This is a genomic window from Bacillus sp. XT-2 (genome assembly GCF_025696525.1).
Taxonomy (GTDB): Bacteria; Bacillota; Bacilli; order Bacillales; family Bacillaceae; genus Bacillus; species Bacillus halotolerans.
In genome coordinates this window covers 283,521-369,478 of sequence record NZ_JAHVOC010000004.1, presented here as the reverse complement: position 1 = coordinate 369,478, position 85,958 = coordinate 283,521, and the positions used below count along the sequence as shown (strand labels likewise).

The 85,958-nt window shown below is 44.0% G+C and carries 83 protein-coding genes, 17 tRNA genes, 2 rRNA genes, 3 pseudogenes and 1 riboswitch (1 of these 106 only partly in view); of the genes and pseudogenes, 79 read left to right on the top strand and 26 right to left on the bottom strand.

Annotation, left to right across the window (positions count from 1 at the left end; all coding sequences use genetic code 11):
* From KXD37_RS13965 to KXD37_RS13880, 18 genes are all read left to right on the top strand, one after another.
* Nucleotides 1-109, top strand: a 23S ribosomal RNA gene (locus KXD37_RS13965); the annotation flags it as partial.
* Between the two features lie 106 nt (nt 110-215).
* A 5S ribosomal RNA gene (gene rrf / locus KXD37_RS13960) occupies nt 216-331 on the top strand.
* Between the two features lie 9 nt (nt 332-340).
* Nucleotides 341-415 (top strand) — tRNA-Asn (locus KXD37_RS13955).
* Nucleotides 416-420: 5 nt separating this feature from the next.
* Nucleotides 421-512 (top strand) — tRNA-Ser (locus tag KXD37_RS13950).
* Nucleotides 513-546: 34 nt separating this feature from the next.
* Nucleotides 547-618: transfer RNA gene (locus tag KXD37_RS13945), tRNA-Glu, on the top strand.
* Nucleotides 619-627: 9 nt separating this feature from the next.
* Nucleotides 628-703, top strand: a tRNA-Val gene (locus tag KXD37_RS13940).
* Between the two features lie 7 nt (nt 704-710).
* A tRNA-Met gene (locus tag KXD37_RS13935) sits at nt 711-787 on the top strand.
* A gap of 13 nt (nt 788-800) precedes the next feature.
* Nucleotides 801-877: transfer RNA gene (locus KXD37_RS13930), tRNA-Asp, on the top strand.
* Nucleotides 878-889: 12 nt separating this feature from the next.
* A tRNA-Phe gene (locus KXD37_RS13925) sits at nt 890-965 on the top strand.
* A 5-nt stretch (nt 966-970) separates the two neighbouring features.
* Nucleotides 971-1,043, top strand: a tRNA-Thr gene (locus KXD37_RS13920).
* A gap of 22 nt (nt 1,044-1,065) precedes the next feature.
* Nucleotides 1,066-1,150, top strand: a tRNA-Tyr gene (locus KXD37_RS13915).
* A gap of 5 nt (nt 1,151-1,155) precedes the next feature.
* A tRNA-Trp gene (locus KXD37_RS13910) sits at nt 1,156-1,229 on the top strand.
* A 24-nt stretch (nt 1,230-1,253) separates the two neighbouring features.
* Nucleotides 1,254-1,329: transfer RNA gene (locus KXD37_RS13905), tRNA-His, on the top strand.
* Nucleotides 1,330-1,338: 9 nt separating this feature from the next.
* Nucleotides 1,339-1,410, top strand: a tRNA-Gln gene (locus KXD37_RS13900).
* Nucleotides 1,411-1,459: 49 nt separating this feature from the next.
* A tRNA-Gly gene (locus KXD37_RS13895) sits at nt 1,460-1,534 on the top strand.
* Nucleotides 1,535-1,539: 5 nt separating this feature from the next.
* Nucleotides 1,540-1,610, top strand: a tRNA-Cys gene (locus KXD37_RS13890).
* A gap of 7 nt (nt 1,611-1,617) precedes the next feature.
* Nucleotides 1,618-1,706, top strand: a tRNA-Leu gene (locus KXD37_RS13885).
* Nucleotides 1,707-1,960: 254 nt separating this feature from the next.
* A tRNA-Leu gene (locus tag KXD37_RS13880) sits at nt 1,961-2,042 on the top strand.
* 98 nt (nt 2,043-2,140) lie between these two features.
* Here KXD37_RS13880 and spo0M read toward each other — a convergent pair.
* A complete protein-coding gene (spo0M, locus tag KXD37_RS13875; protein WP_101860922.1) occupies nt 2,141-2,917 on the bottom strand; it encodes a sporulation control protein Spo0M in 777 nt (258 codons plus the stop codon).
* 153 nt (nt 2,918-3,070) lie between these two features.
* Between spo0M and KXD37_RS13870 the strand changes: the two genes are divergently transcribed.
* Nucleotides 3,071-3,268 carry a hypothetical protein gene (locus KXD37_RS13870; RefSeq protein WP_010333477.1) on the top strand — a complete coding sequence of 66 codons (198 nt, stop codon included), beginning with the start codon at nt 3,071-3,073 and terminating at the stop codon, nt 3,266-3,268.
* 40 nt (nt 3,269-3,308) lie between these two features.
* On the opposite strand, the gene KXD37_RS13865 is transcribed toward KXD37_RS13870, so the two are convergent.
* Genes KXD37_RS13865 through KXD37_RS13855 form a run of 3 tightly spaced genes read right to left on the bottom strand, consistent with a single transcriptional unit; the run spans nt 3,309 to nt 5,046 of the window.
* A complete protein-coding gene (locus tag KXD37_RS13865) occupies nt 3,309-4,445 on the bottom strand; it encodes a zinc-dependent alcohol dehydrogenase (RefSeq protein ID WP_101863728.1) in 1,137 nt (378 codons plus the stop codon).
* A gap of 20 nt (nt 4,446-4,465) precedes the next feature.
* Entirely contained in the window at nt 4,466-4,825 is a 360-nt protein-coding gene (locus KXD37_RS13860; RefSeq protein WP_010333479.1) for a spore coat protein, read from the bottom strand.
* Nucleotides 4,822-5,046: a hypothetical protein gene (locus KXD37_RS13855; RefSeq protein WP_024120670.1), complete on the bottom strand. Its 225-nt coding sequence runs from the start codon at nt 5,044-5,046 to the stop codon at nt 4,822-4,824. Before KXD37_RS13855 ends, KXD37_RS13860 begins: the two co-directional genes overlap by 4 nt.
* A gap of 101 nt (nt 5,047-5,147) precedes the next feature.
* Between KXD37_RS13855 and KXD37_RS13850 the strand changes: the two genes are divergently transcribed.
* The 3 genes from KXD37_RS13850 (at nt 5,148) to KXD37_RS13840 (ending at nt 8,249) form a co-directional block, all read left to right on the top strand.
* Nucleotides 5,148-5,840: a Type 1 glutamine amidotransferase-like domain-containing protein gene (locus KXD37_RS13850; protein ID WP_101863931.1), complete on the top strand. Its 693-nt coding sequence runs from the start codon at nt 5,148-5,150 to the stop codon at nt 5,838-5,840.
* Between the two features lie 68 nt (nt 5,841-5,908).
* Nucleotides 5,909-6,016: riboswitch (TPP riboswitch) on the top strand.
* A 132-nt stretch (nt 6,017-6,148) separates the two neighbouring features.
* A complete protein-coding gene (gene thiC / locus KXD37_RS13845; RefSeq protein WP_127696911.1) occupies nt 6,149-7,921 on the top strand; it encodes a phosphomethylpyrimidine synthase ThiC in 1,773 nt (590 codons plus the stop codon).
* A 142-nt stretch (nt 7,922-8,063) separates the two neighbouring features.
* Nucleotides 8,064-8,249 (top strand): FbpB family small basic protein, encoded by a 186-nt coding sequence (locus KXD37_RS13840; RefSeq protein WP_024120673.1) that lies wholly within the window; start codon nt 8,064-8,066, stop codon nt 8,247-8,249.
* A gap of 38 nt (nt 8,250-8,287) precedes the next feature.
* Here the strand turns inward: KXD37_RS13840 and katA are convergent, their stop codons facing one another.
* Nucleotides 8,288-9,739 carry a catalase KatA gene (katA, locus tag KXD37_RS13835; RefSeq protein ID WP_151174861.1) on the bottom strand — a complete coding sequence of 484 codons (1,452 nt, stop codon included), beginning with the start codon at nt 9,737-9,739 and terminating at the stop codon, nt 8,288-8,290.
* A 398-nt stretch (nt 9,740-10,137) separates the two neighbouring features.
* Here katA and KXD37_RS13830 point away from each other — a divergent pair, with 398 nt between their 5' ends.
* From KXD37_RS13830 to rpsN, 6 genes are all read left to right on the top strand, one after another.
* Nucleotides 10,138-10,905, top strand: coding sequence for an ABC transporter ATP-binding protein (locus KXD37_RS13830; RefSeq protein WP_106021576.1), 768 nt, complete (start codon nt 10,138-10,140; stop codon nt 10,903-10,905).
* A 17-nt stretch (nt 10,906-10,922) separates the two neighbouring features.
* Nucleotides 10,923-11,924, top strand: coding sequence for an aliphatic sulfonate ABC transporter substrate-binding protein (locus KXD37_RS13825; RefSeq protein ID WP_106021575.1), 1,002 nt, complete (start codon nt 10,923-10,925; stop codon nt 11,922-11,924).
* Complete coding sequence (locus tag KXD37_RS13820) at nt 11,918-12,751, top strand: ABC transporter permease (protein WP_081638258.1); 834 nt, start codon at nt 11,918-11,920, stop codon at nt 12,749-12,751. The genes KXD37_RS13825 and KXD37_RS13820 overlap by 7 nt, the downstream gene beginning before the upstream one ends.
* 19 nt (nt 12,752-12,770) lie before the next feature.
* Nucleotides 12,771-13,907, top strand: a complete 1,137-nt coding sequence (gene ssuD / locus KXD37_RS13815; protein ID WP_106021574.1) for an FMNH2-dependent alkanesulfonate monooxygenase — start codon at nt 12,771-12,773, stop codon at nt 13,905-13,907.
* 91 nt (nt 13,908-13,998) lie between these two features.
* The gene (locus tag KXD37_RS13810; RefSeq protein ID WP_127696910.1) at nt 13,999-14,529 is read left to right on the top strand and encodes a hypothetical protein; all 531 of its coding nucleotides are present in this window, start codon (nt 13,999-14,001) and stop codon (nt 14,527-14,529) included.
* 107 nt (nt 14,530-14,636) lie between these two features.
* Complete coding sequence (rpsN, locus tag KXD37_RS13805) at nt 14,637-14,906, top strand: 30S ribosomal protein S14 (RefSeq protein ID WP_024120680.1); 270 nt, start codon at nt 14,637-14,639, stop codon at nt 14,904-14,906.
* An 18-nt stretch (nt 14,907-14,924) separates the two neighbouring features.
* Here rpsN and KXD37_RS13800 read toward each other — a convergent pair whose 3' ends face one another.
* Both KXD37_RS13800 and KXD37_RS13795 read right to left on the bottom strand, forming a co-directional pair.
* Complete coding sequence (locus KXD37_RS13800) at nt 14,925-15,398, bottom strand: hypothetical protein (protein WP_024120681.1); 474 nt, start codon at nt 15,396-15,398, stop codon at nt 14,925-14,927.
* Between the two features lies 1 nt (nt 15,399).
* A complete protein-coding gene (locus KXD37_RS13795; protein WP_010333491.1) occupies nt 15,400-15,600 on the bottom strand; it encodes a helix-turn-helix transcriptional regulator in 201 nt (66 codons plus the stop codon).
* A gap of 193 nt (nt 15,601-15,793) precedes the next feature.
* On the opposite strand from KXD37_RS13795, the gene KXD37_RS13790 reads away from it, so the two are divergent.
* A tRNA-Gly gene (locus KXD37_RS13790) sits at nt 15,794-15,867 on the top strand.
* A 90-nt stretch (nt 15,868-15,957) separates the two neighbouring features.
* Here KXD37_RS13790 and KXD37_RS13785 read toward each other — a convergent pair.
* Nucleotides 15,958-16,581 (bottom strand): hypothetical protein, encoded by a 624-nt coding sequence (locus KXD37_RS13785; protein WP_024120682.1) that lies wholly within the window; start codon nt 16,579-16,581, stop codon nt 15,958-15,960.
* Nucleotides 16,582-16,664: 83 nt separating this feature from the next.
* Here KXD37_RS13785 and queG point away from each other — a divergent pair, with 83 nt between their 5' ends.
* From queG to KXD37_RS13695, 18 genes and pseudogenes are all read left to right on the top strand, one after another.
* Nucleotides 16,665-17,810: a tRNA epoxyqueuosine(34) reductase QueG gene (gene queG, locus KXD37_RS13780; protein WP_059293184.1), complete on the top strand. Its 1,146-nt coding sequence runs from the start codon at nt 16,665-16,667 to the stop codon at nt 17,808-17,810.
* 79 nt (nt 17,811-17,889) lie between these two features.
* Nucleotides 17,890-18,819, top strand: coding sequence for an amidase domain-containing protein (locus KXD37_RS13775; protein ID WP_081638259.1), 930 nt, complete (start codon nt 17,890-17,892; stop codon nt 18,817-18,819).
* A gap of 37 nt (nt 18,820-18,856) precedes the next feature.
* Nucleotides 18,857-19,339: a tRNA (uridine(34)/cytosine(34)/5-carboxymethylaminomethyluridine(34)-2'-O)-methyltransferase TrmL gene (trmL, locus tag KXD37_RS13770; RefSeq protein WP_081638260.1), complete on the top strand. Its 483-nt coding sequence runs from the start codon at nt 18,857-18,859 to the stop codon at nt 19,337-19,339.
* Nucleotides 19,340-19,452: 113 nt separating this feature from the next.
* On the top strand, nt 19,453-20,094 hold the full coding sequence (locus KXD37_RS13765) for a YhbD family protein (protein WP_180948927.1): 642 nt from the start codon (nt 19,453-19,455) through the stop codon (nt 20,092-20,094).
* Nucleotides 20,085-20,798 carry a polymer-forming cytoskeletal protein gene (locus tag KXD37_RS13760; protein ID WP_255004908.1) on the top strand — a complete coding sequence of 238 codons (714 nt, stop codon included), beginning with the start codon at nt 20,085-20,087 and terminating at the stop codon, nt 20,796-20,798. The genes KXD37_RS13765 and KXD37_RS13760 overlap by 10 nt, the downstream gene beginning before the upstream one ends.
* 10 nt (nt 20,799-20,808) lie before the next feature.
* On the top strand, nt 20,809-21,516 hold the full coding sequence (locus KXD37_RS13755; RefSeq protein ID WP_255004907.1) for a hypothetical protein: 708 nt from the start codon (nt 20,809-20,811) through the stop codon (nt 21,514-21,516).
* Between the two features lie 357 nt (nt 21,517-21,873).
* Nucleotides 21,874-23,769, top strand: a complete 1,896-nt coding sequence (gene prkA, locus KXD37_RS13750; RefSeq protein WP_010333499.1) for a serine/threonine protein kinase PrkA — start codon at nt 21,874-21,876, stop codon at nt 23,767-23,769.
* A gap of 178 nt (nt 23,770-23,947) precedes the next feature.
* Entirely contained in the window at nt 23,948-25,126 is a 1,179-nt protein-coding gene (gene yhbH / locus KXD37_RS13745; protein ID WP_095713766.1) for a sporulation protein YhbH, read from the top strand.
* 159 nt (nt 25,127-25,285) lie between these two features.
* Nucleotides 25,286-25,750: a MarR family transcriptional regulator gene (locus tag KXD37_RS13740; RefSeq protein WP_106021570.1), complete on the top strand. Its 465-nt coding sequence runs from the start codon at nt 25,286-25,288 to the stop codon at nt 25,748-25,750.
* Nucleotides 25,751-25,785: 35 nt separating this feature from the next.
* Nucleotides 25,786-26,452 (top strand): annotated as a pseudogene (locus KXD37_RS13735) (HlyD family efflux transporter periplasmic adaptor subunit).
* 40 nt (nt 26,453-26,492) lie between these two features.
* Nucleotides 26,493-28,097, top strand: coding sequence for an MFS transporter (locus KXD37_RS13730; RefSeq protein ID WP_024120692.1), 1,605 nt, complete (start codon nt 26,493-26,495; stop codon nt 28,095-28,097).
* Nucleotides 28,098-28,119: 22 nt separating this feature from the next.
* Nucleotides 28,120-28,650 (top strand): NAD(P)H-dependent oxidoreductase, encoded by a 531-nt coding sequence (locus tag KXD37_RS13725; RefSeq protein WP_003224063.1) that lies wholly within the window; start codon nt 28,120-28,122, stop codon nt 28,648-28,650.
* A 12-nt stretch (nt 28,651-28,662) separates the two neighbouring features.
* Nucleotides 28,663-29,037, top strand: a complete 375-nt coding sequence (locus tag KXD37_RS13720; protein ID WP_106021568.1) for a hypothetical protein — start codon at nt 28,663-28,665, stop codon at nt 29,035-29,037.
* A gap of 169 nt (nt 29,038-29,206) precedes the next feature.
* On the top strand, nt 29,207-29,986 hold the full coding sequence (locus KXD37_RS13715; RefSeq protein WP_106021567.1) for a hypothetical protein: 780 nt from the start codon (nt 29,207-29,209) through the stop codon (nt 29,984-29,986).
* 5 nt (nt 29,987-29,991) lie between these two features.
* Nucleotides 29,992-30,363 carry a GntR family transcriptional regulator gene (locus KXD37_RS13710; protein WP_106022503.1) on the top strand — a complete coding sequence of 124 codons (372 nt, stop codon included), beginning with the start codon at nt 29,992-29,994 and terminating at the stop codon, nt 30,361-30,363.
* Nucleotides 30,360-31,058: an ABC transporter ATP-binding protein gene (locus KXD37_RS13705; RefSeq protein WP_106021565.1), complete on the top strand. Its 699-nt coding sequence runs from the start codon at nt 30,360-30,362 to the stop codon at nt 31,056-31,058. The genes KXD37_RS13710 and KXD37_RS13705 overlap by 4 nt, the downstream gene beginning before the upstream one ends.
* Nucleotides 31,059-31,074: 16 nt before the next feature.
* Nucleotides 31,075-31,992, top strand: a complete 918-nt coding sequence (locus tag KXD37_RS13700; RefSeq protein ID WP_024120697.1) for an ABC transporter ATP-binding protein — start codon at nt 31,075-31,077, stop codon at nt 31,990-31,992.
* Nucleotides 31,985-32,926 carry an ABC transporter permease gene (locus KXD37_RS13695; RefSeq protein ID WP_188323638.1) on the top strand — a complete coding sequence of 314 codons (942 nt, stop codon included), beginning with the start codon at nt 31,985-31,987 and terminating at the stop codon, nt 32,924-32,926. The genes KXD37_RS13700 and KXD37_RS13695 overlap by 8 nt, the downstream gene beginning before the upstream one ends.
* A 91-nt stretch (nt 32,927-33,017) precedes the next feature.
* Here KXD37_RS13695 and cspB read toward each other — a convergent pair whose 3' ends face one another.
* The gene (gene cspB, locus KXD37_RS13690) at nt 33,018-33,221 is read right to left on the bottom strand and encodes a cold shock-like protein CspB (RefSeq protein ID WP_010333511.1); all 204 of its coding nucleotides are present in this window, start codon (nt 33,219-33,221) and stop codon (nt 33,018-33,020) included.
* A 444-nt stretch (nt 33,222-33,665) separates the two neighbouring features.
* Between cspB and KXD37_RS13685 the strand changes: the two genes are divergently transcribed.
* Nucleotides 33,666-34,496, top strand: a complete 831-nt coding sequence (locus KXD37_RS13685) for a MetQ/NlpA family ABC transporter substrate-binding protein (RefSeq protein WP_254518131.1) — start codon at nt 33,666-33,668, stop codon at nt 34,494-34,496.
* A gap of 2 nt (nt 34,497-34,498) precedes the next feature.
* Here KXD37_RS13685 and KXD37_RS13680 read toward each other — a convergent pair whose 3' ends face one another.
* Nucleotides 34,499-35,578 carry a GGDEF domain-containing protein gene (locus KXD37_RS13680; RefSeq protein WP_095713756.1) on the bottom strand — a complete coding sequence of 360 codons (1,080 nt, stop codon included), beginning with the start codon at nt 35,576-35,578 and terminating at the stop codon, nt 34,499-34,501.
* A 172-nt stretch (nt 35,579-35,750) separates the two neighbouring features.
* On the opposite strand from KXD37_RS13680, the gene KXD37_RS13675 reads away from it, so the two are divergent.
* On the top strand, nt 35,751-37,142 hold the full coding sequence (locus KXD37_RS13675; RefSeq protein ID WP_106022500.1) for an L-cystine transporter: 1,392 nt from the start codon (nt 35,751-35,753) through the stop codon (nt 37,140-37,142).
* Between the two features lie 43 nt (nt 37,143-37,185).
* Here the strand turns inward: KXD37_RS13675 and KXD37_RS13670 are convergent, their stop codons facing one another.
* Complete coding sequence (locus tag KXD37_RS13670) at nt 37,186-37,626, bottom strand: hypothetical protein (protein ID WP_188323640.1); 441 nt, start codon at nt 37,624-37,626, stop codon at nt 37,186-37,188.
* 154 nt (nt 37,627-37,780) lie between these two features.
* On the opposite strand from KXD37_RS13670, the gene KXD37_RS13665 reads away from it, so the two are divergent.
* Entirely contained in the window at nt 37,781-38,350 is a 570-nt protein-coding gene (locus KXD37_RS13665; RefSeq protein ID WP_103672358.1) for a YhcN/YlaJ family sporulation lipoprotein, read from the top strand.
* Between the two features lie 121 nt (nt 38,351-38,471).
* A pseudogene (locus tag KXD37_RS13660) lies at nt 38,472-39,438 on the top strand (hypothetical protein).
* Here the strand turns inward: KXD37_RS13660 and KXD37_RS13655 are convergent.
* Nucleotides 39,370-40,017 (bottom strand): spore coat protein, encoded by a 648-nt coding sequence (locus tag KXD37_RS13655; protein WP_024120704.1) that lies wholly within the window; start codon nt 40,015-40,017, stop codon nt 39,370-39,372. The pseudogene KXD37_RS13660 and the gene KXD37_RS13655 overlap by 69 nt on opposite strands.
* A gap of 144 nt (nt 40,018-40,161) precedes the next feature.
* On the opposite strand from KXD37_RS13655, the gene KXD37_RS13650 reads away from it, so the two are divergent.
* Complete coding sequence (locus tag KXD37_RS13650) at nt 40,162-43,728, top strand: 5'-nucleotidase C-terminal domain-containing protein (protein WP_411910720.1); 3,567 nt, start codon at nt 40,162-40,164, stop codon at nt 43,726-43,728.
* A complete protein-coding gene (srtA, locus tag KXD37_RS13645) occupies nt 43,725-44,321 on the top strand; it encodes a sortase SrtA (RefSeq protein WP_101863750.1) in 597 nt (198 codons plus the stop codon). The genes KXD37_RS13650 and srtA overlap by 4 nt, the downstream gene beginning before the upstream one ends.
* A 34-nt stretch (nt 44,322-44,355) precedes the next feature.
* Here srtA and KXD37_RS13640 read toward each other — a convergent pair whose 3' ends face one another.
* The gene (locus KXD37_RS13640; protein WP_263463622.1) at nt 44,356-45,264 is read right to left on the bottom strand and encodes an RluA family pseudouridine synthase; all 909 of its coding nucleotides are present in this window, start codon (nt 45,262-45,264) and stop codon (nt 44,356-44,358) included.
* Between the two features lie 111 nt (nt 45,265-45,375).
* Here KXD37_RS13640 and KXD37_RS13635 point away from each other — a divergent pair, with 111 nt between their 5' ends.
* The 14 genes from KXD37_RS13635 to KXD37_RS13570 all read left to right on the top strand — a co-directional run bounded on the left by KXD37_RS13635 (nt 45,376) and on the right by KXD37_RS13570 (nt 60,447).
* Nucleotides 45,376-45,771 carry a YhcU family protein gene (locus KXD37_RS13635; protein WP_101863935.1) on the top strand — a complete coding sequence of 132 codons (396 nt, stop codon included), beginning with the start codon at nt 45,376-45,378 and terminating at the stop codon, nt 45,769-45,771.
* Between the two features lie 136 nt (nt 45,772-45,907).
* Nucleotides 45,908-46,330, top strand: a complete 423-nt coding sequence (locus KXD37_RS13630) for a CBS domain-containing protein (protein WP_024120708.1) — start codon at nt 45,908-45,910, stop codon at nt 46,328-46,330.
* A gap of 122 nt (nt 46,331-46,452) precedes the next feature.
* Entirely contained in the window at nt 46,453-47,115 is a 663-nt protein-coding gene (locus KXD37_RS13625; protein WP_106022498.1) for an HAD family hydrolase, read from the top strand.
* 15 nt (nt 47,116-47,130) lie between these two features.
* On the top strand, nt 47,131-48,672 hold the full coding sequence (locus tag KXD37_RS13620) for a bifunctional GNAT family N-acetyltransferase/carbon-nitrogen hydrolase family protein (RefSeq protein WP_127695614.1): 1,542 nt from the start codon (nt 47,131-47,133) through the stop codon (nt 48,670-48,672).
* 114 nt (nt 48,673-48,786) lie between these two features.
* Nucleotides 48,787-49,701, top strand: coding sequence for an AEC family transporter (locus tag KXD37_RS13615; protein WP_263463621.1), 915 nt, complete (start codon nt 48,787-48,789; stop codon nt 49,699-49,701).
* Nucleotides 49,702-49,838: 137 nt separating this feature from the next.
* Nucleotides 49,839-51,191, top strand: a complete 1,353-nt coding sequence (locus KXD37_RS13610; protein WP_255004905.1) for an aspartate aminotransferase family protein — start codon at nt 49,839-49,841, stop codon at nt 51,189-51,191.
* A gap of 30 nt (nt 51,192-51,221) precedes the next feature.
* A complete protein-coding gene (gene glpP / locus KXD37_RS13605; RefSeq protein WP_029441192.1) occupies nt 51,222-51,797 on the top strand; it encodes a glycerol uptake operon antiterminator GlpP in 576 nt (191 codons plus the stop codon).
* A gap of 170 nt (nt 51,798-51,967) precedes the next feature.
* A complete protein-coding gene (glpF, locus tag KXD37_RS13600) occupies nt 51,968-52,792 on the top strand; it encodes a glycerol uptake facilitator protein GlpF (RefSeq protein WP_095713748.1) in 825 nt (274 codons plus the stop codon).
* 18 nt (nt 52,793-52,810) lie between these two features.
* The gene (gene glpK / locus KXD37_RS13595) at nt 52,811-54,301 is read left to right on the top strand and encodes a glycerol kinase GlpK (protein WP_024120714.1); all 1,491 of its coding nucleotides are present in this window, start codon (nt 52,811-52,813) and stop codon (nt 54,299-54,301) included.
* A gap of 144 nt (nt 54,302-54,445) precedes the next feature.
* Nucleotides 54,446-56,113, top strand: coding sequence for a glycerol-3-phosphate dehydrogenase (glpD, locus tag KXD37_RS13590; RefSeq protein ID WP_127695608.1), 1,668 nt, complete (start codon nt 54,446-54,448; stop codon nt 56,111-56,113).
* A gap of 133 nt (nt 56,114-56,246) precedes the next feature.
* Nucleotides 56,247-57,992 (top strand): phospho-sugar mutase, encoded by a 1,746-nt coding sequence (locus tag KXD37_RS13585; protein ID WP_263463620.1) that lies wholly within the window; start codon nt 56,247-56,249, stop codon nt 57,990-57,992.
* A gap of 147 nt (nt 57,993-58,139) precedes the next feature.
* Nucleotides 58,140-59,261, top strand: a complete 1,122-nt coding sequence (locus tag KXD37_RS13580) for a GAF domain-containing sensor histidine kinase (RefSeq protein ID WP_106022493.1) — start codon at nt 58,140-58,142, stop codon at nt 59,259-59,261.
* 17 nt (nt 59,262-59,278) lie between these two features.
* Nucleotides 59,279-59,926 carry a response regulator gene (locus KXD37_RS13575; protein WP_106022492.1) on the top strand — a complete coding sequence of 216 codons (648 nt, stop codon included), beginning with the start codon at nt 59,279-59,281 and terminating at the stop codon, nt 59,924-59,926.
* The gene (locus KXD37_RS13570) at nt 59,923-60,447 is read left to right on the top strand and encodes an NADPH-dependent FMN reductase (RefSeq protein ID WP_263463619.1); all 525 of its coding nucleotides are present in this window, start codon (nt 59,923-59,925) and stop codon (nt 60,445-60,447) included. The genes KXD37_RS13575 and KXD37_RS13570 overlap by 4 nt, the downstream gene beginning before the upstream one ends.
* Nucleotides 60,448-60,462: 15 nt before the next feature.
* Here the strand turns inward: KXD37_RS13570 and KXD37_RS13565 are convergent, their stop codons facing one another.
* Nucleotides 60,463-60,705, bottom strand: a complete 243-nt coding sequence (locus tag KXD37_RS13565; protein ID WP_024120719.1) for a YhdB family protein — start codon at nt 60,703-60,705, stop codon at nt 60,463-60,465.
* Between the two features lie 201 nt (nt 60,706-60,906).
* Here KXD37_RS13565 and KXD37_RS13560 point away from each other — a divergent pair, with 201 nt between their 5' ends.
* Complete coding sequence (locus tag KXD37_RS13560; RefSeq protein WP_024120720.1) at nt 60,907-61,230, top strand: YqzG/YhdC family protein; 324 nt, start codon at nt 60,907-60,909, stop codon at nt 61,228-61,230.
* Between the two features lie 42 nt (nt 61,231-61,272).
* On the opposite strand, the gene KXD37_RS13555 is transcribed toward KXD37_RS13560, so the two are convergent.
* The 3 genes from KXD37_RS13555 to KXD37_RS13545 form a co-directional block, all read right to left on the bottom strand.
* Entirely contained in the window at nt 61,273-62,718 is a 1,446-nt protein-coding gene (locus KXD37_RS13555) for a LysM peptidoglycan-binding domain-containing protein (RefSeq protein WP_101863757.1), read from the bottom strand.
* 152 nt (nt 62,719-62,870) lie between these two features.
* On the bottom strand, nt 62,871-63,311 hold the full coding sequence (nsrR, locus tag KXD37_RS13550; protein ID WP_010333538.1) for a nitric oxide-sensing transcriptional repressor NsrR: 441 nt from the start codon (nt 63,309-63,311) through the stop codon (nt 62,871-62,873).
* 111 nt (nt 63,312-63,422) lie between these two features.
* Nucleotides 63,423-64,955 (bottom strand): mechanosensitive ion channel, encoded by a 1,533-nt coding sequence (locus KXD37_RS13545; protein WP_106021554.1) that lies wholly within the window; start codon nt 64,953-64,955, stop codon nt 63,423-63,425.
* A gap of 166 nt (nt 64,956-65,121) precedes the next feature.
* On the opposite strand from KXD37_RS13545, the gene spoVR reads away from it, so the two are divergent.
* On the top strand, nt 65,122-66,528 hold the full coding sequence (gene spoVR, locus KXD37_RS13540) for a stage V sporulation protein SpoVR (RefSeq protein ID WP_024120723.1): 1,407 nt from the start codon (nt 65,122-65,124) through the stop codon (nt 66,526-66,528).
* Nucleotides 66,529-66,558: 30 nt separating this feature from the next.
* Here spoVR and KXD37_RS13535 read toward each other — a convergent pair whose 3' ends face one another.
* The gene (locus tag KXD37_RS13535; protein ID WP_263463618.1) at nt 66,559-67,935 is read right to left on the bottom strand and encodes an alkaline phosphatase; all 1,377 of its coding nucleotides are present in this window, start codon (nt 67,933-67,935) and stop codon (nt 66,559-66,561) included.
* A 538-nt stretch (nt 67,936-68,473) separates the two neighbouring features.
* On the opposite strand from KXD37_RS13535, the gene KXD37_RS13530 reads away from it, so the two are divergent.
* Nucleotides 68,474-69,475: a LysM peptidoglycan-binding domain-containing protein gene (locus KXD37_RS13530; RefSeq protein WP_127695594.1), complete on the top strand. Its 1,002-nt coding sequence runs from the start codon at nt 68,474-68,476 to the stop codon at nt 69,473-69,475.
* Nucleotides 69,476-69,543: 68 nt separating this feature from the next.
* Here the strand turns inward: KXD37_RS13530 and citR are convergent, their stop codons facing one another.
* Nucleotides 69,544-70,419 carry a transcriptional regulator CitR gene (gene citR, locus KXD37_RS13525; RefSeq protein ID WP_024120726.1) on the bottom strand — a complete coding sequence of 292 codons (876 nt, stop codon included), beginning with the start codon at nt 70,417-70,419 and terminating at the stop codon, nt 69,544-69,546.
* A gap of 108 nt (nt 70,420-70,527) precedes the next feature.
* On the opposite strand from citR, the gene citA reads away from it, so the two are divergent.
* The 4 genes from citA to KXD37_RS13505 all read left to right on the top strand — a co-directional run bounded on the left by citA (nt 70,528) and on the right by KXD37_RS13505 (nt 75,689).
* Nucleotides 70,528-71,628 carry a citrate synthase CitA gene (gene citA, locus KXD37_RS13520; protein WP_024120727.1) on the top strand — a complete coding sequence of 367 codons (1,101 nt, stop codon included), beginning with the start codon at nt 70,528-70,530 and terminating at the stop codon, nt 71,626-71,628.
* A gap of 72 nt (nt 71,629-71,700) precedes the next feature.
* On the top strand, nt 71,701-72,570 hold the full coding sequence (locus KXD37_RS13515) for an SDR family oxidoreductase (protein WP_024120728.1): 870 nt from the start codon (nt 71,701-71,703) through the stop codon (nt 72,568-72,570).
* A 248-nt stretch (nt 72,571-72,818) separates the two neighbouring features.
* A complete protein-coding gene (bcaP, locus tag KXD37_RS13510; RefSeq protein WP_101860899.1) occupies nt 72,819-74,216 on the top strand; it encodes a branched-chain amino acid transporter BcaP in 1,398 nt (465 codons plus the stop codon).
* A gap of 117 nt (nt 74,217-74,333) precedes the next feature.
* On the top strand, nt 74,334-75,689 hold the full coding sequence (locus tag KXD37_RS13505; protein WP_106021550.1) for a sodium-dependent transporter: 1,356 nt from the start codon (nt 74,334-74,336) through the stop codon (nt 75,687-75,689).
* 37 nt (nt 75,690-75,726) lie between these two features.
* On the opposite strand, the pseudogene KXD37_RS13500 reads toward KXD37_RS13505, so the two are convergent.
* Nucleotides 75,727-77,129 (bottom strand): annotated as a pseudogene (locus KXD37_RS13500) (PLP-dependent aminotransferase family protein).
* Nucleotides 77,130-77,238: 109 nt separating this feature from the next.
* On the opposite strand from KXD37_RS13500, the gene KXD37_RS13495 reads away from it, so the two are divergent.
* Complete coding sequence (locus KXD37_RS13495) at nt 77,239-77,667, top strand: GNAT family N-acetyltransferase (protein WP_106021548.1); 429 nt, start codon at nt 77,239-77,241, stop codon at nt 77,665-77,667.
* A 32-nt stretch (nt 77,668-77,699) separates the two neighbouring features.
* Here KXD37_RS13495 and KXD37_RS13490 read toward each other — a convergent pair whose 3' ends face one another.
* From KXD37_RS13490 to sigM, 3 genes are read right to left on the bottom strand one after another with little or no spacing between them, the layout of a single operon-like run.
* The gene (locus KXD37_RS13490; protein ID WP_024120733.1) at nt 77,700-77,990 is read right to left on the bottom strand and encodes a hypothetical protein; all 291 of its coding nucleotides are present in this window, start codon (nt 77,988-77,990) and stop codon (nt 77,700-77,702) included.
* Nucleotides 77,978-79,054 (bottom strand): anti-sigma factor, encoded by a 1,077-nt coding sequence (locus KXD37_RS13485; RefSeq protein WP_095713735.1) that lies wholly within the window; start codon nt 79,052-79,054, stop codon nt 77,978-77,980. The genes KXD37_RS13490 and KXD37_RS13485 overlap by 13 nt, the downstream gene beginning before the upstream one ends.
* Nucleotides 79,044-79,535: an RNA polymerase sigma factor SigM gene (sigM, locus tag KXD37_RS13480; RefSeq protein ID WP_024120735.1), complete on the bottom strand. Its 492-nt coding sequence runs from the start codon at nt 79,533-79,535 to the stop codon at nt 79,044-79,046. Before sigM ends, KXD37_RS13485 begins: the two co-directional genes overlap by 11 nt.
* A gap of 196 nt (nt 79,536-79,731) precedes the next feature.
* Here sigM and KXD37_RS13475 point away from each other — a divergent pair, with 196 nt between their 5' ends.
* The 3 genes from KXD37_RS13475 (at nt 79,732) to KXD37_RS13465 (ending at nt 82,691) form a co-directional block, all read left to right on the top strand.
* Nucleotides 79,732-80,727 (top strand): aldo/keto reductase, encoded by a 996-nt coding sequence (locus KXD37_RS13475; RefSeq protein WP_188323648.1) that lies wholly within the window; start codon nt 79,732-79,734, stop codon nt 80,725-80,727.
* A gap of 135 nt (nt 80,728-80,862) precedes the next feature.
* A complete protein-coding gene (locus KXD37_RS13470; RefSeq protein WP_024120737.1) occupies nt 80,863-81,462 on the top strand; it encodes a 1-acylglycerol-3-phosphate O-acyltransferase in 600 nt (199 codons plus the stop codon).
* A 101-nt stretch (nt 81,463-81,563) separates the two neighbouring features.
* Nucleotides 81,564-82,691 (top strand): NAD(P)/FAD-dependent oxidoreductase, encoded by a 1,128-nt coding sequence (locus tag KXD37_RS13465; protein WP_106021547.1) that lies wholly within the window; start codon nt 81,564-81,566, stop codon nt 82,689-82,691.
* Nucleotides 82,692-82,715: 24 nt separating this feature from the next.
* Here KXD37_RS13465 and KXD37_RS13460 read toward each other — a convergent pair whose 3' ends face one another.
* From KXD37_RS13460 to KXD37_RS13450, 3 genes are all read right to left on the bottom strand, one after another.
* A complete protein-coding gene (locus KXD37_RS13460) occupies nt 82,716-83,615 on the bottom strand; it encodes an NAD-dependent epimerase/dehydratase family protein (protein WP_101860894.1) in 900 nt (299 codons plus the stop codon).
* Between the two features lie 176 nt (nt 83,616-83,791).
* The gene (locus tag KXD37_RS13455) at nt 83,792-85,126 is read right to left on the bottom strand and encodes a hemolysin family protein (RefSeq protein WP_263463617.1); all 1,335 of its coding nucleotides are present in this window, start codon (nt 85,124-85,126) and stop codon (nt 83,792-83,794) included.
* Nucleotides 85,127-85,184: 58 nt separating this feature from the next.
* Nucleotides 85,185-85,616 carry a MerR family transcriptional regulator gene (locus KXD37_RS13450; RefSeq protein WP_024120741.1) on the bottom strand — a complete coding sequence of 144 codons (432 nt, stop codon included), beginning with the start codon at nt 85,614-85,616 and terminating at the stop codon, nt 85,185-85,187.
* 157 nt (nt 85,617-85,773) lie between these two features.
* Between KXD37_RS13450 and KXD37_RS13445 the strand changes: the two genes are divergently transcribed.
* Nucleotides 85,774-85,958 carry the beginning of a pyridoxal phosphate-dependent aminotransferase gene (locus tag KXD37_RS13445; protein ID WP_263463616.1) on the top strand. The gene runs 997 nt beyond the window's last position, so the window shows 185 of its 1,182 coding nt (coding positions 1-185); it begins with the start codon at nt 85,774-85,776; the stop codon falls past the right edge of the window.

Here is an 85,958-nt window from a genome sequence, read left to right as displayed (position 1 = left end):
TTCCGCAAGGAAGTAAGATCCCTGAAAGATGATCAGGTTGATAGGTCTGAGGTGGAAGTGTGGCGACACATGGAGCTGACAGATACTAATCGATCGAGGACTTAACCTAATTTCTAATGATGTCACATCTGTTATCTAGTTTTGAGAGAATATCTCAAAAAAACTCTTGACTTTTCAAGATATACATAGTATAATGTTAAATGTCACTGAAATTGTCTGGTGATGATGGCGAAGAGGTCACACCCGTTCCCATGCCGAACACGGAAGTTAAGCTCTTCAGCGCCGATGGTAGTCGGGGGTTTCCCCCTGTGAGAGTAGGACATCGCCAGGCAGACTTCATTCCGCAGTAGCTCAGTGGTAGAGCTATCGGCTGTTAACCGATCGGTCGTAGGTTCGAATCCTACCTGCGGAGCCATTATTGGAGAGCTGTCCGAGTGGTCGAAGGAGCACGATTGGAAATCGTGTAGGCGGTCAACTCCGTCTCAAGGGTTCGAATCCCTTGCTCTCCGCCACTGATATTTATACATAATCACAATTGAAAGTCTGGGCCCGTTGGTCAAGCGGTTAAGACACCGCCCTTTCACGGCGGTAACACGGGTTCGAATCCCGTACGGGTCATTATATGATGGAGGATTAGCTCAGCTGGGAGAGCATCTGCCTTACAAGCAGAGGGTCGGCGGTTCGAGCCCGTCATCCTCCACCATTATCATCGCGGGGTGGAGCAGTTCGGTAGCTCGTCGGGCTCATAACCCGAAGGTCGCAGGTTCAAATCCTGCCCCCGCAACCAATTAAAATCAAATGGTCCGGTAGTTCAGTTGGTTAGAATGCCTGCCTGTCACGCAGGAGGTCGCGGGTTCGAGTCCCGTCCGGACCGCCATTTAAATAATAAGGCTCGGTAGCTCAGTTGGTAGAGCAACGGACTGAAAATCCGTGTGTCGGCGGTTCGATTCCGTCCCGAGCCACCACCTATGCCGGTGTAGCTCAATTGGTAGAGCAACTGACTTGTAATCAGTAGGTTGGGGGTTCAAGTCCTCTTGCCGGCACTGTTTTTTCAAAACTTAATGTGGAGGGGTAGCGAAGTGGCTAAACGCGGCGGACTGTAAATCCGCTCCCTCAGGGTTCGGCAGTTCGAATCTGCCCCCCTCCACCATTTATAGGGGCATAGTTTAACGGTAGAACAGAGGTCTCCAAAACCTCCGGTGTGGGTTCGATTCCTACTGCCCCTGCCAAATTTATGATATCTTGAGATTATGGCGGTTGTGGCGAAGTGGTTAACGCACCAGATTGTGGCTCTGGCACTCGTGGGTTCGATTCCCATCAATCGCCCCATATTATCATTGGGCTATAGCCAAGCGGTAAGGCAACGGACTTTGACTCCGTCATGCGTTGGTTCGAATCCAGCTAGCCCAGTCTCACTTTTTTATATCAATTGAATATAATGTATTAAGTCCCTTAAGATGCGGAAGTAGTTCAGTGGTAGAACACCACCTTGCCAAGGTGGGGGTCGCGGGTTCGAATCCCGTCTTCCGCTCCAATTACGGCGGCATAGCCAAGTGGTAAGGCAGAGGTCTGCAAAACCTTTATCCCCGGTTCGAATCCGGGTGTCGCCTTTCTTTTGCCGGGGTGGTGGAATTGGCAGACACACAGGACTTAAAATCCTGCGGTAGGTGACTACCGTGCCGGTTCAAGTCCGGCCCTCGGCACCAATTTTACTTACTTGATAAGTTAAATTGGTGTTTGTGCTTGAATATATAATGAAGCTAATCATATTAATGATCTACTTATGTAGATCATTTTTTTATTGTATGAAAGTGTCGATGTAAGCATTGGGCTGTATTTCATAAAAAGTCGCTTTAGCCCTTTATTATTATATTCCCCAAAAAACTTTTTTGAAATACATTGACACTTTATCATATCCATGATATATTTATATTCGTCGGTTAGATACGACGTAAAACTTGCCGGTGTGGCGGAATTGGCAGACGCGCACGACTCAAAATCGTGTTCCTTCTGGAGTGTCGGTTCGATCCCGACCACCGGTATACAAAAGAACCCCGTTTCTTACTTATGTAAGAAACGGGGTTTCGTTTTTATTAAAAGAAGGAGCCTATATTAATAAGCAGAGGCTCCTTTTTGTTATTTACTCAGCATATTGGTCGATGATCTCTTCTAAGACCTCTTCAAGTTGTTCGATATCATCAAGCTCTGATTGTCTGAAACGGACACGTACGAGCTGCTCTCCGTCATTATACATCTCTTCCAGCCATCCACGCAGGCCTCTTGCCCGGCGATCAACTTCGAAAATAATTTCTAAACCGTCTTCCTCTAAAAGAAAAATAAGCTCTAATTCATCAAGCATCTGACGGTAATAGCCTGATGTTGGAACAAACTCAAATTCTTGAACGAAAGGCAGACGGCGCTGGAAGTAAGATGCCTGTTCACAGTCTGCTTCGTTAAGACGGAAGCCAAGGTTCTCAATTGCTTCTAATACATTTTCAACCCAAGGATGTGCTTCTACGAAGATACGATCGTGATCTGATTTATCAATACCGCCTTGAATGTCAAGGTCTGTCACTACTGCGACTTCTACCTTCCCTACAGTAATCGGTGTATCAAGAGGCAGGATGAAGGAGAACGGAAATTGATGTTCTTCCCCAGGCTGAATGGTGAATGAACCAGTTACCCGAAAAGAATGAATTGTTGCGTGTTTCCGGTGCTCTTCATCGTCTTTTACAATGACATATCTTGTGTTGAGCTGTAAATCAATATAACGGATATCCTGGGCGATTTTCCCGCCTTTTACATGTACAGTTCCGCGGACTTCTTCTCCTGGACAATACGCATCTTTCTCCAAAATGGTATCGACTTTTGCTGCACCGATGCCGGCACTTGCGGCAAGTTTCTTAAAAAATGACATATTAGATCTTCCCCTTTTTCTTTTTCTCAACAGTTATACGTGGGAAGAAGGAAAAAAGGTTCATTTATTTTGAAATAAATGAACCTTTTTTCCTATATTCGTTTATCTGAGGGACAGACTAAAAGTGATGCTTTAGTAAAGGAGGAGACATGAATGAATAAAGAAACGATGGTCGCTGATGAATTACATAGAATGTTTTTAGCTGGTGAGCTGCAAATCACAGTCGAGGAGGACATTAACAATCTTTCAGAAAGACTGAGAAGCGGTGAACTCAGATTAGACAGTTTGACCGGGGAAGACGCGTTTATAAAAGAAACAGTAAACGAAGCGTTAAGAAGAGTGGAGCAATAAAATAGAGAGACGGCTTCTCAAAATGAGAGACCGTCTTTTTTTATGGTTTAAGAAGCACTTTAATGGCTCCGTCTGTTTTCGTATCAAACACCTCATAACCGTGCTTTGCTTGATCTAACGGCAGAACATGTGTGATGATGTCGCCCGGATCTACTTTACCTGTAGCAATCAGTTCATACAGGTACGGCATATAATGAATGACGGGGGCTTGGCCGGTTCTAATATTTACGTTCCTTTGGAAGATGTCTCCGAATGGAAATGCATTGTATCTCATTCCGTACACACCTGTCACTTGAATTGTGCCGCATTTTCTGACAGCCTGTGCCGCCGTTACCAGCGCACCCATGGCTCCGCCGTGCATTTTAACACCGGTGGCGAGAAATTCAAGCGGGGACATTTTGCCGTCCATTCCGACGCAGTCGATGACGACATCTGCACCGCCCTGTGTGATTTCTTTCAAATATGAACCAGCGTTTTCATGGTGCTCGAAATTAACGATTTCTACATTGTTTGTTTTTTTTGCGTGCTGAAGGCGATAGTCTACATAATCCACTGCAATGACTCTTTTGGCGCCTTTCATCCATGCGAATTTTTGCGCGAGCAGCCCGACAGGACCGCAGCCGAGAATAATGACGGTATTTCCCTCTTTTACTCCTGCGTTGTCTACGCTCCAATAGGCTGTCGACATAGCGTCTGAAAGCAATACCAATTTCTCATCTTCTACTTCACAGTCATCAGGAAGTTTAAAGGGAGTGAAGTTAGCATAGGGGACGCGCATGTATTCAGCCTGGCCTCCGGGATAGCCGCCTGCTGAGTCTGAATAGCCAAAATAAGCACCGACTTCGCCGTTTGCATTTGAATTGTCACATTGGCTTTCAAGCTGGTTTTTGCAGAAAAAACATTCGCCGCAGCTGACGTTAAACGGTATGATGACACGATCGCCTTTTTTAACCTTGTGAACGTCGGGGCCTGTTTCTTCAACAATGCCCATTGGTTCATGGCCGATGATATAATCTTCAGGAAAATTGGGAACCATGCCGTGAATTAGGTGTAAATCAGATCCGCAGATTGCTGTGGTTGTCAGTTTGACGATGATATCATCAGGTTTTTTGATTTCTGGCGCTTTTACCTCTTTGACGCGGACGTCTTTAATGCCTTGATAAGTAACAGCTTTCATTCATGATGTCTCCTTATTGTTTAGTGATCGGGCGTTGCGAATGTTCCGAGACGGTTCGTGTTATCGGGGAAAAGTTTTAGCCCGGCGATATCAACGGCTGTTTGTGCTGATTTCATATCGATTTGAAATTGTTTGTCCAAGTCAGAAGGGAAAAGCCAGCCTTTTTCCATCATGAGCTGTGATAGTTCTCCGTGCAGGTAAATAGCGGCGTCTAATTGATTGCGCAATGCTGTTCTGAGTTCTGGGCTTGCGGTTTCCGTGATGGCGACAGCATAATTTTTGATACCGGTTTTTACGGAAATTAAGAAATCTAGGGCAAGTGCTGAATCAGCAAGGTCAGGCATGCCTTTTGCGTTTTTCGGGTCTAAGAAATCGTTCAATGATAGTCACCTCCTGTTATTGTCGGGGCCTTTTGATAGAGGCTCTGAAGCTCAGTTACGTCCCGTACAGACTGCTGTACATCCTTCTCCATAAGGGCTCTCAGTTCCTGATCGAACACCAGTCCCTGCATCATTTTTGATTTAAGTAAACATACGGTTTTGAAGTTGAGGATTTCGTGTAAATCAACTGTTTCGTGGTTTGCCAAACGGTCTTGTTCCATTTTTTCGGTCACCTCCTGATTCAAAGGTATTTTTACCTTGTATCATGCTTTTATGCGAAAGTGCTATAATGGGTAAAATATTTTCTTGGGGGAGTCGGATGATGAAACAGATTATTGCGATGGGCGGCGGAGGTTTTTCAATGGAACCAGATCATCTGGTTCTTGATCAATTTATCATTAATCAGTCAAAGCAGCCCTCACCTCGCATTTGTTTTTTGCCAACGGCAAGCGGGGATGCGGAGAACTATGTTCAGCGGTTTTACCATGCTTTTCAAAAGCTTGATTGTGACCCGTCTCATTTGTCTTTATTTAAGCCGCCGACAACAGATTTAGCCTCCTTTATTATGGAGAAAGATGTGATTTATGTCGGCGGGGGAAATACAAGAAATTTGCTGGTGCTGTGGAAGGAGTGGGGACTGGATCACATATTGAAAAAAGCTTGGGAGAACGGGATTATTTTAGCGGGATTAAGTGCAGGTGCGATCTGCTGGTTTGAAGAAGGTGTGACGGATTCTGCCGGACCGCTGACCGGTTTGAAAAGCTTGGGTTTTTTGCAAGGCAGTTTTTGTCCTCATTATGATGGAGAAAAGGATCGGAGACCTACATATCATCACATGATATCAGAGAAAGCGTTGAGCAGCGGTTATGCGGCGGATGATGGAGCAGCTCTTCATTTTATTGATGATCATTTTTTTCAGGCTGTGAGTTCAAGATCTGATGCAAATGCGTATCAGGTGGTGCTTCATGAAAATGAAATCTCTGAAATAGCATTGCCGATTACATATTTGTCTTGAATTTGCTGAATATTTTATACATTGCTCTTTTTTTCAGTTTGTTTTTATGATACGATAAGTGCGAAATTAATAGTTACTGGGGGTGCCCGCTGACGGGCTGAGAGAGAAGATATGCTTCTTAACCCTTTGGACCTGATCTGGTTCGTACCAGCGTGGGGAAGTAGAGGAATTGTTTTTATTATTGCTGAATACTGCAATAATATGTTTCTTTCTGACTGTAACCGGGTTCATTCAATTGAATCCGGTTTTTTGTGCTGGTTATGGGCTTGATTTTGTCCTTTCAAACAAAGAGAGGGGAAGGATAAGTGATGCAAAATCATTCAGTGCAGCAAGCCAACATTTCCATTATGTCGAGTTTTTCGGGGAGTAAAAAAGTATATGTAGAGGGGGCTTCGCCGGATATTCAAGTGCCGATGAGAGAAATTGAACTCAGTCCGACAACAGGATCATTCGGCGAAGAGGAAAACGCGCCGGTTCGTGTCTATGATACAAGCGGACCGTATACGGACCCCGATGTAAAAATTAATATTCAAGAAGGTTTAAAACCGCTTCGGCACAAGTGGATCACTGGGCGCGGCGATGTTGAAGAATACAATGGACGTGCTGTGAAGCCAGAAGACAACGGCTATAAAAAGGCTAACCCTAATGTAAGCTATCCCGGGTTAAAACGGAAACCGCTGCGGGCGAAAACGGGCCAAAATGTCACTCAAATGCATTATGCGAAAAAGGGGATAATTACCCCTGAAATGGAGTTTATCGCTATTCGTGAGCATGTGTCTCCCGAATTTGTCAGAGATGAAGTAGCCAGCGGCCGGGCGATTATTCCAGCAAATATTAATCATCCGGAAAGTGAACCAATGATTATCGGCCGAAATTTCCATGTGAAAATTAACGCGAATATCGGGAATTCAGCAGTTACATCTTCGATTGAAGAAGAAGTGGAAAAAATGACGTGGGCGATTCGCTGGGGAGCAGATACGATGATGGATCTTTCCACGGGGAAAGATATTCATACGACGCGTGAATGGATTATCCGAAATTGCCCGGTTCCTGTTGGCACCGTTCCGATCTATCAAGCGCTTGAAAAAGTAAACGGTGTAGCGGAGGATTTAACGTGGGAAATCTACCGTGACACGCTGATTGAGCAGGCTGAACAGGGTGTGGATTATTTTACGATTCACGCGGGTGTTTTGCTGCGATATGTGCCGCTAACTGCTAAACGGACAACGGGAATTGTGTCACGCGGAGGAGCGATTATGGCACAGTGGTGTCTGGCTCATCATAAGGAAAGCTTTCTGTATACTCATTTTGAAGAAATCTGTGAAATTATGAAGACGTATGATATTGCCTTTTCTCTTGGAGACGGGCTTCGCCCAGGGTCAATTGCCGATGCCAATGACGAAGCGCAGTTTGCTGAATTAGAGACTCTCGGAGAACTCACGCAAATTGCCTGGAAGCATGATGTTCAGGTGATGATTGAGGGGCCGGGTCATGTGCCGATGCATAAAATCAAGGAGAACGTCGATAAACAAATGGAAATCTGTAAAGAAGCGCCTTTTTACACGCTAGGGCCGCTGACGACGGATATTGCACCGGGCTATGACCACATTACATCAGCGATCGGAGCGGCGATGATCGGCTGGTACGGTACGGCCATGCTGTGTTATGTGACGCCGAAGGAGCATCTCGGGCTGCCAAACCGTGAAGATGTGCGGGAAGGGGTTATTACATACAAAATTGCGGCGCATGCGGCTGACCTTGCAAAAGGGCATCCAGGAGCGCAAATACGAGATGACGCTTTATCAAAAGCCCGCTTTGAATTCCGCTGGCGAGACCAATTTAACCTCTCGCTTGATCCGGAAAGAGCGCTTGAATATCATGATGAGACCCTGCCTGCTGAAGGGGCGAAAACGGCTCATTTCTGTTCGATGTGCGGGCCGAAATTTTGCAGCATGAGAATTTCTCAGGATATCCGTGATTATGCCAAAGACAAAGAGCTTAATGAGTGGGATGCCATTCAGGAGGGCATGAAAGAAAAAGCCGAGGAATTTGTGAATCAAGGCAGCAAACTTTATAAGTAACAGTATAGAAAGTCATTGACAGGCCGAATTGAATACGTTTTAATATAGCTAATATACATTTCCAACATTTGCTGATCGGATCACCGAAGGCTCTTATCTTTTGAGATAAGAGCCTTTTTTATTTTTAAAGGAGGGAGAAATGATGGGAACCAAAAAAGAGAAAGGGAGAAGACGCTTCAGAAAACGAAAAACATATGGCAATCAGATGCTGCCGCTGGCGCTTCTTATTGAAAAGAACAAGCGGGAGATAATGAATAGTGAGGAGTTAATGGAAAAAATTTATATGAAGATTGACGAGAAGCATACGGCAATCCGTAAATCTATGTAAAAAACCCGCTGAATAACAGCGGGTTTTTTTCTATGCTATTAAACTTCTTTTTTAATCGGCAAACCTAAGCCCTCTGCTATGCGTCTTCCGTATTCAGGATCAGCTTTGTAAAAGTGCTCGATTTGGCGGAGTTTGATATCTTCTTTTTCTACTGGTTTCATTGCATTTACGATATTTTCTACAAGGCGTGTGCGTTCCTCTTCGCTCATTAAACGGTAGAGATCGCCTGCTTGTGTGTAGTGATCATTGTGATCGTAGCTTACGCTGTCAGCCATTCCTTGTACTGGATAAGCCGCTTGTTTATCCTCAGGTGACTCAGTCGGTCCGCCGAAGCTGTTTGGCTCGTAGTAGACGGAGCCGCCGCCGTTATTGTCAAAGCGCATTTGTCCGTCACGCTGATAGTTTCTTACTTCGTTGCGTGCGCGGTTGATCGGCAGGGCCTGGTGGTTTGCTCCCACACGGTAGCGATGCGCATCATGATACGCAAACAGACGCCCTTGAAGCATTTTATCCGGTGATACATCAATACCGGGGACCAGTGTTCCAGGTGAGAATGTTGCTTGTTCTACTTCTGCAAAGTAGTTTTCCGGATTTCTGTCAAGAACCATACGGCCGACTTCAATGAGCGGATAGTCTTTTTGAGACCATACTTTTGTGACATCAAACGGATCGAAGCGGTACGTATTTGCATCTTCTAAAGGCATGATTTGCACATATAATTTCCATGCAGGGAAATCGCCGTTTTCGATTGCATTGAACAGATCTTCAGTATGATAATCCGGGTTTTCACCGGCAATTTTTGCTGCTGTCTTCACATCAAGGTTCTTCACGCCTTGTTCTGTTTTAAAGTGATACTTGATCCATACGCCTTCGCCTTCGGCATTTGTCCATTTGAATGTATGGCTACCAAAACCGTGCATGTGGCGAAGTGTAGCAGGAATTCCGCGGTCAGACATCAGGATCGTCACTTGGTGTAGAGATTCCGGTGAAAGTGACCAGAAATCCCATACAGCTGTAGGATTTTTCAAGTGTGTTTTTGGATCTCTTTTTTGTGTATGGATAAAATCAGGGAACTTAATCGCATCGCGGATGAAGAATACCGGCGTATTGTTGCCGACGATGTCATAGTTTCCTTCTTCTGTATAAAACTTAATAGCAAATCCGCGCGGGTCGCGAACGGTGTCAGCAGAGCCAAGTTCACCGGCAACTGTTGAGAAACGGATGAACAAAGGTGTGCGTTTGCCGACTTCTGATAAGAAAGCAGCTTTTGTATATTTTGTTACATCGTTTGTCACTTCAAAATAACCGTGTGCGCCTGCACCTTTAGCATGAACGACACGCTCAGGAACACGTTCTCTGTTAAAATGGGCCAATTTTTCGAGTAAGTGTACATCTTGGATTAAAGTTGGTCCGCGAGAACCGGCAGTCATTGAATTTTGATTATCTCCAACTGGAGCTCCCCAGCTAGTTGTCAGTTTATTTGAACTCATGTCATCACCTCTTGGAATTGATAAGAACATAATATCATCTCTAAGTAAAAAGTCAATATTATTTTATAATGATTATAAAATAATCATTTGTATAATACGATAAAAACTATTGAAAAAAGCAGAAAACCCTTGGCAGAACAGTTTAATAGAGATGATCGAGGGTTCATAGAAATAAGCGCTATTTGCGAATATGAAAAGTAAGTGATAAACATTCATCCAAAAAATGTTGAATAAAAAAGAGTTGACATATCGGAATAATTTGAATTAACATGATATTCAAACAAAAAAACAATTGGGCAGCTGATCGGACCGCCGAAGGCTCTCATCTCTACAAAAACAGAGATGGGGGCCTTTTTGTTTTTTTAGAAGGCGGGGTTGGCAGAAGGAGAGGGATAAAAGTGGCTGTGACCATCAACATCAAGGAAAAAGCATTTGCTCAAGAAGGCCGCCAAACTACGGTCTTGGAGAATATTCAATTATCAATTGCACCGGGTGAGTTTTTAACGATCATCGGACCGAGCGGATGCGGAAAAAGCACACTTTTAAAGATAATTGCAGGACTTGATTCTGATTTTAGCGGGAGTGTCGAAATTAACGAACGCTATGTGACTGCACCAGGTATTCAGCAAGGATTTATTTTTCAGGAACACCGTCTTTTTCCTTGGCTGACGGTTGAGCAGAATATTGCCGCCGATTTGAATTTGAAAGATCCTAAAGTCAAACAGAAGGTAGATGAACTGATCGAGATTGTCAGATTAAAAGGATCGGAGAAAGCATATCCGCGTGAGCTGTCGGGCGGTATGTCTCAAAGAGTGGCCATCGCACGAGCTCTTCTGCGGGAGCCGGAGGTGCTGCTTTTGGATGAACCGTTCGGTGCGTTAGACGCGTTTACTCGAAAACACCTTCAAGACGTGCTGCTGGATATATGGCGGAGGAAAAAGACAACGATGATACTCGTCACTCATGATATAGATGAATCTGTTTATTTAGGGAATGAGATTGCGATCCTAAAAGCCAAACCGGGAAAAATTCACAAGCTGATGCCAATTCATCTGGCTTATCCCCGAAACAGGACGACGACTGATTTCCAAGCGATCAGACAGAAAGTGCTGTCGGAATTCGAAAAAACAGAAGACTTTGAGTATGCAGAAGGATCAGGGATATAGAAAGGGCTGAAGCAGAGATGAAAAAAGGAATCATTGTATTGGCATCTATTTTTTTTCTGCTGGCAGGGTGCGGAGCAAATGGAGCCAGCGGTGATAAAAAACCATTGAAAGAAATTCGGATCGGAATACAGCAAAGCTTAAGCCCGCTTTTAATTGCCAAGGAAAAAGGCTGGTTTGAAAAGGCTTTTGAAAAAGAAGGCATCAAGGTGAAATGGGTGGAGTTTCAAAGCGGGCCGCCACAATTTGAAGGGCTTGCAGCAGATAAACTTGACTTTTCTCAAGTCGGCAATTCACCAGTGATCGCTGGACAGGCGGCAGGCATTGATTTTAAAGAAATTGGCTTGTCTCAGGACGGATTAAAGGCGAACGGCATACTTGTGAATCCAGCCAGCGGGATTAAGGAGGTCAAAGATTTAAAAGGAAAGAAAATTGCTGTAGCGAAAGGCAGCAGCGGCTTTGACTTTTTGTATAAAGCGCTTGATCAATCAGGCTTGTCAGCTGATGACGTGACCATTATTCAGCTGCAGCCTGATGAAGCGGCCTCTGCGTTTGAAAACGGTTCGGTTGACGCTTGGTCCATCTGGGAGCCGTACCTATCCTTAGAAACAATCAAACACGGAGCGAAACTTCTTGTGAACGGGGAAAGCACCGATTTATATTCACCAGGGTTTACATTAGTTAGAACAACATTCTCTAAGGAACATCCAGACGAAGTGGTCCGTTTTCTGAAGGTATTTAATCAGGCGGTTGTTTGGCAAAAGGAACATCCGGATGAAGCGGCTGACTTGTATGCAAAAATAAAAGATCTCGATAAAAAGGTCGTTGAAAATGTGCTGAAAAATACGGAGCCTCTGAATGAGGTTATTAGTGAAGACATTATAAAAGCGCAGCAGGAGACAGCGGATTTTCAATTTAAAACAAAAGCGATAGATAAGAAAATTGATGTGAGAGAAGTTGTTGATAATTCATTTATCAAAAAAGCGTTAAAGGAAAAAGTCTCTGGAGGTGATCCATCATGAAAGCAGAGGCTGCAGGTTCACTGCCGAAAGCAAATGCTGAAGCGATACAAAGAAAGCCCCATAGAATCAAATACGGGTGGGCAAAGGGGCTTCTGCTGCCTGCTGTGATCATAGCCATCTGGCAGGTGATCGGCAGTCTTGGCATCGTGTCGGCGACAGTGCTCCCTACACCTGTTGCGATCTTGCTGACGTTTAAAGAGCTCATTTTGACAGGCGAGCTCTTTGGCCATCTGCAAATCAGTATATACCGGGCAGCGCTTGGTTTTGTACTTGGTGCGGGGCTTGGACTTTTGATCGGAATTTTGGCCGGATTTTCAAAACGGACGGAATTGTATCTTGACCCATCATTGCAAATGCTCAGAACCGTTCCGCATCTGGCTGTCACGCCGCTGTTTATTTTATGGTTCGGTTTTGATGAAATATCTAAAATTTTGCTGATTGCGCTCGGCGCTTTCTTCCCTGTGTATATCAATACATTTAACGGCATTCGCGGAGTTGACGCTAAGCTGTTCGAAGTTGCCCGGGTGCTTGAATTTAAATGGCACCAGCAGATGACAAAAGTGATTGTGCCGGCATCCCTGCCCAATATATTGCTCGGCATTCGCTTATCGCTGGGTATTGCATGGCTTGGGCTTGTTGTAGCGGAGCTGATGGGTTCAAGCTCAGGGGTCGGTTATATGATCATGGATGCCAGACAATTTTCACAAACAAATAAAGTGTTTGCCGGGATTATCATTTTTGCGGTGGTTGGAAAGCTGACGGATTCTTTTGTCAGACTGCTTGAACGAAAGCTATTAAAGTGGAGAAACAGTTACGAGGGAAAATAGACGAAAAGGAGAGATTGATATGGACATTCTTTGGTTTATTCCGACACATGGAGATGCAAGGTATTTAGGGTCGGAAAGCGATGGACGGACGGCGGATCATGAATACTTTAAACAAGTGGCGCAGGCCGCTGACAGGCTGGGGTATACAGGAGTCCTTCTGCCGACGGGAAGATCGTGCGAGGACCCTTGGCTCACAGCCGCGGCGTTAGCCGGGGAAACAAAGGACTTAAAGTTTTTAGTCGCGGTACGGCCCGGGTTAATGCAGCCTTCTCTTGCAGCCAGAATGACCTCTACCTTAGATCACATTTCAGATGGACGGCTGCTGATTAATGTTGTGGCAGGGGGCGATCCGTACGAGCTAGCCGGGGACGGACTGTTTATCAGTCATGATGAGCGCTATGAAGCAACGGACGAATTTTTAACTGTTTGGCGGGGGCTTTTGCGCGGAGAAACGGTTACCTATGAAGGAAACCATATAAAAGTGGAAAACAGCAATCTGCTATTCCCGCCGCGGCAAGAACCGCACCCGCCTATCTATTTCGGCGGGTCCTCACAGGCTGGAATTGAAGTCGCGGCAAAGCATACAGATGTGTATTTAACGTGGGGTGAGCCGCCTGAGCAGGTAAAAGAAAAGATTGAGAGAGTCAAAAAGCAAGCGGAAAAAGAGGGAAGAACAGTGCGGTTCGGCATTAGGCTGCATGTGATCGCCCGTGAAACAGAACATGAGGCGTGGGAAGCGGCTGAGCGTTTAATCAGCCATTTGGATGATGACACGATTGCCAAAGCACAGAACGCTTTGCGCCGTGCTGATTCTTCGGGTCAAAAGCGGATGGCGGAGCTTCATCGAGGCGATCGGACAAAGCTTGAAATCAGCCCGAATCTGTGGGCGGGTATCGGCCTGGTCAGAGGAGGGGCAGGCACGGCTCTTGTCGGAGATCCGCAGACTATTGCCGACCGCATAGCGGAGTACCAGGCCCTCGGCATTGAATCATTTATTTTTTCCGGCTATCCTCATTTAGAAGAAGCGTACTATTTTGCAGAGCTCGTCTTCCCGCTTTTGCCGTTCGAAAATGAGCGGACAAGGAAACTTCAGAAAAAAAGAGGAGAAGCCGTCGGTAACACTTATTTTGTCAAAGAGAATCATGCGTCAGTTTAAGTGAAAACACAGCCTCCGAACATGGTATGATAATCAAAAAAGGGGGCTGTTTTTTCTGAGAATACTTATAAGTGCCGTTACTCTGATGGTCATGCTGTCAGCATGCGGAAATACGAAGCACATGGAAATCAAAGAGGCAGATGTTTCAGATATTGAAAAAAACAGAATGAAGATTGCGGCTCCGCATTCATTCGCTGCTGAAGTGACTAATATCAACGAAAGCATTTCTGAGGCTGACATGTACATTGAACATTACCAAAACGGAAAGCTTGTTGAAACGATAGGTCCGGTAACTGCTGATTTCACGGAAGAAAATCCCGATACATTACAATTTGTTTATTTTGAGAATGAGGAAGGGCAGAAAAAAATGAGCACCGTTCACTTTGGCATTGTTGATGAACAAGGGAGCAGCACGGCTGCTTCATCGTTTCAGCGTGACGTCAGCGCTGTACAGGAAATGACTCAAAATATATCATCAGCGGAGCCAATTTCTTTCGGGAAACCGATATTGATCGGCAGCAGCATAAAGGATTCTAACGGTACAATGAAAACCTCTGAAAACAAAAATGAACTGATCAATCATAAAGATGCTCTGCTTTATTATGTTGAATTGCATAAATAAAATGGACGGCTTCGGCCGTCTGTTTTACCGAGCGGTGTGCTTGCATTTTAGAATACATCGTGATACATTTTAAATCGTAAATATTACGATCTAAAGGAGGCTTTTTCTTGGCTAAGAAATCAAAAGTGGCAAAAGAATTAAAACGCCAGAAGCTTGTTGAACAATATGTTGCTATCAGACAAGAGTTAAAGGCAAAAGGAGATTACGAAGCACTCAGCAAGCTGCCGAGAGATTCAGCACCGGGAAGACTCCATAACCGCTGTATGGTAACGGGCCGCCCGAGAGGATATATGAGAAAATTTAAAATGTCCAGAATTGCTTTTAGGGAGCTGGCGCATAAAGGCCAAATTCCGGGTGTGAAAAAAGCAAGCTGGTAAGAAAAAAACTCCGGACGATTACACCGCGCCGGAGTTTTTTTCATTTTTCTTGAAGGAAATGACGTAGGATATGTGCTGGATGATCATGATGATAAACACGATAATAATAGGGAAAAAGGGAATGTGTGACTGAAACAGCGGATAAAAAATGAGCAGGACAGCGGCGGCAGGCAGTGAAAAGTAGACGGCGATATATGACGCACGGCAGGCTTTTGCCGTCATCATCTGCTCTCTTTCATCCTGTTCCTCAAATTCATCTGGCAGCAGAAGATTTTTTGATGCAGGTCGGCTTTTCTTTTGTAAATAGATATAAACTGCAGCTGCCGCAATAAAAAGAATAAACGGGGTGATGTTTATTTCAAACATCATCTGGCCGTTCCTTGTGCTGAAAAAGGCTCCAATGCCTTCCGAAGCTTCAAAGTATGAAATCAGTGTCCAGCATGCAAGGCCGAACAAAACGAGGTGAAATGCTGCTTTTGTTTTCATGCCCATATTAGTCTTCCTCCTCTAGCCAAAAGACATCCTCCATTTTCATGGAGAAGGCTTTGCAGATTTTTAATGCTAATAACAGTGAGGGAACATAGTCTCCTTTTTCAATTGCTGCTACCGTTTGTCTCGTGACGCCGACCGTTTCTCCGAGTTTTTCCTGAGAATAGCTGAAGCGCGCTCTGAGCTCTTTCACTTTATTTTTCATCATGACGTCTGCCACCTTCACATTCTCACTTTCTTCCATTGTATAGTTTATTTAACATTATGTAAATGTAACTTAACAATATTACAAAAATAAAAATTTCTTTCGACAAATTTTTTATATTCTCTTGACGAAAAATTAATAAACGTGTAACATAATAAAAGTCAAAGCGGTGCTGACACCGCCAATAACAAATGCGGGTGTAGTTTAGTGGTAAAACCTCAGCCTTCCAAGCTGATGTCGTGAGTTCGATTCTCATCACCCGCTCCATACATACGTTATTAACGCAGTGTTTCGTTTCTCAGATAAACGAAGTATTGCGTTTTTTTATGTGAAAAAGAACACGAATCTCGTGTTCTTTTACGTAAGCCAATGTACTGTATGGCCGCCGCCGTGAATTTGTTCAAACATTTTCGTTAATGATGTTAATAGGTTAACGGCGTTTTCTTTTTTAATCGATGGCGGGAAAAAGATGATTTGCAGCATGCTTTTTGTATCTGCGGTGACGGGTTTTTGATTGACTTTGTTTTTGAAATCGCCGAATACCCCGTCTTCATCAGAATAAATCAGTATGTTATCTTTTTCTCCTACTGAAATCCGGACTGGCTCCTGGAGCTTGCCGGCATCATAGATCATAATGGGGAGAGAATATTTTAACGCGAAAAAATGTATGGTATCATGGGCTGAATCCTCGCTTTCCATGAATTGTTCTTTGGATATCGGGATCAGCATTTGCTCCATCGGCGTTTTTTCTCCCTCGAATGAAGGGTCAAGCTGCTTAAAGATTGTCTGCCATTCTTTGACGTAAGGCTGGCTGGAAATTCCGCCGTCCGCATAGTCAAAAAACAGAGACTCTTGAAATAAACGAAGTCTGCCTTTCAGCATTTGCGGAGAGGATCCGACTTCAATATTTTCATATATCACAGCGGCTGCATTTATTCCTGCCGCTCGTTCAGTAATAACAGGATCAAGTTTGATATTCACATGCATTCACTCCAATTACGGGATATCAACCTATTATACAACGGCTTATTGTTTTATCACAAAGAAAGGAGGCTGTGCAAACCATGAACGTTTATCAGCTGAAAGAAGAATTAATTGAATACGCGAAAAGCATTGGCGTGGACAAGATCGGTTTTACGACCGCTGATACATTTGACAGTTTAAAAGACCGTTTGATTCTTCAGGAGTCACTCGGATATCTTTCCGGTTTTGAAGAGCCTGATATTGAAAAAAGAGTGACGCCGACGCTGCTTTTGCCGAAAGCGAAATCAATCGTGGCGATTGCACTTGCTTATCCTTCGAGAATGAAGGATGCGCCAAGAAGCACGCGAACTGAGCGCAGAGGCATTTTTTGCAGAGCCTCCTGGGGAAAGGACTATCATGACGTCCTGCGGGAAAAGCTCGATCTTCTGGAGGATTTCCTGAGAAGCAAGCATGAGGATATCAGGACAAAATCAATGGTCGATACGGGTGAATTGTCTGATCGGGCAGTGGCGGAACGGGCCGGAATTGGGTTCAGCGCCAAAAATTGTATGATTACAACGCCAGAGTACGGGTCTTATGTGTATTTGGCGGAAATGATTACAAATATACCTTTCGAGCCGGATGTGCCGATTGAGGATATGTGCGGATCATGCACCAAATGTTTAGATGCTTGCCCGACGGGAGCGCTTGTGAACCCTGGGCAGCTTAACGCTCAGCGCTGTATATCTTTTCTGACCCAGACAAAAGGATTTTTGCCGGATGAATTCCGCACGAAAATCGGAAACCGACTGTATGGATGCGATACGTGCCAAACGGTATGTCCAATCAATAAAGGGAAGGATTTTCATCTGCATCCTGAAATGGAACCGGACCCCGAGATTGCAAAACCGTTGCTGAAGCCGCTTTTAACCATCAGCAACCGTGAATTTAAAGAGAAATTCGGACATGTTTCAGGCTCGTGGCGCGGAAAAAAACCGATTCAGCGGAACGCGATTCTGGCGCTTGCCCACTTTAAAGACACCTCCGCACTGCCTGAACTGACGGAGCTTATGCATAAAGATCCGCGCCCGGTCATCAGGGGAACGGCTGCCTGGGCTATCGGGAAAATCGGAGACAACACATACGCGGAGGAGCTTGAAAAAGCACTGGAAAAAGAAAATGATGAAGAGGCAAAGCAGGAAATTGAAAAAGGAATTGAATTGCTAAAAGCCGGCATGACTAAATAAGTCTTGTCCTGACATACGTATAGAGCAGAAGGAAAAAACACTTGAGATGCAGCCAAGTGTTTTTTCTCTATAAAAAAGTATGTCGGGTGGGGTGAGCTTGAAGCACATATTAGAACAACTAGCGGAGGAGCGTCTCAGCTATCTGGTCAACGGGCATGATCTGAGACAGGAGCCTCAAGTCGGAGACCTGGAGGTCATGGAACGAAAGAAAAAGCTTCTGGAAAAACGTAAGATTGAGATGATAAAAGCGAAAGCAAAAGCTGTCATAGACTATGTGCAGGTTGAGGATGACGGAACCGCCTGCATCAGGTATATCATACACTTCGAATATCTATACAAGGAGCAGGATGACAGTCTGTATATGGAAGAGCAGATAGAAGAAAGAGTCGCTTTTGTTTATGATCAAATTCTGATTAAGGATCAGGAAGTGATAAAAAAACCGGCGGGCTTTAGTGAAGGCCAAAGCATTATTGACTATTCACAGGAAGAAAGGGAAGCGTTTGGCCGAGCTTTTCAATATGACCGGCTCGGAGCGGTACAATATGCCGAAAAATATTGGAACAAGCGTAATCCGGCTTATAAGAATTTCAGCGATAATTGTACGAATTTTATTTCTCAGTGTCTTCATGCAGGAGGAGCGCCAATGCGCGGTCACCCGAACAGAGGATCTGGCTGGTGGATGAAACAAAGCTCTTGGAGCTATAGCTGGACGGTGGCGCACTCGATGAAAATGTATTTGACGAATTCCAAGGCCGGCCTTCGGGCGGTTCGGGTGAAATCAGCGGAAGAGCTGGTGCCGGGTGATGTGATTTGCTATGATTTTGAGGGAGATGGCCGGTTTAATCATACAACGATTGTGGTGGCGAAGGACAAAGGCAATATGCCGCTTGTCAACGCCCAGTCCTATGACAGCCGGATGAGGTATTGGTCATACGAGGATTCAACTGCATACACACCGTCTATCCGATATGCCTTTTTTCATATCGTTGATGATACGACAAAAGAGTAATTAATGATATAATGATGGGCGGATAAGAAAAATAGAGGTGAACACAGTGGCATTACATGTCGTTTTATATCAACCAGAAATTCCTGCTAATACAGGGAATATCGCACGTACTTGCGCAGCAACAGATACAACGCTCCACCTGATTCGTCCGCTCGGCTTTTCAACAGATGATAAAATGCTGAAGCGCGCCGGACTTGATTATTGGGAGTTTGTAAACGTAGTGTATCATGACTCGTTAGAAGAATTGTTTGAGGCATATAAAAAAGGGCAGTTTTTCTTCATCACGAAATTCGGCCAAAAGCCGCATACATCTTTTGACTACACGGATATTGACGAGGATTATTTCTTTGTATTCGGAAGAGAAACAAGCGGCTTGCCAAAGGAATTAATTCAAAATAATATGGACCGATGCCTGCGTCTTCCGATGACAGAGCATGTCAGATCGCTAAATCTGTCCAATACCGCAGCGATTCTTGTGTATGAGGCGCTGCGTCAGCAAAATTACCGAGATTTAAAATAGTGAAAAACCCGCTCATGTGTATGGGCGGGTTTTTTTGTGTTATGGAACTTTATTCTGGGCTTAACAACGTAACAGTGTTATGTTACAATGTATCCATCAAAGGAGCTGGACTTATGGAAGATCAATTAATCTCTAAAAAAGAATTGCTTGAAGAAACATCCATCTCATACGGTCAGCTGTATCGATGGAAACGAAAAAATTTAATCCCTGAGGAGTGGTTTATACGTAAATCCACATTTACAGGGCAAGAGACGTTTTTTCCTAGAGAGGATATTTTAAAGCGCATTTCAATCATTCAAAAGATGAAAGAAAATTTGTCTTTGGATGAGATGCGGGAGATGCTGTCACCGAAAATGAAGGATGTGAGCATGACAGCTGATGAATTGCTGACGAAAGGTTTGATATCAAAGCCGGCTCTGCATGTCTTTTCAGAAGGCGGAGCAGACACGGTGTTTTCTTCTCGGGATCTGTTGTCACTGTATGTGCTTGAAGGGCTTTTACAATCCGGAAATGTCAGCTTGGAAGAAGCGAAAATGGCTGCTGAGGTATTGAGGAAGTATGATACAGCGGAGATCAAGAAGCAGACGGAACTGATCATTTTACGCAAGCTGGGTGTAACGACTTGTTTTATAGCGGCTGCCGCAGACAGCATCCTTTTTGAGTCGTCCGTCAAGATTGTCGATAGAGTGGATTTAGCAAATGCTTCAGAGGAACTAAAGACAAAATATATGCAGGAGGGCCATCAATGGAAATAATGGATAATCTGGTGATAAACGGTACGGGGAGTTCAAAGGGCGGAAAATTTCAATCAGTTGAGATTAATGGCAGCGGAACCGTGGCCGGAGACGTGGAGTGTGACTCTTTTTCATTTAACGGGACCGGTAAAGCGGATGGGAGCGTCAAGGCAAGAACAGTAACCATCAGCGGTTCAGGGAAAATTCATGGGGATGTTGAAGCAGAATCCATCCGCATGAATGGAACAGGCTTTATTCAAGGTGATACCGCCGCTAAACAATTGAAGGTTGCGGGATCGTCAACATTTGGCGGAACAGTCAAGGCTGATGACATTGTGATCACCGGAAAGGCGGTCATGGAAGCTGATTGTGAAACGGAAAGATTTCAGACCGAAGGGAAATGCAAAGTCAGCGGTCTTTTAAATGCTGATCAGGTGAATATCAAGCTTTCTTCCGGAGAGAGTTATGTGCGGGAAATCGGCTGCCGCCATCTTCAAGTGACGGGCAGAAAAGGGATGCTGACATTGCTGAAGCTGATGCCGACCCCTGTGTTAACGGCTGAACTGATCGAGGGGGACGTGATTGAGCTGACAAACACGAACGCCAAGACTGTGCGGGGAAACACAGTGAAAATCGGTCCAAACTGCCGGATTGAGACCGTGGAATACAGCGGTGATTATACTTGTGATCCGAACGCTTCGGTAGGCATGTACACAAGAATGTAAGGAGGATCATATGGAAACAGTAAAATTAGGGAATTTAAAATTATATGGTGCCGGGCACGCTGCGGGAGGTGCCTATCACCATGTCAGCATCAAAGGTGAAGGTACGGTTGGAGAAGGACTGTCCGCTGCAGGCTGCCGCATATACGGCACAGGCCGTTTTCTCGGGAACGCGGAGACTGAACGGCTGAAAGTATTCGGAGAAAGCGAGTTTGAAGGCGGTTTGACTGCGCACAAAATCAGCATATATGGGACGATGCAAGTCAGAGGCGCTCTTCATGTTGGCCGATTGAAGCTGAAGGGTCTGACTGAGATCGGCGGCAATATGGCAGGGGATTCGTGTGAAGCAAAAGGAAAGCTCAGCGTGAAAGGCGATTGTGAAATCGAATCGTTTCATATCACTGGATGTGTGGACGTAACAGGTTTGTTGAATGCAGGCGAGATTGATATCGGATTGAGCCATGATGCCAGCCGGGTTCGGGAAATAGGCGGAACGTCCATTACTGTAAAAAAACGTGCGCGCTTTTTTACGCGAAAAAAAGCGAAACTAACTGCGGAGCTGATTGAAGGAGATAAAATCTATTTGGAAAATACCGAGGCGGCGGTTGTCAGAGGGAAAGAAGTCGTTATCGGGCCCGGCTGTAAAATCGGCACAGTTGAGTTTGAAAACAAATGCGAATGCGATCAGCATTCAAAAATGATGAAAAGAATTAAGTTGTAAAACATTGTTCTGTTACAAAGAAAAAGGGTGCTCTCAGGAGGGAGCACCCTTTTCTTTTTATTCTTTTCCCGGCTTGCTATCGTACCCTGCGGTAAAAATTGATACTAAAAAAGTGACAATGACTCCCATCATGATGATTGTTTTCACCGTCTCTCCCCCTCTTCAATTTTTCCTGCTGTCCGAGTCTGGATGATTCTGTATTTTCTTTATTATGAACGCACGCAGTCTGCCTTGTCAACGCTGTATAAGGTATCTTTATTTTTAAGAAACCAAAGCATGTATCACGAGCTGACGGCATAGATTGTATCAAAGTACCTTTTTTTGCACAGCGCATCAAACATGATAGAGGAGGTCCTTATGGATATATTAAAGAAAATTGAAAAGTACAGAGAGGAAGAGCAGCGTCTGAAATGGGAAGGAACATTCGCTGATTATTTGGAGATTATTAAAGAAAATCCAATGGTCGCGCAATCTGCTCATTCTCGTGTTTTTAATATGATAAAAGACAGCGGGATAGAGGAGATTGACGGACGGAAGAAGTACAGCTTTTTTGACCGCGAGCTGTTCGGGCTTGAAGAATCCCTCGAGCGCCTTGTGGAAGAATATTTTCATCCGGCTGCGAAAAGGCTTGATGTCAGAAAGCGGATTTTGCTTTTAATGGGCCCTGTGAGCGGCGGTAAATCAACGCTGGTCACGATGCTCAAAAAAGGTCTTGAAGCGTACACGCTGACGGATAATGGTGCTGTATACGCGATTAAAGGCTGCCCGATGCACGAGGACCCCCTTCATTTAATCCCTCATCATTTGCGGGAGGATTTTTACAGAGAATACGGCATTAGAATAGAAGGAAGTCTTTCACCATTAAATGTGATGAGGCTGGAGGAAGAGTACGGAGGGCGTATTGAAGATGTGAGGGTGGAGCGGATCTTCTTTTCTGAGGATAAGCGTACGGGAATCGGCACCTTCAGCCCGTCTGACCCGAAATCTCAGGATATTGCCGATTTGACGGGAAGTATTGATTTTTCAACCATTGCCGAGTACGGTTCTGAATCTGATCCGCGCGCCTACCGGTTTGACGGAGAGTTGAACAAGGCGAACCGAGGCATGATGGAGTTTCAGGAGATGCTGAAATGTGATGAGAAGTTTCTCTGGCATTTGCTCTCACTGACACAGGAAGGGAATTTTAAAGCCGGGCGATTTGCGTTAATTTCTGCTGATGAGCTGATCGTAGCTCACACGAATGAAACGGAGTATCGCTCATTTATTTCTAATAAGAAAAACGAAGCCCTGCACTCCAGAATTATTGTGATGCCTGTTCCTTATAACTTAAAAGTGTCTGAGGAAGAAAGAATTTATGAAAAAATGATCGCAGAAAGTGATGTATCGGATGTTCATATTGCTCCTCACACCCTTAAGGTCGCCGCGATGTTTTCAATCCTTACGAGATTAAAAGAGCCGAAGCGGTCTGATATTGATCTGGTGAAGAAAATGAGACTGTATGACGGAGAAAGTGTGGAAGGCTTTAATTCAGTAGACGTTGAGGACATGAAGAAAGAATATAATGATGAGGGCATGAGCGGAATTGACCCGCGCTACGTGATTAACCGCATTTCTTCTACTATTATCAGAAAAAATATGGAGTCGATCAATTCCCTTGATGTTCTCCGTTCTTTAAAAGAAGGACTTGATCAGCATCCGTCTATTTCAAACGAGGATCGGGAACGATACTTGAATCTTATTTCTGCAGCCCGTAAGGAATATGATGATATTGCGAAGAAGGAAGTCCAAAAAGCGTTTGTGTATTCATATGAAGAATCAGCCAAAACGCTGATGGATAATTATCTCGACAACGTAGAGGCTTATTGCAATAAAAATAAGCTGCGTGACCCTTTGACAGGAGAAGAAATGAATCCGGACGAAAAGCTGATGAGATCAATCGAAGAACAGATCGGCATTTCCGAAAATGCTAAAAAAGCGTTCCGCGAAGAAATTTTAATCCGCATCTCCGCGTATGCGAGAAAAGGAAAGCGGTTTGACTACAATTCCCACGAAAGACTGCGTGAAGCCATTCAGAAAAAATTGTTTGCTGACTTGAAGGATGTTGTTAAAATTACGACCTCAACGAAAACGCCTGATGAGCAGCAGCTGAAGAAAGTAAATGAAGTCGTGGCCCGTTTAATTGATGAGCACGGCTACAACTCGACGAGTGCCAATGAGCTGCTGAAATACGTCGGCAGCCTGCTGAACCGATAAGCAAGTGACCCGTCCGAACAGGGCGGGTTGTTTTGTACCATTTTCTAAATAGTTTGTCAATTAACTGTACTTATGCGCATATGATGAATATAAATCTTTTCGAAAGACTTGTTTCATAATCTGGCACAAGCCGGAATAGGTATGTATCACGACCACAAATGGTTAAGGAGGGGAATTCATGTCCCAAAATGACAGCGGCCATTTTTTAATTTCTGAGGAAAACTGGTCCCTCCATCGCAAAGGCTTCGATGACCAGCAGCGCCACCAAAAAAAAGTACAGGAAGCCATAAAAAACAATCTCCCGGATCTCGTAACCGAGGAAAGCATTATTATGTCTAACGGCAAGGATGTAGTGAAAATTCCAATCCGCTCACTGGATGAGTATAAAATCCGCTATAACTACGATAAAAATAAACATGTAGGGCAAGGGGACGGCGACAGCCAGGTTGGAGATGTGGTAGCCCGGGACGGATCAGACAAAAAGCAGGGGCCGGGTAAAGGCCAGGGGGCCGGAGATCAGGCAGGCGAGGATTATTATGAAGCAGAAGTTTCACTAATGGATTTAGAAGAAGCGCTCTTCAAAGAATTAGAGCTTCCGAATCTTCAGCAAAAAGAAAGAGATAATATCATCCACACGGATATTGAGTTTAACGATATCCGTAAAACAGGGTTAACCGGTAATATTGATAAGAAAAGAACAATGATGTCGGCTTTTAAACGCAACGCGATGACAGGGAAGCCGTCTTTCTATCCGATTTATCCGGAGGACTTAAAATATAAAACATGGAATGATGTCACGAAGCCTGAGTCAAAAGCTGTCGTGTTAGCAATGATGGATACGAGCGGCAGTATGGGCGTGTGGGAAAAGTACATGGCGAGAAGCTTCTTTTTCTGGATGACCCGCTTTTTACGGACGAAATATGAAACAGTTGAAATTGAATTTATTGCCCATCATACAGAAGCAAAAGTTGTGTCTGAGGAAGATTTCTTTTCAAAGGGAGAAAGCGGCGGAACAATCTGTTCTTCCGTATATCGAAAGTCGCTTGAGCTGATCGATGAAAAATACAGCCCCGCCCGTTATAATATTTACCCTTTTCATTTCTCCGACGGCGACAATCTCACATCTGATAATGCCCGGTGCGTGAAATTGGTGAATGATATTATGAAGAAAGCAAATTTATTCTGTTATGGCGAGGTCAATCAATACAATAGACACTCGACGTTAATGTCGGCTTATAAAAATGTGAAAGACGAGAAATTCAAATACTATATTTTAAAGCAGAAGTCAGACGTTTTTCAGGCGCTGAAGAACTTTTTTAGAAATGAAGAAACTGGCATCAGCCATCAATTATCCTAGTGAATAGCCCATTTCAGGGCTTTTTTTTATTTAAAAAAAGTAAGAAAGCGATTACAAAAAAAATAAGAGGAAAAAAGGAATTTTTCCTTTGACAAATCTTCTTTCATTTATTAATATTTTATCTTGTGAACTATTATTGAGGAATGAGGTGAAAAGGAGTTGACTGAATCAGAACGTGCTTTGCTCACTTTTGAACAGCTCTTCGATACGTCTCGGGCTATCTATAAAAAACAGAAGAAGATATTGGAGATTGTGCTTGAGCCTTTTGATATTACAGTCCTTCAATATTTACTGATGTTTAAAATTCATCAAAGCGGAAGCACGCCGCTCAGCAAGCTGGCCATGTCTCTTGATCTTAAGCCTGCTTCTGTGACCCGGATGACCGATATCCTATATAACCGGCAATTGATGAATCGATATGACAGTCCGGATGACCGCCGTATCGTCATGATTCAGTTAACCGAAGAGGGGGAAAAACTTTTACAGAAAGCCGCTGTGCAATACGCAAAAATGGGCGCGAGCCTGTATCAGAAGCTTGACACGTCTCAGCTTCAATATTTGCGTAAGCTTGCCGGGAGTTTATCTAAGCTCGCTGAAGGCTGTGCAGAAAAAAGCGGTAATTGAAAACTTCCCACATATTTTCACCAGCTTTCCACAAAATGATAGAGGAAGAAACGAAAGGAGAAAAACAAAATGAACAGAGGACGTTTAATTCTGACCAACATTATCGGTTTGATTGTTGTTCTTGCAATTATAGGCGGAGGTGCTTACTACTATTATCAAAGCACAAACTACGTAAAAACAGATGAAGCAAAAGTAGCCGGCGATATGGCAGCTATCTCAGCTCCAGCAGCAGGTAAAGTATCCGACTGGGATCTTGAAGAAGGAAAAACAGTGAAAAAAGGCGACACAGTTGCAAAAATCAAAGGTGAACAAACTGTTGATGTAAAATCCATCATGGATGGAACAATTGTGAAAAACGAAGTGAAAAACGGACAAACCGTACAGGCTGGTACAACAATTGCGCAAACGATTGACATGGACAATCTGTACATCACAGCAAATATTAAAGAAACAGATATTGCGGATGTTGAAGTAGGAAATAGTGTAGACGTAGTAGTTGACGGAGATCCTGATACAACTTTTGACGGTACTGTAGAAGAAATTGGCTATGCGACGAACTCAACTTTTGATATGCTTCCATCTACAAATTCAAGCGGAAACTACACAAAAGTAACGCAAAAAGTTCCTGTTAAAATTTCAATCAAAAACCCATCTGATAAGGTGCTTCCAGGTATGAATGCATCTGTTAAGATTTCTGAGTAAAACAGATCAGTCATCAAACCATGAAAGGAGGTTGTCTTAGATGGCTACAGGCAAAGAAAAAAATACAAAAAGCCCTATGACATTGCTGATTGTGCTAATGGCGGGTTTGTTTTTGGCAATACTAAACCAAACATTGCTTAACGTCGCAATGCCGCACTTAATGACTGAATTTGGCGTAAGTGCAACGACGATTCAGTGGCTGACAACAGGTTACATGCTTGTTAACGGCGTATTGATTCCGTTATCTGCCTTCCTGATTACACGTTTTGGCCAACGGAGTCTCTTTCTCGTCGCCATGTTCTGTTTTACGCTCGGTACGTTAGTCTGCGGTATCGCACCTAACTTCTCTGTAATGCTGATCGGCCGTTTGATCCAGGCCGTGGGCGGAGGTATCTTGCAGCCGCTCGTTATGACAACCATTCTGTTAATCTTCCCGCCTGAAAGCAGGGGGAAAGGAATGGGGATTTTCGGACTTGCGATGATGTTTGCTCCAGCGGTCGGCCCGACTCTTTCTGGGTGGATTATTGAGCATTACACATGGCGCATCATGTTTTACGGACTTGTGCCGATCGGCGCAATTGTTATCATCGTGGCTTTCTTCATCTTTAAGAATCTGGTGGAGCCGCAAAAAATCAAACTCGACACACTTGGAGCGATCCTCTCAATTGTCGGTTTCGCATCCTTATTATACGGAGTCAGTGAAGCGGGTTCTGACGGCTGGACCGACCCGGTTGTACTGTCTACAGTTATAATCGGCGTCATTGCAATTATTGCTTTTGTTGTTCAGCAATTGCGCCATGATGATCCGATGCTTGATTTCAGAGTGTTTAAATACGACATTTTCTCACTCTCAAGTGTTATTAATATCATTATTACAGTGGCACTTTACACTGGTATGTTCCTGTTACCGATCTATCTGCAAAACCTGGTCGGATTTACGGCGCTTCAATCCGGTCTGCTTCTGCTTCCGGGTGCGATCGTGATGCTGATCATGTCACCGATTTCAGGTATTTTGTTTGATAAATTCGGCCCGAGACCGCTTGCGATTATCGGTCTGGTCGTGACAGTGGTGACAACATTCCAATATACGCAATTGACCATCGATACACCGTATACACACATTATGCTTGTATACTCAATTCGCGCATTCGGTATGTCACTCTTAATGATGCCTGTCATGACAGCCGGGATGAACCAGCTTCCTGCCCGTCTGAACAGTCACGGAACGGCGATGAGCAACACGCTCCGCCAAATCAGCGGATCAATTGGAACAAGCTTAATTACGACGATTTATACAAACCGCACGACATTCCATTATTCACAAATTGCAGATAAAACAAGCACGGCGGACCCGAACTTCCTCCATGCGTTCCAAAATGCAGTTTCGAATATAATGGTGAATATGAATGTGCCCTATGAAACAGCGAAAACGTATGTTTACTCACATATTTATAAACACGCGACACTCGATTCAAACGTCATGGGGATTAATGACGCCTTTATGTGGGCGACATTATTCTGTGTGGCAGGTGTGATTCTCAGTCTTTTCCTGCGTGATGTCAGAAAAGATAAATTGCGTGCGGAGAAAAAGAAAAAAGAGGAGCTTTCATTGCTTCCGGCTCCAAAAGAAGTTAAGGAATCTTAAACTGTACAGGGAGGTTTCCTGAATGAAAATTTATGTAGTGTATGACAGTGAAGGCGAACATACAAAGGTATTGGCAGAAGCGATTGCTGAAGGCGCTCGGGAAAACGACGCGGCTGAAGTATTCATCGACCACGTAGATCAGGCGGATATCCGCAAGCTTAAAGACATGGACGCGATTATTTGGGGATGCCCCGGGCATTTCGGAACAATCAGTGCAGGTCTGAAAACTTGGATCGACAGACTCGGCTACTTATGGGCTGAAGGCGAGCTGATCAACAAAGTCGGCGCAGTATTCTGCACAACGGCAACAACACACGGCGGCTTGGAAATGACAATGCACAACTTAATCACGCCAATGTTCCACCAAGGGATGATTGTTGTCGGTCTGCCTGGCAATGTGCCTGAAAACGCGCTGTACGGTTCTTACTACGGAGCGGGCGTCACTTGCCCGGTAGACAGTGATGAGTTAATGTCTGAGGAAGGTATCCAGCTGGGCCGCGCATTAGGAAGACGCGTCAGCCAAGTCACAGGAAACTTAACAGCCGGACAGTAAGGAGAGGTTAAAATGGCCATTATTATAGCAATTATTGCTGCTGTCATTGTGATTGCGGGCCTTATCACGTATAACGTCCGCAACGCCTCTGCTGGACTCGAGAAGCGAGAAACAGCTGAAAAAATCGCCCCTCCAGAAGAGGAAGAAAACGAAGCACAATACCCTGCTGAAGCACGGGCTGCTGAGCATGTCCCAGCCGTTGTAAAAACTGACTCTGAAAAAGAGAAAAGTGACTCAATTGGGGATGACTTCTACAGGCAGGCGCTTCAAAAGTTTAAGCATTCTGAGGAAGATCAGAAAGACAAAGAGGTCGCTGAAAAAAGTGACAAAATGCAGGACAGCAGTTATCGTGATGCGCTGCTCTCCATGAAAAATAAAAAGAAATAATATCAAAGGCAAATCCGTTTACTCATGGCGGGTTTGCTTTTTTTATGCTGTTTAAATGCATAAAACTTGGTTTATTTTAAAATAAATCCATGGAATATGTTGTATTTCAGAAAGTTCTAGTGTACTATTTGTGTCATACACTTCATAAGTGTTTTTAGGAGGAAAAACAATGAAACCGTTTTGGGGTTTAGTAAAAAAGGATCTGAGACTGTCAAAAATGCGGTTTTTTGCATGTCTCGGTGCAGTCATACTTTTAGCTGCCGGAAGCTTTTTATTGGAACAATTGACTGAAGAACCTTTAGCTGCTTTTGGATGCTGGGTAATGCTTGCCATTTTTCAAGTGTTTTTAGCTCCTTTGCTGATCTACAATAGTCTTCGTGTAGAGGGGAAAAATCAGCTATGGTTATATAATCCAAACGGCGCAGCCGCGCTTTTACTCTCGAAGCTGACTACCGGTCTTGTCTATCAATTTATTTTTCAGTTTTTGATTTCAGTTTATGGAGTCTTTCTTTATCAGTACCTTGACTCAAAAGCGCTCATTGCTGATCAAGTTCCGCTTGCAGGCACTATACTGATCTTTAATCTTTATGGGCTGGTATTTACTGCTTATCTTTCCTGTGCGGTGATCCTGCTGTGGAATGTGTTTCATTCTTTAAAATCGAGTTCTTCCTTCATCAGGCGGTTTCGCTGGTTCATTTGTATGTTACTGGGGATAGGGTGGTTTTATGTAGAGGACCATTTGATCATGCCTTGGCTGACACCGCTGGATAAACTGTATTATTTCACAACGTATGGAGATGTCGGTTTTACATACAAGGGATCCTTAGGGTGGAGCGTGGAATTAAACATCTTCCATCTTCCCTATCCGTCTATTATAGTCATGCTGGTTTTGGCAGCTGTATTTCTTTTTCTGGCTTCCAGGCTCCTGCAGCGAAAAGTTGAGGTGTAGAGAACATGAGACAAGACTTTCAATCCTCTAAACCGATTTATTTGCAAATTGCTGATCAAATCTTTTATAGGCTGGTCAGACAGGAGCTTGTTCCCGGAGACAAGCTGCCGTCTGTCAGAGAAATGGCAATTCAAACAAAAGTAAATCCGAATACGATTCAAAGAACCTACAGTGAAATGGAAAGGCTGGGAATTGTGGAGACAAGAAGAGGGCAAGGGACGTTTATCGCTGACAAAGCTGAACTCGTGGATGAACTGAAAGAGAGGCTTACCCGTGAAGTGTTTGAAAGCTTTATTCATCAAATGGCAGAGCTGGGATTAACAAAAAAAGAAATGCTGGCAGGCATTAAAAAATACACGGGAGGAGGACAGGAATGAATATTGTATTTGACAATGTGTCTAAGAGATACGGCGGCCACACGGCGCTAAACAATATATCATTCACTTTATATCCGGGAAAAATTTACGGATTTTTGGGCTCGAATGGCAGCGGGAAATCGACAACCTTGAAATTAATGGCCGGATTGATGTTTCCTACTACAGGTTCAGTAAAAGCGGGTGAACAGCCTGTAACAAGAGACATGATCAAGCAGACGGCTTATCTAACAGAGTTAGACATGTTTTATCCCGGATTTACGGTGAAAGATATGCTCGATTTTTACGAATCACAGTTCCCTGACTTTCAGATGGAAAAAGCCTATCAGCTGCTTGAGGAAATGCAGCTGAAGCCTGAAAAAAAGATAAAGCAGCTTTCTAAGGGGAATCGAGGCCGTCTTAAAATCGTGCTGGCACTATCAAGAAAAGCTTCCGTCATTCTGCTGGATGAGCCTTTTTCCGGTCTTGATCCAATGGTCAGGGATTCAATCGTAAACAGCCTCGTTTCTTATATTGATTTTGAGCAGCAGATCGTTGTCATTGCGACACACGAAATTGATGAAATTGAAATCCTGCTTGACGAGGTCATCGTGCTCGCCGACGGAGAAAAAATGGCACAGCGTGATGTAGAAGAGATTCGCGAGCAGGAAGGTATGTCCGTGCTGCAATGGTTTAAAACGAATATGGAAGTTTACTAGAAAGAGGAGGAATTTGATGAAAACAGTATTGGAATTAAAAAATGTGACAAAAAACATCAGAGGCCGGACGATCATTGATCATCTGAGCTTTACGATTCGCGAAGGCGAAGTATTTGGATTTCTGGGACCAAACGGAGCAGGGAAAACGACGACAATCAGAATGATGGTCGGTTTAATGAAGCTGTCACAAGGTGACGTGCTCATTTGCGGCCAATCAATCACAAAAGATTATGCCAAGGCAATCAAACATATCGGGGCTATTGTAGAGAATCCAGAGCTGTATAAATTCTTAAGCGGATATAAAAATCTCCAGCAATACGCAAGGATGGTAAAGGGTGTCACGAAGGAAAAAATTGATGAAGTGGTAGAACTGGTAGGCCTCAAAGAAAGAATCCATGATAAAGTGAAAACCTACTCTCTGGGGATGAGACAGCGTCTCGGCTTGGCACAATGCCTTCTGCACGATCCGAAAGTGCTGATTTTGGATGAACCGACAAACGGCCTTGATCCGGCGGGAATCAGAGAAATCAGAGACCATTTAAAGAAGCTGACGCGAGAAAGAGGAATGTCTGTCATCGTATCAAGCCATCTGCTGTCAGAAATGGAACTAATGTGTGACCGAATTGCGATTATCCAAAAAGGAAAACTTATCGATATTCAGAATGTAAGAGATGAAATAACTGATGAAAAGGATACATATTTCTTCCATGTGGAGCAGCCGAAAGAAGCTGCTGCGATTCTAAAAGAATATGATTCGGTAATCAAGACAAACGGTTTGGAAATCAAACTGGCTAAAGAGGACGTCCCTGCAGTCATTGAATTGCTGGTCATGCAGCAAATCCGCATTTATGAAGTCAAAGTGATTACAAAATCATTAGAGGATCGTTTCTTAGAAATCACAGGCGAAGCAAAAGAGGAGGTTCAACATGCTTAATTTGATTTATAATGAGTGGATCAAAATTTTCAGCCGTGTCGGAACATGGGTGATGATCGGAATCCTGGCTTTGACAATGATCGGGTGGGCATTTTTAACAAACCACTTTTCAACCGATGAAGCAAATCCGAAGTGGAAAGAAACGCTTCAAGCACAAAATGCTGATTTGAAGAAGGCGATGAAAGAAGATCCTTCCCTAAAAGGACAATATGAAGAAACGATTACAATCAATAACTATCGCATTGAACATAATATCCCGAGTGACACTGGATATACCGTTTGGTCTTATGTAACGGATTCTGCCGGTTTTACAATCCTTACTGGGCTGTTCACGATTATAATTGCAGCTGGCATCGTCGCAAACGAATTTAACTGGGGTACGGTTAAGCTGTTAATGATTCGGCCGCTCAGCCGTTTTCAAATTCTGCTTTCTAAATATATTACCGTTCTTTTATTTGGTCTCTTATTGCTGTTTATATTATTTATAGGTTCAACTTTGCTGGGACTGGTCTTTTTTGGAACAGGCGGGGACACTGCCGCGAATGTTCATTTAATCTATAAAGATGGTCATGTATTGGAACAAAACATGTTAGGATATTTGGCCAAAACGTATCTCTCAGAATCTGTTGCGGCTTTAATGCTGGCTACGATGGCATTTATGCTGTCCGCAGTATTCAGAAACAGCTCTCTTGCTGTAGGGTTTTCTATCTTTTTATTGGTAACGGGCACGACAGCCACTACATTTATAGCGATGAAGTTTGACTGGGCGAAGTATATTTTATTTGCCAATGTTGATCTGATGCAGTATGTAGAAGGAACACCGTTAGTGGAAGGGATGACAACCACTTTTTCTACTGTGATGCTGGTGATTTACTTTGTCGTCTTCCTGTTGCTTGCTTTCGGAATCTTTATGAAACGGGATATTGCGAACTAATGAAAAAAGCTGTTTTGCATAAGCAAAACAGCTTTTTCTTTAAAATAAAAACTGCAGGCTTGCACCTGCAGTTTTTATTATCAATTTATGCTTACGCTTCTTTAGTAACGTTAGCAGCTTGTGGTCCACGGTTTCCTTCAACGATTTCGAAAGAAACTGATTGGCCTTCTTCTAAAGTTTTGAAGCCTTCGCCTTGAATAGCAGAGAAATGAACGAATACATCGTCTTGACCTTCTACTTCGATGAATCCGAAACCTTTTTCAGAGTTGAACCATTTTACTTTACCTTCTAACATGAAATTTCCTCCTAAAGCGATCATAACGCTTAAATTCACTATTCTTGCTCTAAAACAAACTTCCAAGACGAAAACTCTTACAAAACTTTCTTCTTAAAGATAGTTCGAACAAAAATAATTACCTTTACTCTACCAGTAATTTTGAGAAAAAACAACTGTTAAACGAAACTTTTTTCGGAAAATAACATATTATTTTTCATTTTGATATTTATTTGCCGAAATGTATCTGTTTTTTCGATACGTGATCATATGTTTGCAGGACTTTTTACTTTAATTTCTCTTTACGCAAAGGTAGGGTAATAGTAATTGACAACCCTATCTGATATGAGTAAGGTAAAGTTAACCAATGTTACAAATGACAACGTTTATCAACTAAGAGCGTCTGATTTTTATGTCTGATATTGCTTGCATGCTCTAATAAATAGATAGGAGTATGGTGTCACAATGAAAAAGTGGCTTGTATGCAGTTTTGTTCTTATTCTTTTCATTTCATTTACTGCATGCTCACCGTCAGCAGAACATGAAACGATAAAAATTGGAATTGCTGAGTCGGACGAAGCGATATGGAACTATATCGTAAAAAAGGCTGAAGCGGAAGGGCTTGATATTCAGCTGATTCCATTCTCTGATTATGCAGAATCAGATATTGCGCTGGCTAACAAAGAGATTGATGCCAATGCTATTCAATCCATTTCATATTTTCAGTCGTTTTCAAAGAAATACAAACATAAACTGGCACCGCTCGGCACGACATACATAGCGCCTATGGGCATTTATTCAAAACGATATCAGCGAATCAAAGATATTCCGCGCGGTGCTGTTGTTGCTGTCCCAGATGAAGCGCTCGATTTTGGGCGAGCCCTTACGCTGCTGCAGGAAGCGGGTTTGCTTACTTTGAAGAACGGATTTAACGGAACCGGTTCAATTGATGTGATAAAAGATAATCCGAAACACTTGAAATTGAAAACCGTACGCCGACAGGATGTATTGAGCGGAGCCGACGTGTTTGTGATGAATACAGCCGCCGCAAAAAAAGCGGGGCTGAACCTGCAGAAGCATACATTAAAGGGCGGCAGACAAACCGGGAAGGAAGATATGAATGTAATTGTTGTCAGAGCTGAGGACAGAGATCGCGAAACACTGCAAACCATCCTTGAACTCTATCAATCAGATGATACAGCGGCATTTATAGAGAAAGAGTATCAAGGGATGCTTGTTCCCGCTTTTTTGCCTTTACATCGTCTTTCAGATTGGAAGAATGAATTCAAAAAATGAATTCATTCTTTTTTTTCGGAAAACCATACTTTGTTTCGGCCGCTTTCTTTCGCTTTATACAGCATTTGATCAGCAAGAACCGGCAAGGTTTCCGGCTTATCTGTGTTTCGGGGGTAATGGGCTACCCCCAGTGAGGCCGTAACGGCAAGCTTTTCCCCGTTTGTTAATACAATCGGTGTATGACTAATCGAGTGCCTGATCCGTTCGGCGATTTGGAATGCTTTCTCGGGCGTGCAATTTGGCAAGAGGACGGCAAATTCTTCGCCGCCGATCCGTGCGGCAGGATCAGTGTTGCGGATATTTTGTTTTAGTCGGGATCCCAGCTCTTTTAGAACCTGATCCCCCTCATGATGGCCGTATTGATCGTTAATGGTTTTAAAGTGATCGATATCCATATAAATAAGCGAAAATTGTAAAGATGGAGTGTGTGCAGCCTGTTGATACAGGTCTTGTGTGATTTCTTCAAACTTTCTGCGGTTATAAATACCTGTCAAAAAGTCAAAGTGCGCCTGGAACTTATACTGTTTAAATAAAAGATGTGCATTTGTTTCATGCTCGATAATATATAGGCTGAGCATGCCGCCGATAATTGAAATCAGCCAAAAGTAAAAGTGAAGCTTAAGTGAATAGATATCAACAAATACATAGAAGAAAAAGGAGATGAAACCATTTGAAATGATTAAAAGTAACAGAACGTGTTTCAGCTGAACTTTTTCTCTCCTTGATGCAATAAGTGACAGCACGGCAGCGATACAAATTGTAATCATGGAATACAGCGCTGATTCATTCAAGCTGATCAGCATGCGGCCTGCTGCGATTATCATCAGGGCTGCCGCCGTAGACACCCAGCCTCCATAAAGAGCGGCGATCATAATAGGGATATTTCTAAAATCTATGATTGAATGGTGGTACGTCAGACCAAAATTCATAAGAATAACCCCGAGGAGACCGCAGGCAGTTCCTTTTATTAACTGAAAGGACAGGCGGTCTTTTTTATGTATTAACCTTTCTTTAAACAGGTGGGTGAACAGATAATTAAATGTGATTAAAATGGTCAAATTTACGAACAGTTCTTTCAGCAATATTATCACCCTTATATAAGTTACTAAAGAAAGGGGGGAATGAAAAGAACAAAAACGGTATTCATTGGGTTTTTTTATCCAAATATTGATGCTGAAATAATTCTTACTTGAACTATCGGAATTTGTGTAATATAGTATATAAGAAAAATTTTGAAGGGAGAGTTTGCCTCAATTGGAGACTTTGCTAGTCATTTTGCACGTATTTATTTTACTTTTACTCATTATTGGGCTATTTGCCATGCAGAAGAAACATGTTTCTTTTTCAAAACGTGTGTTTACTGCCCTGGGGCTGGGGATCGTTTTTGGATTTGCGCTTCAGCTGATATACGGTCCGACTTCAAACATTGTGGTTCAAACAGCCGACTGGTTTAATATTGCCGGGGGCGGATATGTCAAATTGCTTCAAATGATTGTCATGCCGCTTGTTTTTATTTCCATTCTAGGCGCTTTTACAAAGATGAAGCTGACAAAAAATCTTGGGAAAATCAGCGGTTTGATTATCGGGATTTTGGTTGCGACTACAGCGGTAGCCGCGGCGGTTGGTATTGCGTCCGCCCTTTCCTTTGATCTTCAGGCGATTCAGGTTGACCAAGGAAATACAGAGCTTTCTCGGGGACAGGAGCTTGAACAGAAATCAGAGGAGATGACAGCGAAAACACTGCCGCAGCAAATGATTGAGCTGCTTCCTGGAAATCCGTTTTTGGATTTTACAGGGACTAGACCGACATCAACTATCGGAGTCGTTATTTTTGCCGCTTTTCTGGGCATTGCATTTCTAGGTGTGAGACGGAAACAGCCGGAACAGGCTGAAACGTTCAAAAAATTGATTGATGCTGTTTACGCCATTGTCATGCGTGTTGTTACTCTCATCTTGAGACTGACGCCTTACGGTGTGCTGGCCATTATGACAAAAACGATTGCGACAAGTGATATTGACAGCATTTTGAAACTGGGTATGTTTGTCATTGCTTCATATGCCGCGTTAATTGTAATGTTTATCATCCACTTGCTTCTGCTGACGATCAGCGGATTAAATCCGGTTGTTTATTTGAAAAAAGCGCTGCCTGTACTCGTGTTTGCATTTACGTCACGATCAAGCGCAGGCGCTTTGCCGCTGAATATTAAAACACAAAGAAGCTTGGGTGTCCCGGAAGGAATTGCGAATTTCGCCGGCTCGTTCGGGCTATCTATCGGCCAAAATGGCTGTGCAGGCATTTATCCGGCTATGCTGGCGATGATGATTGCCCCGACAATCGGTCAAAATCCGTTTGATCCGGCGTTTATCATCTCAGTGATCGCGGTTGTTGCCATCAGTTCGTTTGGTGTCGCCGGAGTTGGCGGCGGAGCTACATTCGCTGCGCTGCTCGTTTTATCAGCGTTAAATATGCCTGTCGCGCTCGCCGGTTTATTAATCTCTATCGAACCGTTGATTGACATGGGACGTACTGCGCTGAATGTCAGCGGAAGTATGACATCAGGCCTGATTACCAGCAAAGTCACGAAGGAAATAGATTCTGGTGTATTCCAAGATCGATCCAATGTGATCGAAGCGGAAGAAGCCTAGTCATATTAAAACGTGTAATCCCACGGGGGATTACACGTTTTTTTTAACGGCCGGGTTCTAAGTCTTCCAGCATTTCCATTACAGTGTTGTCATCCATTACATTCATTGCGCTTTGTTCGAAATGGATTGGCTCTGCATATTGCTGCTGTCTATTTCTGGCTGTTGTTGTGTCCGTTTGGCGATTATGCTGAGACTGAGACTGATGCTGTTGAGGGTGGCTTTGCTGCTGGCCTGCATGCTGATGCTGCCGGCCATTTTGCTGACGATTTTGAGATTGATCTTGATTATTCCCGCCAAACGCCTGTTTCATCATATCTCCAACATTAGAAACATCAAACGACTTATTTTGAGAATTCCGGTTGCTCATTTGACCTGTAATAAACCCGCTGATTTTTTGCCGGATCTGCGGTGATAAAGCAGCAACAAGCACAGTTGAACCGATAACTAAGGCTGTCGGACTGATTCCTTTTCGCTGATTGAACAACGTGATCCCTCCTTTATAAGTGTATTGATATTTTCCCCTCTGATTAGACAAATTAACCGTTTTATTTCCCGGGAAAGCATTTCCGTTATTTTTTCATGCATATTTAGAGCCAATTAGAAAAACCTATAAGTAAAGTGATAAAGGAGGAATTCACATGCTTGGAAAAAAACAAGTCCTTGCGTCCATGCTTCTTATCCCTTTGCTTATGACTGGTTGCAGTATGGCCAATCAGGGTGAGGGCAGACGTGATAATGCAGAGCCTGAAAATGTTAACTACCGCAATCCGGCAAATGATAACGGCACAAGAAATATCAACAATGAAAATGATAGCCGTGACAACGTCGACAATAATATGACGAATAATGGTAATAACAATAACGGTAATGATAACCGTAAGTTGGAAGTTGCTGATGATGCAGCCGATAAAATTACCGATATGAAAGAAGTTAAACACGCGAATGTGATTGTTGCCGGAAATCAAGCGTATGTTGCAGTTGTATTAACAAATGGGAAAAAAGAAGTTGGAAAAGATCTGAAAAAGAAAATTTCCGATAAAGTAAGAGACACTGATAAGAACATGGACAATGTTTATGTTTCTGCAAATCCAGACTTTGTTGATCGGATGCAGGGGTATGGCGAACGGATTCAAAATGGTGATCCGATTGCAGGATTCTTTGATGAATTCAGTCAAACAGTACAACGTGTTTTTCCGCAAGCTGAATAACAGATAAAAAGCCGCATAACTTGTGCGGCTTTTTTCTTTGCGGAAATGACACGCTGTGAACTAAGGCTGCATAGAGTAAAAATAAAAGGTACAAGACGGACCGGCTCAGGGAGGGAGACGTTTGCAGGGTGGCATAGGAAAGCGTGCGGCATCCGCTCTATTCCTGTGCGGAGTCCTTGTGATGCTGGCCGTAAGCTCGGCCATCGTATCAAGCACGATGTATATTCTGTCTTTGCCAGGGCAGACATCTGGGATAACGAAAGAACAAGTGACGAAGCACATGAAGAAAGAGTCATTTAAACAGGCCGATGTTTATTACACTTCTAAGGAAAAATCCTTACTGCCATTAACGAAAGAAACGCTTGAATATGCGGTGAGTATTAATCAGGTCATGCTTGAATATTCGAATCATAAGCCTATTGATATTATTTTTTTTCCTAATGAAAAACAGATGGAGGCTTATTCCGGTTTATTGGATGTTGTCGGCTTTTATTCTGAGCGGGAGCAGCTGATCGGATTATTGCCTGAAGAGAAAAAGCAGCTTTTAGAAGGTGATGATGTAGCAGTTTATCTGTATCAGAGATTATTGATTCATGAGTACACACACCATGCGTTTCATCAGAAATTACGGGAGCTCGAAGCAGATCCTGATGAGTTCCCCTTATGGTTCCATGAAGGATTAAGCGAGTGGATCGCGAACTATGAATTGCTCATAGATCCGATCACGTTTACTGTCGTGCCGTTTGACCGTTTGCAGACAGATCAGAACTGGCAGGAAGCTCGATCGGAATATGAAACCGATGTTTATTTGCAAAGCTTTTATATGATCAATGAGCTGACGGAAACATACGGGAAAGACATTATTTTGGAGATTATAAAGGAAACAGCGAAAAAAGGGGATTTTAAAAAAGGGTTTAAAGCGGCGACGCAGGATAGTCTTGATCAATTTGAAAAAGATTTTACCAGAACGTTTGAAGAAAATACGGCATTGGATAGTTTCTATCCAATGCCTTTTTTATTTAATGAAGTCCCTGCTGGCCCATACCGCCTTGAGTCGGAGGCATTTGTCCTTGTGCAGGGGCAAATGAATTTCTCAGTTGTTCCATATCCTGCGCATCAAGCTGCGGAACTTGGTAATAACCATGTTTGTTTTGGTAAAGGAAAATCTCAAAAGCCATTTCGACATACTGCTGAATTTGCGCAGACAGTACACGTCTTACGGCCGGATTTGTCATTTCTAGAGAAGCCATCGTCAGCATAGATGCCTGTGCCTTAACAGCGCAAAGCATTTGGCGGCTGATGATGCTGTCATCAATGTCATTCATGGATTGAACAGGTTTCTTAGGCTGTGCCGGCTGCATACCGTAAACAGTCTGGTTGTCTTCTTTCATCATATAAGTTGCCGTTTTTTGTGAAGGCTCGCTTCCTGTTTTGAAGCACTCTGCCGTTAAGTTATATTGAGATGTAATGAATTGATATTGACGGTCAAGGATGTTTAATAATTCCTGATCCTTACAGAATTGTCTCAGCATCATAAACTGATCAAGCACAGTAAGCGTTCCGGAAAGCACCTCGTGCATATCAAACATTTCATGTCCCCCGTGATTTTGATGCGGTTTGCCTGGTATCCCTTTATTCTGTGATTGCTGCTGAAATTGCTGATCCAAACCGAATTCCTCCTTTTTTTTCAGATCAGCTGTATTTTGTGCTTGTCTGCGGTGTTTTATGCAGCGCCTGACAGGATTTATATGCTGATTGTCGAAGTGATTATCAAATAAACGAATGATGCAAGATGTAAGGGAGGAAAACTGATGAGGCGTTTTTTGCATGTTGTTTTGATCATACTTTTCATTTTCTTGAATGTCATGTCCGCTTATGAAGCTGTAAGAGCTGCTGAGCCAGAACCAATATCGGTTGAAAAAGCGATACAGCAAAAAGAGGGCCAAGCTCTTGTCGAAGGATATACAATCGGCCAAGCCGTTTCACCCCAGCATTACAATCTGACAAGCCCTTTTTCAAATGATTATAACGTTGCTATAGCGGACAGCAAAAACGAGACATCACCCGATCACATTCTTCCCGTGCAAATCCCCTCCGCATTTAGAAGCCAATTCGGACTGCAAACGAACCCGCTGCTTCTTGGGAAAAAGATAGCTGTTCAAGGCGAGCTTGAACATTATTTTAATACGACAGGTCTTAAGAAGGTTCAGTCAATGGTCTTAAAGGATGACGCTGAATCTCCGCCGGCAGCACAGCCTATTACAATACAGGAAGCGCGCGGCCGAATGAATGAACATGTCACGATTAAAGGCGTTGTTACTGCCGATCAGAGCGCAATCGGAGGCGGAAAGCTGTCGACCTTTATGCAGGATGACACAGGCGGCATCAACATTTATTCGGCAGCACCAGAGAATTTCCCTGAGTTAAAAGAAGGAATGCACATTACGGTGACAGGGAAAATAACGACTTACCAAGGGCTTACTGAAATAGTTCCGGATACATCAGGCATCCGTATTACCCAATCAAATCAGCCTCTCCCTGTCCCTGAATTTTCAACGATCAATGAACTGGTCAATGGCAGCTTGGGTGATCAATATGAAGGGCGTCTTGTAACAGTCAAAGCTTATATTTCTTCCATTCCAAATTCTCAAGCAGGCGGCGGTTACAATGTTACGATGATTGATAATGATCACCACGCAATGACACTGCGTGTTATGAGTGAGACAGGTATCATTGATGAACTGACTGAGGATAAATGGTATGAAATCACTGGCGTGTTGAGCAGATATCAATCCCTTCAGCTTCTTCCGCGAAAATCAGCAGACATGAAGCTGCTTCAAGAGCAGCCTGCCCCGCCGTCTTCAGAAGGCGAATATGAAACTGTGGTTGATCGCGTTGTAGACGGTGACACCATTCATGTCAAAAAACCGATACTTGGCACGGCAAAAATCCGTTTTGTAAATGTAGACACGCCAGAAACGTACCACACACCAAAAAATGAAGCGGATGAAAATCAGTTAAAATTTGGCAAGGAAGCCTCTGACTATTTAAAAACTGTTTTGTCTCCAGGAGATCAAATAACGGTAAAAGTCGGCAGCGAAGCCAAGGACAGCTATGGCAGGCTTCTTGGACAGGTTGTGACTGAGACAGGGGCAAATGTAAATTTAGAACTCGTGAAAAATGGCTATGCTCCAACATATTTTATTTGGCCTGTTGAAAATGAAGAGGATTATCAGGAATTTCAGGCCGCAGCCGCCAATGCTAAAAAGGAGCAAAAAGGCATTTGGAATGAAGCGGATCCTCTTATGGAAATGCCGTTTGAATTTAGAGCCAGAGAGCAGGGGAAAGGGCTGACAAGGTATGTGGGAGACTCATCAAACAAGACCTATGTTACGCCAGCAGACTGGAAGCAGGTGGCTGTGGAAAACAGGATCTTCTTTGCTTCAGCAGCTGAAGCAGAGAGTGCCGGTTACAAGAAAAAGCAAACCTCTCTCCAAGAAAATATACCGCTTAGAATTTTAAGCATGAACGATTTACATGGGAAAATCGATCAGCAATACGAGCTTGACCTTGATGGAGACGGCACTCCAGATGGCACATTCGGACGCATGGACTATGCAGCTGCCTATTTGAAAGAAAAAAAGGCGGAAAAGAAAAACACGCTCACTGTGCACGCCGGGGATATGATCGGGGGAGGTTCGCCCGTATCATCTCTTCTTCAAGACGAACCAACTGTCGAGCTGATGGAGGATATCGGATTTGATGTCGGAACTGTGGGCAATCACGAGTTCGATGAAGGTACGGATGAACTCATGAGAATGTTAAAAGGGGGAGATCACCCGAAAGGCACTAGCGGCTATGACGGACAAAACTTTCCCCTTGTGTGCGCCAATTGTAAAATGAAGTCTACCGGAGAACCCTTTTTGCCGGCTTATGACATTATAAACGTAGAGGGCATACCCGTTGCTTTTATTGGGGTTGTCACACAGTCGGCGGCCGGAATGGTCATGCCTGACGGAATAAAGGATATTGAGTTTACCGATGAAATACAAGCGGTAAATGACGCTGCCGAAGAGCTGAAGAAAAAAGGCATCAGGGCCATTGCAGTGCTCGCACATATGTCTGCCGAACAAAATGGCAGTACAATAACAGGCGAATCTGCTGACCTTGCAAACAAATCAGATTCTGAGATAGACATCATTTTTGCAGCGCATAACCATAAGGTCGTCAATGGTGAAGTGAACGGCAAGCTGATCGTTCAGGCGTTTGAATACGGAAAAGCGATAGGTGTCGTTGATCTGGAAATCAATAAACAGACAAAAGACATCGTCAAAAAATCGGCTGATATCGAATACGTCGATCAAAGCAAGAAAAAACCTGATGCCAGCGCCTCAGCTATTTTAAGGAAGTATCAGGCCCTTGCTGAACCGATTATCAGCGAAGTAGTCGGTGAGGCGGCTGTTGATATGGAAGGCGGTTATTCTAATGATGGCGACACACCACTTGGGAATTTGATTGCTGATGGCATGAGAGCGGAGATGAAAACGGATTTTGCGCTAATGAATGGCGGCGGGATACGGGAAGGACTGAAGAAAGGCCCAATTACATGGGGAGACCTTTATAACATTCAGCCGTTTGGAAATGTGCTGACGAAGCTTGAGATTAAAGGAAAAGATTTGCGGGAGATCATCAATGCGCAAATCTCACCGATTTTCGGCCCTGACTACAGCATAAGCGGGTTTACGTATACGTGGGATACAGAAACAGGCAAAGCGGTTGATATAAAGATGGCAGACGGAACCGAAATCCAGCCGGATGCCACATACACATTGACCGTTAATCATTTTATGGCGACGGCGACAGGAGCAAAATACCAGCCAATCGGATTGCTTGGGAAACATCCGGTTACAGGGCCTGAGGATTTAGAAGCGACTGTAGAGTATGTAAAAAGCTTTGATAAGCCGATTTCATATACGAAAGAAGGCAGAATAAAACTGGCTGAAGACAGTCAGGCTGAAGACCCAGTCACTGAAGACCCGGCAGACAGTCCGGGAACAGACGATCCGGGCAAGGCAAATCCGACACCTGGGGAAGAACAGCCTGATCTAAGAGAGACCCCGGGCACAGCTCCGGTCCATCAGCTGCCGCCTGCAGTCATTTCGACCTTTGAAGAATTAACAGAGACCAAAAAGCCTGCCACTGCCGCCGGCCGTATAAACACACTGCCTTTGCATAAAGAAAGTGAGGAAAGCGGTTCTGATCATAAGCTTCCGGATACATCAGCAGGATACTACAACTTTATTGTGATCGGCGCAGCGGTCTCACTGTCCGGAACGTATTTATATATCAGAAGGAAAAGGAGTGCCGCTACGACGTGAAAAAATATATTCCTCTTGTGATCATTGTGATCGGTCTTGTGATCACAGGCTACGGGGGCTTCAAGCTGATAGATACCAGCATGAAAACAGAGCAGACATTAAAAGAAGCAAAAAAGGCGGCTGAACAGCAGCAGGCCATTGCAGGCACGAAGAAAAACGATAATCAAGCCGAGAAAAAATCATCGTTTAAGCCGAAGACTGGCCAAGCAAGCGGCATACTGGAAATACCGAAAATCAATGCGGAGCTTCCGATCGTGGAAGGGACCGATGCGGATGATTTAGAAAAGGGTGTGGGGCATTACAAGGACAGCTATTATCCAGATGAAAACGGGCAAATTGTACTGTCAGGACATCGGGACACCGTTTTTCGCCGGACAGGAGAGCTTGAAAAAGGTGACCGGCTCAACATCATCCTTTCATATGGTGATTTCACATATGAAATTGAAAAAACAAAAATCGTGGATAAGGATGATACCTCCATTATTACGCTGCAGCACGAAAAGGAAGAGCTCATTCTGACCACCTGCTATCCTTTTTCATACGTCGGGGATGCCCCGAAACGTTATATTATTTACGGAAAACGTATTTCGTAAAAAAAGCCGCAAGACAATCCCTGCGGCTTTTCTTTCATGATAAATACGTATGGCAAAGGCTTTCTATATCAGCGGGAAGAGGTGCTTCGGCAACGACCAGCTCTTCGGTAATCGGATGAACAGCCTGTACCTTTTTGGCATGCAGTGCCTGCCTGTTAAGAAATTGGCTCCCGCCTCCGTAAAGTGTATCCCCAGTAAGCGGATGGCCGATGCTTGCCATATGCACACGGATTTGATGTGTTCTGCCTGTTTCCAGCTCTAATTCAGCAAGCGAGAGCTGTTCTCTCGCATTGATAGCAAGGGTACGGTAATGGGTGACGGCGGCTTGTCCGCCTGGCGAAACCCGCCGTCTTGTCGGGTGTGATCTGTCTCTTCCAATCGGCGAATCGATCTTGCCTTTTTTTGGTTTCAGTTTTCCTTCAACAATTGCGAGATACATACGCCTCAGTGTTTTTTGCTCTAGCTGCTGGTCTAAGATGGCATGCGCCAGACGGTGCTTGGCGAATACGACAGCGCCTGATGTATCCTGATCAAGACGGTGGACATGGCGCACTTTGATTGTTTCGCCATTCACCTGAAAGTGATATGCGATCAAATTGGCGAGTGTGCCGGTTTGGCCTTCCTCGTTGGGATGAGTGGAAATACCAGCTGGTTTATTGACGATTAACATGTGGCGGTCTTCAAATAAAATATCAAGCTCTCCATACTCAGGTATGACGGAGGACTCTTCGTTTTCCTGAAGATCAATAAAAAGGCGGTCACCCTTTTTTACGAGTATATTGTTTTTGACAGGCTCGTGATTGACCTTTATATTGTGATAAGTCATCCATTCTTGGATAACGGGTTTAGAAGCTTTGAGCTCTGTTTTCAGCACAGAAAACAGCCATTGTCCGTCCTGTTTTTCACTGATTATCAGCTCTAGCCCTTTGCCTTTTTCTTTCATGATCAAATGGCTCCTTTTTTGCGCGAAAGGCCGCTGCTTCTCATAGGAAACACTTACCTTAGCTTTCGCGTTTTTTTCTGTGATATTCTTGAGAAAGACTTTGGATATTCGATGGCAAGAAAGGTGATAGACGTGAGAATCGTGAACGCAGCAACTGAAGAACAGGAAAGCTTTATCAAGGAACTGTCAATGGAGCTTTTCCATCATGTATTTCCTCTTTATTTCTCCGAACTGGACATTCAGCGCTTTAAAAAGAAAGGTGTTCTGTCTTTAAATAACCAATATTACCAAGGAACATTAAAAGAAGCTTTTCAAATTATGGCTTGTCTGCAAATGATACATATTATTCTGACAAAGCCTTCACCGCACGATGACTTGAGTGATCAAGCCATTTTTGATAAAAACAGCAAGATGCTGAATGATTGCGGAGTATATTTTCCGTTTGCTTTATATGATTTTCAACCGAAAACAAACAATGCCTTTTCGGGTCACAGAAGGCTGATATAATCTGCGGCAAGAGCTTTTCCGTTTCGAGAAAAGCTCTTTTGGCATCAGAGAAATCATACCACAAAACCTTTCCTGCAACTCCCTTTTTAATCATCCGGTGTCTGAACATACTAATGATTGAAAGGGGTGCTGACCAATGAGTTCAGTTAAACATTCAATGACAACGCAGGTAGCAACCGTTTCTCCGAATCAAACGATTCAGGAAGCGGCTTCTCTGATGAAACAGCATAACGTCGGGGCGGTTCCCGTGGTAGAGCAAGGTGTTTTAAAAGGAATGCTGACTGACCGTGACATTGCATTGAGAACCACAGCTCAAGGCCGAGATGGCCAGACACCCGTTTCAGAAGTGATGTCAACAGACCTCGTATCAGGAAATCCTAATATGAGTCTGGAAGACGCGTCGCATCTGATGGCCCAGCACCAAATCCGCCGCCTTCCTATTGTAGATCAAAACAATCTAGTCGGGATCGTTGCGCTTGGAGACCTGGCTGTCAATCAGATGTCGAACGAGTCTGCTGGAGAAGCGCTGACAAACATTTCTCATCAAAACTTGCATTAATAAGAAAGAGCTTGCAATGTGCAGGCTCTTTCTTCACATAAACCCTTACTTTTTGAAAGCAGAGACGTTTCGGGGTATAGTGTATACATATGTCTCAATTCGGGCCAAAGGAGTTGTACGCAGTGATAAAAGCGTTAATTTTTGATTTTGATGGGCTTATTCTTGATACAGAAACACATGAATATGAAGTCCTTCAGGAAATTTTTGAGGAACATGGCTCAGTTCTGCCGTTATCCGTTTGGGGCAAGGTTATCGGAACAGCGGCGGGATTTCGGCCATTTGAATACTTAGAAGCGCAGATAGGCAAAAAGCTGAACCATGAAGAGCTGACAAAACTGAGAAGAGACCGGTTTGCAAAACGCATGGAAACAGAAAAAGCGAGACCTGGTGTTGAAGCGTATCTGAATGCGGCAAAGGATTTAGGCTTAAAAGTAGGACTGGCTTCCAGCTCAGATTATAAATGGGTATCCGGCCATTTGAAGCAACTTGGCCTGTTTGACGAATTCGAAGTGATTCAGACAGCTGATGATGTAGAAGAGGTCAAGCCCAATCCCGAGCTGTATTTGTTAGCGGCAAAGAATCTTGGAGTATCGCCGTCGGAATGCCTCGCATTCGAGGATTCCGTCAATGGTTCGATTGCTGCCAAGCGAGCGGGCATGAAGTGTGTCATCGTTCCGAATCAAGTAACAGGCACCTTGATGTTTGAAGAATATGATCACAGGCTCGAATCAATGGCGGAGATGGAGCTCGCCCTATTGCTTGATCATCTGAATGCACAAAACTAGAAAGGAGCGAGTAGATTGTCTGAGAAATTAGATTTGACCCGTTTTGAAAAGAAAATGGTCATCCGTAATATCGAAGAGAAAGATATCGACAACATTATCGACCTTCAAAAGGACTGCTTTCCAGGCATGGAGCCGTGGAAGCGCGAGCATTTAATCAGCCATCTGGAGCATTTTCCGGAAGGGCAGTTTTGTGCAGAATTCGAAGGTGAAATTATCGGTTCGTGCTCAAGCCTCCTGATTAATTTTGATGAATATGATGACCGCCATACGTGGCAGGACATTACAGATGACGGATACATCACCAATCACAATCCGGATGGCTTAAACATGTACGGGATCGAGGTCATGGTGCATCCTGATTACAGACGGATGAAAATCGGCCATCGTTTGTATGAGGCAAGAAAGGATTTGGCAAGACGTTTAAATCTGAAAAGCATCATCATAGGCGGACGGATACCGAACTATCATAAATATGCTGATGAAATGACTGCGAGAGAGTATGTTGAACAGGTAACACGCCATCAAATTTACGATCCTGTCCTTTCTTTTCAGCTGATGAACGGCTTTACCCTGATGCGGATTAACCCGGATTATCTCCCGGATGATACAGCTTCAATCAAATATGCGACGCTGATGGAATGGAATAATGTCGATTATCTGCCGCAGCAGACAAAGCGTTATTATAAATCGGCCTTCCCTGTGAGAATTTGTGTCATTCAATACGAAATGAAAAAAATCTATTCCTTTGAGGAATTTGCGAATCAAGTAGAGTACTATGTCGATGTCGCATCTGACGCGAGGTCTGATTTTGCATTGTTCCCGGAAATTTTCACAACCCAGCTGATGTCCTTCCTTGAGGAACGTTCACCAAGCTTGGCGGTACAGAGAATTACCGAGTATACTGAGGATTACATCAGTCTGTTTACAGACTTGGCTGTTAAGTATAATGTCAACATTATCGGCGGATCTCATTTCGTAGAAGAGGAAGGGAAAATTTATAATATCGCCTACCTGTTCAGACGCGATGGAACGATTGAGAAGCAATATAAACTGCATATTACGCCGAATGAACGGAAATGGTGGGGAATCAGCGCGGGCGACCAGGTACGTGTGTTTGATACGGACTGCGGGAAAATTGCGATCCAAATTTGCTATGACATTGAGTTTCCTGAGCTTGCCCGTATTGCGGCCGATAAAGGCGCAAAAATTATTTTTACGCCATTTTGTACGGAAGACCGCCAAGGCTACTTGCGTGTCAGATACTGTTCACAGGCAAGAGCAGTCGAAAATCAAATTTATACCGTCATTTCCGGAACGGTTGGAAACCTGCCGCAAACGGAAAATATGGATATCCAATATGCTCAGTCCGGCATCTTTGCCCCTTCTGATTTTGAATTCGCAAGAGACGGCATCGTTGGGGAAACCAACCCGAATATTGAAATGGTCGTCATTGGCGATGTTGACTTAGAAATTCTCAGAAGACAGCGCCAAAACGGAACAGTGCGTCAGCTCAAAGACAGACGCCGCGATATTTATCATATTCACTATAAAAAATAATGCGAAAGCCCGCCTGAATTGGCGGGCTTTTTTTAAAAAAAACGGAATTGAAACGCTTCCGTGCTTTCTTTAAAATAGAAATAAATGTGTGTACATCGGAAAAGAAGGTGCCCTATGGAGTTTCTGCTTGTTTTAGTTCCTGTTTTCGGAATCTTCGCAATTGGTTATATCGGACAGAAAACACTCGGTTTTGATATTCAGACACTGTCCAAAATGTCCTTATATTTAATGTCTCCTTTTTTGGCTTTTGATACGTTTTATTCAAACGAGCTGACGATGGACTATGTGTATCTGTCTATTTTTGTGCTGGGTCTATGCCTGGTTCTTGTGCTGTTGGTCTCCTTTTTATCCTTTTTTCATAGGTATCCGAACCAAGATCGCTGTGCCATGATTCTCTCATCAGCCTTTATGAATAACGGCAATTATGGCACGCCTGTCGTACTGCTTGTGTTTGGGACGGCGGGGCTGGATACGGCTGTTGTGTTAATGGTGCTGCAACAGTTAATTATGAGTACTATCGGCATGTATTACGCTGCAAAGGGCGGTTCGGAGGAAGGCGGATGTAAAACGGTGATGACTCGGGTTATCCGTATGCCTGTGGCGTACGGAGCACTTTTAGGCGCAATACTTCAGCTTATGCATATTTCAATCCCTAAAGAGTTAATGACAGGCATTGAACTGGTCGGAAATGCGACGATTCCGACGATCATGATTATTCTTGGCATGCAGCTTGCGCTGATCTCTTTCAGGAATATTGAATATAGAAAAATTTCTTATTCTCTGGTGCTGAAGCTTATGGTATCACCGTTAATTGCGCTGGCCTTCACATTGATTTTGCCTGTGGATGACATGACGAAGCAAATCATGATTCTCGTAGCGGCCATGCCGACCGCTGCCAATACGACCTTAATGGCCGTTCAGTTTAATACAAGGCCCGAAGTCGTTTCCAGTGCCACTTTTATCAGCACAATGCTGAGCATAGTCACTTTGCCGGTCCTGCTTTGGATGCTGCATCCTCTTTCTTCTTGATGAAAGAGGATGTTTTAATTACCCGGCGGTTTATTGACTCCTTTGTCGTCTGGCTTTATATTGAAGTCAGGGAAATCATCACCTAGACATCACATAAGAGAAGGCCTGTTTCAATTTATTTATTGAACGCTAATGAAATGGAGATGATGGGGATGGAAAACATTCAGCAAAATCAGGGTTTAAAGCAAAAGGATGAGCAATTCGTGTGGCATGCTATGAAGGGAGCGCATCAAGCGGACAGTCTGATTGCCCAAAAGGCGGAAGGAGCCTGGGTGACTGATATAGACGGACGCCGCTATCTTGATGCGATGTCCGGTTTGTGGTGCGTTAATATTGGTTACGGCAGAAAAGAGCTTGCGGAGGCTGCTTATGAACAATTAAAGGAACTGCCGTATTACCCGTTAACGCAAAGTCACGCACCTGCGATTTACTTGGCGGAGAAGCTGAATGAGTGGCTTGGCGGCGATTATGTGATTTTCTTTTCCAACAGCGGATCGGAAGCAAATGAAACCGCTTTTAAGATCGCTCGCCAGTACCATCTGGAAAACGGCGACCACAGCCGTTATAAATTCATCTCTAGATATAGAGCCTATCACGGCAATACGTTGGGAGCACTCTCTGCAACCGGCCAGGCACAGCGGAAATATAAATATGAACCGTTAAGCCAAGGATTCTTGCACGCCGCCCCGCCTGATGTCTACCGAAATCCTGAAGACGCCGATACGCTAGAGAGCGCAAATGAAATTGACCGCATCATGACATGGGAATTAAGCGAAACGATTGCCGGTGTCATTATGGAGCCCATTATTACTGGCGGAGGCATTTTAATGCCGCCGGACGGATATATGAAGAAAGTGGAGGAAATCTGCCGCCGCCACGGCGCCCTGCTGATTTGTGACGAAGTCATCTGCGGATTTGGGCGGACTGGCGAGCCGTTCGGATTTATGCACTACGGCGTGAAGCCCGATATCATTACAATGGCGAAAGGGATTACAAGCGCGTATCTGCCATTGTCAGCGACCGCAGTTAAACGGGAGATTTTTGAAGCATACCAAGGAGAAGCTCCTTATGACCGTTTCCGCCACGTCAACACATTCGGCGGCAGCCCGGCAGCCTGCGCATTGGCTTTGAAAAACCTGCAAATTATGGAGGATGAACAGCTGATTCAGCGATCCCGCGATCTCGGAGCAAAGCTTTTAGGTGAGCTTCAGTCGTTGAGAGAACACTCTGCAGTAGGAGATGTAAGGGGAAAAGGGCTGCTGGTCGGAATCGAACTTGTCAAAGATAAGCTGACTAAAGAGCCGGCTGGCGCTGACCAAGTGAACCAAGTGGTTGCGGCATGCAAAGAGAAAGGGCTGATCATCGGCAAAAACGGCGATACAGTCGCCGGATATAACAATGTCATTCAGCTCGCCCCGCCATTTTGTCTGACAGAAGAAGACCTTGCATTTATCGTAAAAACGGTGAAGGAAAGCATACTGACGATTTGATACAAAAGTGATTTGTTAAAGGAGCACACTATGAGTTTTCACAACCAGCCTATTTTACCGGCTATTCGTAATATGAAGCAATTTGATGAGTTTTTAAACAGCTCGTTTTCGTACGGCGTGATACTTGATATTCATCTCGGACAATTAAAGGGCGTGATCAGAGAGGCGCAAAAGCACGGGAAGAAGATGATGGTGCATGTCGATTTAATCCAAGGGATCAAACATGATGAATACGGAGCGGAATTTATCTGCCAGGATATCAAGCCAGCGGGGATTATCTCAACAAGATCAAACGTGATTGCAAAAGCGAAGCAGAAGAAAATCTATGCGATCCAGCGTTTGTTTCTGCTTGATACAAGCGCAATGGAAAAAAGCATGGAGTTTGTCGGCAAGCATAAGCCTGACTTCATTGAAGTGCTGCCGGGCATCGTGCCGTCACTTATTCAGGAAATTAAAGAGAAAACAGGTATCCCTATCTTTGCGGGAGGTTTCATCCGCACAGAACAAGATGTAGAACAGGCACTGAAAGCTGGTGCCGTTGCTGTCACCACATCTAACACCAAATTATGGAAAAAATATGAAAACTTTTTGACAGAAAGTGATTGACACCGCTTTCATCCACTGATACAATTGAACTAGGTTAATACAATGTGATGGAGAATCCGGAGACCCACAGCAGCTCTTTACGGTAAAAGTTATACATCCGTAAAGCGGTTTGTTGTGGTTTTTTTATTCTCTATCATACTTCTTAATCGCAACCTTAGGAGGAATTATCTATGACAGCATTTTGGGGAGAACTAATCGGTACGATGCTGCTTGTTATTTTTGGCGCAGGTGTTTGTGCAGGAGTCAATTTGAAGAAATCGCTTTCATATCAATCTGGCTGGATTGTTGTTGTATTTGGATGGGGATTAGGTGTGGCAATGGCCGCTTATGCGGTCGGCGGCATCAGCGGCGCCCATCTCAATCCCGCGTTAACGATAGCATTTGCTTTTGTTGGTGATTTTCCGTGGAAAGAGGTTCCGGTTTACATTGCGGCGCAAATGATCGGAGCAATGATCGGTGCGGTGATTGTTTACCTTCATTACCTGCCGCATTGGAAGTCTACCGATGATCCGGCTGCCAAGCTGGGTGTTTTTTCAACCGGACCCAGCATTCCGCATACGTTTGCAAACGTTTTAAGTGAGGTTATTGGGACATTTGTCCTTGTGCTTGGAATTTTGGCGATTGGGGCAAATGAGTTTACAGAGGGACTTAACCCTTTAATCGTCGGTTTTCTCATCGTTGCTATCGGTATTTCTCTTGGAGGAACCACGGGATATGCAATTAATCCCGCCCGCGACTTAGGTCCGCGGATTGCCCACGCACTTCTGCCGATTCCGGGGAAAGGCTCATCAAACTGGAAGTACGCATGGGTTCCTGTTGCCGGCCCGATTTTGGGCGGATCATTCGGCGGTGTATTTTACAGCGCCGCGTTTCAGGGGCAGATTACAAGCAGTTTCTGGATTGTAAGCGTTGTATTGGTTGTGGTATTGTTAGGACTCTATGGCTATACGAAAAAACATGCAGCTAAAACACTATCAAATTCAAAATATATTTAAGCAAAGGGGAGACATCTTATGGAAACTTACATTTTATCCTTAGATCAAGGGACAACAAGTTCAAGAGCGATTCTGTTTAATAAAGAAGGCAAAATCGTTCACTCCGCTCAAAAGGAATTTACACAATACTTCCCGCATCCAGGATGGGTTGAGCATAATGCAAATGAAATTTGGGGATCTGTCCTTGCTGTTATCGCATCAGTCATTTCTGAATCGGGAATCAGCGCTTCTCAAATTGCCGGAATCGGCATTACCAACCAAAGGGAAACAGCGGTTGTTTGGGATAAGGATACAGGAAAGCCTGTGTATAATGCGATCGTTTGGCAGTCCCGACAGACGTCTGGAATCTGCGAGGAGCTTCGTGAAAAAGGATATAATGATACATTCAGAGAGAAAACAGGCCTTTTGATAGATCCATATTTTTCTGGCACGAAGGTGAAATGGATTTTAGACAATGTGGAAGGCGCAAGAGAAAAAGCGGAAAAAGGCGAGCTGCTGTTTGGAACGATTGATACATGGCTCATTTGGAAAATGTCAGGCGGAAAAGCCCACGTGACGGATTATTCCAATGCCTCAAGAACGCTGATGTTTAATATTTACGATTTGAAATGGGACGATGAGCTGCTTGAGATTTTAGGCGTTCCGAAATCAATGCTCCCTGAAGTGAAACCGTCCTCTCATGTGTATGCGGAGACAGTTGATTATCACTTCTTCGGAAAAAATATTCCGATTGCTGGAGCGGCAGGCGACCAGCAGTCCGCGCTGTTCGGCCAGGCGTGCTTTGAAGCAGGCATGGGGAAAAACACATACGGCACAGGATGTTTCATGCTGATGAATACAGGGGAAAAAGCAATTAAGTCGGAACACGGGCTGCTGACAACAATCGCCTGGGGCATTGACGGTAAAGTTGAATATGCTTTAGAAGGAAGTATTTTTGTCGCAGGCTCAGCCATCCAATGGCTCAGAGACGGAATGAGAATGTTCCAGGACTCTTCGCTTAGCGAATCATACGCGGAGAAAGTTGATTCAACTGACGGCGTATATGTCGTTCCGGCCTTTGTCGGCTTGGGAACGCCTTACTGGGACAGCGATGTGCGCGGTTCAGTTTTCGGCCTGACAAGAGGCACAACAAAAGAACATTTTATCCGTGCCACGCTGGAGTCATTGGCTTATCAGACGAAAGATGTGCTTGATGCAATGGAAGCGGATTCTAACATTTCATTGAAAACGCTTCGTGTGGATGGCGGCGCTGTTAAAAATAACTTTTTGATGCAGTTTCAAGGGGATATTTTGGATGTGCCTGTGGAACGACCGGAAATCAATGAAACAACTGCGCTTGGCGCGGCATATTTGGCAGGTATCGCTGTGGGGTTCTGGAAGGATCGTTCTGAAATTATTAACCAGTGGAATCTGGATAAGCGTTTTGAACCTAAATTGGAAGAAGAAAAACGAAATGAGCTGTATACAGGCTGGCAAAAAGCCGTTAAAGCAGCTATGGCTTTTAAATAAAATAAGAGTATGTTATAATGGTTACAAGTTAATAAGAACGGTCCTGAGATGAGGAGAGACCACAGCACCAAAGTGTGAACATGCACTTTGGCTGTTGTGGTCTCTTTTTCTATTTACTTACCGTGACAACAAGGAGGAAACGTAATAATGAAAAATCAATTTTCAAGTCTTGAGCGGGATCGCATGCTGACAGACATGACGAAAAAAACATATGATCTATTTATTATCGGAGGAGGAATTACAGGAGCTGGTACAGCTCTTGACGCGGCATCAAGGGGCATGAAGGTCGCACTCAGCGAAATGCAGGATTTCGCGGCTGGAACATCAAGCAGATCAACAAAATTGGTTCATGGCGGATTGCGCTATTTAAAACAATTTGAAGTGAAAATGGTCGCTGAGGTAGGGAAAGAGCGGGCGATTGTCTATGAAAACGGCCCGCACGTTACCACACCGGAATGGATGCTGCTTCCGTTTCATAAAGGCGGCACATTCGGTTCATTCACAACCTCTATCGGTTTAAGAGTTTATGACTTCTTAGCCGGCGTAAAAAAATCAGAACGCAGAAGCATGCTTTCAGCAAAAGAAACGCTGCAAAAAGAGCCTTTGGTGAAAAAAGACGGCTTAAAAGGCGGCGGCTACTATGTTGAATACCGCACTGACGATGCGAGACTGACAATCGAAGTCATGAAGGAAGCAGTCAAATTCGGGGCAGAGCCTGTGAATTATTCCAAAGTAAAAGAACTCCTTTATGAAAAAGGCAAAGCAGTCGGTGTATTAATTGAAGACGTTTTGACGAAAAAAGAATATAAAGTATACGCGAAAAAAATCGTCAATGCGACAGGCCCTTGGGTAGACCAGCTCAGAGAAAAAGACCATTCTAAAAACGGAAAGCACCTTCAGCATACAAAAGGTATTCACCTTGTATTTGACCAATCTGTCTTTCCTTTGAAACAAGCGGTATATTTCGATACACCGGACGGCCGCATGGTGTTTGCTATTCCTCGTGAAGGCAAAACATACGTGGGCACAACCGATACCGTTTACAAAGAGGCCCTGGAGCATCCGCGCATGACAACTGAGGATCGCGATTACGTCATCAATTCAATCAATTACATGTTCCCGGAACTGAATATTAAAGCTGATGATATCGAATCAAGCTGGGCTGGCCTGCGTCCGCTCATTCATGAAGAAGGAAAGGACCCTTCCGAGATTTCACGCAAAGATGAAATTTGGACGTCAGATTCAGGCTTGATCACTATTGCCGGCGGTAAGCTGACCGGGTACAGAAAAATGGCGGAGCACATTGTCGATCTTGTTCGTGATCGATTAAAAGAGGAAGGCGAAAAGGATTTCGGCCCATGCAAAACGAAAAACATGCCGATTTCAGGCGGGCACGTCGGCGGTTCTAAAAACCTTGCATCCTTCGTGACGGCGAAAACGAAAGAAGGCATTGCGGCCGGCTTATCAGAAAAAGATGCGAAACAGCTGGCTATCAGATACGGCTCCAACGTAGAGCGTGTCTTTAATCGGGTCGAGGCACTGAAAGACGAGGCTGCGAAGCGAAATATCCCGGTTCATATCCTTGCCGAGGCAGAATACAGCATCGAAGAAGAATTGACTGCAACGCCTGCTGACTTCTTTGTCCGCAGAACGGGACGTTTATTTTTTGATATCAATTGGGTAAAAACATATAAAGACGCCGTTATTGATTTTATGAGCGAGCGATTCCAGTGGGATAAGCAGACGCAAAACAAACATACAGAAAACCTTAACAAGCTATTACACGATGCGGTTGTACCGGTCGAACAATAAAAATAACGGGCTGTCTGCAGCCCGTTATTTCTTTTATGAGCCAGAAAGCGTCAGATCTCAAGATATCAAGTGACAGAGACGCTCTCTTCATATTAAAATAATGGCATATGGCTGATACATAGGAGGACGAATTATGACTTGGAGAAAGAGCTATGAACGCTGGAAACAGACAGAAAATTTAGATCCTGAATTAAAAAAGCTCCTCACTGAATTAGAGGGGAATGATCAGGCTCTTGAAGACTGCTTCTATAAAAACCTTGAATTCGGAACTGGGGGTATGCGCGGAGAAATTGGCGCCGGTACGAATCGGATGAATATTTACACGGTGCGCAAGGCATCAGCGGGATTTGCGGCATACATCTTGCAGCAGGGTGAGGAAGCGAAAAAACGGGGCGTTGTCATTGCGTATGATTCCCGCCATAAATCACCGGAGTTTGCGATGGAAGCTGCAAAAACGCTTGCTACACAAGGCATCCAAACGTACGTATTTGATGAGCTTCGCCCGACGCCGGAGCTGTCATTCGCTGTCAGACAACTGAACGCTTACGGAGGAATTGTTGTGACGGCTAGCCATAACCCGCCTGAATATAATGGGTACAAAGTGTACGGTGATGACGGCGGCCAGCTGCCTCCGCGGGAAGCAGACATCGTCATTGAGCAGGTAAACGCCATCGAAAATGAACTGACAATCACGGTCGACAATGAAGAAGCGTTAAGAGAAAAAGGCTTAATAGAGATCATCGGGGAAGAGATTGATAAGGTCTATACTGAAAAACTGACATCTATTTCCGTTCACCCTGAGTTATCCGGAGAAGTGGATGTGAAAGTGGTTTTCACTCCGCTGCATGGAACCGCAAACAAACCGGTCAGACGCGGGCTCGAAGCCCTTGGCTATCAAAATGTCACGGTCGTGAAGGAACAGGAACGGCCAGATCCGGACTTTTCAACTGTAACATCTCCGAACCCGGAAGAGCATGCTGCATTTGAATACGCTATTAAGCTCGGCGAAGAGCAAAATGCAGATATTCTTATTGCAACAGATCCAGATGCGGACCGCCTTGGCATTGCGGTGAAAAATGATGAAGGCAAATATACAGTGCTGACAGGAAACCAAACCGGCGCGTTGCTGCTTCATTATTTGCTTTCTGAAAAGAAAAAACAAGGAATCCTGCCTGAGAATGGCGTCGTTCTCAAAACAATCGTAACAAGTGAAATCGGCCGCGATGTCGCATCTTCATTCGGACTCGATACGATTGATACACTGACGGGCTTTAAGTTTATCGGTGAAAAGATTAAAGAATACGAAGCCTCAGGCCAGTACACTTTCCAATTCGGATATGAAGAAAGCTATGGTTATTTAATCGGAGATTTCGCCCGCGACAAGGATGCCATTCAGGCCGCACTTTTGGCAGTTGAGGTTTGCGCGTTCTATAAGAAACAAGGAACGTCATTGTACGAAGCGTTAATGAATATCTTCAAAGAATATGGTTTTTACCGTGAAGGGCTGAAATCACTGACGCTGAAAGGAAAACAGGGAGCGGAGCAGATTGAAGCGATTCTTGCTTCCTTCAGGCAAAATCCGCCGCAAACAATGGCCGGTAAACAGGTTGTCACTGCTGAGGATTACGCTGTAAGCAAACGGATGGTTTTGACGGAAAATAAAGAAGAAGCCATCGACCTGCCAAAATCAAATGTATTGAAATACTTCTTGGAAGACGGATCTTGGTTCTGCCTCCGTCCTTCTGGTACTGAGCCGAAGGTCAAATTTTATTTCGCCGTAAAAGGAACATCCCTACAAGACAGTGAACAGCGTCTTGCCGCACTTTCTGACGATGTCATGAAGACAGTTGACGAAATTGTCGAAGCAACAGCAAAGTAATTCTAAAAAAGCTGGATCACGCAATGTGATCCAGCTTTTTTCTATTTCTCATCCAAAAGTCTGAAAGAAAATCATCCTTCATGTGAAGTAACAATATTCAAAAAACTGGTATAATCTTAGATAATAACCATAGCCGGAGTGAGAGACGTGACCAAACCGAGGGTGGAAAAATTAAGAACACTGAAAACCATTGCCGAGACTTTGAATCAAGGACACGATGTCAAAGCAACGCTGAATGAAGTTTTAAAAGAATTGCTGAGCTTAACGAATCTTCAGTCTGGATGGATCTTTCTCATTGAAGAGGACGGTTCCTATACGTTAGCAGCAGACGCATACCTGCCGCCTGCTTTAAGCCGCAGGGAAAAAGTGCTGATGTGTGAAGGGGAGTGCTATTGCCTGACGAAATTCAATAACGGCGGACTTAGAAAAGCAGCCAATATTATGAACTGTAAACGCATAGAATCAGCTGAAGAGCTGCATTGTTTTGACACAGAAGGGATTACGCATCATGCAACCGTTCCCTTAGAAGATGGAGACAGACGGTTTGGTTTATTAAATGTGGCGGCGGCCGGAAAGACACTTTTTGATGAGGAGGAGCTTCATTTGCTGGAGGCGGTTGCTTTTCAGATCGGAACGGCGATACAGCGGATGAGGCTTGCTGAATACAAACAAAAAAACGCTCTTTTAATGGAGCGGAACCGTCTCGCTCAGGAGCTGCATGATTCAGTCAACCAGATGCTGTTTTCCGTCAGTTTAACAGCAAAAGCGGCAAAGACATTAACACAAGAAGAGACCCTGCAGCAAATGATTGATTTTATTCAAACGTTAACGCAGGACGCGCTGGCTGAAATGAAGTCCTTAATCTGGCAGCTTCGCCCCGGAGGATTGGAAAAAGGGCTGGCTGAAGCCATTAAAAGCTACGGCACTCTGATCGGATTGAATGTCGTCTTTACACAAAAAGGATGTCCGGCCCTTCGTGATGAAGAGGAGCATATGCTGTGGCGTGTCGTGCAGGAAGCCCTCAATAATTGCAAAAAGCATGCCGGGACTGATACAGCGTATGTCAGAATTACTGCTTCTTCGTCCTATGCAGAACTGGATATTATCGATCATGGGGCAGGGTTTCGTTATGAAGCGCACGACGGACTGCCTTCACTTGGCATCAAAGGAATGAAAGAGCGGGCAGAAAAAGCCGGCGCGGAATTTTTCATTGAGTCAGAGCTTGGAGCTGGCACGAAGCTGTCTGTCAGACTTCCGCTTACCAATTAGAAAGGAAGGACAGTGAGATGAGAATTGTAATAGCGGATGATCACCATGTTGTCCGGAAGGGGCTTCGTTTTTTCTTTGCCACCAAGGACGACATTGAAGTTGTCGGAGAAGCGGCAACCGGAAGTGAGGCCCTCCGTGTCATCGAAGAAACAAAGCCTGATCTCGTTCTGATGGATCTGTCGATGCCGGATATGGATGGAATAGCAGCAACAAAAAAAGCAGTACAGCAATTTCCCGGTGTCCATATCGTCGTGCTGACGAGCTACTCTGATCAGGAGCATGTAATCCCTGCGCTTCAGGCAGGAGCGAAGGCGTATCAGCTAAAGGATACGGAGCCGGAGGAATTGGTGAAAACACTGAGACAGGTTGATTCAGGCGAATATATGCTGTCTTCAGCTATTATGCCCCATGTCCTGACACATATGAAAAAACAGAATGAACCGGAAAAAGAAAAATTTTATCAATTAACCCGGCGGGAAAGAGATGTGCTAAACGAAATTGCTTGCGGAAAAAGCAATAAAGAAATCGCAGCATCGTTGTTTATTTCAGAAAAAACAGTAAAAACCCATGTGTCTAATCTTTTAGCAAAGCTTGAGCTGACGGACCGCACACAAGCAGCGCTTTTTGCAGTGAAATACAACCTGAATGGAGAGACCACAAAGTGAACATATTAGTGATTAGCGGCTCGCCGAGAACACATGGCAGGACAAGAATTGCGGCAGCCTATATTTCATCTGTGTATCAAACGGATTTGATTGATTTGAGCGAATTTATATTGCCGTTATTTAACGGTGAAGCCGAACAGGCCGAGCTTATGCGGGTACAAGAGCTGAAGCAGCGCGTCAGCAAAGCGGATGCGATTGTATTACTATCTCCTGAATATCACAGCGGCATGAGCGGCGCTTTTAAAAATGCACTGGATTTTTTAAGCAGCGAACAATTTAAATATAAGCCAGTAGCTCTTTTGGCAGCAGCAGGCGGCGGAAAAGGCGGAATCAATGCGCTGAACAATATGCGAACCGTGATGAGGGGCTTATATGCCAATGTCATTCCGAGGCAGCTTGTGCTTGATCCGGTAACGATTGATGTGGAAAACGCAACAGTAACGGAACACATGGCGGCCAGCATAAAAGAGCTGATGGAAGAATTGCACATGTTCGCAAATGCAGGAACCCCCGGCGTCTAAACACCGGGGGTTTTTTTATGTGAGAAGCGCTAATTGATCCTCATATGTCAGCTCAGTGGCATGGTCAATATAGCGGAGAAGAGAATACAGCACCTTTTCTAATACAGCATAATCCTGTTCAAAATGGTATGCATGCAAAAAATGCTCAATTCGTTTTGATAACAAATCATCCTCTGTCCGCACCATTAAAATTAACAAATTATCCCATTGGGAACGATGGGTGTAATACAATGCTTTGTCGTAATCAGCATAATCCATATCAATCGCTTCTCCTTTCCTGTGTGAGAAGTTCAGGATTAGTTTATGCAGCATCAGCTGTTATTGACGGGGCAAAACTTGGCGTCTGCGTCAGAACTGGGGTAGCAATATGAGGGAGACATAAAATGAAAATGTCTGAATGAACCAAGCGGTTTTGGAAAACCTAAGATGAAAATAATCTGGGTACAGGAGACTGAAAACATGAAATCTCTGCCGTATGCCATTGCGCTTCTGTTTTGCGGTTTCATCATCTTATCGATGGCTGCAAAAGGGCATTCAGAAAACATGAACGAGTCTGTTCAAAAGTGGGAACAGCTCGCTTGGAGTAAAATTCAAGATGAATATAAAGGGGCTTCTTTTTCCGATTACGCCTATATGGGGCGGACCGAGGTGAATGACCAGCAGACAAAGGATGTCTTTCGGGTGACCGTCAAACAGAATGATGAAACATTTTCCGTGCGTGCGGAAGTATATTTTCACCCTGTGACAAAACATATGATCAGCATCAATGTGTTTCGTCTTTAATAACAAAACTGTACAGCCGACAAAGGCCATACAGTTTTGTTTTTAGAAATAACGCTTTGCTCCGAGGTAGCGCTGTTTCCAGTATGAGTTGTTCATATTTGAAATGACAACCCCTGAGTCGTTGGCATTAATAAATTCCCCGTTTCCGAGGTAAATCCCGACATGAGAAGGGCCGGCTTTGTATGTCGAAAAGAAGACAAAGTCTCCAACTGCAGGCTGGCTGACAGATTTCATGGTGTTCCAGTAGCCGGCCGCCGTTAATCTGGACACAGATGTCACTTTGTTTAGCGCATAGTAAATGAATCCGCTGCAGTCAAATCCGGCCGGTGTCGTTCCTCCCCAGCGATATGGAACGCCAAGCTGCTCCTTAGCGGCCGCGATCATTTTGTTAATCTTCGCGCTTGTTGAGATCGTGCTGCCTGAAGATCCGGAACTTGAATTTGAAGATGAAGCTTTGCCTGTAATCGTGAGCTTCTGGCCGATTTGTAAGACATCGTTTTTCAAGTTGTTTTTCTCCCGGATCTGCTGGGCTGTCACATTGAATTTTTGAGCAATCACCCATAAGGAATCCCCGCTCTTCACCGTATATGTAGTCGTCGTTGTGCCGGAGCTTGAATTTGACGAAGACGGTGTTGTTGATGTGCCGGAAGACGATTTGCCGGTCAGCTTCAGCACTTGTCCGACGTACAGAACGTCTGATTTCAGATTGTTGCTGTTTCGGATTTGCTGTACAGTCAGGTTATATTTGTTTGCGATCTTCCAAAGTGAGTCTCCGCTTTTTACGGTGTACTTCGTTGTTGCTGACGCTGATTGATTCGATTTGGATGAATTGTCTTTGGATGACGAATTAGAACCCGCTGATTTTGTTTTTAACACTTGATTCACATAAATGGTATCTGATTTTAAATTGTTCAATACCTTCAATTCAGCGATGGACATATTGACTTTGTTCGCGATTTTCCAAAGCGAATCACCTAGCTGCACTTTGTAAGTGCCAGTCGAAGCTGAAGAGCTTGAGCTCGATTTAGATGATTTAGAGCTGCTTGAAGTGCCGGAACTGGAATTTGAAGAAACCTTTCCGGATACTTTTAATTTTTGCCCTGCACGAATCATGTCGCTGCTCAATCCGTTTAACTTTTTCAGTTCCTGTACCGACATCTTAAACTCATTGGCAATCAGCCATAGTGAATCGCCGCTTTTCACTGTGTAAACAGAATTTCCGCTCTTCTTTGCTGTTGAGCCTGAAGAAGATGATGAAGTGCCGGAATTGCTGCCTGGGATGGTAAGCGTCTGGCCGATTGACAGGACGGTAGTCGAAAGATGGTTGGCGGATGTGATGGCCGCTACACTTGTGTTGTAGTTTTGCGCCAGCTTCCATAAGGAATCTCCGCTTTTGACTTTAATCGTTGCTGCTTCAGCGGGTGTAATCGCTAGTGTTGTGCTGACAATCGCGGATGCTGTCAGCCCTGCTGCTAATTTCTTTTTCATCTGAGCTCTCCTTTTTCCCCCAATGATTTTGAATATGCTGTTTCTTTTTTATATCGGCAGATTCAACTCATCGTTTTGCCTTTTTTAAAAATCAGTCATATTATCTTAACAGAAAGCAGGAAAAAGGGCATAAAAAAAGAAGGAATCATCAACTATTCCTTCATTTTCAAAAGCTGCATAATTTCCTCTTTATTTTTGACAAGGTCTCGCAGCGTATATTTGTTTAAAACGGCAAGATAGGCCATAAGCGCTTCATTAAGCACGTGTTTTAAGCCGCACACTGGAGAAATAATGCAGAGATTTCTATTCGCATCAAAACATTCAACAATATTAAAATCGTCTTCTGTTTTTCTGACGACCTCTCCAATATTGATGTCTTCAGGATCCATGCCTAAACGTATGCCGCCTCCACGTCCGCGTATCGTTTCTACATATCCGAGCTGACCGAGCCTGTATATGACTTTCATGAGATGATTTTTTGAAATAGAATACGTTTCGGCGATCTGTTTTATATTTGAAAGTTCTCCGGGACGTTCTGCAGCAAGAAAAATCAAAACTCGTAATGAATAATCTGTATAATTTGTTAACTTCATATTAAGACCTCGGAATAAGACATTTTCTATATCTTATCATAATCTATTATAAAATGAAAAAAAAGGAATTTCCCTAAAAAAGCGTGCACCCTGCTGGGTACACGCTTTTTTTTAATTCATGTCATTGGAAGGATTTTGTTTTGAACGGTTTTTCGTATCAACCTCGGTATTTTGAATTTTGCGTTCGAATTTAGAAAGATAACGTGAAGCAAAATCCTTTCCGCCAAGACCGAATGATAAACCGAATGCAAGTGCGAATCCGCCAAGCACGATGATAAATGCGGAATTAACAATTGTGTCAGCGACTCCGAGCTGATCTAGTGCCATAAAGAAAGCCAGTGCGATGATTGTATACTTTGCAATCGCAGCTAAAGATTTGAACTCCTGACCTTTGATCATGCTGGCCAGTACCTTGCGCACCAATTCTCCGGCGTAAAGGCCGATTCCGAGGATAAATACTGCGACAAGGACATTCGGCAGATACGCGATGATGCCTCCTGCGATCTCAACGAGTAAATGCAGCTGAACAATTTGCAGCGCCTCGGCTGTAAACAGCAGGATCACAATGATTTGCGCAATCATACCGACAACTTGGGAGAGTGACAGCTTTGCGGATGCGCCAGGTTCTACGCCCATTTTTCCTAATAAAGAATCAAAGCCTGCACGGCGGAGCAGTCCGGACACCATTGTGTTTACCCATTTTCCGGCCCATATACCGGCTAAAATCAGTACGATGGCGATAATGATATTCGGAAGCATGTTTAAGATGGTATTGAGCATAGAGACGGCTGGCTGAGAAATGCCGGCGACATCAAGACGATCAAGCGCTGAAATGACAACCGGAATTAAAATCAGCACATAAGCAATGGTCCCGATGACAGCTGAAAGGCTTGTATCCTTTAAGTAAATGGATAACCCCATACGAGCAGCGAATCTTTCTGTACCGATGCTTGCTAGGAAATTTGTGATGATGTCACGGACCAGGCGGGCGATGAGCCAGCCGATTAAAACGATCAGCGCCGCAGCGAATAATTTCGGCAGAAAAGCGAGTACGCTTTCCATCATATTTGTAAACGGGCCTGAAATTCCGCTGATATTCAGTGAAGATAAGACTCCCGGCAAGAATATGAGCAGCACGAGGTAAAAGACAATTTGTGAAGCGGCGTTAACTGCCTGGTGAATATCTTTCCCTTCAGATACCAAGTTCCATTTGCGCAGTTTTTCGCTCGTGTTCAGCTTCATCCCGATTTTTTTGACAAGAAAGCTTAACACAGAAGCTGCCGCCCAGCCTAACAGCAGAATCAATCCGGCCTTCAGCAGGCTCGGAACAGCTGCTGCAATAGCAGAAAGCATGCTGACAAAAGGCGAAGCCACTGTTGTCAGGTGCAAAATGTTAAAGAATAAAATAAAGACGATAATCAAAGCGATAAAATAAACGACCTTGCTTACGATTTTTTCCGATGAATAGCGTGACGGCTTTTTCTCAGCAAAGATCTTGTCGTCGATTTTTGTTTTTCTGAGCCCTTTGTACACCGCTTTTTCAATGATTTTGGCGATAGCCCATCCGATTAATAAGACAAGCAAAGCAATGATGAGGTTTGGCAATTTACTGAGATAAGAAGAAAACATGTCTGCTGCATTCAATTGGTATCGCTCCTTTTTTTCGTAATATGGTCTGTTTTTACCCACTGACACATTTGGCAAACAGGCCAATGTGCAGGGCAAGTTTTTTTCAGGCGGAAATGTGACTTATCATCTTTTATCAGGCGGGCTCATACATTATAGATAAGTCCAAGTAGGGGGGATTCGGTTGAACGCGGAGGAGAAAAAGGGATTACAGCGGGCAATTGAGGAAATTACCGAAGTTGCAAAAGGATTCGGCCTTGATTTCTATCCGATGAGATATGAAATCTGCCCGGCTGAAATTATTTATACATTCGGCGCGTACGGGATGCCGACAAGATTCAGCCACTGGAGCTTCGGGAAACAGTTTCACAAAATGAAACTGCATTATGACCTTGGATTAAGCAAAATTTATGAGCTTGTCATTAACTCAGACCCATGCTACGCCTTTTTGCTGGACAGCAATTCACTGATTCAAAATAAATTGATTGTCGCCCATGTACTCGCCCACTGTGACTTTTTCAAAAACAACTGCCGCTTCCAAAACACGAAGCGTGACATGGTGGAAAGCATGGCGGCAACGGCGGAGCGGATTAAGTATTATGAACGGATTCACGGAATAAAGGAAGTGGAGGCCTTTTTAGACGCGATCCTTTCAATCCAGGAGCATATCGATCCTTCTTTGGTGCGTCCGAAGCTCCAGTGGAGTGTGGATGATGAGGAAGAAGAGTTTGAGGAAATGGCTACGCCGTACGATGATCTATGGAATTTAGATGGAAAGAAACCGAGAAAACAACTGAAAAAATCAAAAAAACCTTTCCCGCCGCGGCCCGAGAAAGATATTCTGCTTTTTATTGAAGAGCATTCAAGGGAACTTGAGCCGTGGCAGCGTGATATTTTGACGATGATGAGAGAAGAAATGCTTTATTTTTGGCCTCAGCTGGAAACGAAAATTATGAATGAAGGATGGGCCTCATACTGGCATCAAAGAATTATCCGGGAGCTTGATTTAACCTCTGATGAAGCGATAGAGTTCGCCAAGCTGAATGCCGGGGTTGTCCAGCCGTCAAAAACGGGAATTAACCCTTATTATTTGGGACTGAAGATTTTTGAAGATATTGAGGAACGGTATAACAATCCGACTGAGGAAATGAAGAAAATGGGCGTCAAGCCGAACTCAGGCCGGGAGAAAATGTTTGAGGTCAGAGAGATTGAATCAGATATCTCATTCATCCGCAATTATTTAACAAAAGATTTAGTGATGCGCGAGGATCTTTACCTGTTCCAAAAGCAGGGCAGAGACTACAAAATCGTCGATAAAGAGTGGGAGGCTGTCCGCGATCAGCTTGTGAGCATGCGGGTAAACGGAGGATTTCCGTATTTGACAGTAAACGAAGGCGATTATCTGAAAAATAACGAGCTCTTAATTAAGCATTGGTATGAGGGCATAGAACTGGATTTGAAATACTTGGAGAAAGTACTTCCTTATTTATACCAGCTGTGGGGAAGAAGCGTGCATATCGAATCTGTGCTGGAGGATAAGCAAGTGATGTTTTCGTATGACGGAAAAGGGGTTCACCGCAGGTATTTATAAGAAAAAAGGATGCAGTGTTCTGCATCCTTTTTATTTTCCTGTTTTCAAAATGTTAAATATGATTTTTGCCTGGTCGGTATTGTTGATCAGTCCGCTGAATTTCTCTTTTCCGGGGCCGTTCGCGTATACCGGTACTTCTTCACCGGTATGATCGGTACTGGTCCAGCCGCTGTTAGAGCGGGTGTTGAAAATCTTGATGATGGCTTTGTAGGCGCCTTTGCTTTTGTCAGCCTGTGAAGCGGCTTCAATACTTTTCATTTCTTCACGTGTGAAATCCAGATCTGTATAGCGGGCGAGCACATCTTTGACCGGTTTGCCTTCGCTGATTTTTTTGGCCATAAACTCAGGTGTTTTTTTCGCGGCCAAAATCGGCTCCGCATGCCAATTTTTTTCGCCGTTTGCACCGATGGTAAATCCGCCTGTCGTATGATCAGCAGCTGCAATCACAAGCGTATGTTTATCTTTTTTCGCAAATTCAATAGCGGCTTTATAGGCCTGTTCAAAATCCTTAACCTCGCTCATGGCTCCGACAGTATCATTGTCGTGAGCGGCCCAGTCAATTTGGCTGCCTTCAACCATCAAGAAAAACCCTTTTTTATTTTGATTCAGCCGGTCAATTGCTGAAACAGTCATATCTTTCAGGGATGGGGTTTTGCTGTCGCGGTCGAGCGCTTTATCAAGCCCACCGTCTGCAAAAAGCCCGAGCACCTGCTGATCTTTATTTTTCTTCAGCGCTTGTTTTGTTGTCACATAGCTGTAGCCCGCTTGTTTAAATTCTTTCGTTAAATTTCTGTCCTTGCGGGTAAAGTAGGATTTTCCGCCGCCAAGCAAAACGTCAATTTTTTGTTTGCCTTTTATTTTATCATCTATATAGCTGTTGGCGATTTGGTTCATATTTTTCCGCGATTCATTGTGAGCGCCGTATGATGCGGGTGTGGCGTGGTTAATTTCAGAAGTTGCGACAAGCCCTGTTGACTTGCCTTGCTGCTTGGCTTCTTCGAGTATTGATTTTACTTTTTTTCCGTTTTTATCGACGCCAATTGCATTGTTATATGTCTTAACGCCTGTCGCCAATGCTGTTCCGGCGGCTGCTGAATCTGTAATATTATAGTCAGGGTCATCTGGGTGCGTCATCATCATGCCTGTCAGGTTCCGGTCAAATTCAGTTAACTTTGGGTTGTTCGGTGTTTCACCGTTATTTTTCATGGAACGGTAGGCGTTTATGTATGATGCTCCCATGCCGTCCCCAATCATCACAATGACATTTCTGATCTCATCTTTGTTTTGTTTTTTGGCGCTTGCTTTTTCGGTCTGCTGCAGCTCTGCACCGGCGAATATACCGGCTGTAAGCACGGAAACAGCTGCGACTGGCAGCAATTTTGATTTCATTTTTTGAAACAGACTCATTTTTTTGCAGGCCTCCTTTAATTTGTTCTGCTTATTACGATAGGGAATGTTTGTTAAGTGCGGCTGTTGATCCTGTAAACATTAGGTAAAGGATTGTGATGAATATAAATTGTCTGTGTCCGTTATCTTGCCTTTCTTTCATCAAAGCATTCATTTTTCCGGAAAAATCTTTACCTCATGGTTTATGCGTGATATGGTTGTTTAAATAAAAAAACTGCGGATGCCCGCAGTTTTTATCGAAACCTATAAGTTCCACATTCTTTCGCTATGTCATAAATCCCCAAAACCTTCTTCAATTATTTCCTAAATGTTGATAAACCGCCCAAAAAACATGACAAAAGCACTCGTTTTTTGTCACCTTTGAAATGAAAATGAAATATTTAATACCCTTAAAAACTTTTTTTGAAAACGAATAATTAAGAAATTTGTCACGTGAAGTCAAGACTATTTCTGTTGGGAATCCATCCTTATAATAGAAAACAAGATGATTAATTAAAAAAAGAGATAATAATAGATATACATATTTAGGGAGGAAAACATGAAAAAGCAAATCATTACAGCTACAACAGCAGTAGTTTTAGGATCGACCTTATTTGCAGGAGCGGCATCTGCACAAAGCGTCAAGGTGAAAAAAGGCGACACGTTATGGGATCTTTCAAAAAAATACGGCACCACAATAAGTAAAATTAAATCAGAAAACAAGCTTCATTCTGATATTATTTACGCAGGACAGACTTTATCTATTAACGGTAAATCGGCAACATCAGGTTCAAAAAGCAGTTCATCTTCTTCTACATACAAAGTAGTGAGCGGCGACAGTCTTTGGAAGATTTCGAAAAAATACGGCATGACGATCAATGAACTGAAAAAACTGAACGGCTTAAAATCAGATCTTCTGCGTATCGGACAAGTTCTGAAAGTGAAGGGCTCAAGCAGTTCAAGCAGCTCCGGCTCATCAAGCGTGTCTACGTCTGCAACTTCTACATACAAAGTAGTAAGCGGCGACAGTCTATCTAAAATCGCGAAAAAATACGGCACAACGGTTAGCAAAATAAAGAGTCTCAACGGCTTAAAATCAGATTTAATCTATGTCGGACAAGTATTGAAGGTGAAAGGAACAAGTTCAAAACCTGTCACTTCCTCTAAGCCTTCATCTAGTTCAAGCAGCAAAGTATCATCTACATCACTTAACGTAAGCAAACTGGTTTCTGATGCAAAAGCGCTAACTGGAACGCCGTACAAATGGGGCGGAACAACAACTTCCGGTTTTGACTGCAGCGGATTCATTTGGTACGTATTAAACAAACAAACAAGTGTGGCAAGAACGAGCACTGCGGGGTACTGGAGTTCCATGAAGAGCATTGCCAGCCCGTCTGTCGGTGATTTCGTATTCTTTACAACATATAAATCCGGCCCTTCTCACATGGGGATTTACATTGGAAACAACAGTTTCGTTCATGCAGGATCTGACGGTGTACAAATCAGCAGCCTGAACAACAGCTACTGGAAGCCTCGCTACCTCGGTGCGAAAAGATTCTAATTTTACGAAGTAACCCGTTCATAGAACGGGTTTTTTCATTAGACGGAGCATCTTCGTTTTGGTTACATTTAAAAATGAAAATGTGATAAAAAGTCCAAAAACTTTTTTTCCTTCTTATTTTCATAAAGGGCGATCGCATAAGCACCGGCATAAGGCAGCTGCACAGAATGGTAAGGAATTCTGATCATCTGTTTTTCCTCTAATTCGCGCTTTACTGTAGATAAGGGGAGGAATGAAACGCCAAGTCCTTCTTTTATAAACCGTTTCGTTATATGGGTTTGTGTGACTTTCATTGTTCTCACAAATGGAAAAGTCACTCTGACTTGACGGAGTAAGTCGTCCCAGTAGTCAGGATGATTGTGGGTCAAAAGCAGGTATTGCTCAAGCACCTCTTTGGCATCAATTTCTTCGTCTGATGTGAAACGCTGATCAGGAGGCGCAACGAGGACGACAGGGTCCTTATATAAACAGTGGCATGTTAAAGAAGAAGACTGGACTTTTAAACAGCTCAGTCCGATATCCGCCTCGCCGGCTTTAATCAGAGACGAGATTTCTGCCGATTCAAAAATTTTCACTGCAATTTCTGTTTCGGTATTCATTGAAGTGTATCGTTTCATAACAGATGGAAGCACGGTATCGGCAATAAGCGGCGAAACCGCGAGCTGTAAGGTTTGAGAGTAGCCTTGTCTCACTCTGTGGAGCTCTGCCATGCTGTTTTCATAGTCATCAAGCAGCCTCAGTGCGAACGGCAAATAAGCCCTGCCTTCATCGGTTAACTGAATCTGCCTGCCTTTTCGCTCGAACAGCTTGCAGCTGATTTCTTTTTCTAATTGCTTGATATGAACGGTTACAGTGGGCTGAGATAAAAAAAGCGTTTCTGCTGTTTTTCTGAAGTTTTCATATTTCGCTGCGGTCACAAAGGTGTGAAGCCATTTGAAATCCATTTCCATTCTCCCTCTGATTAAGATTTTTAATTAATTCCCTTTAAAATATTCAATATTTTTTAAATATTATATTTACTATAATAACAGAAAAGGATAGGGGGAATACAAATGGTACATTACGGATTAAAGGGAATTACATGTGTGGACACATCAATCAGCCATATTGACGGCGAAAAAGGTCGCCTTATCTACAGAGGGCATCATGCAAAAGACATCGCGCTGCATCACAGCTTTGAAGAAGCCGCTTACTTGATCTTATTTGGAAAACTGCCGGCATCAGATGAATTACAGACATTTGAAAAAAAGCTGATTGCGGAGCGAAACCTGCCTGACCGCATCGGGCGTTTGATTCAGTCGCTGCCAAACAACATGGACGACATGTCGGTACTGAGAACGGTTGTTTCAGCATTAGGGGAAAATACGTACACGTTTTATCCAAAAATAGAAGAAGCGATTCGGCTGATTGCCATCACGCCGTCCATTATCGCTTACAGAAAACGCTGGGTGCGCGGCGAGCAAGCCATTGAGCCATCTTCCCAGTACGGACATGTCGAAAACTATTATTATATGCTCACAGGTGAACAGCCTTCAGAAGCAAAAAAGAAAGCGCTTGAAACATATATGATTCTGGCCATGGAGCACGGCATGAACGCATCAACTTTCTCGGCACGGGTCACTTTGTCTACAGAGAGTGATTTGGTATCGGCCATTACCGCGGCGCTTGGCACGATGAAAGGCCCGCTTCATGGAGGGGCTCCATCTGCTGTGACGAAAATGCTTGAAGACATTGGAGAAAAAGCGAATGCTGCAGCGTATTTGACAGCAAAACTTGAAAAAGGAGAACGCCTGATGGGATTTGGGCACCGCGTGTATAAGACGAAAGATCCGCGGGCAGAAGCTTTGAGACAGAAAGCTGAAGAGGTTGCAGGCGATGACCGTGATTTGGATCTGGCGCTGCATGTAGAGGCAGAAGCGATTCGTTTGCTGGACATCTACAAACCGGGCCGCAAGCTGTACACAAACGTTGAATTTTATGCAGCTGCTGTCATGAAGGCGATTGATTTTGATGATGAATTGTTTACACCGACGTTTTCCGCAAGCCGAATGGTAGGCTGGTGCGCACACGTGCTGGAACAAGCAGAAAACAACATGATTTTCCGCCCGTCAGCTAAATATACAGGGGCTATTCCTGAAGAAGTACTTTTATAAACATATTTTGCGGTTTATTCGCTGCTGTGATGTGGTAAACGATCAGTATTATCATGTCTAGGAGTGATCAATATGAACCCAATGGACAGACAAACAGAAGGACAAGAACCGCAGCGGCAGGACCGGCAGCCGGGTATTGAGTCCGAAATGAATCCTCTTCCTTTATCAGAGGACCGTGATTATAAAGGAAGCGGAAAACTGAAAGGAAAAGTCGCGATCATTACAGGAGGCGACAGCGGAATCGGGAGAGCGGCAGCAATCGCGTACGCAAAAGAAGGGGCGGACGTCTCCATTCTTTATCTGGACGAACATTCTGACGCGGAGGAAACGCGAAAACAGATTGAACAGGAAAACGTCCGCTGCCTGCTGATTCCGGGTGACGTCGGAGATGAGAAGCATTGTGAACAGGCTGTACAGCAAACCGTAGACCATTTTGGGAAGCTGGATATTTTGGTTAACAACGCAGCTGAACAGCACCCGCAGGACAGTATTCTTGATATTTCAACAGAACAGCTTGAAAAAACCTTCCGCACGAACATTTTTTCAATGTTTCATATGACAAAGAAAGCTTTGCCTCATTTGAAAGAAGGGAGCGCAATCATTAATACGACCTCGATTACCGCTTATGAGGGGGATACCGCATTAATTGATTATTCCAGTACAAAGGGGGCAATTGTCTCCTTTACACGATCAATGAGCAAATCTCTTGCGGACAAAGGCATCAGAGTGAATGCGGTGGCGCCCGGTCCGATTTGGACACCGCTGATTCCGGCGACATTCCCGGAAGAAAAAGTGAAACAGCATGGACTTGATACACCGATGGGCAGACCGGGACAGCCGGTTGAGCATGCGGGGGCGTACGTCTTGCTCGCATCTGACGAATCTTCCTATATGACGGGACAGACGATTCATGTAAATGGCGGCCGTTTTATTTCAACATAATGTACAAAAAACCAGCAGATTTGCTGGTTTTTTTGTGCATGAAAATATGTTACCGCAGAAATTTGTCGAATTTTTTAAAAATTTAGTTTTCATTTTCAGATTTTTATATATAATATTGAGTAGGAGAAAGGAATGATTCATCACCAGTACAAATATAGTAGAAAAAAAGAAAAACGGCCATTACCGCTCATGAATTCAGAAAATTCAAATAAAATATAAAGAAAACATCAGCTAGGAGTTGAAGGGGAATGAAAGGAAGCGTATTTAGGAAGAAAAGCATACAAGATTTAATCGCTGCAACAAATGGAGAAAAATCCTTAAAAAGAGAATTAGGGGCGTTTGACTTAACATTGCTTGGGATTGGGGCCATTATTGGTACTGGGATTTTTGTACTGACGGGGACAGGGGCGGTAACTGCTGGACCCGGACTGACCATTTCATTTGTTGTCGCAGCGCTGGCTTGTTTATTCGCTGCATTGTCTTATGCTGAATTTGCTTCAAGTGTGCCTGTCTCAGGTTCCGTGTACACATTTACTTATGCTACAATGGGAGAACTTTTGGCCTTTATTATCGGGTGGGATTTAATTTTAGAGTATATGCTGGCGGTAAGTGCCGTTTCAGTCGGGTGGTCCGGGTATTTTCAATCATTTTTGTCCGGGCTTGGCATTCATCTTCCGGTTGCCTTAACGGCTGCTCCGGGGGCTGTAAAAGGAACATTTACCATTTTTAATCTGCCTGCGTTTGTCATTGTTCTTGCGATTACGTATTTGCTTTATTTAGGCATCAGAGAATCTAAAAGAGTCAACAACATTATGGTGATTTTAAAAGTGCTGGTCGTTCTCTTATTTATTGCGGTGGCAGCTGTTTACGTGAAGCCGGATAACTGGCAGCCGTTTATGCCAATGGGCTTTGGCGGCGTTTTCAGCGCAGCGGCGCTCGTTTTCTTTGCTTTTATCGGATTTGACGCTGTATCCTCTGCTGCGGAAGAGACGAAAAACCCTGGGAAGGATCTGCCGAAAGGAATTATTTTCTCATTATTGGCTTGTACGATTTTATATGTTACTGTATCAGCCATCATGACAGGGGTTGTTCCGTTTGCCCAGTTTGCAGGCGTCGATCATCCGGTTTCTCTCGTTCTTCAAAGCGCGGGGCAAAACTGGGTGGCAGGCATTATCGATATCGGCGCGGTTTTGGGAATGACAACGGTTATGCTTGTGATGCTTTATGGACAGACACGCGTTATGTTTGCTATGTCTCGTGACGGCCTGGTTCCGGGCTCGCTTTCTAAGGTTCATCCGAAGCATAAAACACCTTATGTTGCGACTTGGTTTTTCGGCATTATGTCGGCGCTTCTCGGTTCACTTGTTCCGCTTGATGAGCTTGCCAAGCTGGTAAACATCGGTACGCTGTCAGCGTTTGTGCTGATTTCTGTGGCGGTTATCGTATTGAGAAAGAAACAGCCTGATCTCCCGAGAGCTTTTAAATGTCCGGGGGTTCCGGTTATCCCGGGCTTAGCAATTCTTTTCTGCCTGTTCTTAATTTTTAATCTTGGATGGGTAACGATTGTCCGCTTCCTTGTGTGGCTGTTAATTGGCATGGCGATCTATTTCTTATATTCAAGAAAGCATTCAAAATTAAATCAATAACTCTCAAAGAAGAGAGCGGCTTACACTGGCCGCTCTTTTTTCTATTCTCATCAAATGAATATATAGAAATAAGCATAAAAATAAGAGATAATATAGGCTGGAAAGGAAGTGACATCATTGTCTGAGCAAAAACCAGTCCAATGGGCTTCAAAAATCGGTTTCGTCATGGCTGCCGCTGGATCAGCTATCGGCTTAGGCGCGATTTGGAAGTTCCCTTATGTAGCGGGGACGAATGGAGGAGGCGCCTTTTTCCTTATTTTTGTGCTATTTACCATTCTCTTGGGCTATCCGCTTTTAGTGGGAGAATTTATCTTTGGAAGACGGAACCAAACGAATGCCATTGATGCATATAAAAAAGAAGCGCCGCGAACAGCTTGGTTTCTCACAGGATGGGTCGGCGTAGCGGCTTGTTTCTTAGTTTTATCGTTTTACAGTGTTATCGGAGGATGGATTTTACTATATATAGTGAAAACAGCATCAGGTTCACTGTCAGGACTCACCCAGGAACAGTACGGTGCACTTTTTGGTTCTGTTATTCAAAATCCCGTGCAGACGCTCGCGGCTCAGCTTATCTTTATGGTGCTGACTGTGCTGGTTGTCGCCAGAGGGGTTCAAAAAGGGATTGAACGGGTAAGCGCGGTGATGATGCCGATTTTGTTTATATTGTTTGTCCTGCTTGTTCTTCGGTCGCTCACGCTGGATCATGCGATTGAAGGCGTGAAATTTTTGCTTGTGCCTCATTTCGGCGATTTGACGCCGGAGTCTGTTTTATTTGCGCTGGGACAGGCTTTCTTTACGTTAACACTGGGGGTTTCGGTCATGGTGACTTACAGCTCCTATCTGCCGAAAACGCAAAATATCCCGCGGTCTGCAGCCTCCATTGTCGTCATGAATATCATTGTGACACTTTTGGCAGGCCTGGCTATTTTTCCTGCGGTTTTCTCCTTCGGATTGGAGCCGAATGAAGGTCCGACTTTGCTGTTTACAGTGCTTCCGGCCGTTTTTGAACAGCTTCCGTTCGGCATCCTGTTTTTCATCGGCTTTCTTGTCGCATTTTTATTTGCCGCACTGACCTCTGCCTTTTCAATGGTGGAAATGATTGTAGCCATTATCGGCAAAGGCGATGAAACGAAGAGGAAAAAACTGTCATGGACAAGCGGGTTTTTAATCTTCTTAGTCGGTATCCCATCTTGCTTATCTTATGGCATGCTGAGCGATGTGCGCATATTTGATAAGACGTTTTTTGACGTTGTCGATTTTACTGTCAGCAATGTTCTGCTGCCATTAGGCGCCCTGTTAATTTCTATTTTTATTCCGCTGAAAATATCGAAACAGGAGCTGTGGGCAGAAATGAGACAAGGATCGCATCCCGGAAAAGCATTCTTTTATGTATGGTTTTATTTGCTCCGTTTCGTTGTGCCGCTGGCTATTATTATTGTGTTCTTAAATTTAATCGGGATTATATCCTTTTAGAAAAACAGGCTCCGCTGGGGGCCTGTTTTTTTGTTTTTTATGAATTCATCAGCGGCTCCCATGCGGTTTTCAGCTTTTTGATACCGAGCCGGATGTCCTCTTCAGAAAGCCCTCCATAACCGATTAAGACAGAAACAAACGGCGGCTGGCTTTTGTACGATGGAGATACCGGATAGACATTCACTCTGTTTTTGGCAGCGGCTTTTATTGCTTTATCCTCACTGGCTGAAAACATAAGCCGGAGCAGGATGTGAAGCCCCGAGTTTTTTCCGAGAACCTCCACACTGTCTCCCAGTTCAGTTCGAATCGCTTCCAGCAGAACAGCATGTTTTTTTCGATACAAGGATCTCATCCTGTTCAAATGCTTTTGCCATTCGCCGTTTTCAACGAAATCTGCCAATGCCAATTGATTATGAGAAGAGACGGTCTGTTTCATCAAAAGCTTTTTCGTACGGGTTCAATAAGTGCAGCAGGAAGAATCATATAGCTGATCCGCAAAGAAGGGAGCAATGATTTTGAAAAAGTGCCGAGATAAATAACCCTGCCATTCGGGTCAAGGCCTTGCAGAGATGGAATGGGCTGCCCGCTGTAGCGAAATTCTCCATCATAATCATCCTCAATAATAAATGAGTTTGCCTCTTTTGCCCAAGACAACAGCTCCTGTCTTCGGGCGATCGTCATTATGCTCCCGAGCGGGAATTGATGCGAGGGAGTCGTATAGACAAGATGCGGGCTCTCGTGTGTAAGGATAGCCGGCAGGACTCCTTCTTCATCAGTGCAAATGGGAATCACGTTCATGTGATTGGCCTCAAACATTCGTCTTGAACGGTGAAATCCCGGTTCTTCAAAACCGATTTTTGTTCCCGGCTGAAGCGTAAGGCAAAGAATTTGCAGAAGGACAGTAGTGCCTGCTCCGATAATAATCTGGCTGGGGTCACAATTGACACCGCGTGACAGTCTGACAAATCGGGCTATCATTTCTCTGAGTGCAGGTTCTCCTTGAGGATCGCCTGAGGTGTGAAATTGTTCAGAATACAGATCGAGACTTTTCACTATGCTTTTTCGCCAAGCGTTAAAGGGAAAGTGGACCGGATCGACATTTCCTTGATGAAAGTTAATAACAGGTTCTATTTCTTTATGAGTGACCGATTGAGGAGGCGGTTGATATGATACTGGAGCAGCCGGAAACTCAGGTTCAATTTCTGCCGCAAACCAGCCGATTTTAGGCTTATTTTTGACATATCCTTCAGCGGTTAATTGCTCGTAGGCGCGTTCTACCGTTGCCGTGCTGACACCGAGCAAGCCGGAGAGCCTGCGTTTTGACGGAAGCCTCATTCCCTTGGTGATTCTGGCATGTGTCATTTCTTGTTTGAAATAGGTGTAAAGCTGTTCATACAGCGGTGTTTTGCTTGTTTTGTCCAGAAACGGCGTGATATCCATTTTATCTCTCCTTTGCATCTGGCATGGTCATTTTTTCAGGTTTTGGCTATTTGGTGAATGCCATAAATCGGATATCATCATTGTAACGAATGGAGAGGGGATTGATAAGATGCTTCATATCAAACAATTAACGACTAGAGAAGAATGGATGGAAGCATATCCGGTGATGCACGAATTAAGAACAGAGCTGGATGAAAAGACGTATTTACATAGGCTGGAACGCTGTGTCCAAAAAGAGTCGTATATGCTGTTTGCCTTATATGAGGATAAAGCGATTAGGGCGCTGTGCGGCGCACTGCCAAGGGTCTCGCTTCATAAAGGAGAGTACGTATGGATAGCGGATCTTGTCACAAGCGGGTCTCATAGATCTAAAGGGTACGGCAAACTTCTTTTGGATTATGCGGCAAACTGGGCGAAAGATGCGGGCTATCCTCTTGTCAGTCTTTCATCAGGCCTTCAGCGCAAAGACGCCCACAGATTTTATACGGATAAAATGGGATTTGCGATTGAAAGTTATTTATTCAGAAAACAGCTGTAATAAAAAAGACGCCGTTTCAGGCGTCTTTTCTGCTAAAAGCCAAACTGTAAGTTGGTATCCACTGATACGATGGTATACACACAGATAATCACAAAGAGATTAAGTACAACGCCGAGCAGGCCGGGACCCGTGCGTCCTCTTTTGATGAAAAGCTCGATAACGCCAAACGGAACGGCGGCCATGGCAAACGGCAGCATTTGATAAGAATAAGAGGTCACATTGCTGATAATCGCCAAATTAAGCAAGAGCAAAGACAGAATTGCTGTCCCGACAGATATCCAGCCAAATACATTATGTTCTTTAAAAATTCTTACCAATTCCATAATTCCACCTCGCCGACATTTGCTGATTTTACTGATTTGTTTTTCAGCATGCGCTGGATTTCCTTGGTCGGTCCTGTAACGACTGAGCCGTATACATTAACACCATTTTTCTCTACATAATCCAAGCGGGAGTCCACTTTTAAATCTTTTCGTTTTGAGATGACCTGCGCCCATTTCTCGTGCTTCGATATGTAAGTTAAAGCATCGATAAATTGGTCGCCGTTTGACTTGCCTTTTGTATTAAGCGCAGTCAGGAACTTTGAATCTTTCCCTGGGTAGCCAAGCGGCTCTGCGTAAGGGGTATCCTTTGTATTGTTCTCTGTTTCAACTGCGTTCCACAAAAAGCTTACATCATAGCCGCTGAATTTTTGATACACTTCTTTTGTCGGATATGCCCGGTCATAAGAAAGGTAGACCTCGGAAACAGTCCCTTCAGGCAAAGTTTTTAATGTTTTTTCTGCTTTTGCGGTTGTTTGTTCAGATCCGCTTGATGGGTGTGTAAAGTAATGGCCGGCTTTATGGATTTCTAAGTCATAGTAGTTGACGACCGGCGCTTTCACTCTGTCATAAAACATTTCCACCCGTTCATTCCCCACGGCGGCCGTTTTTGTGCCAATCTGTTTTTGCAGCGGGAATTCTGTATTCATGCCAAACAGCTTCACCTGGCTCTTCAGTCCAGAAGTATCGACAAGAACATTTGGCATAGTCAGGGCTACAGTGACTGCGGCAGTTTCCATAAATTCATTGCCGGTGCTGTGTTTTCCTCCCATTCCGTAATAGAGGTAGCTTCCCAGCGTACATAGCGGCAAAATCATTAATGTCGAAATGACGGCAAGCGCGGAAATACGCAAATAAGACTTCCGTTTGCCGTAGGCCAGAATGGCTTTTTGTTTTTCAGGACTGATGTCGACATCCCAATCATGATCGTCTGGCAGCTCACTATCAATCATTTCCTGATACACTTCGAGCTTCTCAAGTTCCTCTTCAAACGCGGTCATTTCCTGATCGCTCATTTCACCGTTTTTATATTGATCAAAACGCTTTTTAAATTCTTCATTCATCATTAACACCTCTATTATAAAGTGCTTTCAGCCGCTGTCTGGCACGAAACAAAACACTTTTAAAATTCGCCTCTGAAATATTCATAATATGGGATGCTTCTTTGTAATTTAATTCTTTTAAATAATATAGTGTTAACGCCTCCCGATAGTTATCGGGGAGCTCGGACATATAACCAGTCAGCACTTCCTTTATCTCTACCTGATGGGCAGGGCTCTGAACAGCAGTTTGAAAGAGACTTCCAATCAAATCATCAGAAATGGTTACTTCTTTCTTATGCTTTCTGACGTAATCAATGAAGGCGTTCCGCGCCACTTGAAAAAGCCAGGGCTTTACTTTGCTGTGATCATAGGAGTGAATGTGTATGTATGCCCGCATAAAGGTTTCCTGCAGCAAGTCTTCGGCAAGATGCTTGTCTTTTGTCATGGAGAGCAGGAACCTGTAAACATCATTCATGTACATTTGGTAAATTTCATCGATCGTCACTGCCTTTTCTCCCCTCTATGTTATACACGCATAAGAAAGGTTTAAAGTTGCACATTACATGCAAACGGCTTTTTAATACGTAATTAAACACCATTACTCTATAGTACCGAAAATTTGCCCTGAAAGATAGTGGTGAGAAATGTTTAACATTTTTTCCATCAGGGAAACCATAGTGAAAAAGTGAAGGAGTGGCACAATGGAATATACCAGTATCTCAGACACAGGAATAAAAGCCTCCCGAATTGGACTCGGCACATGGGCGATCGGCGGCACCATGTGGGGAGGCACTGATGAAAAAACATCGATCGAAACCATCCGCGCCGCTCTTGATAAGGGGATCACACTGATTGACACCGCGCCGGCGTATGGGTACGGGCAGTCCGAAGAAATTGTCGGGAAGGCGATCAAGCAGCATGGGGCAAGAGATCAGGTTGTTCTTGCCACTAAAACGGCGCTGGATTGGAAAAACAATCAGCTGTTCCGCCATGCTAACAGAGCGAGAATTATACAGGAGGTCGAGGATTCCCTGCAACGTCTTCAGACGGATTATATCGATCTATATCAGGTGCACTGGCCTGATCCGCTTGTCCCGATAGAGGAAACAGCAGAAGTGATGAAGGAATTATATGATGCCGGGAAAATCCGCGCGATCGGCGTCAGTAATTTTTCGGTTGAACAAATGGATACATTTAGGGCTGTTGCTCCGCTTCATACAATCCAGCCTCCTTACAATCTGTTTGAAAGGGAAATTGAAGAGAATGTGCTCCCGTATGCGAAAGACAAACAGATGACAACACTATTGTACGGCAGTTTATGCAGAGGGCTGTTAACAGGAAAAATGACAGAAGATCAATCGTTTGAGGGAGACGATCTCCGAAATCACGATCCGAAATTCCAGAAGCCAAGATTTAAAGAGTATCTTTCTGCTGTCAATCAATTAGATGAGCTGGCGAAGACACGGTATGGAAAATCAGTGATTCATCTGGCCGTCAGATGGATTTTAGACCAGCCGGGAGCTGGGATCGCCCTTTGGGGGGCTAGAAAACCTGAGCAAATAGAAGCGGTTTCAGAAATTACCGGCTGGACGCTGAGCAGTGAAGATAAAAAAGACATCAATACCATATTGGAACATACGATATCAAACCCGGTCGGACCGGAATTTATGGCGCCTCCGACAAGAGAGGGCATATAACAAAAAGCTGAGGATGATTCCTCAGCTTTTTGACGTTAAGAAAAGAGAAATCTTAAAAATTAGTACCAGGTAATAAAAAATGTTGTTATAATAAGTAACAGAAAGAATCATTGATTACGACAAAGGAAGTGCGATATGTATAAGTTTTGTGCAAATGCTTTAAAAGTTATTCTTTCTCTTCGCGGAGGAGTGAAGGTGTATAACAAAGAAAACCTTCCGGCCGATTCAGGTTTTGTCATCGCGTGTACACACTCTGGCTGGGTTGATGTGATCACACTCGGAGTCGGGATTCTTCCTTATCAAATACACTACATGGCGAAAAAAGAGCTTTTTCAAAATAAATGGATCGGTTCGTTTCTGAAGAAAATTCATGCCTTTCCGGTAGATCGGGAAAATCCCGGCCCAAGCAGCATTAAAACGCCGATTAAGCTGCTGAAAGAAGGAGAAATTGTCGGAATCTTCCCAAGCGGAACAAGAACCTCTGAGGATGTGCCTTTAAAAAGAGGCGCAGTGACAATTGCGCAAATGGGGAAAGCGCCCCTTGTTCCGGCCGCTTATAAAGGACCTTCAAGCGGAAAGGCGTTGTTCAAAAAAGGAAAAATGAAGCTGATTATCGGTAAACCTTTGCAGCAGGCCGATTTTGCCCACCTTCCGTCTAAGGAAAGGCTGGCGGCTATGACAGAGGCTTTGAATAACAGCATTAAAGAGCTTGAAAAGAAGCTGGAACAACTTTAATTCATCAGTCATTGCATTCATCCATTTCCCGATTGTTTATAATTTCCTGGGCCATTAGCTATACTAAATGAGGTATTGATCATTGGGAAAGGTTACGGATCATGAAAAAAATGATAATAGTCGGGGCTGGAATTTTGGGAGCATCAACAGCATATCAGCTAGCCAAAATGGGTGCAGAGGTTCTTGTTATAGATCGGAAAGATAAGGGCCAGGCCACCCATGCAGCGAAAGGCATTATCTGTCCATGGCTGTCTCCTCGCCGTGATCAGGCTTGGTACCGGCTGGCAAAGGACGGAGCGCGCTTTTATCCTCGGTTCATAGAAGAACTTAGAAAAGAAGGCGAGACGGACATTGGTTATGCTCAAGTCGGTGCTCTCAGTATTCATCACGATAAAGAAAAGATAGAAAAGATCGAAAAACGTGTGCGGGAGCGTAAACAAGCTGCCGCCGAAATTGGTGAGATTACCTTTCTTCATGAAAACCAAACCGCTGATTTGTTTCCTCTGCTGGCTGAACGGTACCATTCTGTTCATATAAGCGGAGCCGCCCGCGTGGATGGAGAAGTGCTGCGAGATACATTATTGAGATCTGCTCAAAGAAACGGTGCAGTCATTTTAAAAGGTGATGCTGCGCTTCGACATCATTCGAATCGTGTCACAGGCGTAACTGTCGGTAATGAAATCTATTCTTCTGACGAGGTTATTGTTTGTGCCGGTGTTTGGGCAGACCAATTGTTAGCGCCTTTGGGAATTCACTTCAAAGTAAGTGTGCAAAAAGCGCAAATTGTGTATGTGCAGGTGCCGAATGTAAATCATATCGACAGCTGGCCTGCAGTGATGCCGCCTTCCAAAGAATATCTTTTAGCTTATCATGACAATAGAATAGCCATCGGTGCGACACGTGAAGATGAGATAGGCGGACGTGATGTGCGGGTAACGGCCGGCGGGCTGCAGGAACTTCTGAGCAAAGGATTAGAAATGGCTCCCGGCTTAGCGAACAGCACCTTTCAAGAGGCAAGAGTCGGCTTACGCCCCTTTACACCAGGCGATGTGCCGGTGATCGGATCTCTTCCCGGCTGGAATGGGATCATAGTGGCAAACGGTCTTGGTTCGTCTGGTTTAACAATGGGCCCCTATATGGGGGAGCAGTTGGCGAAGCTGGCTCTCAAAATGGATTTGGATATCAATTTAGATGATTATGATATAAAAAAAGCAGCAGGAGTCCGGTGATCGCCTGCTGCTTTTTTGTGATGTTTATATTTTTGATAATGATAGCTGATCCTCTGGCAGTGCTTTAAGAGAGCCGTCATTATTTAATACAGAACGCCATGTATAACGCGGTTCATAGCCAAGGACCTTTTTGGCTTTATCGATTGCCATCAGCGTTTCATATCCCTTTATATCTCTCTTTAAAGATACATCGGGGAAAAATCGTTTTACTAAGTCTTCACTCGGCTCTTTCATGATAGTATCGGGTGCAGTAATATGGAAGACGTCATTTCCGAGATTGTTTTTTTCGAGTGCTAGAAGGCAAGCATGTGCAGCATCCCTGACATCACAATACGCCCATGCATTTTTCTTTTGAATATCCTTTTGCTGCTCGTTCCAGTGCATGCCTGGGATTTTTTCGTACTCATCAGGCTCATATATATTCGCAAAGCGGAGAGTGACAATTTGTGTATTGATCAGCTTTGAATACATATCTGAGAGGATTTCGGTCAGCCGTTTTGCCATCGCATAAGATGACTTTACGATCGTTGGATGCTCCTCGTCTACGGGAAGGTAACTGAGCTCGTCCGGAACAAATGGATATCCCAGCACTGTTTCACTTGAAGCCCACACAAGCTTACGGATTTTAAAATCTTTACAGGCTTCCAGGATATTAAAATTAACAAGCATATTATTTTCAAATATCGCCTGTGATGTATTCCTGACATCTGTAGGGATATTCCCAAGGTGAATCACAGCGTCACAGCCCATAATTAGCTGACATACCTGACCGTAATCCCGTAAATCAGCTTGAATAAATTTTTTCGATGCGGATTCTTCTTTTAATACTCTGTCTGATGCTGTCACATCATGGCCGGCCTCTAATATTGTTCTTACAGCCCAGCGTCCGATTTTACCTGCTGCTCCAGTTACGACAACTTTCATGTTTTCGCTCCTTTTCGATAATAATGCAGAGATGTTCGTTTTTCTCGCAGTTGCACCTTTTTAGAGTTCCCGCGGATGACCGATTTATTAGCAGCAGTTTTCAGAAGAGAGGTATGATCATGTCAAAAACGAACCAGAATAAAAAAAGACACCCCAATAAAGGGTGTCTTTTCAAATTATGCTTCTTTCGACTCTCCAACTTCTATCAGCTCTTCTGCTGCGAGCTTTTTCACTTCAATATAAGCGACGTGGTGGCCGTCAATTTCATTAATAATAAATTCACAGCCTTCTTCGATAATTGAATCGTTCTTTTCAACATCGTATTTCTGAGTAAGGAACCAGCCGCCGATCGTATCGACTTCTTCATTCTCTAAATGAATGCCGAGCAGGTCGTTCACTTGGTCGATCAAGACTTTACCGTCCAGCATGTAATGGCCTTCGCCGATCTTGCGGATTTCGCTGATTTCATCAATATCAAACTCATCGCGGATTTCGCCAACGATTTCTTCAATAATGTCCTCTACCGTCACCAGTCCGGCAGTTCCGCCGTATTCATCTGACAGGATTGCCATGTGGACTCTTTCTTTTTGCATTTTGACAAGCAAATCATGGATCGGCGCAGATTCAATCACATGAATGATCGGATTCACGAATTGAGAGATGGTGGAATCAACAGAAACCTCGCCGCTGATGCAGGCGGTCAGCACTTCTTTAATATTAATAACCCCGATAATATTATCTTTATCGCCCTCTTCTACTGGGTAGCGGGTATATTTTTCAATTTGAATGATTTCCATCATTTCAGAAATCTTAATGTCGTGCGGAAGGCTGACAATCTCGGTCCGCGGGATCATAATTTCTTTCGCGAGCCTGTCGTCAAATTCAAAGATTTTATTCACATATTTAAACTCTGACTGGTTAATTTCACCGCTTTTATAGCTTTCCGACAGAATGATTCTTAGCTCTTCTTCAGAGTGAGCCAATTCGTTTTCTGATACGGTCTCCAGGCCAAAAGCTTTTGTCAATAACCGTGCGGAATTGTTCAAAAGCCAGATGAACGGGAACATGATGCGGTAAAACCAAATCAGCGGTTTCGCAAACAGCATAGACACTGCTTCCGCCTTTTGGATGGCAACTGTCTTAGGTGCAAGTTCTCCGACAACAACGTGCAGGAACGTGATAATGGCATACGCCAAAATAAACGATATGATATGTGAAAGGGAACTTGGTACGTCCAATTGTACGAAAAGCGGATGAACAAGCCTTTCAATCGTTGATTCCCCTAAAACCCCTAATCCAATGGAAGTCAATGTAATTCCAAGCTGACACGCAGATAGATACTCATCAAGATGCGTGGTCACTCTTTTTGCGGCAATTGCTGCTTTATTTCCTTCCGAGATCAGCTGATCAATCCGTGAGCCTCTGATTCTGATAATGGCAAACTCAGATGCTACGAAAAACGCCGTCAGGGCGATTAAAACAGCGACTAAAATCAAATTCACTATGTCCAATTAGAACCTTCACTCTACAATGAGAATGAAGGTAACACCTCCTGTTAGTAAAATGGTTTTAACTTAACAGCAGCATAAATGATTGGAACACGGCGAGCTTTTCGGGTGTAAGTTTGCTTTTTAGCTTGTCACGCTCCTCAGGCTCCAGCCGTTCAAACCGATGCAAGATTCCGGAGATGTTTTGATTCATATAATCAATTTCAGATGCCAGATTTCCAATTTCATCATGATCTATGGCTGAAGAGGGAAACTGGTTCTCCAGTCGATCTTTAATATCGGACAGGGCCAATCTCTGCTGCTTGCAATCTACAATAAATATGAGTCGTTTAAGTGCGTTTTCATCGTAGTAACGATAATTTGAACAGGATCTGGCCGGCGTCAGCAGACCAAGATTCGTATAATAATCAACTGTTCGTTTCGTTACTCCGGCAAGTGCCGCTAGTTCACTGATACGATAAGTCTCAGCCCCATCTAAATCCCTCCCAACCATCACGTTATAGTTATGAGAATAGTTTAATATATGAAGGGTGCCTTACACAAGTTTATTGTTTTTTTGAGATGCCGGATATGGAAATTGTGGCATCCGAATTCTGATTGAAGTAACATAGATAGATAGAATGTTCAATTTATATGTGCAGAAGGGACAGATGAGATTGGCTGGTTTATCGCGGGAAATTGAAGAGAACCTTAATAAAGGATCGTGGATTCGAAAGCTGTTCGATGAAGGAGCGAGACTGAAGAAAGCGTTCGGGAATGACCAGGTGTTTGATTTTTCAATCGGCAATCCGGTCGTTGAACCGCCTGAAGCCTTTACGAGAGCATTAATAGAAGA

Coding starts and splice junctions, on each gene's coding strand:
- spo0M (WP_101860922.1), bottom strand. CDS start 2,917: ATGTCATTTTTTAAGAAACTTGCCGCAAGTGCCGGCATCGGTGCAGCA.
- KXD37_RS13870 (WP_010333477.1), top strand. CDS start 3,071: ATGAATAAAGAAACGATGGTCGCTGATGAATTACATAGAATGTTTTTA.
- KXD37_RS13865 (WP_101863728.1), bottom strand. CDS start 4,445: ATGAAAGCTGTTACTTATCAAGGCATTAAAGACGTCCGCGTCAAAGAG.
- KXD37_RS13855 (WP_024120670.1), bottom strand. CDS start 5,046: ATGGAACAAGACCGTTTGGCAAACCACGAAACAGTTGATTTACACGAA.
- KXD37_RS13850 (WP_101863931.1), top strand. CDS start 5,148: ATGAAACAGATTATTGCGATGGGCGGCGGAGGTTTTTCAATGGAACCA.
- thiC (WP_127696911.1), top strand. CDS start 6,149: ATGCAAAATCATTCAGTGCAGCAAGCCAACATTTCCATTATGTCGAGT.
- KXD37_RS13840 (WP_024120673.1), top strand. CDS start 8,064: ATGGGAACCAAAAAAGAGAAAGGGAGAAGACGCTTCAGAAAACGAAAA.
- katA (WP_151174861.1), bottom strand. CDS start 9,739: ATGAGTTCAAATAAACTGACAACTAGCTGGGGAGCTCCAGTTGGAGAT.
- KXD37_RS13825 (WP_106021575.1), top strand. CDS start 10,923: ATGAAAAAAGGAATCATTGTATTGGCATCTATTTTTTTTCTGCTGGCA.
- ssuD (WP_106021574.1), top strand. CDS start 12,771: ATGGACATTCTTTGGTTTATTCCGACACATGGAGATGCAAGGTATTTA.
- KXD37_RS13810 (WP_127696910.1), top strand. CDS start 13,999: ATGCTGTCAGCATGCGGAAATACGAAGCACATGGAAATCAAAGAGGCA.
- KXD37_RS13800 (WP_024120681.1), bottom strand. CDS start 15,398: ATGGGCATGAAAACAAAAGCAGCATTTCACCTCGTTTTGTTCGGCCTT.
- KXD37_RS13795 (WP_010333491.1), bottom strand. CDS start 15,600: ATGAAAAATAAAGTGAAAGAGCTCAGAGCGCGCTTCAGCTATTCTCAG.
- queG (WP_059293184.1), top strand. CDS start 16,665: ATGAACGTTTATCAGCTGAAAGAAGAATTAATTGAATACGCGAAAAGC.
- KXD37_RS13775 (WP_081638259.1), top strand. CDS start 17,890: ATGTCGGGTGGGGTGAGCTTGAAGCACATATTAGAACAACTAGCGGAG.
- KXD37_RS13765 (WP_180948927.1), top strand. CDS start 19,453: ATGGAAGATCAATTAATCTCTAAAAAAGAATTGCTTGAAGAAACATCC.
- KXD37_RS13760 (WP_255004908.1), top strand. CDS start 20,085: ATGGAAATAATGGATAATCTGGTGATAAACGGTACGGGGAGTTCAAAG.
- KXD37_RS13755 (WP_255004907.1), top strand. CDS start 20,809: ATGGAAACAGTAAAATTAGGGAATTTAAAATTATATGGTGCCGGGCAC.
- prkA (WP_010333499.1), top strand. CDS start 21,874: ATGGATATATTAAAGAAAATTGAAAAGTACAGAGAGGAAGAGCAGCGT.
- yhbH (WP_095713766.1), top strand. CDS start 23,948: ATGTCCCAAAATGACAGCGGCCATTTTTTAATTTCTGAGGAAAACTGG.
- KXD37_RS13730 (WP_024120692.1), top strand. CDS start 26,493: ATGGCTACAGGCAAAGAAAAAAATACAAAAAGCCCTATGACATTGCTG.
- KXD37_RS13725 (WP_003224063.1), top strand. CDS start 28,120: ATGAAAATTTATGTAGTGTATGACAGTGAAGGCGAACATACAAAGGTA.
- KXD37_RS13720 (WP_106021568.1), top strand. CDS start 28,663: ATGGCCATTATTATAGCAATTATTGCTGCTGTCATTGTGATTGCGGGC.
- KXD37_RS13715 (WP_106021567.1), top strand. CDS start 29,207: ATGAAACCGTTTTGGGGTTTAGTAAAAAAGGATCTGAGACTGTCAAAA.
- KXD37_RS13710 (WP_106022503.1), top strand. CDS start 29,992: ATGAGACAAGACTTTCAATCCTCTAAACCGATTTATTTGCAAATTGCT.
- KXD37_RS13705 (WP_106021565.1), top strand. CDS start 30,360: ATGAATATTGTATTTGACAATGTGTCTAAGAGATACGGCGGCCACACG.
- KXD37_RS13700 (WP_024120697.1), top strand. CDS start 31,075: ATGAAAACAGTATTGGAATTAAAAAATGTGACAAAAAACATCAGAGGC.
- KXD37_RS13695 (WP_188323638.1), top strand. CDS start 31,985: ATGCTTAATTTGATTTATAATGAGTGGATCAAAATTTTCAGCCGTGTC.
- cspB (WP_010333511.1), bottom strand. CDS start 33,221: ATGTTAGAAGGTAAAGTAAAATGGTTCAACTCTGAAAAAGGTTTCGGA.
- KXD37_RS13685 (WP_254518131.1), top strand. CDS start 33,666: ATGAAAAAGTGGCTTGTATGCAGTTTTGTTCTTATTCTTTTCATTTCA.
- KXD37_RS13665 (WP_103672358.1), top strand. CDS start 37,781: ATGCTTGGAAAAAAACAAGTCCTTGCGTCCATGCTTCTTATCCCTTTG.
- KXD37_RS13650 (WP_411910720.1), top strand. CDS start 40,162: ATGAGGCGTTTTTTGCATGTTGTTTTGATCATACTTTTCATTTTCTTG.
- KXD37_RS13640 (WP_263463622.1), bottom strand. CDS start 45,264: ATGAAAGAAAAAGGCAAAGGGCTAGAGCTGATAATCAGTGAAAAACAG.
- KXD37_RS13635 (WP_101863935.1), top strand. CDS start 45,376: ATGGCAAGAAAGGTGATAGACGTGAGAATCGTGAACGCAGCAACTGAA.
- KXD37_RS13630 (WP_024120708.1), top strand. CDS start 45,908: ATGAGTTCAGTTAAACATTCAATGACAACGCAGGTAGCAACCGTTTCT.
- KXD37_RS13615 (WP_263463621.1), top strand. CDS start 48,787: ATGGAGTTTCTGCTTGTTTTAGTTCCTGTTTTCGGAATCTTCGCAATT.
- KXD37_RS13610 (WP_255004905.1), top strand. CDS start 49,839: ATGGAGATGATGGGGATGGAAAACATTCAGCAAAATCAGGGTTTAAAG.
- glpP (WP_029441192.1), top strand. CDS start 51,222: ATGAGTTTTCACAACCAGCCTATTTTACCGGCTATTCGTAATATGAAG.
- glpF (WP_095713748.1), top strand. CDS start 51,968: ATGACAGCATTTTGGGGAGAACTAATCGGTACGATGCTGCTTGTTATT.
- glpK (WP_024120714.1), top strand. CDS start 52,811: ATGGAAACTTACATTTTATCCTTAGATCAAGGGACAACAAGTTCAAGA.
- KXD37_RS13585 (WP_263463620.1), top strand. CDS start 56,247: ATGACTTGGAGAAAGAGCTATGAACGCTGGAAACAGACAGAAAATTTA.
- KXD37_RS13575 (WP_106022492.1), top strand. CDS start 59,279: ATGAGAATTGTAATAGCGGATGATCACCATGTTGTCCGGAAGGGGCTT.
- KXD37_RS13565 (WP_024120719.1), bottom strand. CDS start 60,705: ATGGATTATGCTGATTACGACAAAGCATTGTATTACACCCATCGTTCC.
- KXD37_RS13560 (WP_024120720.1), top strand. CDS start 60,907: ATGAAATCTCTGCCGTATGCCATTGCGCTTCTGTTTTGCGGTTTCATC.
- KXD37_RS13555 (WP_101863757.1), bottom strand. CDS start 62,718: ATGAAAAAGAAATTAGCAGCAGGGCTGACAGCATCCGCGATTGTCAGC.
- nsrR (WP_010333538.1), bottom strand. CDS start 63,311: ATGAAGTTAACAAATTATACAGATTATTCATTACGAGTTTTGATTTTT.
- KXD37_RS13535 (WP_263463618.1), bottom strand. CDS start 67,935: ATGAGTCTGTTTCAAAAAATGAAATCAAAATTGCTGCCAGTCGCAGCT.
- KXD37_RS13530 (WP_127695594.1), top strand. CDS start 68,474: ATGAAAAAGCAAATCATTACAGCTACAACAGCAGTAGTTTTAGGATCG.
- citR (WP_024120726.1), bottom strand. CDS start 70,419: ATGGATTTCAAATGGCTTCACACCTTTGTGACCGCAGCGAAATATGAA.
- citA (WP_024120727.1), top strand. CDS start 70,528: ATGGTACATTACGGATTAAAGGGAATTACATGTGTGGACACATCAATC.
- KXD37_RS13515 (WP_024120728.1), top strand. CDS start 71,701: ATGAACCCAATGGACAGACAAACAGAAGGACAAGAACCGCAGCGGCAG.
- bcaP (WP_101860899.1), top strand. CDS start 72,819: ATGAAAGGAAGCGTATTTAGGAAGAAAAGCATACAAGATTTAATCGCT.
- KXD37_RS13495 (WP_106021548.1), top strand. CDS start 77,239: ATGCTTCATATCAAACAATTAACGACTAGAGAAGAATGGATGGAAGCA.
- KXD37_RS13490 (WP_024120733.1), bottom strand. CDS start 77,990: ATGGAATTGGTAAGAATTTTTAAAGAACATAATGTATTTGGCTGGATA.
- KXD37_RS13485 (WP_095713735.1), bottom strand. CDS start 79,054: ATGATGAATGAAGAATTTAAAAAGCGTTTTGATCAATATAAAAACGGT.
- KXD37_RS13475 (WP_188323648.1), top strand. CDS start 79,732: ATGGAATATACCAGTATCTCAGACACAGGAATAAAAGCCTCCCGAATT.
- KXD37_RS13470 (WP_024120737.1), top strand. CDS start 80,863: ATGTATAAGTTTTGTGCAAATGCTTTAAAAGTTATTCTTTCTCTTCGC.
- KXD37_RS13465 (WP_106021547.1), top strand. CDS start 81,564: ATGAAAAAAATGATAATAGTCGGGGCTGGAATTTTGGGAGCATCAACA.
- KXD37_RS13460 (WP_101860894.1), bottom strand. CDS start 83,615: ATGAAAGTTGTCGTAACTGGAGCAGCAGGTAAAATCGGACGCTGGGCT.
- KXD37_RS13450 (WP_024120741.1), bottom strand. CDS start 85,616: ATGGTTGGGAGGGATTTAGATGGGGCTGAGACTTATCGTATCAGTGAA.